The sequence below is a fragment of the Nocardioides sp. Z35_8 genome, from assembly GCF_059621125.1.
On the sequence record NZ_JCAQIE010000004.1, the window covers coordinates 221,872 to 333,046 of the forward strand.

At 72.9% G+C, this 111,175-nt stretch carries 109 protein-coding genes, 1 tRNA gene and 1 pseudogene (1 of these 111 cut by a window edge); 36 read left to right on the forward strand and 75 right to left on the reverse strand.

Annotated elements, in window-relative coordinates; all coding sequences use genetic code 11:
• Positions 1 to 2,031: the 3' portion of a SpoIIE family protein phosphatase gene (locus AC54T2_RS17555; RefSeq protein ID WP_186341107.1), read on the forward strand. The gene continues 69 nt to the left of window position 1, outside the view; the window shows 2,031 of its 2,100 coding nt (coding positions 70–2,100); its start codon lies beyond the left edge, outside the window; its stop codon occupies positions 2,029 to 2,031.
• A gap of 18 nt (positions 2,032 to 2,049) precedes the next feature.
• Here the strand turns inward: AC54T2_RS17555 and AC54T2_RS17560 are convergent, their stop codons facing one another.
• The gene (locus AC54T2_RS17560) at positions 2,050 to 2,199 is read right to left on the reverse strand and encodes a hypothetical protein (protein WP_186341106.1); all 150 of its coding nucleotides are present in this window, start codon (positions 2,197 to 2,199) and stop codon (positions 2,050 to 2,052) included.
• Between the two features lie 149 nt (positions 2,200 to 2,348).
• The gene (locus tag AC54T2_RS17565) at positions 2,349 to 2,498 is read right to left on the reverse strand and encodes a hypothetical protein (protein ID WP_186341105.1); all 150 of its coding nucleotides are present in this window, start codon (positions 2,496 to 2,498) and stop codon (positions 2,349 to 2,351) included.
• 111 nt (positions 2,499 to 2,609) lie between these two features.
• On the opposite strand from AC54T2_RS17565, the gene AC54T2_RS17570 reads away from it, so the two are divergent.
• Positions 2,610 to 3,014 carry an NUDIX domain-containing protein gene (locus AC54T2_RS17570; RefSeq protein ID WP_496666821.1) on the forward strand — a complete coding sequence of 135 codons (405 nt, stop codon included), beginning with the start codon at positions 2,610 to 2,612 and terminating at the stop codon, positions 3,012 to 3,014.
• A 114-nt stretch (positions 3,015 to 3,128) separates the two neighbouring features.
• Here AC54T2_RS17570 and AC54T2_RS17575 read toward each other — a convergent pair whose 3' ends face one another.
• From AC54T2_RS17575 to AC54T2_RS17595, 5 genes are all read right to left on the reverse strand, one after another.
• On the reverse strand, positions 3,129 to 4,547 hold the full coding sequence (locus AC54T2_RS17575) for an HNH endonuclease signature motif containing protein (protein WP_496666822.1): 1,419 nt from the start codon (positions 4,545 to 4,547) through the stop codon (positions 3,129 to 3,131).
• Positions 4,548 to 4,876: 329 nt separating this feature from the next.
• On the reverse strand, positions 4,877 to 5,545 hold the full coding sequence (locus AC54T2_RS17580; protein WP_496666823.1) for an Ltp family lipoprotein: 669 nt from the start codon (positions 5,543 to 5,545) through the stop codon (positions 4,877 to 4,879).
• Positions 5,546 to 5,641: 96 nt separating this feature from the next.
• Positions 5,642 to 6,097 (reverse strand): hypothetical protein, encoded by a 456-nt coding sequence (locus AC54T2_RS17585; RefSeq protein WP_496666824.1) that lies wholly within the window; start codon positions 6,095 to 6,097, stop codon positions 5,642 to 5,644.
• A gap of 222 nt (positions 6,098 to 6,319) precedes the next feature.
• Positions 6,320 to 6,391 (reverse strand) — tRNA-Val (locus tag AC54T2_RS17590).
• Between the two features lie 48 nt (positions 6,392 to 6,439).
• A complete protein-coding gene (locus AC54T2_RS17595; RefSeq protein ID WP_496666825.1) occupies positions 6,440 to 6,946 on the reverse strand; it encodes a PGPGW domain-containing protein in 507 nt (168 codons plus the stop codon).
• A gap of 207 nt (positions 6,947 to 7,153) precedes the next feature.
• On the opposite strand from AC54T2_RS17595, the gene AC54T2_RS17600 reads away from it, so the two are divergent.
• Positions 7,154 to 7,588, forward strand: coding sequence for an SsgA family sporulation/cell division regulator (locus AC54T2_RS17600; RefSeq protein WP_489974608.1), 435 nt, complete (start codon positions 7,154 to 7,156; stop codon positions 7,586 to 7,588).
• Between the two features lie 8 nt (positions 7,589 to 7,596).
• Here AC54T2_RS17600 and AC54T2_RS17605 read toward each other — a convergent pair whose 3' ends face one another.
• The 9 genes from AC54T2_RS17605 to AC54T2_RS17645 form a co-directional block, all read right to left on the reverse strand.
• Positions 7,597 to 9,411, reverse strand: a complete 1,815-nt coding sequence (locus AC54T2_RS17605) for an ABC transporter ATP-binding protein (RefSeq protein ID WP_496666826.1) — start codon at positions 9,409 to 9,411, stop codon at positions 7,597 to 7,599.
• Positions 9,408 to 11,327: an ABC transporter ATP-binding protein gene (locus AC54T2_RS17610; protein ID WP_241005117.1), complete on the reverse strand. Its 1,920-nt coding sequence runs from the start codon at positions 11,325 to 11,327 to the stop codon at positions 9,408 to 9,410. Before AC54T2_RS17610 ends, AC54T2_RS17605 begins: the two co-directional genes overlap by 4 nt.
• Positions 11,328 to 11,456: 129 nt before the next feature.
• Positions 11,457 to 12,203, reverse strand: coding sequence for an amino acid ABC transporter ATP-binding protein (locus AC54T2_RS17615; protein ID WP_186341098.1), 747 nt, complete (start codon positions 12,201 to 12,203; stop codon positions 11,457 to 11,459).
• Complete coding sequence (locus AC54T2_RS17620; RefSeq protein WP_186341097.1) at positions 12,200 to 13,075, reverse strand: amino acid ABC transporter permease; 876 nt, start codon at positions 13,073 to 13,075, stop codon at positions 12,200 to 12,202. Before AC54T2_RS17620 ends, AC54T2_RS17615 begins: the two co-directional genes overlap by 4 nt.
• Complete coding sequence (locus AC54T2_RS17625) at positions 13,075 to 13,986, reverse strand: ABC transporter substrate-binding protein (protein WP_186341096.1); 912 nt, start codon at positions 13,984 to 13,986, stop codon at positions 13,075 to 13,077. The genes AC54T2_RS17620 and AC54T2_RS17625 overlap by 1 nt, the downstream gene beginning before the upstream one ends.
• Before the next feature lie 9 nt (positions 13,987 to 13,995).
• The gene (gene hisF, locus AC54T2_RS17630) at positions 13,996 to 14,775 is read right to left on the reverse strand and encodes an imidazole glycerol phosphate synthase subunit HisF (RefSeq protein ID WP_186341095.1); all 780 of its coding nucleotides are present in this window, start codon (positions 14,773 to 14,775) and stop codon (positions 13,996 to 13,998) included.
• Positions 14,772 to 15,218, reverse strand: coding sequence for an NUDIX hydrolase (locus tag AC54T2_RS17635; RefSeq protein WP_206054379.1), 447 nt, complete (start codon positions 15,216 to 15,218; stop codon positions 14,772 to 14,774). Before AC54T2_RS17635 ends, hisF begins: the two co-directional genes overlap by 4 nt.
• A 2-nt stretch (positions 15,219 to 15,220) precedes the next feature.
• Complete coding sequence (gene priA, locus AC54T2_RS17640; protein WP_496666827.1) at positions 15,221 to 15,967, reverse strand: bifunctional 1-(5-phosphoribosyl)-5-((5-phosphoribosylamino)methylideneamino)imidazole-4-carboxamide isomerase/phosphoribosylanthranilate isomerase PriA; 747 nt, start codon at positions 15,965 to 15,967, stop codon at positions 15,221 to 15,223.
• Positions 15,968 to 16,133: 166 nt separating this feature from the next.
• Positions 16,134 to 17,525, reverse strand: coding sequence for an HNH endonuclease signature motif containing protein (locus AC54T2_RS17645; protein ID WP_496666828.1), 1,392 nt, complete (start codon positions 17,523 to 17,525; stop codon positions 16,134 to 16,136).
• A 101-nt stretch (positions 17,526 to 17,626) separates the two neighbouring features.
• Between AC54T2_RS17645 and AC54T2_RS17650 the strand changes: the two genes are divergently transcribed.
• A complete protein-coding gene (locus tag AC54T2_RS17650; RefSeq protein WP_496666829.1) occupies positions 17,627 to 18,148 on the forward strand; it encodes a hypothetical protein in 522 nt (173 codons plus the stop codon).
• On the opposite strand, the gene AC54T2_RS17655 is transcribed toward AC54T2_RS17650, so the two are convergent.
• The 6 genes from AC54T2_RS17655 to hisD are packed head-to-tail and all read right to left on the reverse strand — an operon-like array spanning position 18,115 to position 23,006.
• Positions 18,115 to 18,747, reverse strand: a complete 633-nt coding sequence (locus AC54T2_RS17655) for a hemerythrin domain-containing protein (protein ID WP_496666830.1) — start codon at positions 18,745 to 18,747, stop codon at positions 18,115 to 18,117. The genes AC54T2_RS17650 and AC54T2_RS17655 overlap by 34 nt on opposite strands.
• Before the next feature lie 54 nt (positions 18,748 to 18,801).
• Positions 18,802 to 19,245, reverse strand: a complete 444-nt coding sequence (locus AC54T2_RS17660) for a DedA family protein (protein WP_186341089.1) — start codon at positions 19,243 to 19,245, stop codon at positions 18,802 to 18,804.
• Positions 19,246 to 19,271: 26 nt separating this feature from the next.
• Positions 19,272 to 19,916 carry an imidazole glycerol phosphate synthase subunit HisH gene (hisH, locus tag AC54T2_RS17665; protein WP_186341088.1) on the reverse strand — a complete coding sequence of 215 codons (645 nt, stop codon included), beginning with the start codon at positions 19,914 to 19,916 and terminating at the stop codon, positions 19,272 to 19,274.
• A complete protein-coding gene (gene hisB, locus AC54T2_RS17670; protein WP_186341087.1) occupies positions 19,913 to 20,521 on the reverse strand; it encodes an imidazoleglycerol-phosphate dehydratase HisB in 609 nt (202 codons plus the stop codon). The genes hisH and hisB overlap by 4 nt, the downstream gene beginning before the upstream one ends.
• Positions 20,518 to 21,693 carry a histidinol-phosphate transaminase gene (locus AC54T2_RS17675; protein ID WP_186341086.1) on the reverse strand — a complete coding sequence of 392 codons (1,176 nt, stop codon included), beginning with the start codon at positions 21,691 to 21,693 and terminating at the stop codon, positions 20,518 to 20,520. The genes hisB and AC54T2_RS17675 overlap by 4 nt, the downstream gene beginning before the upstream one ends.
• Positions 21,690 to 23,006 carry a histidinol dehydrogenase gene (gene hisD, locus AC54T2_RS17680; RefSeq protein ID WP_206054380.1) on the reverse strand — a complete coding sequence of 439 codons (1,317 nt, stop codon included), beginning with the start codon at positions 23,004 to 23,006 and terminating at the stop codon, positions 21,690 to 21,692. The genes AC54T2_RS17675 and hisD overlap by 4 nt, the downstream gene beginning before the upstream one ends.
• Positions 23,007 to 23,084: 78 nt before the next feature.
• Here hisD and AC54T2_RS17685 point away from each other — a divergent pair, with 78 nt between their 5' ends.
• Both AC54T2_RS17685 and ybaK read left to right on the forward strand, forming a co-directional pair.
• Positions 23,085 to 23,750: an LON peptidase substrate-binding domain-containing protein gene (locus tag AC54T2_RS17685; protein WP_186341085.1), complete on the forward strand. Its 666-nt coding sequence runs from the start codon at positions 23,085 to 23,087 to the stop codon at positions 23,748 to 23,750.
• Positions 23,751 to 23,765: 15 nt separating this feature from the next.
• Positions 23,766 to 24,257 carry a Cys-tRNA(Pro) deacylase gene (gene ybaK, locus AC54T2_RS17690; RefSeq protein ID WP_496666831.1) on the forward strand — a complete coding sequence of 164 codons (492 nt, stop codon included), beginning with the start codon at positions 23,766 to 23,768 and terminating at the stop codon, positions 24,255 to 24,257.
• Positions 24,258 to 24,266: 9 nt separating this feature from the next.
• On the opposite strand, the gene AC54T2_RS17695 is transcribed toward ybaK, so the two are convergent.
• From AC54T2_RS17695 to AC54T2_RS17710, 4 genes are all read right to left on the reverse strand, one after another.
• A complete protein-coding gene (locus tag AC54T2_RS17695; protein ID WP_496666832.1) occupies positions 24,267 to 25,994 on the reverse strand; it encodes a DUF3352 domain-containing protein in 1,728 nt (575 codons plus the stop codon).
• A 69-nt stretch (positions 25,995 to 26,063) separates the two neighbouring features.
• A complete protein-coding gene (locus AC54T2_RS17700) occupies positions 26,064 to 26,645 on the reverse strand; it encodes a hypothetical protein (protein WP_496666833.1) in 582 nt (193 codons plus the stop codon).
• The gene (gene dnaE / locus AC54T2_RS17705; protein WP_186341081.1) at positions 26,642 to 30,217 is read right to left on the reverse strand and encodes a DNA polymerase III subunit alpha; all 3,576 of its coding nucleotides are present in this window, start codon (positions 30,215 to 30,217) and stop codon (positions 26,642 to 26,644) included. Before dnaE ends, AC54T2_RS17700 begins: the two co-directional genes overlap by 4 nt.
• Before the next feature lie 160 nt (positions 30,218 to 30,377).
• A complete protein-coding gene (locus AC54T2_RS17710) occupies positions 30,378 to 31,340 on the reverse strand; it encodes a DUF2332 domain-containing protein (RefSeq protein WP_496666834.1) in 963 nt (320 codons plus the stop codon).
• A 117-nt stretch (positions 31,341 to 31,457) separates the two neighbouring features.
• Between AC54T2_RS17710 and AC54T2_RS17715 the strand changes: the two genes are divergently transcribed.
• Positions 31,458 to 32,582 carry a ThuA domain-containing protein gene (locus AC54T2_RS17715; RefSeq protein ID WP_496666835.1) on the forward strand — a complete coding sequence of 375 codons (1,125 nt, stop codon included), beginning with the start codon at positions 31,458 to 31,460 and terminating at the stop codon, positions 32,580 to 32,582.
• Between the two features lie 104 nt (positions 32,583 to 32,686).
• On the opposite strand, the gene AC54T2_RS17720 is transcribed toward AC54T2_RS17715, so the two are convergent.
• The 23 genes from AC54T2_RS17720 to mraZ form a co-directional block, all read right to left on the reverse strand.
• Positions 32,687 to 33,385, reverse strand: a complete 699-nt coding sequence (locus tag AC54T2_RS17720) for a GNAT family N-acetyltransferase (RefSeq protein ID WP_496666836.1) — start codon at positions 33,383 to 33,385, stop codon at positions 32,687 to 32,689.
• Positions 33,375 to 34,313, reverse strand: a complete 939-nt coding sequence (locus AC54T2_RS17725; RefSeq protein WP_496666837.1) for an RluA family pseudouridine synthase — start codon at positions 34,311 to 34,313, stop codon at positions 33,375 to 33,377. Before AC54T2_RS17725 ends, AC54T2_RS17720 begins: the two co-directional genes overlap by 11 nt.
• Complete coding sequence (gene lspA, locus AC54T2_RS17730; RefSeq protein WP_496666838.1) at positions 34,310 to 34,900, reverse strand: signal peptidase II; 591 nt, start codon at positions 34,898 to 34,900, stop codon at positions 34,310 to 34,312. The genes AC54T2_RS17725 and lspA overlap by 4 nt, the downstream gene beginning before the upstream one ends.
• A gap of 56 nt (positions 34,901 to 34,956) precedes the next feature.
• Positions 34,957 to 35,892 carry a TraR/DksA family transcriptional regulator gene (locus AC54T2_RS17735; protein WP_496666839.1) on the reverse strand — a complete coding sequence of 312 codons (936 nt, stop codon included), beginning with the start codon at positions 35,890 to 35,892 and terminating at the stop codon, positions 34,957 to 34,959.
• 164 nt (positions 35,893 to 36,056) lie between these two features.
• Positions 36,057 to 36,809, reverse strand: coding sequence for a DivIVA domain-containing protein (locus tag AC54T2_RS17740; protein ID WP_186341074.1), 753 nt, complete (start codon positions 36,807 to 36,809; stop codon positions 36,057 to 36,059).
• A 106-nt stretch (positions 36,810 to 36,915) separates the two neighbouring features.
• Positions 36,916 to 37,209 carry a YggT family protein gene (locus AC54T2_RS17745; RefSeq protein WP_186341073.1) on the reverse strand — a complete coding sequence of 98 codons (294 nt, stop codon included), beginning with the start codon at positions 37,207 to 37,209 and terminating at the stop codon, positions 36,916 to 36,918.
• Between the two features lie 14 nt (positions 37,210 to 37,223).
• The gene (locus AC54T2_RS17750; protein ID WP_186341072.1) at positions 37,224 to 37,709 is read right to left on the reverse strand and encodes a cell division protein SepF; all 486 of its coding nucleotides are present in this window, start codon (positions 37,707 to 37,709) and stop codon (positions 37,224 to 37,226) included.
• Between the two features lie 61 nt (positions 37,710 to 37,770).
• Positions 37,771 to 38,472 (reverse strand): YggS family pyridoxal phosphate-dependent enzyme, encoded by a 702-nt coding sequence (locus AC54T2_RS17755; protein ID WP_186341071.1) that lies wholly within the window; start codon positions 38,470 to 38,472, stop codon positions 37,771 to 37,773.
• Entirely contained in the window at positions 38,469 to 39,167 is a 699-nt protein-coding gene (gene pgeF / locus AC54T2_RS17760) for a peptidoglycan editing factor PgeF (protein ID WP_496666840.1), read from the reverse strand. The genes AC54T2_RS17755 and pgeF overlap by 4 nt, the downstream gene beginning before the upstream one ends.
• A 14-nt stretch (positions 39,168 to 39,181) precedes the next feature.
• Positions 39,182 to 40,426 carry a cell division protein FtsZ gene (gene ftsZ, locus AC54T2_RS17765; RefSeq protein ID WP_186341069.1) on the reverse strand — a complete coding sequence of 415 codons (1,245 nt, stop codon included), beginning with the start codon at positions 40,424 to 40,426 and terminating at the stop codon, positions 39,182 to 39,184.
• 239 nt (positions 40,427 to 40,665) lie between these two features.
• Positions 40,666 to 41,526, reverse strand: a complete 861-nt coding sequence (locus AC54T2_RS17770) for a cell division protein FtsQ/DivIB (RefSeq protein WP_496666841.1) — start codon at positions 41,524 to 41,526, stop codon at positions 40,666 to 40,668.
• Complete coding sequence (gene murC, locus AC54T2_RS17775; protein WP_186341068.1) at positions 41,527 to 42,939, reverse strand: UDP-N-acetylmuramate--L-alanine ligase; 1,413 nt, start codon at positions 42,937 to 42,939, stop codon at positions 41,527 to 41,529.
• A complete protein-coding gene (gene murG, locus AC54T2_RS17780) occupies positions 42,936 to 44,015 on the reverse strand; it encodes an undecaprenyldiphospho-muramoylpentapeptide beta-N-acetylglucosaminyltransferase (RefSeq protein ID WP_496666842.1) in 1,080 nt (359 codons plus the stop codon). The genes murC and murG overlap by 4 nt, the downstream gene beginning before the upstream one ends.
• A 10-nt stretch (positions 44,016 to 44,025) precedes the next feature.
• Positions 44,026 to 45,354, reverse strand: a complete 1,329-nt coding sequence (ftsW, locus tag AC54T2_RS17785) for a putative lipid II flippase FtsW (protein WP_489974630.1) — start codon at positions 45,352 to 45,354, stop codon at positions 44,026 to 44,028.
• Positions 45,355 to 45,386: 32 nt separating this feature from the next.
• On the reverse strand, positions 45,387 to 46,922 hold the full coding sequence (gene murD, locus AC54T2_RS17790) for a UDP-N-acetylmuramoyl-L-alanine--D-glutamate ligase (RefSeq protein WP_496666843.1): 1,536 nt from the start codon (positions 46,920 to 46,922) through the stop codon (positions 45,387 to 45,389).
• Positions 46,894 to 48,006: a phospho-N-acetylmuramoyl-pentapeptide-transferase gene (mraY, locus tag AC54T2_RS17795; protein WP_186341064.1), complete on the reverse strand. Its 1,113-nt coding sequence runs from the start codon at positions 48,004 to 48,006 to the stop codon at positions 46,894 to 46,896. Before mraY ends, murD begins: the two co-directional genes overlap by 29 nt.
• Positions 48,003 to 49,418: a UDP-N-acetylmuramoyl-tripeptide--D-alanyl-D-alanine ligase gene (locus AC54T2_RS17800; RefSeq protein WP_186341063.1), complete on the reverse strand. Its 1,416-nt coding sequence runs from the start codon at positions 49,416 to 49,418 to the stop codon at positions 48,003 to 48,005. The genes mraY and AC54T2_RS17800 overlap by 4 nt, the downstream gene beginning before the upstream one ends.
• Entirely contained in the window at positions 49,415 to 51,001 is a 1,587-nt protein-coding gene (locus tag AC54T2_RS17805) for a UDP-N-acetylmuramoyl-L-alanyl-D-glutamate--2,6-diaminopimelate ligase (protein WP_496666844.1), read from the reverse strand. Before AC54T2_RS17805 ends, AC54T2_RS17800 begins: the two co-directional genes overlap by 4 nt.
• Before the next feature lie 17 nt (positions 51,002 to 51,018).
• Positions 51,019 to 52,791, reverse strand: coding sequence for a peptidoglycan D,D-transpeptidase FtsI family protein (locus AC54T2_RS17810; protein WP_241005120.1), 1,773 nt, complete (start codon positions 52,789 to 52,791; stop codon positions 51,019 to 51,021).
• Between the two features lie 92 nt (positions 52,792 to 52,883).
• Positions 52,884 to 53,444, reverse strand: a complete 561-nt coding sequence (gene ftsL, locus AC54T2_RS17815) for a cell division protein FtsL (RefSeq protein ID WP_489974635.1) — start codon at positions 53,442 to 53,444, stop codon at positions 52,884 to 52,886.
• On the reverse strand, positions 53,441 to 54,418 hold the full coding sequence (gene rsmH / locus AC54T2_RS17820) for a 16S rRNA (cytosine(1402)-N(4))-methyltransferase RsmH (RefSeq protein ID WP_496666845.1): 978 nt from the start codon (positions 54,416 to 54,418) through the stop codon (positions 53,441 to 53,443). The genes ftsL and rsmH overlap by 4 nt, the downstream gene beginning before the upstream one ends.
• A gap of 4 nt (positions 54,419 to 54,422) precedes the next feature.
• The gene (locus tag AC54T2_RS17825; protein WP_491496639.1) at positions 54,423 to 54,581 is read right to left on the reverse strand and encodes a hypothetical protein; all 159 of its coding nucleotides are present in this window, start codon (positions 54,579 to 54,581) and stop codon (positions 54,423 to 54,425) included.
• A gap of 333 nt (positions 54,582 to 54,914) precedes the next feature.
• Positions 54,915 to 55,343 (reverse strand): division/cell wall cluster transcriptional repressor MraZ, encoded by a 429-nt coding sequence (mraZ, locus tag AC54T2_RS17830; RefSeq protein ID WP_056607086.1) that lies wholly within the window; start codon positions 55,341 to 55,343, stop codon positions 54,915 to 54,917.
• A 445-nt stretch (positions 55,344 to 55,788) separates the two neighbouring features.
• Here mraZ and AC54T2_RS17835 point away from each other — a divergent pair, with 445 nt between their 5' ends.
• The 3 genes from AC54T2_RS17835 to AC54T2_RS17845 are packed head-to-tail and all read left to right on the forward strand — an operon-like array spanning position 55,789 to position 60,456.
• Positions 55,789 to 56,832 carry an AAA family ATPase gene (locus AC54T2_RS17835; protein WP_186341059.1) on the forward strand — a complete coding sequence of 348 codons (1,044 nt, stop codon included), beginning with the start codon at positions 55,789 to 55,791 and terminating at the stop codon, positions 56,830 to 56,832.
• Positions 56,825 to 58,093 (forward strand): DUF58 domain-containing protein, encoded by a 1,269-nt coding sequence (locus AC54T2_RS17840; protein ID WP_496666846.1) that lies wholly within the window; start codon positions 56,825 to 56,827, stop codon positions 58,091 to 58,093. Before AC54T2_RS17835 ends, AC54T2_RS17840 begins: the two co-directional genes overlap by 8 nt.
• Complete coding sequence (locus AC54T2_RS17845) at positions 58,090 to 60,456, forward strand: transglutaminase TgpA family protein (RefSeq protein WP_496666847.1); 2,367 nt, start codon at positions 58,090 to 58,092, stop codon at positions 60,454 to 60,456. The genes AC54T2_RS17840 and AC54T2_RS17845 overlap by 4 nt, the downstream gene beginning before the upstream one ends.
• 318 nt (positions 60,457 to 60,774) lie before the next feature.
• Here the strand turns inward: AC54T2_RS17845 and AC54T2_RS17850 are convergent, their stop codons facing one another.
• The 5 genes from AC54T2_RS17850 to AC54T2_RS17870 all read right to left on the reverse strand — a co-directional run bounded on the left by AC54T2_RS17850 (position 60,775) and on the right by AC54T2_RS17870 (position 64,588).
• Positions 60,775 to 61,215 (reverse strand): SCO2097 family morphological protein, encoded by a 441-nt coding sequence (locus AC54T2_RS17850; RefSeq protein WP_496666848.1) that lies wholly within the window; start codon positions 61,213 to 61,215, stop codon positions 60,775 to 60,777.
• Between the two features lie 98 nt (positions 61,216 to 61,313).
• Positions 61,314 to 62,483: a DNA polymerase IV gene (dinB, locus tag AC54T2_RS17855; protein WP_496666849.1), complete on the reverse strand. Its 1,170-nt coding sequence runs from the start codon at positions 62,481 to 62,483 to the stop codon at positions 61,314 to 61,316.
• A 24-nt stretch (positions 62,484 to 62,507) separates the two neighbouring features.
• A complete protein-coding gene (locus tag AC54T2_RS17860; protein WP_496666850.1) occupies positions 62,508 to 63,278 on the reverse strand; it encodes a class I SAM-dependent methyltransferase in 771 nt (256 codons plus the stop codon).
• Between the two features lie 108 nt (positions 63,279 to 63,386).
• On the reverse strand, positions 63,387 to 63,833 hold the full coding sequence (locus tag AC54T2_RS17865) for an SAV_6107 family HEPN domain-containing protein (RefSeq protein ID WP_186341054.1): 447 nt from the start codon (positions 63,831 to 63,833) through the stop codon (positions 63,387 to 63,389).
• A gap of 287 nt (positions 63,834 to 64,120) precedes the next feature.
• Positions 64,121 to 64,588 carry a hypothetical protein gene (locus AC54T2_RS17870; protein WP_186341053.1) on the reverse strand — a complete coding sequence of 156 codons (468 nt, stop codon included), beginning with the start codon at positions 64,586 to 64,588 and terminating at the stop codon, positions 64,121 to 64,123.
• A gap of 44 nt (positions 64,589 to 64,632) precedes the next feature.
• On the opposite strand from AC54T2_RS17870, the gene AC54T2_RS17875 reads away from it, so the two are divergent.
• The 4 genes and pseudogenes from AC54T2_RS17875 to AC54T2_RS17890 all read left to right on the forward strand — a co-directional run bounded on the left by AC54T2_RS17875 (position 64,633) and on the right by AC54T2_RS17890 (position 67,023).
• Positions 64,633 to 65,106 carry a YbaK/EbsC family protein gene (locus tag AC54T2_RS17875; protein WP_496666851.1) on the forward strand — a complete coding sequence of 158 codons (474 nt, stop codon included), beginning with the start codon at positions 64,633 to 64,635 and terminating at the stop codon, positions 65,104 to 65,106.
• Positions 65,107 to 65,118: 12 nt separating this feature from the next.
• Entirely contained in the window at positions 65,119 to 65,709 is a 591-nt protein-coding gene (locus AC54T2_RS17880) for a DUF4126 domain-containing protein (protein ID WP_186341051.1), read from the forward strand.
• Between the two features lie 49 nt (positions 65,710 to 65,758).
• Positions 65,759 to 65,863: pseudogene (locus tag AC54T2_RS17885) on the forward strand (NAD(P)-binding protein); the annotation flags it as partial.
• 98 nt (positions 65,864 to 65,961) lie between these two features.
• Positions 65,962 to 67,023: a phytoene desaturase family protein gene (locus AC54T2_RS17890; protein WP_496666852.1), complete on the forward strand. Its 1,062-nt coding sequence runs from the start codon at positions 65,962 to 65,964 to the stop codon at positions 67,021 to 67,023.
• Here AC54T2_RS17890 and metF read toward each other — a convergent pair.
• A complete protein-coding gene (gene metF, locus AC54T2_RS17895; RefSeq protein ID WP_186341049.1) occupies positions 67,013 to 67,903 on the reverse strand; it encodes a methylenetetrahydrofolate reductase [NAD(P)H] in 891 nt (296 codons plus the stop codon). The genes AC54T2_RS17890 and metF overlap by 11 nt on opposite strands.
• 64 nt (positions 67,904 to 67,967) lie before the next feature.
• Here metF and AC54T2_RS17900 point away from each other — a divergent pair, with 64 nt between their 5' ends.
• Positions 67,968 to 69,032 carry a polyprenyl synthetase family protein gene (locus AC54T2_RS17900; RefSeq protein WP_496666853.1) on the forward strand — a complete coding sequence of 355 codons (1,065 nt, stop codon included), beginning with the start codon at positions 67,968 to 67,970 and terminating at the stop codon, positions 69,030 to 69,032.
• Between the two features lie 46 nt (positions 69,033 to 69,078).
• Here AC54T2_RS17900 and AC54T2_RS17905 read toward each other — a convergent pair whose 3' ends face one another.
• Genes AC54T2_RS17905 through AC54T2_RS17915 form a run of 3 tightly spaced genes read right to left on the reverse strand, consistent with a single transcriptional unit; the run spans position 69,079 to position 70,431 of the window.
• Complete coding sequence (locus AC54T2_RS17905) at positions 69,079 to 69,513, reverse strand: barstar family protein (protein ID WP_186341047.1); 435 nt, start codon at positions 69,511 to 69,513, stop codon at positions 69,079 to 69,081.
• Between the two features lie 31 nt (positions 69,514 to 69,544).
• Positions 69,545 to 70,060: a guanyl-specific ribonuclease gene (locus AC54T2_RS17910; protein WP_186341046.1), complete on the reverse strand. Its 516-nt coding sequence runs from the start codon at positions 70,058 to 70,060 to the stop codon at positions 69,545 to 69,547.
• A complete protein-coding gene (locus tag AC54T2_RS17915) occupies positions 70,060 to 70,431 on the reverse strand; it encodes an Rv2175c family DNA-binding protein (RefSeq protein ID WP_186341045.1) in 372 nt (123 codons plus the stop codon). The genes AC54T2_RS17910 and AC54T2_RS17915 overlap by 1 nt, the downstream gene beginning before the upstream one ends.
• Before the next feature lie 90 nt (positions 70,432 to 70,521).
• On the opposite strand from AC54T2_RS17915, the gene AC54T2_RS17920 reads away from it, so the two are divergent.
• The 4 genes from AC54T2_RS17920 (at position 70,522) to AC54T2_RS17935 (ending at position 75,821) form a co-directional block, all read left to right on the forward strand.
• Entirely contained in the window at positions 70,522 to 71,322 is an 801-nt protein-coding gene (locus AC54T2_RS17920) for a glycoside hydrolase family 16 protein (RefSeq protein ID WP_186341044.1), read from the forward strand.
• 95 nt (positions 71,323 to 71,417) lie between these two features.
• The gene (locus AC54T2_RS17925) at positions 71,418 to 73,658 is read left to right on the forward strand and encodes a Stk1 family PASTA domain-containing Ser/Thr kinase (RefSeq protein WP_496666854.1); all 2,241 of its coding nucleotides are present in this window, start codon (positions 71,418 to 71,420) and stop codon (positions 73,656 to 73,658) included.
• 73 nt (positions 73,659 to 73,731) lie between these two features.
• Entirely contained in the window at positions 73,732 to 74,631 is a 900-nt protein-coding gene (locus AC54T2_RS17930) for a DMT family transporter (protein ID WP_496666855.1), read from the forward strand.
• 59 nt (positions 74,632 to 74,690) lie between these two features.
• Positions 74,691 to 75,821: an NADase-type glycan-binding domain-containing protein gene (locus AC54T2_RS17935; protein ID WP_496666856.1), complete on the forward strand. Its 1,131-nt coding sequence runs from the start codon at positions 74,691 to 74,693 to the stop codon at positions 75,819 to 75,821.
• Here AC54T2_RS17935 and AC54T2_RS17940 read toward each other — a convergent pair.
• The 4 genes from AC54T2_RS17940 to AC54T2_RS17955 all read right to left on the reverse strand — a co-directional run bounded on the left by AC54T2_RS17940 (position 75,799) and on the right by AC54T2_RS17955 (position 81,190).
• Positions 75,799 to 76,800, reverse strand: a complete 1,002-nt coding sequence (locus AC54T2_RS17940) for a threonine aldolase family protein (protein WP_186341042.1) — start codon at positions 76,798 to 76,800, stop codon at positions 75,799 to 75,801. The two genes, AC54T2_RS17935 and AC54T2_RS17940, sit on opposite strands and share 23 nt — an antisense overlap.
• Positions 76,801 to 76,861: 61 nt before the next feature.
• Positions 76,862 to 78,199, reverse strand: coding sequence for a class II 3-deoxy-7-phosphoheptulonate synthase (locus AC54T2_RS17945; RefSeq protein ID WP_186341041.1), 1,338 nt, complete (start codon positions 78,197 to 78,199; stop codon positions 76,862 to 76,864).
• A 91-nt stretch (positions 78,200 to 78,290) separates the two neighbouring features.
• Positions 78,291 to 79,676, reverse strand: a complete 1,386-nt coding sequence (locus tag AC54T2_RS17950; RefSeq protein ID WP_496666857.1) for a metallophosphoesterase family protein — start codon at positions 79,674 to 79,676, stop codon at positions 78,291 to 78,293.
• A 65-nt stretch (positions 79,677 to 79,741) separates the two neighbouring features.
• A complete protein-coding gene (locus AC54T2_RS17955) occupies positions 79,742 to 81,190 on the reverse strand; it encodes an APC family permease (protein WP_186341039.1) in 1,449 nt (482 codons plus the stop codon).
• A gap of 200 nt (positions 81,191 to 81,390) precedes the next feature.
• Between AC54T2_RS17955 and AC54T2_RS17960 the strand changes: the two genes are divergently transcribed.
• Complete coding sequence (locus AC54T2_RS17960; protein WP_489974649.1) at positions 81,391 to 82,587, forward strand: pyrophosphate--fructose-6-phosphate 1-phosphotransferase; 1,197 nt, start codon at positions 81,391 to 81,393, stop codon at positions 82,585 to 82,587.
• Positions 82,588 to 82,602: 15 nt separating this feature from the next.
• On the opposite strand, the gene AC54T2_RS17965 is transcribed toward AC54T2_RS17960, so the two are convergent.
• On the reverse strand, positions 82,603 to 83,850 hold the full coding sequence (locus AC54T2_RS17965; protein WP_496666858.1) for an MFS transporter: 1,248 nt from the start codon (positions 83,848 to 83,850) through the stop codon (positions 82,603 to 82,605).
• 22 nt (positions 83,851 to 83,872) lie between these two features.
• Here AC54T2_RS17965 and AC54T2_RS17970 point away from each other — a divergent pair, with 22 nt between their 5' ends.
• Both AC54T2_RS17970 and glpK read left to right on the forward strand, forming a co-directional pair.
• Positions 83,873 to 84,712, forward strand: coding sequence for a DUF1028 domain-containing protein (locus tag AC54T2_RS17970; protein WP_186341037.1), 840 nt, complete (start codon positions 83,873 to 83,875; stop codon positions 84,710 to 84,712).
• The gene (glpK, locus tag AC54T2_RS17975) at positions 84,709 to 86,184 is read left to right on the forward strand and encodes a glycerol kinase GlpK (protein ID WP_186341036.1); all 1,476 of its coding nucleotides are present in this window, start codon (positions 84,709 to 84,711) and stop codon (positions 86,182 to 86,184) included. The genes AC54T2_RS17970 and glpK overlap by 4 nt, the downstream gene beginning before the upstream one ends.
• Positions 86,185 to 86,199: 15 nt before the next feature.
• Here glpK and AC54T2_RS17980 read toward each other — a convergent pair whose 3' ends face one another.
• From AC54T2_RS17980 to AC54T2_RS17990, 3 genes are read right to left on the reverse strand one after another with little or no spacing between them, the layout of a single operon-like run.
• Positions 86,200 to 87,105, reverse strand: coding sequence for a hypothetical protein (locus tag AC54T2_RS17980; protein WP_186341035.1), 906 nt, complete (start codon positions 87,103 to 87,105; stop codon positions 86,200 to 86,202).
• A 9-nt stretch (positions 87,106 to 87,114) separates the two neighbouring features.
• Positions 87,115 to 87,564, reverse strand: a complete 450-nt coding sequence (locus AC54T2_RS17985; protein ID WP_186341034.1) for a GNAT family N-acetyltransferase — start codon at positions 87,562 to 87,564, stop codon at positions 87,115 to 87,117.
• On the reverse strand, positions 87,561 to 88,454 hold the full coding sequence (locus tag AC54T2_RS17990) for an arylamine N-acetyltransferase family protein (protein WP_496666859.1): 894 nt from the start codon (positions 88,452 to 88,454) through the stop codon (positions 87,561 to 87,563). Before AC54T2_RS17990 ends, AC54T2_RS17985 begins: the two co-directional genes overlap by 4 nt.
• A 169-nt stretch (positions 88,455 to 88,623) precedes the next feature.
• Between AC54T2_RS17990 and AC54T2_RS17995 the strand changes: the two genes are divergently transcribed.
• The 3 genes from AC54T2_RS17995 to AC54T2_RS18005 all read left to right on the forward strand — a co-directional run bounded on the left by AC54T2_RS17995 (position 88,624) and on the right by AC54T2_RS18005 (position 91,111).
• Complete coding sequence (locus AC54T2_RS17995; protein ID WP_496666860.1) at positions 88,624 to 89,550, forward strand: DUF4397 domain-containing protein; 927 nt, start codon at positions 88,624 to 88,626, stop codon at positions 89,548 to 89,550.
• The gene (locus AC54T2_RS18000) at positions 89,547 to 90,185 is read left to right on the forward strand and encodes a class F sortase (RefSeq protein WP_496666861.1); all 639 of its coding nucleotides are present in this window, start codon (positions 89,547 to 89,549) and stop codon (positions 90,183 to 90,185) included. Before AC54T2_RS17995 ends, AC54T2_RS18000 begins: the two co-directional genes overlap by 4 nt.
• A 287-nt stretch (positions 90,186 to 90,472) precedes the next feature.
• Positions 90,473 to 91,111 carry a hypothetical protein gene (locus AC54T2_RS18005; protein ID WP_496666862.1) on the forward strand — a complete coding sequence of 213 codons (639 nt, stop codon included), beginning with the start codon at positions 90,473 to 90,475 and terminating at the stop codon, positions 91,109 to 91,111.
• 9 nt (positions 91,112 to 91,120) lie between these two features.
• Here AC54T2_RS18005 and AC54T2_RS18010 read toward each other — a convergent pair whose 3' ends face one another.
• From AC54T2_RS18010 to AC54T2_RS18030, 5 genes are read right to left on the reverse strand one after another with little or no spacing between them, the layout of a single operon-like run.
• Positions 91,121 to 91,762, reverse strand: a complete 642-nt coding sequence (locus tag AC54T2_RS18010) for a response regulator (protein WP_186341029.1) — start codon at positions 91,760 to 91,762, stop codon at positions 91,121 to 91,123.
• A 39-nt stretch (positions 91,763 to 91,801) separates the two neighbouring features.
• A complete protein-coding gene (locus AC54T2_RS18015; protein WP_489974657.1) occupies positions 91,802 to 92,308 on the reverse strand; it encodes a flavin reductase in 507 nt (168 codons plus the stop codon).
• Positions 92,309 to 92,313: 5 nt separating this feature from the next.
• Entirely contained in the window at positions 92,314 to 93,441 is a 1,128-nt protein-coding gene (gene macS, locus AC54T2_RS18020; RefSeq protein ID WP_496666863.1) for a MacS family sensor histidine kinase, read from the reverse strand.
• Between the two features lie 23 nt (positions 93,442 to 93,464).
• Positions 93,465 to 94,241: a lysophospholipid acyltransferase family protein gene (locus AC54T2_RS18025; RefSeq protein WP_186341027.1), complete on the reverse strand. Its 777-nt coding sequence runs from the start codon at positions 94,239 to 94,241 to the stop codon at positions 93,465 to 93,467.
• Between the two features lie 9 nt (positions 94,242 to 94,250).
• Positions 94,251 to 95,063 (reverse strand): alpha/beta fold hydrolase, encoded by an 813-nt coding sequence (locus AC54T2_RS18030; RefSeq protein ID WP_489974659.1) that lies wholly within the window; start codon positions 95,061 to 95,063, stop codon positions 94,251 to 94,253.
• Between the two features lie 127 nt (positions 95,064 to 95,190).
• On the opposite strand from AC54T2_RS18030, the gene AC54T2_RS18035 reads away from it, so the two are divergent.
• The gene (locus tag AC54T2_RS18035; RefSeq protein WP_489974660.1) at positions 95,191 to 95,709 is read left to right on the forward strand and encodes a hypothetical protein; all 519 of its coding nucleotides are present in this window, start codon (positions 95,191 to 95,193) and stop codon (positions 95,707 to 95,709) included.
• A gap of 37 nt (positions 95,710 to 95,746) precedes the next feature.
• On the forward strand, positions 95,747 to 96,973 hold the full coding sequence (locus tag AC54T2_RS18040; protein WP_186341025.1) for an ornithine cyclodeaminase family domain: 1,227 nt from the start codon (positions 95,747 to 95,749) through the stop codon (positions 96,971 to 96,973).
• Here AC54T2_RS18040 and AC54T2_RS18045 read toward each other — a convergent pair.
• From AC54T2_RS18045 to AC54T2_RS18060, 4 genes are read right to left on the reverse strand one after another with little or no spacing between them, the layout of a single operon-like run.
• A complete protein-coding gene (locus tag AC54T2_RS18045; RefSeq protein WP_489974661.1) occupies positions 96,958 to 97,929 on the reverse strand; it encodes an ROK family protein in 972 nt (323 codons plus the stop codon). The two genes, AC54T2_RS18040 and AC54T2_RS18045, sit on opposite strands and share 16 nt — an antisense overlap.
• On the reverse strand, positions 97,926 to 98,378 hold the full coding sequence (locus AC54T2_RS18050) for a hypothetical protein (RefSeq protein ID WP_496666864.1): 453 nt from the start codon (positions 98,376 to 98,378) through the stop codon (positions 97,926 to 97,928). Before AC54T2_RS18050 ends, AC54T2_RS18045 begins: the two co-directional genes overlap by 4 nt.
• Positions 98,375 to 99,658: an ArsA family ATPase gene (locus AC54T2_RS18055; protein ID WP_496666865.1), complete on the reverse strand. Its 1,284-nt coding sequence runs from the start codon at positions 99,656 to 99,658 to the stop codon at positions 98,375 to 98,377. Before AC54T2_RS18055 ends, AC54T2_RS18050 begins: the two co-directional genes overlap by 4 nt.
• Positions 99,659 to 99,672: 14 nt before the next feature.
• Positions 99,673 to 100,110, reverse strand: a complete 438-nt coding sequence (locus AC54T2_RS18060) for an SRPBCC family protein (protein WP_489974664.1) — start codon at positions 100,108 to 100,110, stop codon at positions 99,673 to 99,675.
• Positions 100,111 to 100,228: 118 nt separating this feature from the next.
• Between AC54T2_RS18060 and AC54T2_RS18065 the strand changes: the two genes are divergently transcribed.
• The 9 genes from AC54T2_RS18065 (at position 100,229) to AC54T2_RS18105 (ending at position 111,168) form a co-directional block, all read left to right on the forward strand.
• Positions 100,229 to 102,028, forward strand: a complete 1,800-nt coding sequence (locus AC54T2_RS18065) for an AMP-dependent synthetase/ligase (RefSeq protein ID WP_496666866.1) — start codon at positions 100,229 to 100,231, stop codon at positions 102,026 to 102,028.
• A 290-nt stretch (positions 102,029 to 102,318) separates the two neighbouring features.
• Positions 102,319 to 103,095, forward strand: coding sequence for a Flp pilus assembly protein CpaB (cpaB, locus tag AC54T2_RS18070; protein WP_489974666.1), 777 nt, complete (start codon positions 102,319 to 102,321; stop codon positions 103,093 to 103,095).
• Positions 103,092 to 104,339 carry a CpaE/TadZ family protein gene (locus AC54T2_RS18075; RefSeq protein WP_496666867.1) on the forward strand — a complete coding sequence of 416 codons (1,248 nt, stop codon included), beginning with the start codon at positions 103,092 to 103,094 and terminating at the stop codon, positions 104,337 to 104,339. The genes cpaB and AC54T2_RS18075 overlap by 4 nt, the downstream gene beginning before the upstream one ends.
• 151 nt (positions 104,340 to 104,490) lie before the next feature.
• Positions 104,491 to 105,768, forward strand: a complete 1,278-nt coding sequence (locus AC54T2_RS18080) for a TadA family conjugal transfer-associated ATPase (RefSeq protein WP_496666868.1) — start codon at positions 104,491 to 104,493, stop codon at positions 105,766 to 105,768.
• Positions 105,765 to 107,675, forward strand: a complete 1,911-nt coding sequence (locus tag AC54T2_RS18085; protein WP_496666869.1) for a type II secretion system F family protein — start codon at positions 105,765 to 105,767, stop codon at positions 107,673 to 107,675. The genes AC54T2_RS18080 and AC54T2_RS18085 overlap by 4 nt, the downstream gene beginning before the upstream one ends.
• A gap of 10 nt (positions 107,676 to 107,685) precedes the next feature.
• Positions 107,686 to 108,603, forward strand: coding sequence for a type II secretion system F family protein (locus AC54T2_RS18090; protein ID WP_496666910.1), 918 nt, complete (start codon positions 107,686 to 107,688; stop codon positions 108,601 to 108,603).
• 1 nt (position 108,604) lies between these two features.
• A complete protein-coding gene (locus AC54T2_RS18095) occupies positions 108,605 to 110,188 on the forward strand; it encodes a sensor histidine kinase (protein ID WP_496666870.1) in 1,584 nt (527 codons plus the stop codon).
• A complete protein-coding gene (locus AC54T2_RS18100) occupies positions 110,163 to 110,810 on the forward strand; it encodes a response regulator (RefSeq protein ID WP_489974671.1) in 648 nt (215 codons plus the stop codon). The genes AC54T2_RS18095 and AC54T2_RS18100 overlap by 26 nt, the downstream gene beginning before the upstream one ends.
• A gap of 184 nt (positions 110,811 to 110,994) precedes the next feature.
• Positions 110,995 to 111,168 (forward strand): Flp family type IVb pilin, encoded by a 174-nt coding sequence (locus AC54T2_RS18105; protein ID WP_489974672.1) that lies wholly within the window; start codon positions 110,995 to 110,997, stop codon positions 111,166 to 111,168.
• Positions 111,169 to 111,175: the final 7 nt, after the last annotated feature.

Sequence of the window (111,175 nt, forward strand, 5' to 3'; positions counted from 1 at the left end):
TGGCGGCTCGCCGTGGACGCCGCGGGTGTCGGTGTCTTCGTGTGGGACCTCGTCACCGGTGAGCTGCGGTGGGACGACCGGATGTTCGAGCTCTTCGGTCTCGCCGAGGACGACTTCGGCGGGACCATCGAGGCGTTCAACCGCCGCCTGCACCCCGACGACCTCGGCCGCGTCTCCGACGCCCTCCAGCGCGCCATCGCCACCTGCGGCGACTACGCCGCGGAGTACCGCGTGGTGCTCCCCGACGGCCGCCTCCGGTGGATCGAGGCGCGCGGTCATGCGTTCGCCGACGAGCCCGACGGGCTGCCGGTGCGGCTCGTCGGCGCGTCGTACGACACGACCGACGCGCGCGAGGGCGACGCCCGGGTCGGACGCGTGCTGGAGGCGATGCCCTCGGCCTTCTTCCAGCTCGACCGCGACTGGCACTTCACCTACGTCAACTCCGAGGCCGAGAGGCTGCTGGGCTCGAGCCGTGTGCACCTGATCGGCACCGCCATCTGGGAGGCCTTCCCCTCGTCGGTCGGCAGCAGCTTCGAGACGCACTACCGCAGCGCGGTCGAGTCGGGTGAGCCGGTGACCTTCGAGGCCTACCACCCCGCGCCGCTGCGCGCCTGGTACGAGGTGCGGGCCTGGCCCTCGCCGGAGGGCCTCGCCGTCTACTTCGTCGACATCACCGCGCGTCGGGAGGCGCGCGCCGAGCTCGACCGCTCCGCGCACCGCCTGGCGCTGCTGGCCTCGGTGTCCGAGGCGCTCACGGCCACGCTCGACCCCACCGAGGGGGTCAGCAGGCTGGCCACCCAGCTGGTGCCCGAGCTGGCCGACTGGTGCCTGGTCACGCTGGTCGAGGACCCCAACGCCACCGACTGGCGACGCGGGCTGCGCGATGTCGGCTGGTCGCACCGCGACCCCGACATGGCGCAGACGCTGCGTGACTACGCCGGGCGGCGGCTGCAGGCCATGACCGACTCGTCCTACCTCGCCGAGGCGATCCGCGAGATGACGCCCGTGCTGATGGGGTCCTCGGCCACCGAGGCCGTCGCCGCCGTCCTCGTGCCCGGGGTGGCGCGCGACCGGCTGCGCGAGCTCGCCCCGTTCTCCGCGGTGATCGTGCCGTTGCGGGCCCGCGGGCGCACGGTCGGCGTGGTGAGCGCGTTCCGCGGCATCCATCGCACGGCGTTCGCAGCGGAGGACGTGTCCCTCCTCGAGGACATCGGCGCCCGGGCCGCGCTGGCACTGGACAACGCCCGCCTCTACGAGTCGCAGCGCGACGTCGCCGAGGCGCTGCAACGCAGCATCCTGACCGCGCCGCCCCGGCGCGAGGGCCTACAGGTGGTCACCCGCTACACGCCCGCCGGCGACGTGGCCCGCATCGGTGGCGACTGGTACGACGCGTTCCTCCAGGGCGACGCGAGCGACGGGGCGCAGGACGTGGTGGTCGTGGTCGGCGACGTGGTCGGCCACGACGTCGAGGCCGCCGCCGCGATGGGGCAGGTCCGCGGGCTGCTCCGCGGCATCGCGGTCCACAGCGGCGACGCTCCCGCCGCGATCCTCTCGGGCCTCGACACCGTCATGGAGTCCCTCCAGCTCGAGACGACGGCCACCGCCGTGGTGGCGCGCTTCGAGCAGGCGCCGGCGACGCGCGGCCGGACGGGACGCGCGCTGCTGCGCTGGTCCCACGCCGGGCACCCGCCGGGCCTGCTGGTCGACCCCGACGGGACCGTCACCCGGCTGGTCGACGACGACGCCAACGACCTGCTGCTCGGCTTCGACCCCGCGGCCGACCGCCACGAGGGGGCCGTGGCCCTGCAGCCCGGGGCGACGCTGGTCCTCTACACCGACGGCCTCGTCGAGCGACGCGACCGCGACATCGACGACGGCATCCAGTCGCTCATGCGGCTGCTGGCCGACGTCTGCCCCACCACGTCCGACCTCGACGAGCTGTCCGACCGGCTGCTGGAGTCCATGGCGAGCGACGAGCAGGAGGACGACATCGCCCTGCTGGTCGTCCGCTGGGCGCCCGAGGGCCCCTGAGGCCGAGCCCGCGTCGGGTCAGGAGTTGTAGCGCACCAGGGTGATCACGACGAAGATCAGCGCGATCAGCGCGATCACCCCGATGACGGCCAGGATCGGCGTCACCTTGGGTCGTGGACCGGGGGCGTTGAGGGGCTGGTTGGTGGTCGGGCGCTCGCGATCGTCCATGGTCCAGCCGTACCCACTCCTCCACCAGCCATGCCGCGACGTTGCGCGCCGCGCGGCCGTCGTCGATCGGCGCACCGTCGAGGATGACCTGACCGTCTCCCGCGAAGCCCCGCAGTGCGTGCACCGGGTCCGTGCGTCAGCCGGACGGGTCAGTCGTCGCGCAGCGCTCGGTGCTGGTCGACGTTCCGCCCCGCGTCCGGGTCCGGCACCGGATCCGTGTCGACGCTGGCGACCGTCTCGTCGAGCCGCACGCCGGGTGAGAGGGTCTCGTCGCCGGGACCATCGTGGCGTCGTTCCATGTGCCGACCCTAGTCGAGCGACGCGTGGTCCGCTCCCCGGCGGACCGATGTCGTCCGGCACGAGAATCGCCGTGCGCGGGAGTGTCGGCCCCCGCCGCTAGCGTCCCGCCCATGGCCGCACCGATCGCGATCTCGCTCGCTGCACTCGTGCGCGACGGCTCGGTGCTCCTGGTGCACCGCCACCCCTCACGTCGGCGGTATCCGAACTGCTGGGACCTCGCCGGCGGGCATGTCGAGCCGGGCGAGCTGCCTCATGAGGCCGTCACGCGGGAGTGTCTCGAAGAGCTCGGGGTCCACGTCCACGAGCCCCGACCCATACCGCTGACCGTCAGCGACCCCGCACTCGACGTGCACGCGTTCCTCGTCACGCGCTGGGAAGGCGCACCCGTCAACGCTGCTCCCCTGGAGCACGACGACCTTCGCTGGTTCCGACCGGACGAGCTCGCCGACCTGACGCTCGCCCACGCCGCCAGCCTCTCGAGCATCCTGCACGCCATCCACATCGCAGCCGAGTAGCTGAGAGTGCGGACGCTTCCCAGGGCTGGGTGAGTCCTCGGGCCGCTGGGCGTGCGGTGCCCCCGTGCGTGCAGGTGGCCCCGCTACCGGGTGGGTGGCGGGGTGTGGGCCCGGTCATGGTCGGCGCGGGTGCGGGATGCCGGGTGGGCCGGGTGGGTCCGGCTCGTCGATGCGGCTGGTGCCGGATTCGTCGCGGCGGTAGCGGTGGCCGCGCGGTGACGTCCACTCGAACGTGGCGGGCGCGGTCATCTCGTAGCGCCAGGCGGTGTAGGTCTTGAGGCGGTGGTGGGACCGGCACAACGCGGCGAGGTTGTCGCTCTGCGTTGGCCCGGTCTGCGGCCTTCCGTCTGCGGCGGCGTCGTGGTCGTAGGGGATGACGTGGTCGATGTCGCAGCCCCTAGCGGGGCGGGTGCACCACGGGAACACGCACGTGCGGTCCCTCAGGACGACCTGCTCGCGCAGCCTGTCGGGGACCTTGTAGGCGTCGGTGCGGAGCTGGGTGTTGAGGTCGATGACCGGCTTGATGGTGACCTTGGTGCGCGAGTCGGCGCACCAGACGCGGATGTGGTCGAGCAGCACGAGCCGCTGGCGCTCCTCGAGCCGCCCGGTGGGACCGAAGACGGTGGCGTCACCGGAGAACGTCGCGTCGAAGTGGGCGTGCAGCACCACCTCCCGAGCGACCGGCAGTCCGTCAGCGGTGCGCGTGGTCGCGGTGCCCTGGTGGTGCAGGTCGAGTGCCGTCTGGGTGCGCGCGAGGTCACCGAGTGCCGCGGACCGTCTGGCATCGAGCGGCTCGACCGAGCCGAGCGCGGCAAGCGTGGCGGCGCCGTGGGCCAGTGCCCGGTCGAGGTCGAGGGCGTCGGCCATGTCGAGCTCGGCCTCGAACCGCATCGTGCCCGCGAAGTGGACCTCCTGGTCGTGGAGGGTGGCGTGGCGGGGGTCGACGTAGAGGTAGCCGTCCTCCGGATCGGAGGCCGGGTCGGGGACGGCGAGGTCGAATCGCTTGATGGTCTCGGCGACGAGCCGGTCGAGCTGCGCCGGCCCGATGCGTCCGGCGACGGCGGCGACCTGGGCGTCCACGAACGCAGCTGCCTCGACCGTCAGCGACGGCGTCGCGTGGATCGTGGCCTCGGCGACCGCCCGGGCCCGCCACGCCGGCACCCGCCCGGCGTGGACCTGGGCCCACAACCGGGGCAGGCGGTGGCGCAGCTCGAGGGCGTGGCCGATGAACCGCTTCGCCGACACCGTGGAGATGCCCAGGACGCTGCCGAGCTCGGCGACGCAGAACTCCGCGACCAGGGGCGTGCCCTCGCCTGCGATGGGCTCCTCGTGCTCACAGCCCGGCACGGTGAAGGAGGCCGCGGAGTGGATCGACTCAGGCGGGTGCAGGTCGGCCCACTGGGCCGCCGTGACGAGCAACGCGGCCGCGGCCCGCTCCTCTGCTGTCTTCTGCTCCCGCGCGAGAGCGAGCAGGCCAGAGGCGGTGAGGTCATCGACCTCACCCGCTTGCTGCCTCGCCAGTGCCCCGATCATGTGTTCGATTGTACCGTCGACCACCGACAACCGAGACGCCGTCACAAATCCGTGGAGGACCGACAGGCGCCGGTCGCCGCGATCACACCAATCACGGCAAGGAGCGTCGCTACACGCTGGGTCGTGGCCGGGTGCGTCGAGGGGCTGGTTGACGGTCGGGCGCTCGCGCTCGTCCATGGTCCAGCCCTACGCACTCCCCCATCAGCCAGGCCGCGCGGCAATGCGTCGCTGGGCTCCTCAGGCCCCGAGCGGACACTGGGCAGTGAGCCGGACGGTTTCCCCGCGCCCTCGGGGCTGCCGAGGGCGGGACGTTCAGCCCGGATCGGGGGTCACTTGAAGGCGTTGCGTGCGGCCTTGACAGCGACCTCGTAAGCGAACTGCTCGCCGTACTCGGACGACAACTGGTCGACCAGCCCTGCCTCCGAGGAGACGAGACCGTTCTCCAGATACGACTTCGCCGAGTCGTTGGCCTCCTGCTGCCAGTTCACCGTCAGCCGCTCCCCGTCGAGGGTGAGGGTGCCGGACTCGATCTGCTTGATGGCGAACTCGGCGTCCTTCGGCTTGATCTGCTCGCCGTACTCGCTGGTCAACTGGTCGTACAGACCGGCACGGGAGAAGTCCATGTTGTCGAGGTAGGAAGCAGCGGCCCGGATCGCGGCCTCCTGCGCCGGGGTGAACTCCGGCTCCGGCTCCTCGGTCGGCTCGGGCTCGGGCTCCTCGGTCGGCTCGGACTTCTCTTCAGACGTCTCCTCGGAGGAAGCCGCCTCCTTCTTGTCCGTGTCACTCGATTGGCTGGAGGAGTCCTCCTTTGCAGTCGTGTCCGTGTCGTCGCCACCGCCGCCGAGTGCTCCGGCAATGATGAAGATGAGGACGAGCCCGGCGGCCCCCCAGCGCTTCTTCTTGTACCAGGGGCGCGTCGCCTTGGCGTACGCCTGTGCTGCCTTTGCGTTCGCCTTGGCGGTCTTGTGCGGGTTCGGGTCCCCCATGCTTGTGCTCATGCACCGAAGGTAAAGACAGCGGACTGGCCCAGTCCTGAGATTGAGCAAACTGAGACCAGCGACTCATCCCAGTCCGGATTCCTCGGTCCCGAGCGATCACCAGTTGTGCCAGTCCTCCTCGCAGGGCACGACGGCAGCCCACACCCGAGCAAGATGGCCGTGCGCTCGCTGCGCGGCGACGTCCAGCCAGTTCATCTCCGTCGGGGTCAGCGGGGTGGCGTTGCCGCGCCCACGTTTCACCGAGCGGACGACGATCGTCGTCGGGTCCTGACCCATCTCCACCAGACCGTGGGCGAGCAGGTGGCGCACGTCGAAGGCGCGCTTGAGGACCGGGAGGAGCGTGGGGAACCAGTCCGTCAGTTCGCGCTCGTCCAGCAGGTCGCCCAGCAGTTGGAGGCGGACGGGGATCGGCAGACGCCAGTACACGTCCGCCTGCAGTTGTGCCGCGACGCGCACCGACCTAGCCGCCGCCACAGCCAGCACCTCGTTAATCCCCTGCTCCAGTACGACGCAGTCCTCTAAGAGTTGAGCCCGTACTTCCTGGAGCGCCATGCGGCGGAGCCTCACTCGCGCACCCTGAGGTACGCCTCGCGCTGGGCATGTTCGGCGTCATCGGACACTCGTGCAGCGTAGGGCCCCGTGCGCAACCCGCACGGCTTCCGTCAATAAGAACGACTGCTGGGCGGGGCTGGAATCTAGATCTTGTTTGGCACGGGTATGGCATGAGAAAACCCGCAGGTCAGGGAACCTTGTCCTGACCTGCGGGTTTGGAAGTGGGCGATACTGGGTTCGAACCAGTGACCTCTTCGGTGTGAACGAAGCGCGCTACCACTGCGCCAATCGCCCGAGCTCGCCAGAACGTTATCCCATCCGGCGCCCGGACCCGGAATCGGGTCAGGAACCGGTGCCGACGCCGCTCCGGTCGTCGCCCGTCTTGCGGCGCGCGCGCACCTCGCGGCGCAGCTCGTCGGCCATCTCGGGGTGCCCGTGGAAGCGGCGGTAGCTGTAGACGATGAGCCCGATCGCGATGAAGGCGGACGCGACCTGCGTCACTCCGGTCCAGATGCCGCCGGGCAGCCACCACCCCTCCGAGACCGGCCACCACTCGGGCGCGGGGGGCTTGACGATCCACAGCACGCCGCACGCAGCGAGCACCAGGGCGCCGAGGCAGGACGCGACGATGCGCGTCCGGGTCTCGACGCTCTCGGCGGCGCCGATCATGGCCCGCAGCCGCACCGGCTCGACGCGGCGCTCCGCCCACGTGTACTGGTGGGACAGCAGGGCCAGCCCCGCGAAGATCCCGAGCAGGCCGGGGCCGGGTAGGAAGAGAGCCGCCACCCCGAGGACGAGCAGGGTCCAGCCGAGCGTCTCCAGTACGACCCGCTTGGCTGCCCGTGTCATAGGAGAAACCTACCTGCTCGGCCCAGTGCCCCTTTCGCAGGCGAAAACGGTGGATACCGTCAAGGTCGTCACGAGCCTCCATCAAGATCCGGTCTGGACCGGTATGGGTCATATTTCTGCGTTTTGCCTCACAAGCGCCCCGCGATGGCGTCTCATGAGCACGCACCCCGGGGAAAACTCTCGCCCCGGAGACCACAAGGAGTCTCGATGAACATCTCCGGAAGCGGGCACACCCTGTCCGACGTCGCGTTGGACATCACCGTCGAGTGCATCGACGACCGCGGCATCCGCCACGAGATCGACACCGTGCTCAGCTATGCCGGCTCGGACCCCTTCGCCGTCGCGATGACCTTCGTCACCTCCGACGGCAACCTCGTGTGGACCTTCGGCCGGGACCTGCTGATCCGCGGCACCGAGTCGCCTGCCGGGGACGGCGACGTCCACGTCTCCCCCGCCAGCAGCCTCAGCGGCCGCGCGATGGTGTCGATCGAGCTCAGCTCCCCCGACGGCCACCTCGTCCTGCTGGCCCGCGCGTCGGACGTCCTGGACTTCCTCGCCCGCACCGTCGCCGTCATCGCGCCCGGCGCCGAGTCCGACTCCTTCGACGCCGACCTGCTCATCAGCCAGCTGCTGGCCTCCTGACGCCCCTGTCACACCGGGGCGTGCTGGGCGACCCAGCTCGCGTGCAGGCCCGCGTAGACGCTGCCCGCCTGCGTGACCAGCTCACGGTGGGGTCCGCGCTGCACCACACGACCCTTGTCGACCACGATCACCTCGTCGGCGCTCTCCGCGGTGGAGAGCCGGTGGGCGATCGTGACGGACGTGCGTGACTGCATCAGCCGCTCCAGGGCGCGTCCGATCTGCATCTCCAGCGCCGGGTCGACCGCGCTCGTCGCCTCGTCGAGCACGAGCAGGTCGGGGTCGGCCAGATGGGCGCGGAGCAGCGCGACGAGCTGCCGCTCGCCGGCCGACAGCGACTCGCCGCGCTGGCCCACCTGGGTGTCCAGGCCGCGCGGCAGGCCGGCAAGCCAGTCGTCGATGCCGAGCTCGACCGCGGACGCACGGATCTCGTCCTCGGTGGCGTCGAGCTTGCCGTAGCGCACGTTGGCGGTGATGGTGTCGTCGAAGAGGAAGCCCTCCTGCGGCACCAGCACCACGCTGCGCCGCAGCGATCGCGCGTCGACGCGGCGTACGTCGATCCCGTCGAGCAGCACGGCCCCGTCGACGGGGTCCATCAGGCGGGTGAGCAGCTTGGCGAAGGTCGACTTGCCAGAGCCCGTCTCCCCCACGATCGCCACCCGCGTGCCCGCGGCGATCGCGAGGTCGATGTCGCGCAGCACCGGCGGGCCGCCGGGGTAGGCGAAGCTCACGTCGGCGAACCGGACGTCGATCGGGCCGCGCGGCAGCACCTCGCCGTCGTCGCCCGGGTCGACCAGGTCGGCCGGGGTCTCCAGGATGCCCAGCACCCGGCGCCAGCTGGCGATGGCGTTCTGGGCGTCGGTGAGGATCTGGGTGCCCATCTGCACCGGACCCACGAACAGGGTCACCAGGAAGGCGAAGGCGAGCACCTTGCCGGGCGTGATGTCGCCGGCGAAGCCGAGGAGCACGCCGATCACGATCACGCCGGCGTTGGCCAGGCCGGCCGACAGGCCGCCCAGGGAGAACGACGTGACGGTGTAGGTCTGCGCGTGGGTGTAGGCGTCCTGCCAGTCCTTGATCGCGGTGTCGATGCGCGCCTGGGTGCGGTCCTCGACGCCGTAGGAGCGGACGACCGCCGCACCGACGACCGGCTCGGAGATGGCGCCGAGCAGCACACCCACCTGGTGCCGCACGACGGTGTAGGCGGCCGACAGCTTCTTCTGGAACCAGCGGATGGAGAGGAACAGGGGCGCGAACGCCAGCCAGACGACCAGCGCGAGCTGCCAGCTGTAGACCACCATCAGCACGGTCGCCACCAGCATCTGGCCGATGCTGACCACGAAGATGAGCCCGCCGAAGACCAGGAACTGGCTCACCTGGTCGACGTCGCTGGTCACCCTCGAGACGAGGGCGCCGCGGCGCTCGGTGTTCTGCGTCAGCAGCGGGAGGTCGTGGACGTGGCGGAACGCCCTCGTGCGCAGGGTCGCGAGACCGCGCTCGGAGGTGGTGAACAGACGGCTCGTCATCTTGTAGGACGCCCAGCTCGTTGCGACGATCGCGATGGCGGCCACCACGCCCATCCACACGACGAAGTCGAGGCGCGGCCCGCCGGGACCGTTGAGGCCACGGTCGAGCGTCTGCTGCACCGCGATCGGCACGACGACCTGACCGCACGAGGCGATGACGGCGTAGACCAGGGTGCGGCCCAGGCCCTCGCGCAGCTCGGGCGAGTACTTCATGCCGAGCCGGATGGTGGCGAGGGCGCCGATGTCGGCACCGCTGTCCATCTGGGTGCCGGCCGTGGCCGGAGCGGTCGTGGTGCTCATCGCGTGCTCCCCTCGGCGTGGTCGGGACCGGCCGCGGCGCCGGGCGCCGCCCCCGGCGAGGTCTCGGCGGTCTCGGGTGCGGTCTCGGGCGCGGCCTCGTAGGCGTTGACGAGGTGGGCGTAGGCGGGGCTGGTGGCGAGCAGCTCGGCGTGGGTGCCGCGCCCCACGATCCGCCCCTCGTCGAGGTGCACGACCTCGTCGGCGAGCGAGATCGTCGCCTTGCGGTAGGCCACCACGACCAGGGAGGCGGCCGCTGCGTCAGCCGATCCGTCAGCCGGTCCGTCGCCCGATCCCTCGTGGTCGCCGGGCGAGCGGTCGTCGCGCAGCGAGGCGAGGATGCGGGCCTCGACCTCGGGGTCGACCGCGGAGGTGGCGTCGTCGAGGATCAGCAGCCGCGGGCGGCGTACGAGCGCCCGGGCGAGGGAGAGTCGTTGCCGCTGGCCTCCGGACAGCGACGTGCCGCGCTCGCCGAGCCGGGTGTCGAGCCCCTCGGGCAGGGCGGCGACGAAGCCGTCGGCCTGCGCGGTGCGCAGCGCCGCCCACACCTCCGCGTCGGGCACGTCCGCGCCGAGGGTGACGTTGCCCCGGACCGTGTCGTCGAACATGAACGCGGTCTGCGGCACGAGCGCGACGTCGCGCGGCAGCTCGCCCTTGCGCAGCCCGCGCAGGTCCTGGCCGTCGAGGCGGATCCGGCCGGCGTCGGGGTCGACCAGGCGGGTCATCAGGCTGGTGAGGGTGCTCTTGCCGGACGCGGTGGCGCCGACGAGGGCCACGATGCGTCCGGGGCGGACGTCGAAGTCGACGCCGCGCAGCAGCGGCGCGTCGGCGTCGTAGGAGTAGTGGAGGTCCTCGACCTCGAGGAGTGCCCCGCCCGTGGCGTCGCGGGGCAGCTCGTCGGAGCCGAACGCCATGCTGCCGGTCGCGTCGAGCACCGCCTTGGCACGGCGGTAGCCCACGACCGATCGCGGGAACTCGCCGAGCAGCCAGCCGATGGCGCGGATCGGGAAGGACACGATGGTCAGCAGGTAGGCGACGGTGACCACGTCGCCGGGGTCGGTGGCACCGCTGGAGACCCTGGAGACGCCGACGGCCAGCACGACGAGCACGCCGAGGCTGGGCAGGCTGGCCAGGGTCGGGTCGAAGACGGCCCGGATGCGCCCGGCGCGGATGTTGGTGTCGCGCAGCTCCTCGGCCTTGGCGCGGAAGCGGTCGGTCTCCTCGACCTCACGCCCGAGCGTCTTGACGACCATCGCGCCGTCGAAGGACTCGTGCGCGATCTCGCTGACCTCGGCCCGCAGGCCCTGCGCGCGGGTCATCAGCGGTGAGGAGTAGTGCTGGTAGAGCAGGTTGGCGACGACCACGGCGGGGAAGACCAGCAGGCCGACCAGCGCCATGACGACGTCGGCGACGAACATCTGCACGACGGCGATGACCATCATCACGATCGTGCCCAGCGCCATCGGCAGGGGCATGATCGGCGCCCACGCCGCCTCGACGTCGGAGTAGGCGTTGGAGAGCAGCTGGCCCGTGGGGTGCCGCTGGTGCCACTCCATCGGCAGCGAGAGGTATTGGCGGGTGACGCCGCGGCGGGTGTGCGACTGCATCCGGTAGTACATGATGCCGCCGCCGAGGCGGCGCGCGACGATGCCGACCGCGCGCAGGATCGCGACCGCCATGAACAGCGCGACCACCCACAGCAGCATGTCGGTGCCGATCTCGCCGGTGTCGAAGGCGGGGATCAGGACGTGCTCGGTGGCCCACCCGAGCACCCAGGCGTCGGCCACCGTGAGGACGCCGAACAGCACCGCGCCCAGCGTCGCGACCGTGAACACCGTGGGCTCGCGCTTGATGCCGACCCACAGGACCCGGAAGCCGTCGAGAGTGGTGGTGCCCCGCAGCTTCGCGTCCTCGCCCACAGGTGTCGCCCGCCTCCTCGTCGTGATCCGCGTCTCGCGGGTCGGTTGCTCACAGCAACCGCCCAACCTGGCAAGGCTATTCCTCGGCACTGACAGCGGACGAATCAGTACGCCGCTGCACGCCCCCGCTCAGGAGGCGCGGATGCGGGACAGGAACGCCCGGGTGCGCTCCTGCTGCGGGTCGCCGAGCACCTGATCGGGGCGCCCCCGTTCGTGGATGTGACCGTCGTGCAGGAAGCACACCTCGTCGGCCACGTCGCGGGCGAACGCCATCTCGTGGGTGTTGAGCAGCATGGTCACGCCCTCGGCCTTGAGCTCGGTGAGCAGGTCGAGGACCTCGCCGACCAGCTCGGGGTCGAGCGCGCTGGTCACCTCGTCGAGCAGCATCAGGCGGGGGTTGGCCACGAGCGCACGCGCGATGGCCACCCGCTGCTGCTGGCCGCCGGACAGGTCGTCGGGGCGGGCCGTCGCCTTCTCGGCCAGGCCGACGCGCTCGAGCATCGCCAGCCCGCGCGACCGGGCCTCCCGGGCATCCACCCCGTGCACCAGCCGCAGCGCCAGCGTCACGTTGCCGACGACGTCGAGGTGCGGGAAGAGGTTGTAGGCCTGGAACACCATCCCCATCCGCGAGCGGACCTTGTCGCCGTCGACGCGCGGGTCGGTGATGTCGCGCCCCTCGAAGGTGATCACGCCGTCGTCGACGACCTCGAGGAGGTTGACGCAGCGCAGGAGGGTGGACTTGCCCGATCCGGACGCGCCGATGAGGACGACGCACTGCCCGGGCTCGATGGTCAGGTCGACGTCGCGCAGCACCACGTGGTCGCCGAACGACTTGCGGACGCCGGCGAGGCGCAGGAGCTCGGTGGGAGCGTTCACAGAGGTCCTCCTGCTCCGTGGTAGCCCTTCTTGCGGGCGTAGCGGTCGGTGAGCCGTGCCATCGGGATGGTCAGGCAGCAGAACAGCACGCCCGCCACGACGTAGGGCGTGTAGTTGAAGTCGAGCGCGGTCTCGATCTGCGCCCGACGGATCGCGTCGGTCACGCCGAGCACCGCGATCAGGCCGGAGTCCTTCTGCAGCGAGACGAGGTCGTTCATCAGCGGCGGGATGACCCGACGCCAGGCCTGGGGCAGCACGACGTGGCGCAGCGTCTGGCCGTAGGTCAGTCCCATCGACCGGCCCGCCAGCCGCTGGCTGGGGTGCACCGACTCGATGCCGGCGCGGAAGACCTCCGCGACGTAGGCGGAGTAGGAGAGCACCAGCGCGGTGCCGCCCCAGAACAGCGGCGAGGTGGGGAGCCCCTGCAGGCTGAGGGCCGGGCCGCCGAAGCCGAGCAGGAAGATCACCAGCAGCAGCGGCAGCCCGCGGAACACGTCGACGTACGCCGTGCCGAGCAGCCGCAGCGGGAACGCGACCGGGCCGCGCAGGGTCCGCACGATCGCGACCGTCAGGCTGACGACCAGGATCAGGATCCAGCACACGACCATGACCCGGATGTTGAGCCAGAGCCCGTCGAGCACCGCGGGGAAGGACGAGACCGCCTTGTCCCAGTCGAAGTAGGTCTCGCGGACGCGCTCCCAGCCGGGTGAGCCGACGACGGCGGCGCCGATCGCGCCGAGTAGCAGCAGGGTGCTGCCCGCCGCGATCACGGCGCTGCGCAGGGTGCGGCGCCTCCGCCAGTCGTCACGCTCGAGCTGGACCGCGGAGGGAAGCCACCCCCCAGGCGCCTCGTCGGCGACCCGGTCCGTCATCAGGACAGCTCGGGAGCGCCCTGCTGGGCCAGCCACTCCTGGCCGATCTGGTCGAGGACGCCGTCCTCGCGCAGGGTGTCGACGGCCGCCGAGACGCACTCGGTGAGCGGGCTGTCCTTGGCCAGCACCGCGCCGAACTGCTCCGGCTCGCCCTCCGCGAGCGGCAGCTGGCCGACGATGGTGCCGTCGTCGAGCTGGACGGCCGTCATGTAGTAGGCGGTGGGCAGGTCGACGACGATGCCGTCGATCTGACCGTTCTTGAGCGCCTGCACGGCCTGGTCGTTGGTGTCGAAGACCGCGGGGTCCTGCGAGGGCTGGATCTGGTCGGTGATCGCGGTGTAGCTCGTGGTGCCGACCTGTGCGCCGAGCTTGGCGTCGGCCAGGTCGGCCAGGCTGGTGGCGCCCTCGATGGCGCTGCCCTCGTTGGTGATCACGGTCTGCACGACGTCGTAGTAGCCGGAGGAGAAGTCGACGGCCTTGCGGCGGGCCTCGGTGATCGAGACCTGGTTGATGTCGAGGTCGAACTCCTTGGGCCCGGGCTGGACCACCTTGTTGAACGGGACCGCGACCCAGGTGACCTGGTCCTCGGTGTAGCCGAGCTGCTCGGCGACGGCGTAGGCCACGGCGGACTCGTAGCCCTCGCCGTTGGCCGGGTCGTTGTCGACGAACCACGGCTCGTAGGCCGGGTCGTCAGTCGCGATCGTCAGGGTGCCTTCGGAGACGGTCTCGAGGGTCTCGGGCGTGCACGCGTCGGCGCTCGCGGAGTCGGCGGACTCGGAGGCGTCCGAGGTCGCGTCGGTGGCGGTGTCGCCCTCGTCGGTCGGGGCGCAGGCGGTGAGCGCGACCGTGGCGGTCGCGAGGGCGGCGATGGCGAGGTGGCGCTTCGCCACGCGCCGGGGCGTCTTCAGCATGGCCGAATCCTACGACTCCGGGTGGGCCGTCCTGACCGTATGACCGGCCGTGGACAGGCCGGCCTTGACCTCGCCGATGCTGAGGGTGCCGAAGTGGAAGACCGTCGCCGCGAGCACGGCGTCGGCTCCCGCCTCGACGGCCGGCGGGAAGTGCTCGACCGCCCCCGCTCCCCCGCTCGCGATGACCGGGATGCTCACCTCGCGGCGTACGGCCCTGATCAGGTCCAGGTCGAAGCCGACGGTCGTGCCGTCGGCGTCCATCGCGTTGAGCAGGATCTCGCCCGCGCCCAGCTCGGCGGCGCGCACGGCCCACTCGATCGCGTCGAGCCCGGCGCTCCTGCGACCGCCGTGGGTGGTCACCTCGAATCCGCTCTGCGTGCCGGTCGCCCGACGGGCGTCGACGCTGAGGACGAGCACCTGGTTGCCGAATCGGTCGGCGATCTCGGCGACCAGCTCCGGGCGGTTGATCGCAGCCGTGTTGACCGCGACCTTGTCGGCGCCGGCACGCAGGAGGCGGTCGACGTCGGTCACGCTGCCCACCCCGCCGCCGACGGTGAGCGGGATGAAGACCTCCTCGGCGCAGCGGCTGACCACCTCCATGGTGGTGGCACGGCCCTCGTGGGAGGCGGAGATGTCGAGAAAGGTCAGCTCGTCGGCGCCCTCGGCGTCGTACAGCCGCGCCAGCTCCACGGGGTCGCCGGCATCGCGCAGCTCGGTGAAGTTGACGCCCTTCACCACCCGCCCGCCGTCGACGTCGAGGCACGGGATGACCCGGATCGCGAGGCTCATCGCTCCGCCAGCCTTCGTGCGCGCGCCGCCAGCGCGATGTCGACGATCTCCGAGCGCGGCTGGCCCTCCAGCTCGGCCAGCGGCACCCATCGCGCGTAGTCGGTCGAGCCGTCGACCTCGGTCGTGCCCAGCTCGCCACCCGTGATCGTGGCCTCGAAGACGAAGCGCTGCGACCTGAACGGGCCGTCGAAGGTCCGGCCCTGCGCCGTGAAGTGGTGCTCGGCCAGCAGGATGCCCGGCTCCACGTGGTAGCCGGTCTCCTCGAACACCTCACGGACGACGCCGTCCATGATCGACTCGTCGTAGTCGATGCCGCCCCCGGGCAGCGACCACTCGGGGTCGCTGTGCCCCTCGCCGTTCCACCACGCGAGCAGCGCGCGGTCCTGGTCGTCGACGATCAGGACGTACGCCGCCAGGCGGGTGTGGTACTCGAAGAACTCCATGCTCAGGCGCCCCTCGTCAGGGCGAGCGCGTCCTCGAGGGTGAAGCGGCCCTCGTAGAGCGCCGTGCCCGCGATGGCCCCCTCGACGCCCTCGTCGACGAGGCCCATCAGGGCGCGGATGTCGTCGAGCGTCGTGACACCGCCGCTGGCGACGACCGGTCGGTCGGTCGCGGCGCACACGTCGCGGAGCAGCTGGAGGTTGGGGCCCTGGAGCATGCCGTCCTTGTTGACGTCGGTGACCACGTAGCGCGCGCAGCCCTCGCCGTCGAGGCGCGCGAGAGTCTCGTAGAGGTCGCCGCCGTCACGCGTCCAGCCGCGGGCGGCGAGCGTCGTGCCGCGTACGTCGAGGCCCACCGCGACCCGGTCGCCGTAGGTCGCGATCGCCCGGGCGCACCACTCGGGCTGCTCGAGCGCCGCCGTGCCGATGTTGACCCGCCGGCAGCCGGCCGCCATCGCCGCCTCGAGCGACTCGTCGTCGCGGATGCCGCCGCTCATCTCGACCTGGATGTCGAGGGTGCCGACGATGCGGGCCTGCAGGTCGCGGTTGTGGCCGTGCCCGAACGCCGCGTCGAGGTCGACGAGGTGGATCCACTCCGCGCCGGCCTCCTGCCAGCGCAACGCCGCCTCGATCGGGTCGCCGAAGCGCTTCTCCGACCCGTCCACGCCCTGCACCAGCTGGACGGCCTGGCCGCCCTTGATGTCGACGGCGGGCAGGAGCTCGAGGTAGGGCTGCTCGGGGGTGCTGGGCATGGGTCGATCCTAGGATCGCCCCGCTCGCCCGCGCGTCGGCGGTGGTGGTGGCGAGACAGCCCGGCACGGCGGTGGGCCGCATTGATCGGTCCGCGCCCTCGGACACCCGGCACTGGCGGCATGCCGGTGACCCCGTCGATCGGCGTCGACGGGGTGCGGGGCGGGGTCATGGTCGCCCGGGCGGCTCGATCCGGGTGGTGCCGGTGGGGTCGCGCCTGAACCGGTGGCCGTGGGGGCTGGTCCACTCGAACGTGCCTGGCGCGGTGGTCTCGTAGCGCCAGGCGGTGTGGGTCTTGAGCCGGTGGTGCGACCGGCACAGGGCGGCGAGATTCTGCGTAGCCGTCGGCCCGGGCTGCGGTCTCCCGTCCGCGGCGGCGTCGTGGTCGAACTCGGTGACGTGGTCGATGTCGCAGCCGCGGGCGGGGCGGGTGCACCACGGGAACACGCAGGTGCGGTCCCGCAGAACGACTTGCTCCCGGATCCGGTCGGGGATCGCGTAGCCGGGCGCGGTGAGGTGGGCATTGAGGTCGATGACCGGCCTGATCGTGACCTTCGTGCGCGAGTCGGCGCACCAGTCCTTGACCTGGTCGAGCAGGACGAGCCGCTGGCCCTCCTCCAGCCGGCCGGTCGGACCGAACACGGTGGTGTCGCAGATCGTGGCGTCGAGGTGAGCGTGGAGCACGACCTCCCGCGCGACCGGCAGGCCGTCATCGGTCCGCGTCGCTGTGGTGGTCCGGGTGCCCTGGTGGTGGAGGTCGAGGGCGGTCTGGGTGCGGGCGAGGTCACCGAGGGCTGCGGCCCGTCGCGCGTCGAGCGGCTCGGGTGAGCCGAGCGCGGCCAGGGTCGCGGCGCCGTGCGCGAGCGCGCGGTCGAGGTCGAGGGCGTCGGCGAGGTCGAGCTCGGCCTCGAACCGCATCGTGCCGGCGAAGTGCACGTGCTGGTCGTGGAGGGTGGCGTGACGGGGGTCGTCGTCGAGGTAGCCGTCCTCCGGGTCAGCGGCCGGGTCCGGGGCGGCGAGGTCGAACCGCTTGATCGTCTCCGCGACCAGCCGGTCGAGCTGGGCCGGCCCCACCCGGCCGGCGACGGCGGCCACCTGCGCATCCACGAACGCCGCGGCCTGAACCGTCAGCGACGGTGTCGCGTGGATCGTGACCTCGGCGACCGCCCGCGCCCGCCACGCCGGCACCCTGCCGGCGTGGACCTGCGCCCACAACCGCGGCAGCCGGTGGCGCAGCTCCAAAGCGTGCCCGATGAGCCGCTTCGCCGACACCGTCGCGACGCCAAGCACCGAGCCGAGCTCGGCGACGCAGAACTCCGCCACCAGTGGCGTGCCCTCGCCCGCGATGGGCTCCTCGTGCTCACAGCCCGGCACGGTGAACGACGCCGCGTGGTGGATCGACTCCGGCGGGTGCAGGTCGGCCCACCGCGCCGCCACCTCGAGCAGATCGGCCGCGGCGCGCTCCTCCGCAGCCTTGCGCTCCCGCGCGAGCGCGAGCAGACCACCGGCGGTGAGGTCCACGACCCCACCCACCTCCGGCCTTGCCAGCGCCTCGATCATGTGTTCGATTGTACCGTCGACCGCTGACACCGGCACTGACGTCTCCACATCCAGCTTCGCGGCACGAGCGGGACGGGTGCCGCGGCGGCTAGCGTGGGCGGGTGATCGGCGACCGGTGGGGCGTCAGGCCCGAGGAGGTACGGCGCAGCTACGGCTGTGACGCCTTCGTGGCGGCGCCGACGATGCAGGCGTGGCGCGGCGTCACGGTGGACGCGGAGCCGGCGACTGTGTGGTCCCGGCTGAGGCAGGTGCGCCTCGCGCCCTACTCCTACGACCTGCTCGACAACCTCGGGCGGAGGTCGCCGCGCGAGCGCCTCGACGTGCCCGAGCCCCGCGTCGGCGACCCGTTCACCCGCGCGCTGGGTGGTGACCAGGGACGGGTGCTGGCGGTCGTGCCCGGCCGCGAGCTGACGGCGACGATCATGGGCGCACACCTGACGTACGCCGTCGCGCCGGGTCCCGACGGCACCCGCCTGCTGCTCAAGGTGGTCGCCGCGACGCCCCACTGGGTGGCCCCGCTGCTGTCGGTGGGCGACCTGGTGATGGCGCGCCGGCAGCTGCTGACGCTCAAGCGGCTCGCCGAGGACGATCAGCGCCAGACGGGGGCGACCTCGCGGCGGTAGCGGCGGGCGACCACCCGGGTCATCACCGTCACCACCGGGCCCGGGATCGCGGCGCGCAGCGACGACAGCTCGCGCTCGCCCGCACCGTCCTGCATCCAGGCGAGGGCGTTGGCGGCGTCGACGGCGCTGGCCGGTCGCAGCTTCTTGGTCAGCGCCCTGAACTCCGGGTCGTCGTGGAGGGCCCCCATCGGGCCCTCGACGTCGCGCTCCTCGTGGTCGAGGTGGCCGTTGATGACCTCGCGGGCGCGGGCCACCTCGTCGGCGGCGGCCGTGGCGTTGACGGCTGTGGGGGCGGCGACAACGGCGTCGAGGCTGGTGGAGACCGCGGCCAGGGCCTGCTTCATCGCGACGTGCTCGGCCTCCATCTCCTCGAGCAGGGTGAGGTCGAAGCCGCGCGACTCGAGGAACGGCCACACGTGCTCGTCCTCGGCCTCGTGGTGGTGGGTCAGCTCACGCTGCAGGTTGCGCCAGGCGGTCCGGATCTGCGCGGCCCGCGCCGCGTCGCCCTCGCTGAGCTCGCGCAGCGCCTGCTCGGTGCGGGAGACGTCGCGGCGCACGGCGGCATGGATGATCTGGTTCATGCTCAGCTGCTCGGTCACCCCGCGAAAGTAGACCCGCCGACGACCCCGCCGCGACCCAGTTTTCGGGGATCCTCAGTGCTGAGGGCGCCGGCGCAGCAGGTGGCGCACCAGCACCGCCGTCGCCGCCACGGCGGCCAGCACGCCCAGCAGCGCCCACGGCCGGCTGCCGCCCCAGAACGTCTCCACCACCGCGATCCCCACCGTGAGGTAGACCCCCGCCCAGATCAGGGCGCCGAGGAACAGGGCGGGCACGTAGCGGCGCAACGGCATCCGCAGCGTGCCGGCCGCGAGGTTGACGGCCGTCTGCACGCCCACGGTGAGGAAGCACAGGGTGACCGCCGGTGCGCCGAAGCGGCGTACGACCTCCTCGCCGCGCGCCAGCCAGGCGTTGTCGAGCGACCAGCGGCGTCCCGCGGCGCCGCGTGCACCGCGCCCGACCAGGTAGGTCCCTCCGGCCCGGCAGAAGGCCACGACCACGAGGAACGCATAGAGGGGGACGACGGGCCAGTCGGGCACGCGGTCATCCTCCCAGCCGCGCCGGCCTAGCCCGTCGGGAGGGACGCGACCCAGTTGCGCAGCAGCGCGGCACCGGCGTCGCCGGACTTCTCGGGGTGGAACTGCGTGGCCGAGAGCGGGCCGTTCTCCACCGCGGCCACGAACCGGTCGCCCCCGTGCTCGGCCCAGGTGACCAGCGGCGCCGTGGTGCGGTCGTTGGTGACCAGCTCCCACTCGCGCACGCCGTAGGAGTGCACGAAGTAGAACCGCTCGTCCTCGATGCCGCCGAAGAGGCGCGACCCCTCGGGCACCTCGACGGTGTTCCAGCCCATGTGCGGCACCACGTCGGCCTGCAGCCGGTCGACGGTGCCCGGCCACTCGTCGCAGCCGGCGGTCTCGACCCCGTGCTCGACCCCCCGCGCGAAGAGGATCTGCATGCCCACGCAGATGCCCAGCACCGGGCGTCCGCCCGCGAGGCGACGGCCGATGATCCGCTCGCCCTTGATCTCGCGCAGGCCGGCCATGCACGCGGCGTACGCCCCCACACCGGGCACCACGAGACCGTCGGCGGCCAGCGCGGTGTCGAAGTCGCTCGTCAGCGTGACCCGTGCCCCGGCGCGCTCGACCGCCCGCACGGCCGAGCGGAGGTTGCCCGAGCCGTAGTCGAGGACGACGACGTCGGGAGCGGTCACAGGCTGCCCTTGGTGGAGGGCACGCCGGTCTCGCGCGGGTCGATCGCGACCGCGTCGCGGAAGGCGCGGGCGAAGGCCTTGAACTGGGCCTCCACGACGTGGTGCGGGTCGCGGCCGCCGAGCACCCGCACGTGGAGCGCGAGGTGGGCGTGGAAGGAGATCGTCTCGAAGACGTGGCGGGTCAGCGAGCCCATGTAGGGCGCGCCGGTGCCGCCGATGGCGACGTACTGCTGGCCCTCCGGCTCGCCGGTGTGCACGCAGTAGGGACGGCCGGAGACGTCGACGACGGCCTGGACCAGCGCCTCGTCGAGCGGCACGGTCGCGTCGCCGAAGCGGCGGATGCCGGTCTTGGCGCCGAGGGCCTGCCGCAGCGCCTGGCCGAGCACGATCGCGGTGTCCTCGACGGAGTGGTGGGCGTCGATGTGGGTGTCGCCGGTGGTCGTCACCACGAGGTCGACCAGCGAGTGGCGGGCGAACGCGTCGAGCATGTGGTCGTAGAAGCCCACGCCCGTCGACACCTCGGAGCGGCCGCTGCCGTCGAGGTCGACCTCGACGAGCACGCTGGACTCCTTGGTGGTGCGCTCGATCTTCGCGGTGCGGCTCATGCCGGCTCCTCCATCTTGTCGTCCACCTTGTGGTCCGTCTCGTGGTCCGTCTGGTGGTCCGTGCCTCGGACCGTGTCGAGCAGGGCGCCCTTGAACGCTGCCATCTCCTCGGCCGTGCCGATCGAGACCCGCAGCCACCCGTCGGGCCCGGTCTCGCGGATCAGCACGCCGCGCTCGACCAGACCCTGCCAGACGGCGTGCCGGTCGGCGAACCTGCCGAACAGCGCGAAGTTGGCGTCGGAGTCGGCGACCTCGAAGCCCTGCTCGCGCAGCCACGCCACCGTCGCGTCGCGCTCGGCGCGCAGGTCGTCGACCCGGCCGAGCAGCTCGGGGGCGTGGCGCAGCGCCGCCAGCGCGGTCGCCTGGGTGACCGCTGAGAGGTGGTAGGGCAGCCGCACCACCCGGAGCGCGTCGCAGATCGCCGGGTCGGCGGCGAGGTAGCCCAGGCGCGCACCGGCCAGCGCGAAGGCCTTGCTCATCGTGCGGGTCACCACGAGGTTGCGGTGCGCGGGCAGCAGCTCCAGGGCGCTGGGGGTGCCGGCGCGGCGGAACTCGCCGTAGGCCTCGTCGACGACGACCAGCCCGCCGGGCTCGTAGGACGCCGCCGCCTCGCAGAGCATCGCGACGGCCTCGGGCGGCAGCGCCGTGCCGGTGGGGTTGTTGGGGCTCGGCAGCAGCACGATCGTGGGCCGGCGCTCCTCCACCAGCCGCCGGGCGGCGTCGAGGTCGATCGAGAAGTCGTCGGCACGGCGGCCGGCGACCCACTCGGTCATCGCGTCGCGGGCGTACTCGGGATACATCGAGTAGGTGGGCGCGAACGACAGCGCGACCCGCCCCGGACCCCCGAAGGCCTGCAGCAGCTGGAGCATCACCTCGTTGGACCCGTTGGCCGCCCACACCATCTCGGGCGTGATGCCCGAGCCGCCGGAGGTGTCGAGGTAGGCCGCGAGTGCCGTGCGCAGCTCGACGAACTCTCGGTCGGGATAGCGGTTGAGCGACACCGCGGCCCGGCCGACCGCCCGGGCGATGTCGGCCGCCGCCTCCGGCGAGGGGCCGTAGGGGTTCTCGTTGACGTTGAGCTGCACGGGCGCCTGCTCCAGCGAGAGCTGCGGCGCGCCGTAGGGCTCGATCCCCCACAGGTCGTCCCGCAGGGGCGGGAAGGGCGCGCTCATCGCTGCGAGCGGTCCGCGAACCGCGAGCTCACGCCGGCGCCGTGGCCGGGCAGGTCCTCCGCCTCGGCCAGGGTCACGACGTGGTCGGCGACCTCCGCGAGCGCCTCGCGCGTGTACTCCACGTGGTGCACGCGACGCATGAACGAGTGCACGCCCAGCCCCGAGGAGTGGCACGCGCAGCCCGCGGTGGGCAGCACGTGGTTGGAGCCGGCGCAGTAGTCGCCCAGCGCCACCGGCGACCAGGGTCCGATGAAGACCGCACCGGCGTTGCGCACGCGGGCGGCGACGCCGCGCGCGTCGCGGGTGTGGATCTCGGTGTGCTCGGAGGCGTAGGCGTTGACGACGTCGAGGCCCTGCTCGAGGTCGTCGACCAGCACGATCGCGGACTGCGGGCCGCCGAGTGCGGCCGCGACGCGCTCGCCGTGCCGGGTGGCGGCGACCTGCTTGCCGAGCTCGGCCTCGACCTCGTCGGCCAGCGAGGTCGAGTCGGTGACCAGCAGCGAGGCGGACGTGCCGCCGTGCTCGCACTCGGTGAGCAGGTCGGCGGCCACGAACGCGGGGTCGGCCGAGTCGTCGGCGAGCACGGCGATCTCGCTGGGACCGGCCTCGGAGTCGATGCCCACCACGCCGCGCAGCAGGCGCTTGGCGGCGATCACGTAGAGGTTGCCGGGACCGGTCACCAGGTCGACCCGGCGGCAGGGGCCCGCGCCGTGCGCCAGCATGGCGATGGCCTGGGCGCCGCCGACGGCGTAGACCTCGTCGATGCCCAGCAGGGCGCAGCCGGCCAGGATCGTCGCGTCGGGCAGCCCCGTCTCACGGGTGGGCGGCGCGGCGACGCACAGCGACGGCACGCCCGCGACCTGGGCGGGCACGACGTTCATCACCAACGTCGACACCAGCGGCGCCAGGCCCCCGGGGACGTAGAGCCCGGCGCGGTCGACGGGGATGGAGCGGTGGGTGACGGTGGCACCGGGTGCCACCTCGACCACGGAGTCGGCCTCCACGTCGGCCTCGCTGGTGAGCCGGAGCCGGCGGATCGACTCCTCCAGCCCGGCCCGGACGGCGGGGTCGAGCGCCTCGAGGGCGTCTCGCAGGGCCGCGGGAGGCACCCGCGGGTCGGGCACGTCGACGCCGTCGAGCTCGAGGGTGAGCGCGCGGACGGCGTCGGCTCCCCCGGTCCGGACCGCCTCGATGATCGGCGCCACGACATGCGTGGCCGCCTCGACGTCGAACTCGGCGCGAGGCACGCTCGCGCGGTAGTCGACGGACGCCGCGTCGGCGCCCCTCAGGTCGATGCGACGGATCAGGGACATGCCCCGATTCTAGGTTCCTGGGCGGCACGACCCTAAGCGGCGCGTCCATCGTGGACAGCGGCCACTAGTGTCGTGGGTGTGAGCGATCCGATGCCGATGTTCCCGCTGAGCACCGTGGTGTTCCCGGGCATGGCCGTGCCGCTCCACGTCTTCGAGGACCGCTACCGGATGCTCGTGCGGCACCTCCTCGAGGTGGACGACCCGGCGGATCGGGTGTTCGGCACGGTCGCCATCCGGGAGGGCTACGAGGTCGGCGACCACGGCGCCCAGTCGGTCTACCGCGTCGGCTGCGTGCTGCAGCTCACCGAGGCCGAGCGCCGCGACGACGGCACCTTCGACATCGTGGCGGTGGCCCGCGAGCGGCTGGTGCTCGAGGAGATGCAGCGCGGCGCCGACTTCCCCCAAGGGCTGGCGGTGGTCCTGCCCGAGCCCGAGGTCGAGGTCCCCGCCGAGGTGCTCGACCGGGCCCGCGCGACCTTCACCGCGTTCCGGGCGGCCATGACGGAGCTGCAGGGCGACCCGTTCAGCGGCACCCTGCCGCGCGACCCCGACTACCTGGCCTGGACCCTCTCGGCGCTGGCCCCGCTCCCGATGGCCGAGCGGCAGGCGCTGCTCGAGGCCCCCGACGCCACCGAGCGGCTCACCCTCGTCACGCGGCTGCTGACCGAGGAGCTCCGCGCCATCAACGTGATCCCGTCCCTGCCGGCCACGCAGGTCGCCCGCACGGCCTGGTCGCCCAACTGAGCCGAGTCGGCGCCGATGGCGAAGAAGACACGGGGTGCGGGCGGCACCCCCGCCACCCTCGCCCTGACGAGGGCAGGCATCCACTACCTGCCGCGGACCTACGAGCACGACCCGCGCGCGACGTCGTACGGCCTCGAGGCGGCCGGGGCGCTCGGCGAGGACCCTGCGCGGGTCTTCAAGACGCTGCTCACCTCCCTCGACGGCGAGCTGGTCGTGGCCGTCGTGCCGGTGGCCGGGCAGCTCGACCTCAAGGCCCTCGCGCGGGCGCTGGGCGGCAGCAAGGCGGTGATGGCCGACGTGGCCGCCGCCGAGCGGGCCACGGGCTACGTCGCCGGGGGCATCTCCCCCATCGGCCAGAGGCGCGCGCACCGCACGGTGCTCGACACCTCGGCCCTCGACCACGCCACCGTGCTGGTGTCCGGCGGGCGACGCGGCTTCGACATCGAGCTCGCTCCGCAGGACCTGGTGGCGGTCACCGGTGCGGTGACCGCCACCATCGGTCGCTGAGCGGGTGCCTCAGTCGGTCGTGAACTTGACCAGGCCGTGGACGACGTCGTCGTCGACCCATCCGCTGACGCCGAACGCCGCGAGCGGCTCGAGGTTCTTGCTGATGTCGGGGTCGTCCTCGGCCAGCCGGACCAGCCAGTCGTCGTCGGCGTCGAAGTTGAGGTAGAACACCGTCTGCGCGTCGCCGTCGATGACGTCGGTGTAGGCGGAGCTGTCGCCGAGGCCGCTCTCGGACTCGAGCGAGGAGCGGTAGTCGTCCTGCAGCGCGAGGACGGCGTGCCCGTCGGCCTCGGTGACCTGGAGGTACTCCTCGGCCTCGGAGCCGACTGCCGCGCTGATCTTGTCGAGCACGGCCTGGATCTCGTCCGCGTCGCCCTTGATCGTGATGCCGGCGGGGACCTCCTGCGGACCGCCGTTGGCGATGGCGTCGGGGTCGATCCCGCCGCCGACGGACACGGTGACGCCCTCGCCGAGGAGCGTCTCGATGTCCTCGGGGAACGCGAGGCCGGTCTCGGACTCGAACTGCGCGATCTGGTCGTCGACGGACGCGGCCTCGTCGGGCGCGACCGACTTGATGTAGTCGAGCAGGCCCTGCGCCCAGCCCTCGCCGAGGGAGAACCCGAAGGCGGCGATGGTGTCCTCGGGGAGGCCGGCCACCATCTCGGCGCCGGTCTTGCTGGCGAGGAACTTGGTCATGTCGGGCTGGTAGTCGCTCGTGGCGTACTCGATCTCGACCGCACCGTCGTCGAAGCGGACGGTGGCGGCCATGCCGTCGAAGTCGTCCAGCATCTGCTGCAGCTCCGGCGGGACCTCCTCAGACGAGGTCTCGGACGCGGGCTCGTTGAGGCAGGCGTCGATCTCCTCGGTCGTGGTGGCCCCGGCCAGGCACTCGGAGGACAGTTCCATCGGGTCGGCAGCGCCGCTGAACAGCGGGCCGCCGAGCATCGCGCCGGTGGCGCCGAAGTCGTCCATGTACTTGGTGACGGCCTTGCCGACGTACATCGACATGAATCCGTCGTCACCGGCCTCGCCGGTCCACTCCTCGAACGCCGCGTCGCCCGCGAGCGGGGAGCCGTCGGCGGCCTCGACGACCTTCTGGGCGATCTCCCGGGTCTCCGCGACGACGATCCAGTCGCCCTCGACCACCCAGCCGCCGACGTCGGTGCTGGCCTCGGCGTCACCGCCGTCCTCGCCGCCGCCGCAGGCGTCGATGAGTGCCGAGAGGCCGTCCTCGGCCTTGCCGGCGTCGGACGTCTGCACGACGCCGACCGGCGTGGGCTCGTCCTCGCCGAGGTCGACCACGGCCATCGCGGCGCGCGAGCCCAGCCACGGCTTGACGTCGGCGTCGTAGTCGAGGCCCTCGCACTCGCCCGAGGACGTGATCTCCTCGAAGAGGCGCTCGCGCAGGTCCTCGTCGCTCTTGATGTCGACCTGGTCGGTGAACCCGGGGAACTTCCGCAGGGTCTTGATGGCCTCGATCTTCTGCCCGCCGCTCGGGTCGAGGTCGACGCTGACGTAGGCGACCGTGGAGGCCGGGAGCGCCTCGGCGGGCTGCGACCCGGTGGCGAAGAAGCTGCTGGCGGCCCAGGCGCCACCGGCGACCACCGCGCCGCCGGCCACGATCGCCCCGAGGGCGATGAGCCGCTTCTTGCTGTCGTCGCCGGGCACCGGCTGCGCCGGACCCGATCCGTCCAGGTACTCGGGCCGCTCGGCCGGTCCCCCAGGTGTCATGCTCATGTCGTCCTGCTCCCCCACTGCACGGGTCCCGGCGGCACCGGGACTGCTTACTTGCGTTCGGGGGGAAGCCTACCCACGCGCGCGCCGCGCCGTGGCCCAGTTGCCCCCGAGATAGGACCCGACCAGCCCGAGCATGGCTCCCCCGGGCAGCGCGAGCAGTGCCGTCGAGTGCCAGGGGACGCTGTCCCGATCGGGGGCGGTCAGGCCGAGCTCGGCCGGCAGCTCGGTGTAGTCGTGGCTGCCCGCGGCCAGCGCCTGCGGGTCGGGCGGACCGAGCGCGTGGCCGACGGCGTACATCGCCGCGGCGCCCAGGCCGGCTGCCACGAGCACCGCCAGGACGGTGACGCGCTCGTGACCACGCCACCTGCCCACGAGCACGGCCAGCAGGAGGCCGAGCGGGAAGGCGATCACCACGTAGAGCGCGACGGCCTGGAACGACAGGTCGGGACCGGCCGGCTCGAGGTACCAGCCGCCCTCGTAGGCCAGGCCGGTGGCGGGCTCCGCGAGGCGCTCCCAGAGCACCCCGGCGGCCGCTCCGCCGCCGACGAACAGCACGAGCACCCAGAGCAGGCGGCGCCGCAGCGATGACGGTCCCGGACCGGCCCCGGGCTCGTCGCCGGACTGCTCGGGCGCGTGCGTGGCGTCGCTCATCCGGCCAGGCAACCCGGGCCGAGCAGCTGCTTGAGGTCGGCGAACAACGCCGGACTCGGGCTGACGCGCAGGTTGTCGTCGAGGCGCAGCACCTTGGTCGAGCTGCGGGTCAGCAGGCGCAGCTGGACCTCGGTCATGCCCGGGTGGGTGCCGAGCACGTCGCGCAGCTGGGCGACCACGGGCGGGGTGCACCGCGTCGACGGCAGGCTGATCACGACCGGGCCGGCGGGTCCCTGGGTGAGGTCGGGCGCGGTGACCTCCTGGGCGCGCAGCTCCGGCTGGTCCTTGTCGCGGGAGAGCTGGCCCTTGATCCGGACGATCTGGTCCTCGACGAGCAGGGTCGAGGCGAGGGTGTAGGCGCTCGGGAAGAGCAGCACGTCGATGGCTCCGTCGAGGTCCTCGAGCGTGATGGTGGCCCACGGGTCGCCGCGCTTGGTGATCTTGCGCTGGACCGAGGTGATCAGGCCGCTCACGGTGAGGGTGGAGTTGTGGGCGCGGTCCTCGTCGAGCATCAGCTGCCCGATCGTGCAGTCGGTGCCCTGGGAGAGCACGTGCTCGAGACCGAGCAGCGGGTGGTCGGAGACGTAGAGGCCGAGCATCTCGCGCTCGTGGCCGAGCAGGGTGAGCTTGTCCCAGTCGTCGATGTCGGGGATCGTCACGCTCACCCCGAAGCCGGCGTCGTCGTCGCCGTCGCCGAGCCCGGCGAAGAGCGAGTCCTGGCCGATCGCCTCGTTCTTCTTGAGGTCCACGAACTGGTCGACCGCGGTCTCGTGGACCGCGGCGAGCGCGCGGCGCTTGTGCTTCATGTCGTCGAAGGCGCCCGCCTTGATCAGCGACTCCACCACGCGCTTGTTGCACACCAGCGCGGGGACCTTCTCCATGAAGTCGTTGAAGTCGAGGTAGCGGCCCTTCGCCTCGCGCGCGGACACGATGCCGTCGACGACGTTGCTGCCGACGTTGCGCACGGCGGTCAGGCCGAAGCGGATGTCGTTGCCGACCGGCGTGAAGTTGGCGTGCGACTCGTTGACGTCGGGCGGCAGCACCTGGATCTTCATCCGACGGCACTCGTTGAGGTAGATGGCCATCTTGTCCTTGTCGTCCTTGACGGACGTGAGGAGCGCGGCCATGTACTCGGTGGGGTAGTTGGCCTTGAGGTAGGCCGTCCAGTAGGTGATGACGCCGTAGGCGGCCGAGTGCGACTTGTTGAAGGCGTAGTCGGAGAACGGGAGCAGGATCTCCCAGAGCTTGTCGATGGCGCTCTGGGGGAAGCTGCGCTCGAGCATGCCGGCCTGGAAGCCGGCGTACTGCTTGTCGAGCTCCTCCTTCTTCTTCTTGCCCATCGCCCGGCGGAGGTTGTCGGCGGCGCCGAGGGTGAAGCCGGCGAGCACCTGGGCGATCGCCATCACCTGCTCCTGGTAGACGATCAGGCCGTAGGTCTCCCCCAGGACCGGCTCGAGCGCCTCGGCGAGCGCCGGGTGGATCGGCTCGATCGGCTCGCGGCCGTTCTTGCGGCGGGCGTACTTGTTGTGGGAGTCGGCGCCCATCGGGCCGGGGCGGTAGAGGGCGCTGACAGCGGTGATGTCGGCGAACTGGTCGGGCTGCATCGAGCGCAGCAGCGCGCGCATGCCGGAGCCGTCGAGCTGGAACACGCCGAGCGTGTCGCCGCGGCCCATCAGCTCGTAGGTGGGGCGGTCGTCGAAGGGCAGCTCCTCCAGGACGACGTCGAGGTCGCGGTTGACCTTGATGTTGGACAGCGCGTCCTCGAGGATCCGCAGGTTGGACAGGCCGAGGAAGTCCATCTTGACCAGGCCGAGCGACTCGCACATCGGGTAGTCGAACTGCGTGATCACCGCCCCGTCCTGGGGGCGGGCCATGATGGGCACGATGTCGATGAGCGGCTCGCTCGACATGATCACGCCGGCCGCGTGCACGCCCCAGTTGCGGATCTGGCCCTCGAGGCCGAGCGCCGTCTCGTAGATGGTGCGGACGTCGGCGTCCTGCTCGTGCAGCGCGCGGAACTCGCCGCCGTCGTGGTAGCGCTTGTGCTGGGGGTTGAAGATCTCCTTGAGCGGGACGCCCTTGCCCATCACGTCGGCGGGCAGCGCCTTGGTGATCCGGTCGGAGATCGCGAAGCCGTGGTCGAGCACGCGTGCGGCGTCCTTGATCGCCGCCTTCGCCTTGAGCCGGCCGAACGTCGCGATCTGCGCGACGCGCTCGGCGCCGTACTTCTGGCTGACGTAGTGGATGACCTCGCCGCGACGCGCGTCGTCGAAGTCGATGTCGAAGTCGGGCATCGAGGGGCGCTCGGGGTTGAGGAAGCGCTCGAAGAACAGCCCGTGCTCGAGCGGGCAGAGGTCGGTGATGCGCAGGGCGTAGGCGGCGATCGAGCCCGCACCCGAGCCGCGGCCGGGGCCGACCCGGATGCCGTTGTCCTTGGCCCAGTTGATGAAGTCGGCGACCACGAGGTAGTAGCCGCAGTAGCCCTTCTGGGAGATGATCGCGAGCTCCATCTCGACCCGGTCGCGGACCTCCTGGTCGAGGCGGTCGCCGGGGTAGCGCGCCTCGATGCCGCGCCAGACCTCCTTGCGGAACCACGAGTCCTCGGTCTCGCCCTCGGGCACGTCGGCGCGGGCCATGTAGCCGCCGGTCGACTCGGTGAACTCGACGTCGCAGCGCTCGGCGATCGCCAGCGTGTTGTCGCAGGCCTCCGGCATCCCGAAGCGGTCGGCCCACAGGGCGCGCATCTCGGCCGGCGACTTGATGTAGTAGCCGCCGCCGTCGAACTTGAGCCGGTTGGTGTCGGAGAGCCGCTTGCCCGACGCGACGCAGATCAGGGCGTCGTGGGCGGCGGCGTCCTCGGGGTTGTTGTAGTGGGAGTCGTTGGTGGCGATGGGTGCGATGCCCATCTCCCGGCCCAGGCGCAGCAGGTCGTCGCGGACCCGCTTCTCGATGTCGATGCCGTGGTCCATCAGCTCGAGGAAGACGTTGTCGCGCCCGAAGATGTCCTGCAGCTCGCCCGCCTCGCGGACGGCCTCGTCGTACTGGCCCAGGCGCAGCCGGGTCTGGATCGCGCCGCTGGGGCAGCCGGTGCTGACGATCAGCCCCTTGCTGTGCTCGGCGAGGATCTCCTTGTCCATGCGGGGCTTGTAGAAGTAGCCCTCGAGGCTCGAGCGCGACGACAGCCGGAAGAGGTTGTGCATGCCCTCGGTGCTCTCGGCCCACATCGTCATGTGGGTGTAGGCGCCGCCGCCGGCGACGTCGTTGCCGCCCTCCTCGGCCAGGTCGCCCTGCCCCCACCGCACGCGCCGGCGCTCACCGCGCTGGGTGCCGGGCGTGATGTAGGCCTCGATGCCGATGATGGGCTTCACGCCGTGCCGGCGCGCCTTGGAGTAGAAGTCGTAGGCGCCGTGCAGGTTGCCGTGGTCGGTCATCGCGATGGCCGGCATGCCCAGGTCGCTGGTGCGGGCGAACAGGCCGTCGAGCAGGGACGCGCCGTCGAGCATGGAGTACTCGGTGTGCACGTGCAGGTGCACGAAGTTGCCCGTGGAGCTGTCTGTGGAGCCGGACGACATGGGGGAGACTTCCGCACCTTTCTTCGGTCGCTGACGGTGTCACTGGCGGGGTCGGTGGCGACCGCCAGACGGAGAGGGGGAAGGCAGTCAGCCTACGTCAGTCTGACCGGCCCCACCGACAGGACACTCGCCCCGTCGAGGAGGGTGGCGGGCGCCACGCTCACAGCCAGTGGATCGCGTGCCCGTGGCCGTGGCTGTGGGCCACCGGGGTGCCGTCCAGGGCGGTCACGAAGCGGCCCGGGGGGACGTCGGCGTCGCCCGTGACCGACGGCAGCACGTGGCGCCCCTCGTTGCTGATCCAACGGCAGCGCCCGCCCGCGACGAGTCCGGTCATCAGCTCGTGGAAGCGACGCCGGTCGGGCTCCTCGAGGTAGGCGATGACGGCCGAGTGGAACACCACCGGGGTGCCGTGGGTCGCGGCCCGGTCGAGCAGCGCCGGAAGGTGGTCGAACAGGTCGCCGCGGCGCAGGTCCGGCGGGTCGAGGCGGGCGACCTCCACGGCGGCGCGAAGACGCTCGCGGCGCTCGTCCTGCTCGGGCCAGACGAGGTTCTCCAGCCACCGCATCGCGTCGGCGTCGGCGACGTCGAGCGGGTTGAGGTCGACGCCCCCGCGCCAGGCGACCTCGGGGTGGCGGGCGGGCACCGGCAGCGGACCCGTGGCCGCGGCCGTCAGGACCGGGCCGCCGCTCCCCCGCAGCCCACCCACGGGCGGCCAGGCGTAGTCGTAGCGGTCGGGGTGCAGGCACAGCCCGGCGCTCGCCCCGACCTCGATCAGCGCCAGCGGACCGTCGAGGAGGCCGAGGACCGGGGTGAGGCTCGCGAGCCGGCCGACCTCGTTGGTCTGGGTCGCCCGGGACATGACGCTCGCCCGCACCTCGGGCTCCTGCTCGAGCAGCACCCGGCGCAGGGCGGCGTACGGCGCCGGGGCGGGAGCACCGTGCCACCGGGCGGCCGCGAACACGAGGTTGGGCTGCCGCTTGAGCGGCGGCAGGGTGCCGAGCCAGGCCAGCACCTCCTCGTCCGTGGACGCCCCGAGCGCCCACTCCTCGAAGCACGGTGAGTCGCCCGCGGCGTAGGTCGCGAAGTCGCGGTACTCGCTCACCACGTCGTCATAGAGCAGCACGCGGCCATGATGCCGGACCCCCGAGGGGAGCGTTGACCGACGTGACAGACGTCACTACGGTGCCCCTGTCCCCATTTGTTGGGAACCCAAACAAATCCCCCCGCGCGAAGGACCACCATGAGAAAACCGCTCAGCCTGCTCGCCACCGGCCTGTGCGCCGGCGCCCTGCTCCTGACAGGGACGACGCTCGCCCCGGCCGGAGCCGAGCCGAAGGCCGCCCCCGCCGCCGAGCCCTACAAGGTGCTCGTGGTCGGCAAGACCCTCGGCTTCCGCCACTCCCACATCGACGAGACCACCAACGCGGTCATCGAGCTGGGCAAGGACAACGGCTTCACCGTCGACGTCTGGGACCCGCCGATCGGGCGCTCCCCCGGCCAGCCCGACCTGACGATGGCCACGACGCCGTTCACCAGCACCCAGGCGCTCTCCCAGTACGCCACGATCATGTTCGCCTCGCCCGTGGACGGCACCAACAACCAGAACCCGGCCAGCCCCCGCACCCTCGACGACGCGGAGCTCGCGGCGTTCCAGGGCTACATCCGCCAGGGCGGCGGCTTCGTCGGCCTCCACGCGGCGACCGACGAGATGCACGCCGTCCGGTGGTTCAGCCGCCTGACCGGCGGGTCGGCGCGGTTCCTCGCCCACCCCGCGCAGCAGCAGGCGACGATGGTCGTGGAGAGCCCCACCCACCCCTCCACCACGATGCTGCCCAAGCGGTGGTCGCGCTTCGACGAGTGGTACAACTTCACCGCCAACCCGCGTGAGGACGTGCACGTCCTGATCACCCTCGACGAGTCGACCTACAGCCCGGGTCGCGGGGCCATGGGCGCCGACCACCCGATCGCCTGGTGCCACAACTTCGAGGGTGGCCGCTCCTGGTACGAGGGTGCCGGTCACGTCGAGGCGTCCTACACCGACCCGCTGTTCCTGGCCCACCTGCTCGGTGGCATCGAGTGGACCGCCGGCGTCGTCGAGGGCGGCGGCAACTGCGTGACGTTCCCGGAGGTCGTGGCGATCACCGCCGACCTCGCCGACGACGGTGGCAACCGCAACGCGAAGCTCGGCCGCGACGTGGCCGAGTACCTCGCCGCCGCCGAGGCGGCTGCGGAGGAGGGCGACCATGCTCAGGCGGCGCACATCTTGAAGAAGGCGAAGGGAAAGGCCCACGGCCTGCAGGACGCGACCCTCGTCGCCAAGATCGGCGACCTCGTCGAGTGGCAGTCGGGACTCGTCGGCTACTGACCCGACCGCACCACCCGTTCGCACCACCCGCCCGCACGCCGGGCAGCGACGCACGGCCGGCCACTCCCGACCCGGGGGTGGCCGGTCGTCCTGCGTGCGGCGGCTCAGCGGGACGCGTCGAGCGCCTCGGCGATGATCGTGTCGACGATGCGCCCCACCCGCTCGGGCCCGAGCGCCGGGACCACGGCTGCCACGCGGCGCACGATCTCCGCCTCTCGGTCGGGGTCGCGCTCCGTCGACGGCTTCACCACCTGCACGGCCCGGGTCAGCGCCGTGCGACGGGCGAGCACGTCGCCCAGGAGCAGGTCGGTCTCGTCGATCAGCCCGCGCAGGAAGACCAGCGGCTCCGACCCCGGCCAGGCGACCCGGATGTCGGGCGCACGCTCCTCGTTGGCCGAGCCGTCGGTGCGCTCGAGCTCCAGGCAGCCGTGGCGGGCGTAGAACGCCCGGGCCGGCGCGTTGGTCTCGAAGACCCACAGGCAGAACCCCTGGGGGCGCGTCGAGGCGACGAGCTCGAAGAGCGCACTCCCCACGCCGTGGCCCTGGTGGGCGGGGTGCACGTAGAGGTCGTCGAGCCAGGTCGCCGTCCAGCGCGCGTAGCCGGACGGCTCGCCGTCGCGCTCGGCCAGCCACACCTCGTACGACGACAGGTCCCAGCCCGCGACCCACTGCCGGACCTCGTGGTCGGGGTGCGCGGGCGGCGGAAAGGCGTCCGCCGCGGCGCGACGGGAGACGAGGTGCAGGTCGGCGACGACGGCGAGGTCGTCGGGGGTGACCGGACGCAGGGTGAGGTCAGCGCTCATCACGGATGACCTCGAGCGCGTGGGCGAGGTCGTCGGGATAGGTGGACTCGTAGGTGACGTAGTCGCCGGTCTCGGGGTGCTCGAAGCCGAGCCGCATCGCGTGCAGCCACTGCCGCTCGAGACCCAGTCGCTTGGCGAGGGTCGGGTCGGCGCCGTAGGTCAGGTCGCCCACGCACGGGTGCTTGAGCGCGCTCATGTGCACCCGGATCTGGTGGGTGCGCCCGGTCTCCAGGTGCACCTCGAGCAGGCTGGCGAAGCGATGGGCCTCGAGCGTCTCGTAGTGGGTGACGCTGGCGCGGCCGTCGGCCATCACGGCGAACTTGTAGTCGTGGTGCGGGTGGCGCCCGATCGGGGCGTCGACCGTGCCGGAGAGCGGGTCGGGGTGTCCCTGCACGAGGGCGTGGTAGGTCTTGTCGACCGTGCGGTGACGGAACGCGTTCTTGAGCACGGAGTAGGCGCGCTCGGACTTGCAGATCACCATCACGCCGCTCGTGCCGACATCGAGGCGCTGCACGATGCCCTGGCGCTCGCTGGCGCCACTGGTGGAGATGCGGAACCCGGCGCCGGCGAGGTGGCCGACGACGGTGGGGCCCGACCAGCCGGGCGAGGGGTGCACGGCCACGCCGACCGGCTTGTCGATCACGACGATGGCGTCGTCGTCGTGGATGATCCGGATGCCCTCGACGACCTCCGGGACGACCTCGAGGGGGTCGGACTCCGCGGGGATGGTCACGTCGAGCATCGCACCGGCGTCGACCCGGTCGCTCTTGCCCACGACGGAGCCGTCGACGTGCACGAGGCCCTGCGAGATCAGGTCGGCGGCCCGGGTGCGGGAGAACCCGAACATCCTGGCCATGGCGGCGTCGACGCGCTCGCCCGCCAGGCCGTCGGGGACGAAGACCGTGCGGTGGTCGGCGTGGGTCGTCACGTCGCCCCGTGCCCCGGCTCGCGACCGGGCTCCCGGCGGGCCTCGACCTCGTCGGACCTGGCGTCGGACCCCGCGTCGGACCTGGCGTCGGACCTGGCGTCGGACCTGGCGTCGGACCTGGCGTCGGACTCGCGGGTGCCGTCGAGGGCGATGCCGCGGAAGGTCTGCAGGATGATCAGGCCCGCCGCGACGTTGATGCAGACGTCGGCGACGTTGAACACCGGCCACTTGGGCAGCATCAGGAAGTCGACGACGTGGCCGTGGAACGGCTCGGGGTCGCGAAGGATGCGGTCGGTCAGGTTGCCCGCGACGCCGCCCAGGAGGAACCCCAGTGCCAGCGCCCACCCGGTGGTCGCGATCCGGCGGCTGAGCCACAGCACCACGACGACGGCGGCGATCGCCAGGCAGGTGAACACGATGGTGAAGTCGGTGCCGGTGCTGAACGCCGCACCGGGGTTGAACGTCAGGTGGAGCGTGAGCCAGTCGCCCAGGACCGGGATGTCACCGTCGGCCAGTGCGCTGAGGGCCCACTCCTTGGTGCCGAGGTCGACGGCGTAGGCCGTGATCGCCACCGCCGCGAACAGCACGCGGGCATCGACGCGTCGACGACGGGCCGTGGCCTGATCGACCGGGTCGCTGGAGTTCAGCGACGCTCCTCGCGCTGCTTGCATGACATGCACAGTGTGGCATGGGGCACCGCCATCAGCCGATTCTTGCCGACCGGGTTGCCGCAGGAGTCACACACGCCGTAGCTGCCGTCGTCGATGTGCGCCAGGGCGCGCTCGATCTGCGCGAGCGTCTCGCGCTCCCGGGTGAGGACGGTGAGCTCGTGGTCGCGCTCGAAGCTGGTCGCCCCGACGTCGGCCTGGTCGTGCCCGGCCCCGTCGCCGGCATCGCGCATCAGCCCGGCCAGCTCCGCCTCCGATTCGCCCACGATGGCGGTCAGGCGGTCACGGTGCTCCTTGAGCTCCTTGACCACCTCGTTGAGCTCGGCCCTGGTCCAGGGGCTCTCGCCCTCGAGGACCACCAGGGTCGAGGGGGTCGCCTTGCGGACCTTCTTGGCCGGGGCGGCCTTCTGGGCGGGCGTCGGAGCGGCCTTCGTCACGGGTGCAGCCTTCGTCGTCGTCGTCGTCGTGGTCGTGGGTGCGGGGGCGGCAGGTGCCGACCGCGTCGCGGCCGCCTTCTTGGCCGGGGCCTTCCTGGCCGGGGCCTTCTTCGCCGGGCTCTTCGACGCTGCGGCCTTCTTGGCCGGGGCCTTCTTCGCTGGGGCCTTCTTCGCTGCGGCCTTCTTCGCCGGGGCCTTCTTCGCCGGGGCCTTCTTCGCCGGCCCCGCGGCGGGCGCCTTCTTCGCCGTGGACTTCGTGGCGGGCGGCTTCGTGACCGGCGCCGTGCCCGCCGGGGCCTTCGTGGCGGCGGGCTTCTCGCCCGGCGCCTTCTTGGCGACCGGCCCCGTGGCGGCGGCCTTCTTCGCTGCGGCTGCCGCCGGCTCCTGCGCGGCGGTCGTGCGCGTGCGGGAGATCACCCGCTTCGCTGCTGCGGCGGCCGTGCCGGCCAGGGACTTGCGCGTGCTGCCAGCCATCCGAGGGCCTCCAGGCGTGCGTCAGGTGTGGCGGGAGCCACACGGTGCAGGGAGGCTATCCGGTGGGATCAAACCGACCAACTCCGTTTCGCCGAAATGCGAGAACGACCACCCCTGGGGGCGGTCGTTCTCGCATGTGCTCGGGTCGTGCTGGTGCTCGGCGATCAGCTCTCGTCGTCGCCGAGGACCGAACGCAGGCGCTTGGGCGCGTTGCTGCTGTCGGCCGGAGCCTGCGTCTCGCTGCCGTGGGCGAGCGCCTCCAGCTGCTGCGAGAAGTAGGTCTTCAGGCGGGAGCGGTACTCGCGCTCGAACTGGCGGAGGGTCTCGACGTCGCTGTTGAGCTTGTCGCGCTCCTTCTCCAGGTCGCCGAACATCTGCTGGCGGCGCTCGGCGGTCTCGGAGTCCAGCATCTGCGAACGCTGGCGCGCGTCGGCCTCCATGCGGTCGGCCTTGGTCTTGGCCTCGGCCTCGAGGCGCTCGGCCTTGGTGCGGGCAGCGCCGACGATGCGGTCGGCCTCGTTCTTGGCGTCCTCGACGAGCTCGTCGGCGTTGCGCGTGGCGATCTCGAGGAGGCGGGCCGCGGCGTTGGAGGCGTCGGCGATCGTCTCGACGCGCATCGTCTGCTGCGGTGCGGCAGCGGCCACGGGAGCGGGACGCTGCGGCTCGGGCTCCGGCTCGGGCTCGGGCTCCGGCTCGGGAGCCGCGGGCGCGAACGACGGCATCGACGAGGGAGCCGACGAACCACCGGCCTGCGCGGCGGACAGCTTGGCGCGCAGGTCGTCGTTCTCCTTGGTCAGCCGGGCGAGCTCCGCCTCGACCTCGTCCAGGAACTGGTCCACCTCGCCCATGTCGTAGCCCTCACGGAGGCGGACAGGCGTAAAGCGCTTGTTGCTCACGTCCTCAGGCGTCAGCGGCATGACGTCACCCAAACTTTCACGATCGGTAATCACGGTGGCTCTGCTGTCAGGAGACAATAGCGCCCGGACCGCCACCGGGCACAGTGACCCGTGTGACGGATGGTTTCTAGACGCCGAAGATCGTGCGCACCACGCTGAGCAGCAGCCATGCGGCCACCATCACCAGCAGGAAGCTCAGGTCGAGGGCGACCTGGCCGATCCGCAGCGGCGGGATCACGCGGCGCAGCGCCATGATCGGCGGGTCGGTCGCGGAGTAGACGCCCTCGAGGGCCACGAGCAGCGGGCCATGGGGCTCCCAGCGCCGGGCGAAGACCTGCACCCAGTCGACGATGAAGCGGATCCAGAGCAGGCCGATGAAGACGTAGAGGATGGCGACGAGGATGGAACCGACGGTGTACACAGGTGAAGTATGGATCAGCTCTGGTTGAAGAACCCGTCCTCGGCGATCCGCTGCTTGTCCTCGGCCGAGACCGCGACGTTGGGCGGCGAGAGCAGGAACACCTTGTTGGTCACGCGCTCGATCGAGCCGCGGGTCGCGAAGATCAGGCCGGCCGCGAAGTCGACGAGGCGCTTGGCGTCGTTGTCGTCCATCTCGCTGAGGTTCATGATCACGGGCGTGCCGTCGCGGTAGTTCTCACCGACCAGGCGGGCCTCGTTGTAGTTGCGGGGGTGGAGGGTGGTGATGCGGCTCAACTCGGCCACGACTCCTGTCTGGACCGGGGCCGGACGGCGGCGCTCGGCGAGGTCGGACACGGGGGCAGGGCGACGCTCGCGCGTGACCGGGCGCTGCTCGACAGCGTCGTGGGTCGTGGTCTCGGTGTCGCCGTCGTAGTCGTCGTAGTGGCCGGTGTCCTCGAGCAGGCCGAGGTACTCGCCGATCTTGCGCATCGCGCCGCTCATGAGACTGTTCCTCCGCTAGACCTGGCACCCGGGACCGGGTGCCGCTTGACTGTTGTGGACATTACTGGACCGTGGGCCTCGGACCGAGGACCGCGGAGCCGACACGCACGTGTGTCGCGCCGTGCCGGATCGCCGCCTCGAGGTCGCCGCTCATCCCCGCGGACAGCACGCGCGCCGCGGGGTGCTCGCGCAGGAACGCCTCGCGGACCTCGGCGAGGCGTGTGAAGGCCGCGTCGGGGTCCTCGCCGAGGGGCGCCACCGCCATCAGTCCGCGCAGCCGCAGCCCGTCGGCGTCCGCCACGCGCTGCGCCAGGTCGACGAGGGCGGCGGGCTCGACGCCGGAGCGGTGGTCGGCTCCCGGCGGGTCGAGGCTGACCTGCAGGAGCACGTCGACCTCGCTCCCCCGGGCCGTCGCGCCGCGCGCCAGGGGCGCGACGAGCTTGGGGCGGTCGACCGACTCGACGACGTCGGCGTAGGCGGCGACGGCTGCCGCCTTGTTGGACTGCAGCCCACCGATGAAGTGCCACCGCAGGCCGAGGTCGGCGCACTCGGCGGCCTTGGCCTCCGCCTCCTGGTGGCGGTTCTCGCCGACGTCGGTGACGCCGAGGTCGGCGAGCAGCCGGACGTCGGAGGCGGGGAAGAACTTGGTGACGACGACGAGCGAGACGTCGCCCTCGGGGCGCCCCGCCTCGGCGCACGCGGTCGCGATGCGACGTCGTACGACGTCGAGGTGGGCGGCGAGCTCGTCGCGACGCTCCGTCATCGGGCCACCCAGATCGCGCCGGCGAAGCGGGTCGCCGCCGCTCCGTCGCGACGGTAGGACGGCCACGTGGCGTCCTCGCGAGTGCAGGCGTCGACGACCCGGACGTCGGGGATGCCGGCGGCCGCGAGCTGGGCACGCACGCCGGCACCGAGGTCGAGGGCCGGCGTGCCCCACGACGTGGTGGACCGGGCCTCGGGCACGACGGCAGCGACCTCGTCCTGCAGGTCGGCAGGCACCTCGTAGCACGAGCCGCACACGTGCGGGCCGATCCAGGCGACGGCTGGCCGGGCCCCCTCCTCGCGGAACCGGGCGACGGTGGCGGGCACGACACCCGCGGCGAGGCCGGGACGGCCGCAGTGGGCGGCCGCCACCCACCCGGTGGCCGGGTCGGCCAGCAGCACGGGCACGCAGTCCGCGGCACGGGCCAGCAACGCCAGCCCGGGACGCGACGTGAGCAGGGCGTCGGCCGTGGGCCGCCGGTCGTAGGGCTTCCACTCGTCCACCGTCGAGACCTCGGCACCGTGCACCTGGTCCATGAGCACGGGACGGGCGCCCGACGCGGCGGCGAAGCGGGCGAGCGCGTCGTCGCGGACGGCAGCCTCCTCGGCGTCGCCGAGGCCGAGGGAGGAGTCGGTGAAGGCGACCTCGACGACGAGGTCGCCCTCGATCCGCTCACGATGGCGCAGCAGCGGCACGGTCCTGGGTCAGCTCACTTCAAGAAGTCGGGAACATCGAGGTCGTCGTCGTCGAACTGCACCTGACGAGCCGGCCGGGACGGGGCGGACTGCTGACCGGGCTGGCCCTGCTGCTGGGCCGGGGCCTGCCGGGCGGGAGCCGACGGCGCCTGCCCGTCGGAGCTCGACGGCGCGAACGTCGCAGGAGCCGGGGCGCCGGACGAGTCGCTGCGGGCCGGTGTCGCGACCTGCTGGGCAGCCGCCCGGGTCTGCTCCTGCGTCTGGGCGGGCTGGTGCTGGCGCAGCACGTTGCCGTCGGAGCGACGCTTGGGCATCCCGCCGTCGAACCCGGCGGCGATGACGGTGACCCGCACCTCGTCGCCGAGGGCGTCGTCGATGGTCGCGCCGAAGATGATGTTGGCCTCGGCGTGGGCGGCCTGGGAGACGAGCGCCGCGGCCTCGTTGATCTCGAACAGGCCGAGGTCGGAGCCGCCGGCGATGGACAGCAGGACGCCGTGGGCGCCCTCGATGCTCGCCTCGAGCAGCGGGCTGGAGACAGCCATCTCGGCGGCTGCGACCGCGCGGTCCTCGCCGCGGGCCGAGCCGATGCCCATCAGCGCCGAGCCGGCGTTGGCCATCACCGACTTCACGTCGGCGAAGTCGAGGTTGATCAGGCCGGGGGTGGTGATCAGGTCGGTGATGCCGGAGACGCCCTGCAGCAGCACCTGGTCGGCCTGCTTGAAGGCGTCGAGGATCGAGACGCTGCGGTCGGTGATCGAGAGCAGCCGGTCGTTGGGGATCACGATGAGGGTGTCGACCTCCTCGCGGAGCTGGCTGATGCCCTCCTCCGCGGAGTTGGCGCGACGCCGGCCCTCGAACGCGAACGGCCGGGTGACGACACCGATCGTCAGGGCACCGAGCGAGCGGGCGATGCGGGCCACCACGGGCGCGCCACCGGTGCCGGTGCCACCCCCCTCGCCGGCGGTCACGAAGACCATGTCGGCGCCCTTGATGACCTCCTCGATCTCGTCGGCGTGGTCCTCGGCGGCCTTGGCGCCCACCTCGGGGTCGGCGCCGGCGCCGAGCCCACGGGTGAGCTCGCGGCCGATGTCGAGCTTGACGTCGGCGTCGCTCATGAGGAGTGCCTGGGCGTCGGTGTTGATCGCGATGAACTCGACGCCCTTGAGGCCGACCTCGATCATCCGGTTGACGGCGTTGACGCCGCCGCCACCGATGCCGACGACCTTGATGATCGCCAGGTAGTTCTGCGCTGCTGCCACGGCTGCGGGGCCTTCCTTGAGTGTCTGTGTCAGGGGGATGGACGAGTCCGCCACCCTCGGCCCGCCGGAACCCTAACCGTGAGCCTGAGGGTTATAGTTATGTCAACCTCGCCTTTAGCACGACCATAGGCAGACCGCTCTGCCCCAGTCCGGCAACACGCCCGGCGCGGCGCCGATTTCTGCACCCGGTGTGCCGGCCACGACCGCACCGCGGGGCCGCAGCCGGCAGGGAGCAGCCGTCAGGGAGTGGTGCGGTAGGTGGGGTTGCCGGGGACGCTGACGTCGTAGTAGGGCGCCTTCTGCGCGGCCAGCAGCTTGTCCACGACGAGCGCCTTGAGCTCGGAGTCCTCGGCGCTCCCCCACAGCACCTCGCGCCCGTCGCGCATCACGAGGGTGATCTGGTCGATGGTGGCGACCTCGACGTGGTCGACGCGGGTGACGAGGTCGGCCGGGAGCGCCGAGACGACCGTCGCGGCCTCGCGGAGCGCGTCGCCGCCGGCGGTGCTGCCGGGGCGCACCCGCGGGATCCCCTTCGGCACCGCGCGGTAGTCGCGGAAGACCACCCCGTCGGCGTCGAGGCCGCGGATCCGGCCGGCGAGCTCGACGACGGCCACGGCGGTGCGCTCGACCACCGCGATCCGCACGGAGTCGGGCCAGGTGCGCGTCACGTCGACGGACTCGACCTCGGCGAGCGCGCCGACGCGCGCCCGGGCGCGGGCGAGGTCGACGAGCGCGAGCTGCTCCCCGAGCGGCACGTCGGCGACCTCCCGGACCCGGCCGTCGCTGAGGAGGGTGTTGCCCACCACCTCGACGCGCTGCACCTGGAGCCTGGTGGAGAAGAACACCAGGTGCACGCCGGTGGCGAGCAGCGTGAGGACCAGCAGCAGGGCGAGGACGTAGCGCAGGGACAGCCACCGGCGCGCCCACTGCCGCCGGGCGAAGCGGCGGCGGGTGCGCCGGGCCGACCTCGCCTCCCGCTCGGCCTGCTTGCGCTGCCGGGCCACGGCCCGGGCGTCGGGTCCGCCGTTCTCCGCGTCGCTGCCCGAGACCGCGCCCGGGCCAGTGGGCCGGGAGTCGCGGGGCGGCGCGTCGCGGTCCACTCAGGCACCTCCGAGCAGGTCGAGCACCTGGGGTCCGACGGTCGTGACGTCGCCGGCGCCCAGGGTGATCACGAGGTCGCCCGGGCGCGACCGCTCGGCGAGTGCCTGGGCCGCGGCGCCCAGCCCGTCGACGTAGGTCACGTGCTGGGCCGGCAGCGGGACGGCGTCGGCGACGAGCAGGCCCGTCACCGCCGGGTCGGGGTCCTCGCGCGCGACGTAGACGTCGAGCACGACGACCTCGTCGGCGGCACCGAGCTCGGCGCCCATCGCCTCGCCGAAGATGCGAGTGCGGGAGACGAGGTGGGGCTGGAAGGCGGCGATGACGCGTCCGTCGCCGGCGAGGGCCCGGGCGGCCTCGAGGTCGCCCCGGATCTCGACGGGGTGGTGGGCGTAGGAGTCGTAGACGCGCACGCCTGCCGCCTCGCCCTTCAGCTCCATGCGGCGTCCGGTGCCGGTGAAGCCGCCCAGCCCTTCGGCGAGGGACGCGAACGGAAGACCGAGCCGCAGGCCCATGGCCAGCGCGGCGACCGCGTCGAGGACGTAGTGGCGCCCGGGGATCCGCAGCCGCAGCTCGCCGAGGTCGCTGCCGTGCTGGGTGACGCGGCACACCGAGGTGGAGCCGTCGAGCAGCAGGTCGTGGACACGGACGTCGGCGTCGGGCGACTCCCCCACCGTCACCACCTCGAGGCCGGCGTCGCGGGCGTGGCGCGCGAGCCGCGCCGCACCGGGGTCGTCGACCACGCACACCAGGAAGCCGCTGCGGTCGAGGGTGGCGGCGAAGTCGTCGAACGCGCGGTGGTAGGCCTCCTCCGTCCCCCAGTTGTCGAGGTGGTCGGCCTCGACGTTGGTGACGATCGCCGCGTGGGGGCGGTAGTGCAGGAAGGCGCCGTCACTCTCGTCGGCCTCGGCGACGAACAGGTCGTCGGTGCCGGCGTCGGCGTTGCGGCCGGTGGCGCTGAGCACCCCGCCCACCGCGTACGACGGGTCGACGCCGGCGGCCAGCAGCGCGGACGTGAGCAGGCCCGTGGTCGTCGTCTTGCCGTGGGTGCCGGCGACGGCCAGGACCCGCGAGCCGAGCATCACCGAGGCGAGACCGGCTGAGCGGGGCAGGATGCGCAGGCCGCGGCGGCGCGCCTCGACCACCTCGGGGTTGTCCTCGCGGGCAGCCGTGGTGACGACCACGGTGTCGGCGTCGCCGAGGTGCGCGGCGTCGTAGCCGAGGTGGCAGGTCACCCCCAGCTCGCGCAGCGCGGGAAGGAACGGGGTGTCGTGGTCGTCGCTGCCCGTCACCGGGACGCCGCGCTGGGCCATGATGCGCGCGATCGCGGAGATGCCGGCGCCGCCGATGCCGATGCAGTGGACGCGGCCGAGCGCCGCCGCGGGCAGCACCTCGTCGGGGACCGGGATCCTCACGACCGTCCGCCTGCGGCGTCGAGGACGATGCGCGCCAGCTTCTCGTCGGCGTCGAGCGGGATCACGCCGGTCGCGGCGGCGCCCATGGCGGCGAGCCGCGCCGGGTCGGTGAGGAGGCCCGGCAGGGTGGCCGCGACCCACTCCGGGGTCAGGGCGGCGTCGGAGACCAGGAGGCCGCCGCCGGCGTCGACGACCGGGCGCGCGTTGAGCGCCTGCTCGCCGTTGCCGATGGGCAGCGGGACGTAGACGGCCGGCAGGCCGACCCCGGAGACCTCGGTGACGGTGTTGCTGCCGGAGCGGCACAGCACCGCGTCGGCCGCGGCGTAGGCGAGGTCCATCCGGTCGACGTAGTTGAGCACGACGTAGGGCACCTCGCCCGGCTCGACGGCGAGCTCGTGCGCGGGTCCCACGATGTGCAGCACCTGCACCCCGGCGGCCGCGAGGTCGGGGGCGGCGCCGGAGACCGCGGCGTTGATGCGCGCGGCGCCCTGCGAGCCACCGGTGACCAGCAGGGTCGGCAGGTCGTCGCGCAGGCCGAAGGTGGTGAGCGCCTCACCGCGCAGCGCACCCCGGTCCAGGGTCGAGATGAGCCGCCGGATCGGCAGGCCGGTGCACACGGCGTGCGGCAGCTCCGTGCCCGGGAAGCTGGTGGCCACGTGGGACGTCATCCGCGCCCCGAGCCGGTTGGCGATCCCGGGCATGGCGTTGCCCTCGTGGACGACGATCGGCACTCCGCGCTTGCGGGCGGCCAGGTAGGCGGGCACGGAGACATAGCCACCGAAGCCCACGACCACGTCGGGGCGCACCCGGTCGACCACCTCGAGGGCCGCCGCGCGGGCGGCGCGCAACCGCGTCGGCGTCCGGAGCAGCTCGGGGCTGGGACGCCGCGGCAGCGGCACGCGGGGCACGTACTCGAGCGGCAGGCCGGCCTCGGGCACGAGCCGGGCCTCGAGTCCCTCTCGGGTGCCGAGGCAGGTCACCCGGACCTCCGGGTCGAGCCGCCGCAGGGCGTCGGCCGTGGCGAGCAGGGGCGAGGTGTGGCCGGCGGATCCACCGCCGGCGAGGAGTACGCGCATCGGGCCAAACCTAGCGAGCGGGGCCCGCGGACAGGCCGGCGGAGCGGTTGCGACGGCGTGCCGCCAGCGCCGCCGCGGCCTCCGGCTCCCGGCGGGCGAACCCGATCACCAGCCCGAGGGCCACCAGCGACGGCAGGAGGGCCGACCCGCCGTAGGACACGATGGGCAGCGGGATGCCGATGACGGGCAGGACGGCGAGCACCATGCCGACGTTGATCATCATCTGGCCGAGCAGCCACACCACGATCCCGAACGTGGCGTAGCGCACGAACGGGTCCTGGGTGCTGAGCGCGACGCGGATCGCGGCGTAGGCGATGGTGAAGAAGAGACCGACGACCAGCAGGGTGCCCACGAGGCCGAGCTCCTCGCCGAGGACGGCGAAGATGAAGTCGGTGTGGGCCTCGGGGAGGTCGCCCCACTTCTGGGTCGACGCACCGATCCCCTGCCCGAACCACCCGCCGCTGGACAGGGCGTAGAGGCCGTGGGCGGGCTGCCAGCCGGCGTCGGTGTAGTCCTTGAACGGGTCGGTGAAGTGCGTGATGCGCTCCAGCCGCTCGGGGTCGGTGGCGGCCAGCGCGAGCGCCGCCACCCCCATCACCGAGAGACTGAGCCCGAACAGCCGCAACGGGGCCCCGACCACCCACAGCATGCCGAGGAGGATGGCCGCCAGCACCATCGCCGTGCCGAGGTCGCGGCCGACGAGCACGAGGCCGATCACCGCGAACAGGCCCGGCACGACCGGCACGAGCAGGTGGTGCAGCTCGCGGAGGCGGCGCTCCTTGTGGGCGTAGATGTTGGCCGCCCACAGCACGATGGCCAGCTTGGCGATCTCGGCCGGCTGGATGTTGACCGGGCCAACGGCCAGCCAGTTCTTGTTGCCGTTGACGAGCACGCCGAAGCGAGCGACGAGGGCCAGCAGCACCAGCGCCACCAGGAAGCTCGGATAGGCCAGCCGGCGCACGTGCCGCACCGGGATCCGCGACGCCACCCAGGCGGCGGGCAGCCCGATCGCGACCCACAGCAGCTGGCGCTTCACCACGGCGTAGGAGTCGTCGTAGGTGAGGTAGGCCCGCACGCTGGAGGCGCTGAGCACCATGATCACGCCGATGGTGAGCAGCAGCGCCGAGGCGCCGAGCAGCAGGTAGTAGGAGGCGAGGGGCTTGTCGAGCGCCTCGCGCACCGAGCGCCAGCCCGCGGCGAGGCCCGAGCCGAGCGGCGGGCGTGGGGACGACGCACGCGTGGGGGCGTCGACCTGCCCGTCCACCGTCCCGTCCGCGGCACCGTCCACCGGTGGCGACGCGACGCCCAGCCCGACGTCCCCGGGGTTGACGGTGGTCATCGTCGCGGCTCCCCTCGGGTCGGTGCGCGCCCTCAGTCGGTGTCGGGCGGGTCGGTCTGGTCGGTGCGGTCGATGTGAGCGTGCACCGCGATGGCGAACGCGTCGCCGCGAGCGCCGTAGTCGGTGAACATGTCCATGGAGGCGCATCCCGGCGCGAGCAACACCGTGTCACCGGCCCTGGCGAGCCCGGCGGCCGCGTCGACCACGCGCTCCATCGGATCCCCAGTCTCGTCGGCGCCCACATCGATGACCGGCACATCGGGCGCGTGTCGCGAAAGAGCGTCGGCGACGACCCGGCGGTCGCGGCCCAGCAGGACGACGCCGCGCAGCCGGCCGCGCACGGACCGCACGAGGTCGTCGAAGCGGGCCCCCTTGGCCAGCCCGCCGGCGACCCACACGACGGGCTCGTAGGCGGACAGGGAGGACTGCGCGGCGTGCGGGTTGGTGGCCTTGGAGTCGTCGATCCAGGTGACGCCGCGGGCCTCGGCGACGTGGGCGATGCGGTGGCCGTCGGGCCGGAAGGCCCGCAGCCCGTCGCGCACGGCCTGCTGGCTCACGCCGTGCGCGCGCGCCAGGGCGGCGGCGGCGAGGGCGTTGGCGACGAAGTGCGGGGCCGGGGAGGCGAGGTCGCCGAGCGTGCAGAGCTCGGCGGCACTGGTGGCCCGCTCCTCGATGAAGGCCCGGTCGACCAGCAGGTCGTCGACGACGCCGAGGTTCCCCGGGCCGGGCGTGCCGAGGGTGAAGCCGACCGCCCGAGCGCCCTCGACGACGTCGGCCTCGCGAACCATGTCCTCGGTGGCCGGGTCGGCCAGGTTGTAGACGCAGGCGCGCTCGACGCCGGCATAGACCCGCGCCTTGTCGGCGGCGTAGACCTCCATGCCGGTGCGGCCGCCCGGCTCGTCGGCGTACCAGTCGAGGTGGTCCTCGGCGAGGTTGAGAACGACGGCGGACTCGGCGGCCATCGACCGGGTGTAGTGGAGCTGGAAGCTGGAGAGCTCGACGGCGAGGACGTCGTAGGGCTCGGGGTCCATCACGGCCTCGACGATCGGGCGACCGACGTTGCCCACGGCGACCGCACGCAGGCCGGCCGCGGTGAGGATGGACCGCAGCATCTGCACGGTCGTGGTCTTGCCGTTGGTGCCGGTGACGGCCAGCCACGGAGCGGCGTGGTCGGGGTCGCGGAGCCGCCAGGCCAGCTCGACCTCGCCCCACACGGGCACGCCCCGCTCGGCGGCCTGGGCGAGGAGCGGCGCGGTGGGACGCCAGCCCGGCGAGGTGACCACCAGGTCGACGTCGTCGGGCAGGACGTCGGTGGCGCCGGGCTCGAGGCGGATGGTGGCGCCCAGGGTCTCCAGCAGCCGGGCCCTCTCGGCCTTCTCGTCGCTGGTCGACTCGTCGAGCGCCGTCACCTGCGCGCCGAGGAAGAGCAGGTTGTCGGCGGCGGCGAACCCCGAGACGCCGAACCCGGCGACGACGACGCGCACGCCGGACCAGTCGCTGGTGCGCCCCAGCCCGTCGACGTCGAGACCGCCCGGGGTGCTAGCCAATGCCCGCGACCCACTCCGCATAGAAGATGCCCAGGCCCGTGGCGACCGCGAGGCCGGTGATGATCCAGAAGCGGATCACGATCGTGACCTGCTCCCAGCCGAGCATCTCGAAGTGGTGGTGCAGCGGGGTCATCCGGAACACCCGGTGGCCGGGCTGCACCTTGAAGATGCTGCGGAAGAGCCCGCTCGCGCGGCTCGCCTTGAACACCGAGACCTGGATCATCACCGACAGGGTGACGGCGACGAAGAGGCCGCCGATGATCACCAGCAGCAGCTCGGTGCGGGTCATGATCGCGAAGCCGGCCATCGCGCCGCCCAGGGCGAGCGAGCCGGTGTCGCCCATGATGATCTGCGCGGGCGAGGCGTTCCACCACAGGAAGCCGAAGCAGGCTCCCGTGATGGCCGCGGCGACCACGGCCAGGTCGAGCGGGTCGCGCACCTCGTAGCACTTCGGTCCGGCCTGGAGGGCGCACGACTGGCTGTTCTGCCAGATGTTGACCAGCGTGTAGGCGGCGAAGACGAGGATCGAGGATCCCGCTGCCAGCCCGTCGAGGCCGTCGGTGAGGTTGACCGCGTTGCTGAACCCGGTCACGAAGAACCAGATCAGCAGCATCGCGAGGGCCGTCGGCAGCGCGAAGCGCTCGTAGTCGCGGATGAAGGAGATGTGGTCGGACGCCGGTCGCCAGCCACGCTCGTCCTCCAGCGCCGGCGAGAGCGCGAGGAAGCCGAAGATGACCGCGACGAGCGTCTGGCCGATCATCTTGGCGCGACTGCGCAGCCCGAGGTTGTGCTGCCGGCTGACCTTGAGGAAGTCGTCGAGGAAGCCGACGGTGCCCAGGCCGACGAAGAGGAACAGCAGCAGCAGCGCCGAGGCCGTCGGTGCCGTGCCGGTGATCACCTTGGCGGCGGCGTAGCCCACGACGGTGGCGAGCACGATGACCGCCCCGCCCATCGTGGGGGTGCCGCGCTTGACGTGGTGCGTGGTCGGCCCGTCGTCACGGATCGGCTGCCCGAATCCCTGGCGGGTGAAGAACCTGATCGCGTAGCGCGTGCCCAGCAGCGAGATCAGCAGGGAGAGTCCTCCTCCGAACAGGATGGCTCTCATGTGGTGCTTCCTTCCTTGCCGCTCCCGGTCAGGAGGTCGTCGGCGATCAGTTCCAGCGCCGCCCCCCGCGATGCCTTCACCAGGACGACATCAGCAGCCGAGACATTGTGCCGCAGCCAGTCGGCGGCTTCGTCACGCCCCGCCGTGGCGATGCTCACTCCCCCACGTCCGACCGCGGTGAAGCCCTCGGCGATGGCGGCGGCCTCGTCGCCGACGGCGACCAGGACGTCGATCCCGGCCTCCGCGGCGTAGGCGCCCACGCCGCGGTGGGCCTCGGCGGCCCCGTCGCCGAGCTCGAGCATCTGGCCGAGCACCGCGACCGTACGCCGCCCGCTGCGTGCGCCGATGCCGGCCAAGGTCTCCAGCGCGGCCGTCATCGACTCGGGGTTGGCGTTGTAGGCGTCGTTGAGGACGGCCAGGCCGTCGGGACGCTCGCCGAGCTCCATGCGCCAGCGGCTCGCCGGCACGGCGTCGCCCAGCGAGTCGGCGACCGTGTCGAGGTCGAGCCCTGCCGCCAGTGCCATGGCGGCGGCTGCCGCGGCGTTGCGCCACTGGTAGGCGCCGATCGTCGCGAGGTGCACGGTGGCCCCCGAGCCGCGGTGGGCCAGCTCGAACGACTGCCGACCGAGCTCGTCGGTGGTCACCTCGCTGACGGCGACGTCGGGGACCGGGTGTTGCGCGGACCTCTCGGACGCACTGCCGAAGGTCATCACCTGCGCGTGGGTGCGGGGGGCCATCGCGGCCACCAGGTCGTCGTCGGCGTTGAGCACCGCCGTGCCGTCGGCCGGCAGCGCCTCGATGATCTCGCCCTTCGCCAGCGCGATCGCCTCCCGGCTGCCGAACTCGCCGATGTGGGCCGAGCCGACGTTGAGGACCGCGGCCACGCGCGGTGGCGCGATCGCGCACAGCTCGGCGATGTGGCCGATCCCACGGGCCCCCATCTCGACGACGAGGTAGCGGGTCTCGGAGGTGGCGCGCAGCACGGTCAGCGGGACGCCGAGCTCGTTGTTGAAGTTGCCGCGGGTGGCGACGGTCGGCGCGTCCTCGGACAGCACGTGGGCGAGGTAGTCCTTCGTGCCCGTCTTGCCCTGCGAGCCCGTCATCGCGAGGACGACCACGTCGGGGAGCCGGTCGACGACGTGCCGGGCCAGCAGCCCCAGGGCCGTCGTCACGTCGGCCACGACGACGGTGGGCAGCTCGGTGGGCCGGGTGCCGAGCACGGCGACGGCGCCGGCGTCGCCGGCGGCGCGGGCCAGGTCGTGACCGTCGACCCGCTGGCCGGTGACCGCCACGAAGAGTCCGCCGTCCTCGGGCGTGCGCGTGTCGATGAACGCGCCGCCGCGCACGAGCGCCTCGCCGTGGGCGGTGCCGCCGACCACGTGGGCGATCTCGTCGAGCGACATCTCGATCATGCGCGGGCCCCCGACCCGTCGGAGCGGGCCGGCGCCTCCGACCCCGTGGTGCCGTCGTGTCGCTCGGCCAGGGCCGACTCGACCTCCTCGGCGGCGACGACCCGGTCGTCGAAGGGGTGCACCACGTCGTCGACCTCCTGGCCGGTCTCGTGGCCCTTGCCGGCGATGAGCACCACGTCACCGGTGCGGGCGCGCCGCACGGCCTCCCGGATCGCGAGCCGGCGCTCCCCCACCTCGAGGACCTCCGCAGCGCCGCCGCGCGCACCCGCCAGCAGCGCGGCGCGGATGGTCGCGGGGTCCTCGGTGCGGGGGTTGTCGTCGGTGACGACGACGACGTCGGCGAGCCGCGCGGCGATCTCGCCCATGACCGGGCGCTTGGCGGTGTCGCGGTCGCCCCCGGCCCCCACCACGACGACCACCTGTCCGTCCGTCAGCGGCCGGAGGGTGGCCAGCACCGCCTCGAGGGCGTCGGGCTTGTGGGCGTAGTCGACGACCACGGTGAAGTCCTGGCCGGCCGTCACCGGCTCGAGCCGGCCCGGCACCCCGCCCACGCGGGCGATCCCGTCGGCCACCCGGCGCGGGTCGAGCCCGGCGAGGGCTGCCGAGGCGATGGCGGCCAGGGCGTTGGAGACGTTGAACTCGCCCGGGAGGAGCACCTGCGCCGGGACCTCGACCCCCGGGCCGAGGACGGTGAAGCGCGCGCCGTCGGCGGAGAGCTCGACGTCGGTGGCCCGCCAGTCGGCGTCGGCGCCGCGCGAGGAGTAGGTCGACATCGGGATGCGCGCCACGTCGAGCAGGCGCCTGCCGAACTCGTCGTCGACGTTGGTCAGACCGACCCGGGCCCGCTCGGGCGTGAAGAGGCCGGCCTTGGCGGCGAAGTAGTCGTCGAGGTCGGCGTGGAAGTCGAGGTGGTCGCGCCCGAGGTTGAGGAACGTGGCGACGTCGAACCGCACCCCGTCGACGCGGCCGAGCACGAGGGCGTGGCTGGAGACCTCCATCGCGCAGGTGTCGACGCCCCGCTCGCGCATCACCGCGAAGAGGCCGTGCAGGTCGGGCGCCTCCGGGGTGGTGAGCTGGGTCCGGACGTCCTCCCCGGCGACCCGGGTGCCGACGGTGCCGATGACCGCCGAGGTCACCCCCGCGGCGGTGAGGCCCTGCTCGAGGAGCCGGGTGGTCGTGGTCTTGCCCTGGGTGCCGGTGACGCCGACGACGCGGAGCGCGTCGGCGGGGTCGCCGTAGACCCGGGCGGCCAGCCGGCCGAGCACCCGTCGGGGGTCGGCCACGACGAGGGCGGGCGTGCCCGGCGGGAGCCGGTCGAGGCCGTCGGGGTCGGTGAGCACGGCGACCGCCCCGGCCGCCAGGGCCTGCTCGGCGTAGTCGGCGCCGTGGGCGCGCGCGCCGGGGAGCGCGGCGTAGAGGTCGCCGGGGCGCACCCGCGCGGTGCTCAGCGAGATGCCGGTGACCACGACGTCGAGATCGCCGTGGACGGCCACCTCCGTCGTCGCCGCGAGCCACCCGGCGAGCTCGACCGCAGGGGTCGACGGGGACTGCCGTGGTCGCGTCGCACTCACAGACTCGTGCACCGACCGAGCGTATCGACTCACCACTCGACGGGCAGGCGCGACGGGGTGCCGTCGGTGGGCGCGACGCCGTAGCGGCCCAGGACGTAGCCCATGATCCGGGAGAACACCGGCCCCGCGATCGAGCCGCCGCCGCCGTCGACCCGGGGGGCGTGCACCACGACGTAGACGGTGAAGCGGGCGTCGTCGGCGGGAGCGAACCCTCCGAAGGAGACCGACGTGCTGCCGTCGTAGCCGGTGCCGTCGCTGGCGACCCGCTGGGCGGTGCCGGTCTTGCCGGCGACGAGGTAGCCGGGCACCTGTGCCGCGGGCGCGACGCCGTCCTCGGGGTCGACGACCTTCTCCATCATCCGTGCGGTCGCGCGCGCGGCCTTCTTGCTGACGACGCGCGTACGCGTGGCGACGTCGGTGCCGACGGTGACGCCGTCGTCGGTGACCGCGGACCCCGAGACGAGACTGGGCGAGACCCGCACTCCCCCGTTGGCGATGGTGTTGATGGCCGCGGCCATCTGGGCGACGTTGACCGAGAGCGACTGCCCGAAGGCGACGCGGTCCTTGGTCTGCGACGTCATCGCCTCGCCGGGGGTCAGGATGCCGGGGGTCTCGCCGCGGACGCCGATGTCGGTGCGCGTGCCGAGCCCGAACCGCTTCAGGTAGGCCACCAGCTCCGGCGGCGAGAACGCGTCGGCGGCGAGCACCGTGCCGATGTTGGACGACTTGGCGATGATGCCGGCCAGGGTGAGCCGGATGTCGCCGTGGTCGAACCAGTCGCCGATCACCCGGTCCTGGCGCGCGAGGCTGGACGGCACCTTGAAGCGCTGACGCGGGAACGCCTTGCCTGCGTCGATCAGCGAGGCGGCGGTGAGCACCTTCTGCACCGACCCGGGCTCGTAGGTGTCGCTCATGGCGCGCGAGCCGAGGTCGTCCTGGTCGGACTCGGTCGGCACGTTGGCGTCGAAGGTCGGGTAGTCGGCGAGCGCGAGGATCTCGCCGGTGCGGGTGTCCATGACGACCGCGGCGCCGCTCTCGGCGCGGTACTGGCGCACCGACTGCGCGAGCACCTTCTGGGTGAACCACTGCAGGTCGCGGTCGATGGTGGTGCGCAGCGCCTCGCCGTTGCGGGCGGCCTTGAGGGTGCTCTCGCGCAGCGGGATCCGCACCCCCTTGCCCGAGTTGGACTGCCAGGTGGCCTCGCCGTCGACGCCGGCCAGCTGCGTGTCGAAGGTGCGCTCGAAGCCGCCGAGCGGCTCGTCGGTGCCCATGTAGCCGATCAGGTTGGCGCCCACGTCACCGGAGGGGTAGGACCGGATCGGGTCGTCCTGCAGGCTGATGCCCTTGAAGCCGGCCTCGTCGAGGGCCGCGAGGGTGTCGCCCGCCAGCGTGCTCGGCACCCGCCGGGCGACGTACTCGAAGCGGCTGCCGTCCTTGCGGCCGCGCAGCGCGGTGAGGGTCCTGAAGTAGTCGACGGAGAGCCGGTCGGTCAGCAGCCGGGCGAGCTCGGGCGCCCGGTCTGCGGTGAGCGCGGGGTCGGCGATGACCATCTTGCCCTTGACGGAGTCGGCGAGCGGCTGGCCGTTGCGGTCGAGGATGTCGCCGCGCTCGGCCTCCAGCGGCACCCGCACCGCGCCCTCGGCGGCCGCGCGGACCGCGTAGGAGCGGGGATCGACGCCCTGGAGCTGCACCAGCCGGGCACCGAAGAAGGAGAGGACCATCGCGATGAGGACGAACCCGATGCGCAGGCGCAGCATGGGCGCGCCACGTGAGGCGCCGCGCCTGGGGCGGGTGCTCGGCACTGATCTCCCTCGTTTCCCGGACGGCTCCGGGGTGGAGCCGGCCTGGTCGACAATCTAGGGGCGCGGCGCGACGGATCCGCGCGAGCGCGCCGTCAGCGGTTGCGCTTCTTGCGCGGCTTGGCGTCGGTGCCTCCCGCGGCGGTCGCGCCCTGCTCCTCGACGCTCGGAGCGGCCGGCACCTCGACGTAGGTCGGGCGCGGGGCCAGGACGGCCGGCTTGACCGGGGCGGGCGGCTGCAGCAGCAGCGCGTTCTCCGGGGTGGCGGGCGTGCGGACGCCGCTCGTCTCGCCGGTCTCGAGGTCGAGGAACACCGGTGCGGCGGGGATGACCATCCCCATCGCCTGGGCCTGCGAGGCGACCCGCTGCGGGTTGCGCAGCTCGTCGAGCTCCATGCGCAGGGTCTGCTCGCGGGCGGCGAGGGTGTCGGCCTCGGACTCGAGGGCGGACGCGGCGAAGGACGCCTGCTGCAACGAGGTGTTGAAGAGCAGCAGGCCGACGATCCCGGCGAGCAGGACGAGGCTCACCAACGTCATGAACGGCATCCGCGGGGCGCGGGTGCGCACCCGCGGCACGACGCTCAGGCGGGCCTTGTCGACGGCCTCCTGGGCGATCCGCGTGACCCGGGTCCGGGGTTGGAGGGCGGGACTGCTCATCGGACGACTCCTGGGGAAGTGGGAGTGGACGGGAGGACGCGCTCGACGGCGCGCAGGCGGACGGAGGCGGCGCGGGGGTTCGCGGCGATCTCCTGCTCGTCGGCCCGCTCGGCGCCGCGGGTGACCAGCCGCAGGGCCGGCTCGGCGCCCTCGGGCACGAACGGCAGGTCCGGCGGCACGTCGAGGCGGGTGGCGTCGGCGAACGCCCGCTTGACGAGCCGGTCCTCGAGCGAGTGGTAGGACTCGACCACCACCCGCCCGCCGACGCCGATGACCTCCATCGAGGCCGGGATCGCCCGCCGCAGCACGGCGAGCTCGTCGTTGACCGCCATCCGCAGCGCCTGGAAGGTGCGCTTGGCCGGGTGGCCGCCCGTGCGCCGGGCGGGTGCGGGGATCGTGGCGTAGAGCAGCTCGACGAGGTCGGCGCTGGTGCTGAACGGCGTCGCCTCGCGGCGCCGGACGACCTCGCGGGCGATCCTGCTGGCGAACTTCTCCTCGCCGTACTCCCGCAGGATCCGGGTCAGCTCCTGGGCGGTCGCGGTGTTGAGCAGCTCGGCGGCGGTCGGGCCGGTCGTCGGGTCCATCCGCATGTCGAGCGGCGCGTCCTCGGCGTAGGCGAACCCGCGCTCGCGCACGTCGAGCTGCATGGAGGACACCCCGAGGTCGAAGAACACGGCGTCGACGTGGTCGAGGCCGAGCGAGGCGACGACCTCCGGCAGCTCGTCGTAGACGGCGTGCACGGCGGTGAACCGGTCGCCGTGGGACGCGAGCCGCTCCGAGGACATCCGCAGCGCCTCGGGGTCGCGGTCGATCCCGATCACGCGGGCGTGGGGCAGGCGCTCGAGGACCGCCTCGCTGTGCCCGCCGAGGCCGAGGGTGCAGTCGACGTAGACCGAGCCGGGGGCCTCGAGCGCAGGGGCCAGCAGGGCGACGACCCGGTCGAGGAGCACCGGGGCGTGGCGAGGAGTCGTCATCTGCTCAACCCTGGGAGCCCAGGCGCATCAGCAGGAGCAGGGCGAGCGCCAGCCCGCAGGCGGTGGCGGCGGAGAACGCGACGAGCGCGGCCGCCTCACGCGCCTGGTCGCGGACCCGCGACGGCGGTGCTGCCGTGCGTCCCACGCGCTGGGTGGTGCTCATCGTCTCGACCCCACTGGTTGCTGCGGATGTACGTGCTGGGCGCCGGCCCGGCCGGGCCGGATGTTGAGGTGGCGGGGCCGGAGCTGGCGGTGCGGCTGACACTCCCCGCCGTGTGGCACGGGGCGAGCCGCCGCACCAGGTCCCTGCCCGCTCCTTGCCCCCTGCCGGAGCAGGGGGTGCCCTCTGGTGCCGGGGAAGTGCCCCAGATGGCCGCGCGAGGAGCGGGCTCGAGACCTGGTGATACGGGTCGCGATGTCAGCTGTGCTGTTGTCTGGCGTTGCTGTTGTCTGGCGTTGTCGGGTGGTGCGTGCTGGTTCTGGTGCGGGGCGCTGCTCAGATGCCGGGGAAGACCTCGTCGCTGAGCTCGGAGAACTTCTGCTCCTGCTCCTCGGAGTAGGTCGCCCACGCGGTCGGGTCCCAGATCTCGATCCGGTTCATCGACCCGATGACGACGCACTCCTTGCGGAGCGAGGCGTACTCCCGCAGCGGCGCCGGGATGTTGATCCGTCCCTGCTTGTCCGGCACCTCCTGGCTGGCGGCGGCGAACAGCATGCGGACGTAGTCACGGGTGTTCTTCTGCGTGACCGGCGCCTCTCGGAGCCGGTCGGTGAGCCGGCCGAAGTCCTCCAGCGACCAGACAGTGAGGCAGCGCTCCTGTCCCCTGGTCACCACGAGTCCCTCCGTCAGTTCGTCCCTGAACTTCGCCGGGAGGAAGAGACGGCCCTTCTCGTCGAGCTTGGGCGTGTAGGTGCCGAAGAACACCCGGCACCTCCCGTTGCTCGGCGGGATAGATCGACCCTGTCCCCCACTTCGCACCACAGTACCCCACTTCACTCCACCGTCAACCAGATCGAGCGTGTTTCGCGCCCAAATCGGCCGCGTCCGGGCCCTCCTGGCGAGCACGCACGCGCCGCGACGTGACCCGCCCGGGAGCGTGCAACGGGGTGGATCCACACTCAGGACGGCCCTGGTGGAGCGTCGGTGGGGGAAGCCGGCAGCCCGTGGTGGAGCGAAGTGGGGAACGGCGTGGCGAAGGGTGGTGCCGAGGGGAGCGCAGGACGAGGGCGTTCGTCTCCGCATCGGCGCCGCGGCAGCGACCGAGCGGTATGTTGCGCGCACCACATACCGTGGTGGCGAGGTCGACGACCGGATCGGCGAACGGATCGGCGGACGGGTCGACCGCACGGGCACGAGGGGAACGAACGACGTGACGACTGGGTCCACCGGGCAGGCGCCCGATCTCGACACCGTGCGCCGGGTGACCGGGGCCGTGCGCGGCAACATCGAGCGCGTCATCGCCGGCAAGCCCGACGTCGTCAACGCCGCGCTCGTCGTGCTGCTGGCCGAGGGCCACCTCCTCATCGAGGACGTGCCCGGCGTCGGCAAGACGCAGCTGAGCAAGGCGCTGGCCCGGAGCATCGACTGCTCGGTACGGCGCATCCAGTTCACGCCGGACCTGCTGCCCTCCGACGTCACCGGGGTCTCGGTGTTCAACCAGGACACCCGCGAGTTCGAGTTCCGCCCCGGCGGCGTCTTCGCCAACATCGTGGTCGGCGACGAGATCAACCGTGCGTCGCCCAAGACGCAGTCCGCGCTGCTGGAGTGCATGGAGGAGCGCCAGGTCACCGTCGACAACGCGACCTACCAGCTCGAGAGGCCCTTCATGGTGATCGCGACGCAGAACCCGATCGAGATGGAGGGCACCTACGCCCTCCCCGAGGCACAGCGCGACCGCTTCATGGCGCGGGTGTCGGTCGGCTACCCGGTCGAGTCGGCGGAGATCGCGATGCTCGAGGGGCACACCGCCCGCAACCCCCTCGACGACCTCGAGCCGGTCACCGACGCCGGCGAGATCCGCAAGGTCATCGAGATCGTCGGGCGCGTGCACGTCGCGCCCGCCGTCCAGCGCTACGCCGTGGCACTGACCACCGCCACGCGCGCGAGCAACGACCTCCACCTCGGCGCCTCGCCGCGGGCGACGCTCCACCTCGTCCGCGCCGCCAAGGCCGTCGCCGCCACGCAGGGACGCGACTACGTCCTGCCCGACGACGTGTACGGCATCACCTCGTCCGTCCTCGCGCACCGGCTGCTGCCCAACGTCGAGGCGACGATGAGCGGACGCACCACCTCGGCGATCCTGTCCGGCATCGTGGAGTCGGTGCCGGTGCCCACCGCGTCCGACTCCACGTCACACGCCACGTCCCACTCCACGACCGGCTCCCCGTCGATCCCACGCGGCAGCCGTGCGTGAGGCACTCGCTGCGCTGACCGTCCGCGGACGGGCGTTCCTGGCCGCCGGCATCACCACGGTGGTCGCGGCCATCGTCGTGGGACACCCCTCGGTCGTCCGCATCGGCGTGCTGGTCGCGGCGCTGCCGCTCCTCACCGCCTGGTGGGTCGGGCGCTCGCGCTACCGCCTCGCACTGGTGCGCACCGTGTCGCCGCAGCTGGTGGTCGCCGGTCAGCCGGCGACGGTGGAGCTCACCGTCTCCAACGAGTCGCGCACCCCCACTGGCGTGCTGCTCCTGGAGGAGCGGCTGCCCTACGTGCTCGGCACACGGCCCCGCTTCGTGCTCGAGGGCCTCGGCCACGGCTGGCGCCGGCACGCGACCTACCAGGTGCGCTCGGAGCTGCGGGGCCAGTTCGAGATCGGCCCGATGGCGGTGCGGGTGACGGACCCGTTCGGCCTCGTCGAGCTGGGCCGCACGTTCCACGCCACGTCGCGGCTGACGGTCACCCCGCGCACCGTCGCGCTGCCCAGCATCCCGCTGGGCGGGGCGTGGACCGGGTCGGGGGACAACCGCCCGCGCGCCTTCGCCACCGGCAGCGCGGAGGACGTCACGGTGCGCGAGTACCGGCGCGGCGACGACCTGCGGCGCGTCCACTGGCGCAGCTCGGCCCGCGTCGGCGAGCTGATGGTGCGCCGCGAGGAGCAGCCCTGGCAGTCGCGGGCGACGGTGTTCCTCGACAACCGGGGCACGGCCCACCGCGGGCAGGGCGCGGCCAGTTCGCTGGAGGCGGCCGTGTCGGCCGCGGCCTCCATCGCCGTCCACCTCACGCACCACGGCTACACCGTCCGACTGGTCACGGCGTCCGGCGACAGCCGGGAGACCGAGTGGCACTCCCACACCGCCGCGGCCAGCACGATCCCGCTGCTCGAGGCGCTCGCCGTCGTGCAGCTCGACCACTCCCCCGCTCCCGACACCCAGTGGCTGGCCGAGCCCGGCCACGGCGGCCTCACCATCGGCGTCTTCGGCGCGCTCGGCGACACCGACCTGCCCTTCCTGCGCCGGCTCCAGCACCACGCGTCGTCCAGCCTCGCGATCGCCCTCGACGTCGACGCGTGGGCGCCCCACCTCCCGGTCCACCCCGGGCCCGCGTCGGCCGCCCACCTCACCGCGACCGGCTGGCGCTCGATCACCCTCGGCCCACGCGACCGCCTCGACACCGCCTGGCAGGAGCTCGGGCTGATGCGGAGCCGTGCCACGGCGTCGGCCGGGGCGAGTCGATGAGCACCCAGTGGAGCACGCTCCCCCACCAGCTGCGGATCGCCGGCATCGCCCTGCTCGCGGCGTGGGCGACGGTGCTGTCGTGGCGCGTGCTGACCGAGGGCTTCCCCCGGGTCGCGATCCCGCTGCTGATGATCGGCGTCGTCGTCGCCGCGATGGGCGCCCTCGGTCGGTGGAGCCGGCTGCCCGCGCTCGCCGTCGTGGCCGGCCAGGTCGTGGTGGCCGCGCTGCTGGTGCTGGGCACCACCACCGGCTCACCCGTCCCGACCCCGGGCAACGTCGAGGCGTTCCTGGCCGCGCTGGACGACGCCCTCCAGACCTCGCGCGACTATGCCGCCCCCATCCAGCTCGGCGTGCCCTCCGTCCATCCGCTGCTCCTGGTCGGAGGGACGCTGATCGTGCTGCTCGTCGACCTCGTCGCCTGCACGCTGCGCCGCGCGCCCGTGGCCGGCCTGGTGCTGCTCGCGGCCTACACGCTGCCCGTCGCGGTCACGGGCGAGGCCGTGTCGTGGTGGCTGTTCGTCGTGGTCGCCGGCCTCTTCCTCTCCCTGGTCTTTCTCCAGCACAGCGACCACGTGACCAGCTGGGGACGGGCGCCCGACGGCGAGAAGGGCTCGTTCTCCGTCCGCACCGGGGCGATCGGCAACACTGCGCTGGCCCTCGGCGCCACCGCGATCGCGCTGGCCGTCGTGGTGCCGGCGGCCGTGCCGACCATGAGCATGAGCGTCTTCGAGGGCAAGGGTCCGGGCACCCGCGAGGTCGAGGTCAAGGACCCGATGGTCGACCTGCGCCGCGACCTGACCCGCGGCGCGGACGTGCCCCTGCTGTGGGTCACCACCTCCGGGCCCAAGCCCACCTACCTGCGCGTCTCGGTGCTCGCTCGCTTCAGCGGTTCGGAGTGGACGCCGGGCGACCGCGAGATCCCCGAGTCGCAGTCGGCCACCGGTGACCTCCCGCCCCTCGACGGGGTCAGCGGCGACGTGCCGCGCCGGGAGTTCAAGTACGACGTGCGGGTGGGCCCCGACTTCACCTCGGCGTGGCTGCCCACCGCCGCGCAGACGACCCGCATCGCGGCCGGCACCGACTGGCGCTTCGACCTCGACACCCGCGACGTCATCGCGGCCCGCGAGGACGTCACGACCGCCGACAGCACCTACGACTACACCGGCGTCCAGCTGACCTACGACGCCCAGCGGATGGACTCGGCCGTGTCGGGCGCCGGGTCGGTGGCCGGCATCTTCACCGAGGTGCCCCCCACCCTCAGCAACGAGATCCGGCGAATCGCGGCCAGCGTCACCGCCGACGCGCCCACCCGTTTCCAGAAGGCGCAGCTGCTGCAGCAGTGGTTCCGCGAGGACGGCGGGTTCCGCTACGACCTCGCCGAGGTGCCGTCGGCGGGCGACGGCAGTGCCGACCTTCTCGCGTTCCTCAACGACCGGGTGGGCTACTGCGAGCAGTTCGCGGCGACGATGGCCATCATGGCGCGGGTCATCGGCATCCCGAGCCGCGTGGCCGTGGGCTTCCTGGAGCCCGAGCGGGCCACCAACGGGTCGTGGGAGTTCTCCTCTCACGACCTCCACGCGTGGCCCGAGCTCTACTTCCCCGGCTCGGGCTGGGTGCGGTTCGAGCCCACCCCGCAGGACCGCGCCACGCAGACGCCCGACTACACCGAGGCCGAGTTCGAGGCGGTCACCGAGGCGCCGTCCCCCAGCGCCAGCCGGTCGACCGAGCTGCTGCCCGAGCGGGGCGAGGAGGCCGACGCCGAGGCGGCGGCCGACGACAGCAGCGCGTCCTCGATCCCCTGGGTGCCCGTGCTGTCGGGCCTGCTCGGTCTGGCCCTGGTGGCGCTCGTGCTGGCGACGCCGCACCTGGTCCGGCGGGCACGTCGGCGCCGCCGACTCGAGGGCGGCATCGAGGACCTCTGGGCCGAGCTGCGCGACGTGGCCGTCGACCTCGGCCACGCATGGCCGGACGGCCGCTCGCCGCGTCGGGCCGGCGACTGGATCGGCCGGCTCCTCGCGGCACCCGTCGACGACGCGTCGCGGCCCGACCGGCCGCGGCGCGGACGCGATCAGGCTCCCGGGGCCGCCCAGGCGCTCGACCGGCTCGTCGTCACGCTGGAGCGCAGCCGCTACGCCCGCAATCCCGAGACCTGCACCGCCGACCGGTTCAGCGCCGACCTCCTCGTCGTCGAGGAGTCCTTGGCCGCAGGCGTGACGCCGCGCGAGGAGCGCAGGGCGCGGTGGTGGCCCGCATCGGTGGTGGGACGGCGTACGTCGTGGCGTCGCCGCTCCCGGTCGGCCCGGGCCACGACCGCGACCCCCGACCGGGAGTCCACCCAGACGGTCGACGAGCTCGTCGGCTGACGGCCCGGCCCGGCAGGAACGGGGCAGGGCTCAGGCCGGGCTCAGGTCGGGCCCAGGTCACACGGCGGAGCAGCCGCCGACGCCGACTCTCGTCGATCATCGCCGCGACCAAGCCGGACGAAGAAGCTGACGACGGCCACGGGAGCAGCGGCGGCGCACACCATGACAGCGACCATCGCCAAGGACGGCGTGGGCGTCACGATCGCGACGCCCACGAGGCCGAGCGTCAGCAGGAACAGGCTCAGCTCCCAGCCGAGGGACGCAGTCGGACGAGCGGGCGCCTGGCGTCGATGGGACGTGATGCGCGTGCTGCGGAGGTCAGAGGCCGCGCTCGCGGCGGCGACGCCACCGCTCCTCCATGCGCTCCATGAAGGGGCCGCCCGAGCGCTGCCGGGCGGGCCGGCCGGGACGACCGCCGTCGACGACCCCGAAGCCGGTGCGGCCCGAGGCACGCACCGTGGGAGCCGCCGGGTGACCGGGACTGCGCGCGGAGGTCAGGGCCAGGATCGCGCCGCCGAGCATCACCACGAAGCCCAGCACACCGACCACCGTCTGGAGGACGGCGTTGAGGTCGAGGAGCACCGCGACGATCAGCAGACCGATGCCGACGAGGAGCACGGCACCGCCCAGGATCATCCGGCGACGAGCAGCCCGCTGGAAGGACGTGCCGCGCAGGGTGGAGGCGAGCTTGGGGTCTTCCTCGACGAGGGCGCGCTCCATCTGCTCGAGCATTCGCAGTTCTTCCTCGGAGAGCTCCACGGTTCCTCCTCACCTTCTGCTGCAAGTCTAGGCACGCTGCTGCGCCTAGGGTAGGCGTCCCCCAGAAAATTCCGTCCGAGGGGCGAGGAACGCCTCCCTCACACGAGACTCGCCGGGCGCACGGCGGCCGCCCCGAAGCGGCGCGTGGCCCGGTCCACCGCACGGTCGGCCTCGGCCCATCCGTGCTCGGGCTCGCCGAGCACCAGCTGCCGCTGCACCGTCGCCCGAGGGACCAGACCCTCGACGCGGACGCCGACCAGACGCAGGCGCTCGCGCCGCAGCCGGAGCGCGTCGTAGAGCCTGGTCACCGCACGGTGCACCTCCACCGTCACGTCGGTCACCTCGGGCATCGTGCGCGAGCGCGTGATGGTCGTGAAGTCGGCGAAGCGGACCCTGAGCGTGATGGTGCGCCCGACCACGCCGGCCGCACGCATCCGGCCGGTGACCCGCGCGGAGAGGCGCAGGAGCTCGCGGACGACGACCTCGCGGTCGGCGGTGTCGCGGGCGAAGGTCTCGTCCGCACCCATCGACCTCTCGGGCTCGTGGGGGCCGGGTGTCGCGGAGAGCTCGCTGCGGTCGGTGCCCCACGCGAGCTGGTGGAGGTGGCGACCGAGGTGGCGGCCCAGGGTCTGCTGGAGGGTGGGGAGCGGCGTGTGCGCGACGTCGCCCACGGTGAGGAGGCCGGCGCGGCGCAGCACCGTCCGGGTCTTCTCGCCGACGCCGAAGAGCTCCCCGACGTCGAGCGGGTGCAGGAACGACGCGACCTCGGCGGGCGGCACCACCACCACGCCGTCGGGCTTGGCGCGCCGGCTCGCGACCTTGGCCACCGACACCGATGCCGCGACCCCCACCGAGCAGGTGATGCCCTGCTCGTCGTGGATGGTGGCCCTGAGCCGCTCCGCGATCTCACGGGGCTCGCCCAGGCGTCGGGTCGCACCGCGCACGTCGAGGAAGGCCTCGTCGAGCGACATCGCCTCCACCACGGGAGTGACGTCGCGGAAGGTCTCCATCACCGAGGCGGAGACGCCGGCGAAGGTGGCGTAGTCGGGCGCGAGCACCACGACGTGCGGGCACAGCCGACGCACCCGCGCCATCGGCAGCGCCGAGCGGATGCCGTAGCCGCGCGCGACGTAGTTGGCGGCCAGCACGACGCCGCGCCCGCTGCCGCCCACCACCACCGGCTGGTCGACCAGGTCGGGGCGCTCCCGCAGCGCCACGGAGGCGAAGAACGCGTCCATGTCGACGTGGAGGAGCGGCGTCTCGGTCACCGCCGGCCCCCGCGGGGGCGACGGTCAGCGCCGGGCGATGACGTGGAGCTGGGCAGCGAGGGGGAGGTATTCGGGGCGGGTGGCCACGGCCTGCTCGAGCTCGAGCAGCGCCGCGGTCGCGCCCGGCTCGAGATCGAGGAGGCTGCCCGGGACGAGGTCGGCGAAGACGCGGACGGCGTGCACGCTCTCGGGACGCAGGCCCGCGGTGGCGAGCAGCTCGACGACCTCGTCGTGGGTGAAGCGGTGCCCACCGCGTCCGGGCTGTCCCGCCGACGACCCGCCGTCGTCGAGCAGCTCACGGGCGGCCTGGAAGTGCCCGGCCATGGCGCGCGCCACCACGGCGGCGTGACGCTGCGCCACCAGGAGGCTGAGGTGCCCGCCGGGGCGCAGCACCCCGGCGATCGAGGCCACCGACGCGGCGGCGTCGTCGACCATCTCCAGCACGCCGTGGCACAGGACGAGGTCGGCGAGGTCGGCCTCGTCGACGAGGTGCGGCAGGTCGGACAGGTCGCCCTGCTGCCCGGTGACGCGGTCGGCCACCCCACGCTCGCGGGCGCGTCGGTCGAGCGCGGCCAGCGCGTCGGGGCTGGGGTCGATGACCCGGACGGCGTGGCCGAGCTCGGCCAGGGGCACGGCGAAGCCGCCGGTGCCGCCGCCGACGTCGACGATGCGGGCGGGCCGACCCTCCGCGTCACCACGGTGCTCCAGGAGCCGGCGTACGCCGTCCCAGGCCACGCCGCTGCGGACGGACTGGCGGCGCTCACTGGCGGACGGGCTGGCGGACGGCTGGGCCATGGGCGCCACCCTAGTGGCTCGTCGACCGAGCCCCGCGGGCGCACGCGGGCGCGCCCGGATCGTCCGGACGGGAGGACGCGCGAGTCGGAGGTCACCTCTCTCCCCGCCTCAGGCGACGCTCGCGTGCGGGACCAGGCCGAGCGTCTGCTCGACCACGGCCAGGAAGCGGTCGGCGTCGCGCACCAGGTCGTCGGCCTCCCGCTCGCTCACGGCACGGGTCGAGCCCGCCTCGGCGGCGGCCCGCTTGGCCGCACCCGCGGCGAAGAAGGTCGCCCACTCGGAGAGCTCGGGGGCGACCTCGGCCAGCAGCACCCAGGCGTTCTTCTGCCGGCGCCCCCGCGGCGCGGGCCGGGCGCGGGCGGCAAGCAGTGCGGCCGCCGCGCAGAGGGCCGCGACGTGGGCGCAGGCGTAGCGCGTGGGCACGTCGCGAGCCGTGATCGCGTCGCGCAGCGACGTGGCGGAGCGCTGGAGGTAGGAGTGGGCGGTGGCCGGCAGCAGGTGCGGGCCCGGCTGCGCCAGTGGGTGGCGGCGGGCGCTCGCAGCGGCGGCACTCATGCCCGCTCCTCGGTCCGGGCGACCGGCGAGCCGCGGGAGTCGTCCGTCACCCCGCTCCGCACCTCGACAGGGTCGTGGTCCTGACTCATCGTGCCTCCTCCGCACCTCGGTCGACCCCGGGCCGACCCGGGTGGAGGTGGGGGTCGAGGTCACGCCCACCCGGGTCGCATCGAACAGATGTTCGAACACCGCCACGGTACTACCTGCCACCGACAGCCCGTCAAGGCCGGGCGAGGGATGGGCCGGGCGAGGAATGGGCCGGGGCGGGCCGGGGCGGGCCGCCCCGCTCAGTCGCCGCGCAGGAAGGCGGTCGTCTCGCGGCGCCACAGGAAGAACGACAGCACCAGGCCCTCGACGATCACCAGCGCCGAGAGCACGACGAACACCGCCGGGAGGCGGGCGTCGAGACAGACCACCCCGACCAGGACGCCGATGCCCGCGGTGCCCGTGAGCACGGGCCGGGTCCAGCCGTGGCCGCCGACGAAGAGGGACCCGAGCACGAGGACGAGGGCGGCGAAGCCGACGAACGCGACGATCGACAGGGCGACGAAGCCCGGCACGATCGGGCTCTCGCGGAGCAGCTCGATGCCACCCTGGGCCAGGAGCCCCTGCGCCGACGGGTTGCCCTCGGCCCATCCGAGGATCACGTCGTCGCGCATCAGCCGGATCAGGAGCGTGATCAGGCCCGCCGTGGCGACGATCAGCACGAGCACGCGCAGGCTGTTGACCACGGATCGCGGCAGGTCGCGCGCCATCGGATCTCCCCTGGGGCTCGTCGTCGGGTCGCTAGGCTCGCGCCATGTCGACGGAGCACGCATCGATCACCTCGTTCCGAGATGACCTCCACCGGCGCGGCGGCACCGGTGACGTGGTCATCCTGCCCGACAGCGCCCACACCGCGGCTCTCGCCGCGGCGGCACTCGGCTGCGAGGTCGGCGCGATCGCCAACAGCCTGCTCTTCGACGCCGACGGCGAGCCGGTCCTCGTCCTCACCTCGGGCGCACACCGGGTCGACACCGCCGCGGTGGCCGAGCGCATCGGTGTCGCGCGCCTCCGGCGGGCCGACCCCGACTTCGTCCGGCTCCACACCGACCAGGTGATCGGCGGCGTCTCCCCGCTCGGCCACCCGGCCCCGATCCGCACGTGGATCGACCCGTGGCTGCGACGCCACGACGTCGTGTGGGCGGCGGCCGGCCACCCGGCCGCGGTGTTCTCCACGTCCTTCGACGAGCTGGTGGCGATGACGGGCGCCGTCGAGGTCGAGGTCGACTGAGGTGCCGGCCTGATGGACGCCTTGGCACTGACGTTCTCGAGCGGGTGGGCGAGCGGCATCAACGCCTACCTCGTGGTCCTGGTGCTGGGCGTCGCCGACCGGCTCGGCTCCTTCGCCGACATCCCCGACGCGCTGGGCCGGTGGGACGTGCTGGCCGCGGCGGGCTTCATGTACGCGATGGAGTTCGTCGCCGACAAGATCCCCTACATCGACTCGACGTGGGACGCGATCTCCACGGCCGTGCGCCCCACCGCGGGGGCGGTCATCGGCGTGCTGCTCGCCGGGGACGCCTCCTCCCTCGACCAGGCCGTGCTCGGCGTGGTCGGCGGGGGCACGGCCCTGCTCAGCCACCTCGCCAAGGCGGGCGGGCGGCTGGCGCTCAACTCCTCCCCCGAGCCCGCCACCAACGTGCTGGCCAGCATCACCGAGGACGCCGCGGTGCTGGGCGTGGTCTGGTTCTCCCTCGAGCACCCGCAGGCGGCCGCCGCGATCGCCGGCGTCCTGCTGCTCCTCGGCCTGGTGATGCTGCTGCTCGTCGGGCGACTGGTCCGCCGTGGCTGGCGCCGGTGGCGCGCGAGGGAGCCCGTCCACCGGGTCGCCTAGGGTTCCCCCCGTGGCACGCGTGGTGGTGGTCGGCGGCGGGTTCGGCGGCATGGCCGCCGCGGCCCGGCTGGCCAAGCTCGGCCACGAGGTCACTCTGCTCGAGAGGTCCGAGCGGCTCGGCGGCGCGCTCACGACGGTGGAGCACGACGACTTCGCCTGGGACGCGGGACCGACCAGCACCCTGCTGCCCGCCGTCGTGCGCGACCTGTTCCGCAAGTCCGGTCGGCCGCTCGACTCCAGCCGCTCGACGTGGTGCGCGAGCACCGTTTCGCGGACGGCTCGTCGCTGGTCCTGCCGGGCGGGTCGCGCGCGGCCCAGCTCGCAGCGTTCGACGAGCTCGGCGCCGGCCTGGGACAGCAGTGGGTCGATCACGTCGCGTCCTACGGCGAGCCGTGGGAGCTGCTGCGCAAGGAGTGGTACGAACGCCCCTTCGACGCCGACGTCGCCCCGAGCGAGCTGCTCAGGCTGCTGGAGCGGCGGGAGTCGCTGCACCGGCGGCTGCGCCGCACGCTCGGCGACGAGCGGCTGCGGCTGGTCGCCGGGCACCGGGTCGTCATGGACGGGCACGACCCGCGCGACGCGCCGGTGATCGCCGGCGTCGACGTCTACCTCGAGCAGCGCTTCGGCGCCTGGACCGTGCCGGGCGGGCTCGCCGCCCTGGGCACGGCGATGGCCGACCGGCTCGCCCTGCGGCGGGTCACGGTGCTCACCGGCACCCCCGCCGCAGACCTGGTGGTGCGCGCCGACCACGTGGTCGCGGTGCGGACCGCTGACGGCGACGAGCTCGACGCCGACGTCGTCGTCGTCGCCGTCGACCCGCGTCGCCTGCCCGCGCTCGCGAGCCACGTCCGCCGCACGAGAGCGGCCTGCCCGCCGGCGGTGTGCCACGTGGCCCTCGAGGGCGACCTGCCCGACCTGACGCACGAGGTGGTGCTGCACGGCGACCCGCTGCTCGTGGTGCGCACGGGCGGCCGGGCGCCCGACGGTGCCGCTGCGTGGACGGTGCTGGCGCGCGGGCGCCTCGGCGAGGACCTGCTCACGGCGCTGGCCCGCCGCGGCCTCGACGTGCGCCGCCAGGTCGTCGCCCGGATCGACCGCACGCCCCGCGACCTCGTCGAGGCGTGGGGCGGGTCCCCGCACGGCGTGCTCTGGAAGGGACCACGCTCCGCTCGCACGCGACTCGGTCCCCGCACGCCGATCGAGGGCGTGCTCACCGCGGGCGCGCACGCCACGACGGGGTCGGGCCTGCCGTTCGCGGGCCTCAGCGCCGCCCTGGTCGCCGAGATGGTGGGTCGGGCCGAGCTCAGACGGTGATCTGCAGGTTGGCGAAGATCTCGCGCGTCGCCCTGGACCGGTTGAGGGTGTAGAAGTGCAGTCCCGGCGCGCCCGCGTCGAGCAGCGTCTCGCAGAGCTCGGTCGCGATCGCGATGCCCTCCGCGCGCAGCCGCGCCGGGTCGTCGGCGTGGGGCGTGAGCCGCGCGGTGACCTCGGCGGGGAGCTGACGGCGAGACAGCTCGACCATCCGCTCCATCGACCGGAGGCCGAGGATCGGCATGATGCCGGGGATGATCGGGAGGTCGGCCCCGACTGCCCACGCGCGCTCGACGAGCGCGACGTAGTCGGAGGCGCGCAGCACCATCTCGGTCACCGCGAACTCGGCCCCTGCGTCCTGCTTGGCCTTCAGCACGCGCGCGTCGTGGTCGAGGTCGGACGCGTCGACGTGCCCCTCGGGGAACGCCGCGACGCCGATGCGCATGTCGGCGCGCTCGCGGATGAGGGCGACCAGCTCGTTGGCGTAGGTGAGTCCGCCGTCGGTCGGGGTCCACGGGGCGCCGGGGCCGCCCGGGGGGTCGCCGCGCAGGGCCATGACGTGGTGCACGCCCGCGGCACCGAGGTCGTCGAGGATCGCGTGGAGCTCGTCGGTCGTGTGGCCCACGCAGGTGAGGTGCGCGACCGGGAGCAGGCCGGTCTCGCGGGCGATGCGCGCGGTGATCGCGACCGTGCGGTCCCGCGTGGTGCCGCCCGCGCCGTAGGTCACCGAGACGAACGTCGGGCGGTAGGGCTCCAGGTCGGTGATCGCCTGCCAGAGCTGCTCCTCGCCCGCCTCGTCCTTGGGTGGGAAGAACTCGAAGGAGAACGACCGCTCACCGCGCGCGAGGAGCTCGCGCATGCTCAGGCCGGGTGCGGAGGTCATGGCAACCAGCCTACGGAGCACAGCCGTGACCCCTCGTATCGTCCCACTGATTAGGCTGCACCGCGTGACCACCTGGGACCCCGCCGACTTCCGCGACCAGGTCCAGGAGGTGCTCGACGAGTTCCTCGCCGCCCGCGAGGCCGAGCTGGTCCCGCTCGGGCCCGATGCCGGCCGGCTGGTCGCCGAGGCACGGACGGCGGTGCGTGGCGGCAAGCGGTTCCGCGCGGCGTTCTGCCACTGGGGGCACCGCGCGATCCGCCCGGAGGTGGCCGACGAGGCCGCCCTCGCCCGCGCCTGCGCCTCCCTCGAGGTGCTGCACGCGAGCGCCCTCGTGCACGACGACCTCATGGACGCCTCCGACACGCGGCGCGGCCGCCCGGCGACCCACCGCGCGTTCGAGGCCGAGCACCGCGCCGCCGCGTGGCGCGGCGACCCGGAGCAGTACGGCGCGGCCGCAGCGATCCTGCTCGGCGACCTGCTGCTCGGCTGGGCCGGCGACATGCTGCGCGGCAGCGGGTTCGCGCCCGAGGAGGTGGCCCCCGGGCTGGCGCTCTTCGAGCGGTGCCGCAACGAGGTCATCGCCGGGCAGTTCCTCGACGTGTCGGTGCAGGCGCGCGGGCGCGCAGACGTCGACACCGCCATGACCGTGCTGCGCTACAAGTCGGCCAAGTACTCCATCGAGCGCCCCATCCACATCGGCGCCGCGCTCGCCGGCGCCACCCCCCGACAGCTCGACCAGCTCGGCCGCTTCGGGCTCCCGGTCGGCGAGGCGTTCCAGCTGCGCGACGACCTGCTCGGCGTCTTCGGTGACCCCGACGAGACGGGCAAGCCGGCCGGCGACGACCTGGTCGAGGGCAAGCGCACGGTCCTGGTCGCGCTCGCCCTCGACGCCGCCCCGCGTGCCGCCGCCGAGCGGCTCGACGCCGCGCTCGGGACTCCGCTCAGCGACGCCGACGTCGACGAGCTCCGCGGGATCATCGAGGAGTCCGGAGCCCGCGCCCAGGTGGAGGCCGTGATCGGTCAGCTCGCCGACCACGCGGTCGAGGCGCTGCGATCCGCCGACATCGATCCGCACGCGTGCGACGTCCTCGTCGAGCTGGCGGCCTCCGCCACCCAGCGCACGGTCTGACCCACGCTCCCCGCCCGGCTCGGGCCGACGGCGGGGCCCGGCGGCCTCAGTCCAGGCTGGTCACGCCCGGCAGCACCGGTCCCTCGCCGCGCAGCAGCACCACGAACGGCACGCCCCGATCGGCCTCGACACGCGAGCCCAGGACGCTGAGCGCGACGCTGAACGCCCTCTCGTCCGTCCGGGCCAGGGTCGCCCAGCCGTCCCACAGCAGCACGACGCCGTCGCGGTGCTCGCCGATGTCGTGCAGGCAGTCGGCGAGGGCGTCGAAGTTCTGGCCGTAGTGGTCGGGGAAGTCGAGGGCCTCCCCCACGGCGGCCAGGAAGGCGGGCTTGGTGTCGGCGCCGGTCCAGCCGTCGACGTAGCCGAAGCCCCACCCGGCGTGCTCCACTGCGTGGCGCACCTCCTCGACCTCGAACGCCGCGTGCCACCGGTGGATGCCGGGTGGCTCGCGTCCGGCCAGCACGGCCGCGAGCCCGCTCATCGACGTGCTCGCGTCGCTGCGTCGCTCACGTCTACCTCCGGATGCGCGAGAAGGAGCTGTAGTGGTCGCCGGTCCAGTAGAGCTCGCCGTCCTCGCCCGCCACGATGCGGCGGGCGCCACGGTGGTCGACGCCCGGCGTGGGCACCGTGTACTCACGGTAGTGGCCCGTCGGCCGGTCGGGCAGCAGCTCCTCGCGGTTGCCGAAGGTGGTGCCGTCGTGCTCGGGCTCGGGGAACGGTCCGCCCGCGTCGATCAGCTCCACCGTGCGTGCGGCCTCGGGCGGCAGGTCGGCGAGCCGGACGACCGGCAGGGCGCCGGACGTACCCCCGCTCGGCTCACTGGTCGGCTCACTCGTCGGTGTGGTCGTCGCGGTGAAGTCGTGGGTCGGGGACGACGAGGCCGACGGCGAGGGCGCGGACGGCTCGCCGGGCTGCCCGGTCCCGCCCTTCCAGCCGCCGCCGGCCAGCCACGCGACCAGCAGCGCGGCCGCGAGGAGCAGGAGCAGCCAGCGGTAGCGCTGCCTGCCGGTCGGGCCGGCAGGCGCCATCAGTACTCCAGCACCTGCGCCCGGCGCTTGACCTCGCTGCCGCGGTTCTCGCGCAGCGCGTCGATCGGGCGGCCCGGGAGGTCGTCGTCGGTGAAGAGCCACGCGATGCACTCGCGGTCGTCGAAGCGGTGGTCGTGCAGCAGCGTGAGCAGGCCGGGAAGACCCTTGACCACGACCCCGTCCTGGATGAAGGCCGCCGGCACCCGGGGGCCGGTGCCCGGCTCGGACACCGCGGCGGCCAGCTCGTGGTCACGGATCATCGTGCGCACCTTGCCCGGTGTGACACCGAGCAGCTTCGCGGCCTGGTCCCAGTCGAGCCACTCCGGGACGAGGGCGGCGAGGTCACGGTCGGCGAGGGGGACGTCACTCATGCGGGCAGCCTAGGTGAGAGGGGTCGCGGCCCGGCAGTCGCGGGCCCGGTGGAGTTGTCGCCGCGGCCACCGGTCCGTAGCGTGTCGCGGATGCGCCCACTCCGATCAGTCCTCGCGGCGAGCCTCGTGGGCCTGCTGGCCCTGACGCTCTCCCCGGCGGTCTCCCCCGCGTCCGCCGACCACTACGACGGTGCCCCGGGCCCGGTCCACGCCGGCAACACCTTCGGCTGGTACCAGCACGGTGTCTTCCGGCAGGAGTTCATCGGCCCGAAGCCGGGGTTCTGGAAGAAGAAGGGGCGCGGCGTCGTCCGCACCCAGAACGGCATGCTCACGCTCATGAGCACCACCCGCGGCAGCGTGTCCGCGACGCTGGACCTCAAGGGGAACACCTACGGGCGGTGGGAGATCCGCATGCGGGCGCGCACCATGTCGAAGGTCAAGGGCGGCAAGCCCTTCAAGGTCGTCACCGAGCTGGTGCCCGCCGGCACCCGCGACCAGCGCTGCGGCGGTCGCGACATCGCGCTGGAGAACTTCACCCTCGGCACCAACACCGTGAAGTCCTACGTGCACACGCTGCCCGACAACTCCTTCCGCGGCTTCCTCGGTCGCCACCTGCGCAACGACCGGTGGCACACCTACGCCGTGGAGGTCGCCGAGGACCACGTCTCGTGGTTCGTCGACGCCCACGTGATCCACACCGAGCGCCGCGCCGAGGCGCTCGACCCGGTGCCGCGGCAGCTGAAGTTCGAGCTCCGCGCGCAGGACGGCAAGACGATGGATCCGGCGCGGATGCAGATGGACTGGATGCGCTACTGGACGATGCGTGCGCCCAACGAGAAGTCGATCAAGGCCCCGCAGCTCGAGCTCAGCACGTTCCACGGAGCCTGCTGACGCCACGCCGGGGCCGCGCCTGAGCGTGGGCCGAGCCCCGGCTTCCGTACGATGGGCGCGCCGGTCCCTTCCCCGACCGGTGATGGAGGTCGACCGTGGAGCCACCCGAGCACGCCCGCGCGACAGCGCCCGGCGCTGCTGGCGACCCCCTGGTCGGACGCCTGCTGGACGGCCGCTACCGCATCATCGCCCGGGTGGCGCGCGGCGGCATGGCCAGTGTCTACGAGGCCACCGACCTGCGGCTCGACCGCACGGTCGCCGTCAAGGTGATGCACCCCGGGCTCGGCGACGACCAGGAGTTCGCGCAGCGGTTCGTCCGCGAGGCGCGCGCCGCGGCCCGGCTCAACCACCCGCACGTCGTGGGCGTCTACGACCAGGGCGACGACACCTCGGACGGCACCGACACGATCTTCCTGGTGATGGAGTACGTGCCCGGCCACACGCTGCGCGACGTGATCCGCAAGGAGGCCCCGATGCCTCCCGCTCGGGCCGTGGCGCTGATCGAGCCGGTCGTCTCGGCGCTCGCCGCCGCCCACCGCGCCGGCCTGATCCACCGCGACGTGAAGCCGGAGAACGTGCTCATCGCCGACGAGGCGCACGGCGGCGGGGTGAAGGTCGCCGACTTCGGCCTGGCCAAGGCGGTCAGTGCCGACACCCAGCACACCGCCACCGGGGGCGTGCTGATCGGCACCGTGTCCTACCTCGCGCCGGAGCTCGTCGTCGACGGCCGGGCCGACGCCCGAGCCGACGTCTACGCGGTGGGGGTCGTGCTCTACGAGCTGCTCACCGGGACGAAGCCCCACGAGGGTGAGTCGCCCATCCAGGTCGCCTACCGGCACGTGCACCACGACGTCCCGATGCCGTCGCTGGTGCAGCCCGGCATCCCCGACTACGTCGACGCCCTGGTGGCCCGCGCCACGTCTCGCGACCGGGACCACCGTCCCGCCGACGCCACGGTCCTGCTGCACCACCTGCACCGCGTGGAGCAGGCACTGCGCGAGGGCCTCGACTCCGACACCGAGCTCGCCGCCGACCTGCTCCCCCGCCGTCCCAGCGCAGCGCCCGACGAGCCCGCCGTCAGCACCGACACGACACCGGAGCCCTTCGACGCCCGCGCGCTCGCGCTGCTCACCGAGGTCGACCCGCGCGACTCCGGGCTCGTCGACGACGGCACCCCGGATCGCACCACGGCACTGGAGCGGCACCCGGCGGCACCCGGCGGTCCGTCCCGACCGGCCCACCCGGCCGGGGCGGCCGTCCCGGCCGGCGCGCCCGGCCCGACGGCCGCCCCCGCCACCGTGGCCATGAGCACGATGAGCCCTGCGAGCTCCAGGAGCGCGGCGCCGGCGACAGGCGCCGCCGCGCACCCCGCGCCGCGCGACGGCGCACGCCCGGTCCCCGGGCGCGGGCCGAGCCGGCCGGTGCCGGTCACCACCACCGCCCGCCGACGGTCCGTGAAGGGACCCGTCGTCCTGCTGCTGGCCGTCCTGCTCGTCGCGGGCGTCGCGGGCGGGGCGTGGTGGTTCGGCTGGGAGCGCTACACCACGACGCCCGGAGTCCTGGGCCTCGACGAGCCCGCCGCGACCGCCGAGCTCGAGGACGCCGGCCTCGCGGCCGAGGCCGGCGAGCCGGCGTACTCCGAGAACGTCGCCCCCGGACTGGTGATCGCCACCGACCCCGGCCCGGGCGGCAAGGTCCTCGACGGCGGCACCGTGACCCTCGTCCTGTCCCTCGGCCCCGAGCGCTACGACGTCCCCGACCTCACCGGGCAGACCGAGGACCAGGCCCAGGACTCCCTCGCCGCGACCAACCTCGCGTTCGGGTCGAGCAAGGGGCGCTGGAGCGAGACCGTGCCCGAGGGCCAGGTCATCCGCACCGCCCCGAAGGCCGGCACCACCCTCAAGCCCGGCGCCCCGGTCGACCTCGTCCTCAGCCGCGGTCGCAAGCCGATCGAGGTCAAGGACTGGACCGGCCGCTCCTTCGCCGACGCCCGCTCGGCGCTGGAGAAGCGCCGGCTCGCCGTCGACGTGAGCGCGGAGGAGTACAGCGACACCGTCCCCGAGGGCGACGTCATCTCCCAGGACCCGACGACCGGCACCCTCCACCGCGGCGACACCGTCTCGTTCGTCGTCTCGCTCGGCCCCGAGCTGGTCGAGGTGCCCCAGGTGCGGCGGATGGGCGTCGAGGCCGCCACCGAGCTGCTCGAGGGACTCGGGTTCGAGGTCGAGACCGAGCAGGCCGACATCCACCTCGGGCTCGGCTACGTCTCCGACTCCGACCCCGGTGCGGGCGAGAAGGTCCCGAAGGGCTCGACGATCACCCTGTTCCTCGTCTGAGGCCACCTCTCGTCGGTCGTCCACGCCTGAGGGCGGCGCCGGCGGCTCGGTGCGGCTGGCCTAGCATTTTCGGGTGAGCGCCGAGCAGACCCGTCGTACGTCCCTGCTGGCGGCGGCCGCGCTCCTCGCGCTCGCGGCGTGCTGGGGCTCGACGTTCTTCATGATCAAGGACCTGCTCGAGCGGGTGCCCACCCTCGACTTCCTCGCGGTGCGCTTCGGCATCGCCGCGCTCGTGCTGCTGGCGGTCGCACCCAAGGCGCTCGGGCGGCTGTCCCCGGTCGTACGCCGCCACGCCGTGGTGCTCGGGCTGCTCTACGGCGTCGCCCAGATCCTTCAGACGGCCGGGCTGGCGCACACGCCCGCCAGCATCAGCGGCTTCGTCACCGGGCTCTACGTCGTGTGCACCCCACTGCTCGCCGCCGCCATCCTGCGCACCCGGATCCCGCCGGTGACGTGGGCGGCCGTGGCGCTCGCCACCGTGGGTCTGGGGGTGCTGGCGCTCAACGGCCTCAGCATCGGCTACGGCGAGCTGATCACGCTGGCGTCGGCCGTGCTCTACGCACTGCACATCGTGGGCCTCGGCGCCTGGTCGACCGCGCAGGACGCGGTCGGCATGACGATCCTGCAGATCGTGGTCATCGCGGTGGTGTGCACGCTCGCGACGGCCCACGACGGGATCGTGCTCCCCGACCGGGCCGGGGACTGGTGGGCGGTGGTCTACATGGCCGTGGTGGTCGGCGCGCTCGGCCTCCTGGGCCAGACCTGGGCGCAGGCGCACCTGCCTCCCACGCGCAGCGCGATCATCATGAGCATGGAGCCGGTGTTCGCCTCGCTCTTCGCCGTCTGGCTCGGCGGCGAGGACGTCACGACCCGCCTGCTGCTCGGCGGCGGGATGGTCCTGGTGGCGATGCTGACCGTCGAGCTCGCCCCGCGCCGCGCCGTCGAGGGTGAGGTGCCGCACATCGCCGTGTGAGCCGGGTCCGGTCGTCCGGACTCGGCCCCGAGGTGGGCGCGGCCGCCTATCGTTGGACCGTGGACACGTGCGTGGCGTGCGGCGCCGAGCTGGGGGTGGGGCGGTTCTGCCTCAACTGCGGGCACCGCATCGGCGCGCCCGCGCCGACTCGCCCCGCGCCGACTCCCCCCGCGCCGACAGGCGTCCCCCGGCCCGCCGCTTCCGCCCCCGACGTCGCGGTGGCCCCTGCCGCGCCGGCGCGCGGCACCTCGACGGGCTCCCCCGACACTGCCGACCCCTACACCGCCGACCCCGACACCGCCGACCGGGTCGCCGATCGTCCCGACGCCGCGCCCGTCCAGCCACCCGTCCAGCCACCCGTCCAGGCTGCGGACCCGACCCCGGTGCCCCCGACGACCCCTCCCGTCGACCCGGCCGAGCGCTCATTCGGCCCCGAGCCGGAGCGGCCGGCGTGGGACCCCGGCGAGGACCTGCTGCCCTACGAGGAGGTCGACGACCTCGACAGCGACCTGCCGGTGCGGGGCAAGGCGTGGATCGGGTGGGTCGTCGGCGCCCTGCTGCTGGTGGGTCTGGCCTTCCTGCTCCTCCAGGTCCTCGGCACCGACGGCGACGACGCCGCGGGCGACCGGGCGACGAGCAGCGCCTCGGCCGACCCCTCCGCGCCCGGCGCGGGCGGAGGCGACAGCGACGACGAGGGCGAGGAGCCCGCCAAGGCGCGCAACCTCGCCCGGGGTGCCACCTTCGAGGTCCCCGGCACCGCGCCCCCGACGACCGACCTCGACGGCAACCTCGTCGCCTACGAGGCCGACCAGATGGGCGACGGCAAGCCGGGCACGGCGTGGCGCACGGCCGGCGACGCGACAGGTCAGTCCATCACGATCACCCTGCCCGAGCCGGCCGTCGTCACCCGCGTGGGGCTCATCAACGGCTACGCCAAGACCGTGGCGGGCGTCGACTGGTATCCCAACAACCGGCGCACGGTCGCGGTCCGGTGGGGCTTCGACGACGGCTCTTCGGTCGAGCAGGTGCTGGCCGAGCGACCGGGGATGCAGTGGCGCGACGTGCCCCCGGTGGAGACCTCGACGCTCACCCTCACGCTCGTCGACGTGACGTCGCCCGGCCCGGGCAGCCTCGGGCGCGACTACACCGCGATCAGCGAGGTCGGCATCAGGGGGCGGCCAGCCGGCTGAGCACCGCGGCCGCACGCTCGGCGTCCTCGCGCGAGATGTCGAGGTGGGTCACCAGCCGCACCGCGCGCGGTCCCACGGCCGCGATGCGCACGCCCTCCGCGGCCGCTCGCTCGACGAACGACACGGCGTCGGGCCGCTCGACGACCACGATGTTGGTGTCCACGGCCGCGGGGTCGAGCCCGAGCGCCTCGCCCAGCAGGCGGGCGTGCGCGTGGTCCTCGGCCAGGCGCTCGACGTGGTGGTCGAGGGCGTACGCACCTGCCGCGGCCAGCACGCCGACCTGGCGCATCCCGCCGCCCATGCGCTTGCGGCGCACCCGCGCCGTCGCGATCGCGTCGGCCGAGCCCACCATGAGCGAGCCGATGGGCGCCCCGAGGCCCTTGGACAGGCACACCGCGAGCACGTCGGCGATGCGCCCGTAGTCGGCGAGCGGCGTCCCGGTCGCCACGTGCGCGTTCCACACCCGCGCGCCGTCGAGGTGGACCTTCGTCCCGGTCTCGTCCGCCCACGCACGCAGCGCGCGCAGGTCGTCGATCGGCAGCACCGTGCCGCCGGCGAAGTTGTGGGTGTTCTCCACCGACACGGCCGCGGTGCGCACGAAGAACGGGCCCATGTCGGGGGCGTACATCGTCTCGATCGCGGCGAGGTCGACCTGTCCGCGCGGGTGGGTCCAGGTGCGCATCGTGAGGCCGGTGATCGCCCCGTGCGCGCCGAGCTCGGCCCGCGCGATGTGGGCCGACGACTCGCACAGCACCTCCTCGCCCGGGGCCACGACGCTCGCCACGGCCAGCACGTTGGCCATCGAGCCGGTGGGCGTGAACATCGCCGCCTCGTGCCCGAACGTGGACGCGACCCGCTCCTCGAGCGCCGCGACCGTCGGGTCCTCGCCGTAGACGTCGTCGCCCACCTCGGCGCGGGCCATCGCCGCGCGCATCGCGTCGGACGGGCGGGTCAGGGTGTCGGAGCGCAGGTCGATCACGCGCCGAACCTACCCCCCTCCGCCCCACTGCCCGGAGACGAGTGCCCCGCCCGTGGAGCCGTCAGGCCTTGCGGAGCATCTCCGCGACGAGGAACGCGAGCTCGAGGGACTGGACCCGGTTGAGCCGCGGGTCGCAGACCGACTCGTAGCGGTGGGACAGGCCCACCTCGTCGATCTCCTCGCCGCCGCCGACGCACTCGGTGACGTCGTCGCCGGTGAGCTCGACGTGGACGCCGCCGGGCCAGGTGCCGAGGCTGCGGTGGACGTCGAAGAAGCCCTGCACCTCCTCGATGACGTCGTCGAAGCGACGGGTCTTGTAGCCGGAGGAGGCCTCGAAGGTGTTGCCGTGCATGGGGTCGCAGACCCACGCGACGTTGAGGCCCTCGGCGCTGACCTTCTCCACCAGGGCGGGCAGGCCCTCGCGGATCCTGCCGGCGCCGAAGCGGGTGATGAACGTCAGCCGGCCGGGCGTGTTGTCCGGGTTGAGCCGCGCGGCGTAGGCCAGGGCGTCGTCGGGCGTCGTGGTCGGACCGAGCTTGATGCCGATGGGGTTCTTGATCCTCGAGAGCAGCTCGACGTGCGGCCCGTCGAGCTGGCGGGTGCGCTCACCGATCCACACGAAGTGCGCCGAGACGTTGTAGGGCAGGTCGGTGCGCGAGTCGATGCGGGTGAGGGCCTGCTCGTACTCCAGCAGCAGCGCCTCGTGGCTGGAGTGGAAGTCGACGCGGTGGAACTCGTCGGGGTCGGCGCCGATCGCCTGCATGAAGGTCAGCGCCCGCTCGATCTCGTCGGCCACCGCCTCGTAGCGCCGGCCGAACGGCGAGCTCTGCACGAAGTCGGTGTTCCAGGTGTGCACCTGGCGCAGGTCGGCGTAGCCACCGGTCACGAACGCGCGGACCAGGTTGAGCGTCGCTGCCGAGGAGTTGTAGACCTCGACCAGGCGCTGCGGGTCGGGGATGCGGGCCTCGGGGGTGAAGTCGTAGCCGTTGACGGCGTCGCCACGGTAGGCCGGCAGCGTCACGTCGCCGCGGGTCTCCTCGTCGGAGCTGCGGGGCTTGGCGTACTGCCCGGCGAGCCGGCCGAGCTTCACGACCGGCACCGAGGCGGCGTAGGTCAGCACGACCGCCATCTGCAGCAGCACCCGCAGCTTGTTGCGGACGTTGTCGGCGGTGACGCCGGCGAAGGTCTCCGCGCAGTCGCCGCCCTGGAGCAGGAACGCCTCGCCGCGGGAGACCGCGGCGATCTTGTCGGTGAGGTCGTCGCACTCACCCGCGAAGACCAGCGGCGGCGCGGTCCTCAGTCGGGCCACGGCCGCGTCGACCGCCCCGGCGTCGGGGTAGGTCGGCTGCTGGCGGGGCCCGAGCGCGTGCAGCTGCTCGAGGGTGGGGATGGCGCTCACGCGACAAGGGTACGGCGACGCCGCCTCCCTGCCCGAACCGTGACCGAACCCTGAACGGGTGACCCACGGCACGGACGTCACCGGGCGGGGCTCAGCCCCGCGGGACCAGCACGCCCTCGGCGTCGTCGACGCGCACGCCCCCCGCGCGGGTGCGGCTCGCCACCAGGGTGCCGGTGACGATCGAGCGAGGGGGGTAGGAGATCTGCGCCGGCGCTCCCTGGCGCGAGGTGGTCCAGAGCCGGGAGTCGAAGCCGACCGTGCCGCGGAACTGGCGGTTCTCGAGGACGAGCCGCTCGGCCGTGGCCTGCCCCACCACGTAGGACGCCTCGCCGCGGTAGAACAGGGAGCCGTGCGACACCTCGAGGACGCCGTCGCGCTGGCGGACAGTCTGGTCGTGCACCTCACCACTGAGGTAGACGTCGACTCCCCCGTCGACCATCGTGCGCCACAGGTCGGACGAGCGGCCCTTCTCGTAGACCAGGTGGGTGGAGTTGCGCACCCGCACCGCACCGGGCATCGGCGTGTGGGCCTGCACCATCACCCACGGCACGTCGTCGCGCTCGGCGCGCCGGAGCACCCCGGCCAGCCAGCGGAGCTGGGCGGGGTCGACCGACACGTGCACGTCGCCGCCGCGGCGCTCGAAGACGTCGAGGCTCACCAGGAGCACGTCGCGGTCGAGCCGCACGGCGTAGGCGGTGTGCCGCGCCGGTCCGCGCGGGGGACGGTCGGCGAACCGGGGCAGTCCGTCGCTCCCGCTCAGCGCGTGCTGGGCGAAGATCCGCTTGAACTCGGGGAGGTGGCGGCGCTTGAAGTCGACCCACGGGTCGCCCCGCCGGGCCCGCCAGGGGTCGTCGCCGATCTCGTGGTCGCCGACCGCCGGGTAGGTGGTCAGACCGCGGTCGGCGAAGCGCTCGAACCACGCCGGGTAGTAGACGTCGGCCGCCCGGCGCCACGCGCGCAGCCGCTGGGCGTCGGTGTGGACCGGGCCGAACACGCCGGTCCGGGAGTCGTCGCGCCCCCAGCGGCCCTCGACGAGGTCGCCGGCGACCAGGACGTCGTCGGCACCCTGGTCGGCCATCTCGTCGATGACCCGGCCGAGGGCGGTCTCGTAGGCCTCGTTGGTCGAGTTGGCCACCTCGCCCGTGGCGGCGACGACGTGCTCGCGACGACCGCCGGCGGTGAGGTCGGCGACGTCCTGGTTGAGGAAGTCGGGTGCCGAGACGAACCGGTAGGCCCCGGCCAGGTCGGGGGCCGAGGGCACCGGCGGGCGGTCCCGCGGCCCACGGGCACGGAGGGCGGGGTCGGACGCAGCGTCGGCGTCACCGGCGCGACCGGCGGACGCCGGCGGCACGCTCGGCCCGGGGTAGTCGGAGCCCGGCGCCGCGCTGGCCGACGAGCCGGACGGGGTGGCCGTGGAGCAGCCGAGTGCACCGGCGACGAGCACCGCCAGCAGGGGCCCGAGAGGTCGTCGCATCACCCGGACAACCGTAGAGGTCGCGACCGACGTCCGCGCGAGGACCCGCGGACGTCGTCGGTGCCGACTCACTCGTCGAGGTGGTCGATGTCGCGGAACCCGGTCTTCTTGGCCCGCACGCCGCGGTTGGTCATCCAGGTCAGGGCCCACAGCACCACGCCGATGGCGAGGAGCCCGGCGGCGATCTTGTACTGCACCATGTCGGCCTCCAGCCGCGCCCACGGCCCGAGGAGGTAGCCGCAGCAGAGGGCGCCGACGACGGGCAGGAACGACGGCGCGCGGAACGCGTCGTCCGGCGTGGGGTCGCGTCGGAGCACCAGGCAGGCGATGTTGACGATGGTGAACACCGCCAGCAGCAGGAGCGCCGTGGTGCCCGAGAGCGCCCCGACGACCGAGGACTCCGAGTCGAGGGTGACGACGGTGATCAGGCCGAGCGCCAGGAGCGTGGTGAAGAGGATCGCCGTCCACGGGGAGCGGCGACCGGCCAGCACCTTGCCGAGCGAGCGCGGGAGCACGTCCTGGCGCGCCATGCCGTAGATGAGCCGGCTCGCCATCAGCATGTTGATGAGGGCGGTGTTGGCGACCGCGAAGACGGTGAGGAACGGGAAGACGGTGTCGATCGGCAGGTCGGGGGCGCCGATCTTCACGACGTCGAGCAGGATGCCCGCCTCGGCGTTGGTCGGCTCGAGGATCTGCCCCGACGGGATGACCGCCACCACCGAGATGGCGACGAGCATGTAGATCACGACGGCGATGCCCAGGCCGGTGAGCATGGTGCGCGGGAAGATCCGGAGCGGGTCGCGGGTCTCCTCCACCATGTTGACGGAGTCCTCGAAGCCCACCATCGAGAAGAAGGCGATCGCCGTGGCGATGGTGACGGCCATGAACAGGCCCTTGTCGTCGGGGCTCTCGAAGACCGTGATCCGTCCGAGGTCGCCTTCGCCGCGGCCGATCACCCAGACCCCGAGGCCGATGACGATGGCGAGGGCCGTCATCTCCACGATCGTGAGGATCACGTTGAACTTCACGCTCTCCCCGACGCCGCGGAGGTTGATCGCGGCCAGCACCACCATGAAGACGAGCGCCGTCACGAGGGTGGTGCCGGTGCTCGGGTCGTCGTTGCCGAAGCCGATGAGCAGGTTGGCGGCCAGGAGGTTGGAGGACGTCGACGCGCTCGTGACGCCCGAGCACACCACCGTGAAGGCCACCAGGAAGGTGATGAAGTGGATGCCGAAGGCCTTGTGCGTGTAGAGCGCGGCGCCCGCGGCCTGCGGATACTTGGTGACCAGCTCGAGATAGCTGAACGCCGTCACGGTCGCGACCGCGAAGGCGACCAGGAACGGCAGCCACGCGACGCCGCCGACCTGACCGGCCAGCTTGCCCGTCACGGCGTACACCCCGGCGCCGAGGATGTCGCCGACGATGAACAGGAGCAGCAGCTTCGGGCCGAGCACCCGCTTGAGCTCGGTGGTCTCCGATCCGTTGACGTCCTGCTCCGCGGCTTCTGTCGCGCTCATCCGAGGCTCCCATCGTCGGCCCGTGCCCCCGCACGGCATTCCCCTCACAATGGCCCTGCCGCGGGGACGTGGCAACCACCGCAGCATCCCGGACGGCGTCGTGTCGCACGCTGAGCCGCACCGGCACCACCGAAGGGGTGGGCCCGACGCCACATGGACTCCCTACCGGGCATGTGAACGTTCCAACTACGCTGCCCCCCATGCCGAAGCGTGTTGCGATCCTGACGGCCGGCGGATACGCCCCGTGCCTGTCCTCCGCGGTGGGGGCACTGATCGAGACCTACGACGCCACCGACCCCGACATCGAGCTCATCGCCTACCGGCACGGCTACCACGGGCTGCTGACCGGCAACAGCGTCACGGTCGGTCCCGAGGAGCGCGCCGGCGCCGCGCTGCTCCACCGGTTCGGCGGCAGCCCGATCGGTAACAGCCGCGTCAAGCTGACCAACGACGACGACTGCCGCCGTCGCGGGCTCATCGGCGAGGGCGAGACCGCCCTCGAGGTGGCCGCCGCGCGGCTGCAGGCCGACGGCGTCGACGTGCTGCACACCATCGGCGGCGACGACACCAACACCGCGGCGGCCGACCTGGCGGCGCACCTCGAGGCCCGGGGCTCGCACCTGACGGTCGTCGGCCTGCCCAAGACCATCGACAACGACATCGTCCCGATCCGGCAGAGCCTCGGCGCGCTGACCGCCGCCGAGGAGACCGGGCGCTTCGCCCGCAACGTGCTCGCCGAGCACGGCTCCAACCCGCGGATGCTGATCGTGCACGAGGTGATGGGCCGCGCCAGCGGCTGGCTCACCGCGTCGGCCGCGCGCGCCTACATGGCCTGGCACGCCGAGCAGGACTGGCTGCCCGGCATCGGCCTCGACCCCCGCACCTGGGCGATCCACGCGGTCTACGTGCCCGAGATCCACATCGACCTGGCCGCCGAGGCCGAGCGGCTGCGCGCCGTGATGGACGAGACCGGATGCGTCAACATCTTCCTCGCCGAGGGGGCCGGCATCGACGACATCGTCGCCGATCTCGAGGCGACCGGGGAGACGGTGGGCCGCGACCCGTTCGGCCACGTCAAGATCGACACCATCAACCCGGGACAGTACTTCGCCGACCGCTTCTCCGAGGCCATCGGCGCGGAGAAGACCATGGTGCAGAAGTCCGGCTACTTCTCCCGCTCCGCGCCGGCCAACGAGACCGACCTGGCGCTGGTTCGCGAGATGGCCGAGCTGGCCGTCGCCTGCGCCCTCGAGGGCCGGGCGGGCGTCATCGGGCACGACGAGGACCGCGGCGACGAGCTGCGCGCCATCGAGTTCGAGCGGATCGCCGGCCACAAGCCCTTCGACGCCTCGCAGCAGTGGTTCACCGACCTGCTCGCCGGGATCGGCCAGGCCTGAGCTCGGTGCACGTGGCTAGGCCGTGTCCGGCTCCGCCTGCTCGGAGCGGTCGGTCACCCGCCGCCCGGCGGCCGGCAGCACGCGCGGCAGCCGCTGGAGGTAGGCCGCGCTGACCACGGCGACCAGCGCCAGCACCCACCACAGCGTGGTCTGCCCCTGCGCGAGCAGCCAGGTGAACGCGATCGGGGTCACCGCTCCCCCGATGCCCCAGCTGAGCTGGAACAGCCCGAGGTAGCGGCCCCGGAGGTGGTCGGGGGCGGCCTCGGCGGCCGTCGCGCTGAACACCGGCCCGCCCACGAGCTCGCCGCTGGTGTAGACGGCGGCGCCGACCAGCATGGCCACGACGGCGAGCCACACCGGCAGCCAGCCGGCGAGGACGAACAGTGCGTAGCCGACCACGAAGACGACCTGGGCCAGGCCCATCATCCGGGCCCGGACCTGTCCGTTCATGCGGCGTACGACGAGTCCCTGGCAGAGCCCGACCATCGCGGTGTTGAGGGTGAAGATCGCCCCGACCACCCAGCCCGGCAGGGCGATCGTCTCGGCGACGTAGACCGGCAGCGCGAAGTTGAGCACCATCATGCCCGCCACGAATCCGAGCTGGCCCGCCACCAGGCGCAGGTAGGCCCCGTCGCGCAGGACCACGCCCCAGCCCTCGACCGGTGCGTCGTCGGCGTGTGCGGCGCGGTGGTCGGGCACGTCGAGCAGCAGGACGAACGCCAGGACGAAGGTCACCGCGTTGACCACCACGACCGACTGGTAGGCGAGATCGGTGCCGATCTGCAGTGCCAGCCCGGCCAGCACGCCGCCGACGGAGTAGCCGAGGTTGCGCACCGCCTGGAGGAACCCGAACCACACCTCCCGCTCCCCCGGCGCCGAGATCGCGGTGACGACGTTGCCGAAGGACCCCCAGAACGACTGGCGCCCGAGGTTGAGCAGGGTGGTCCACAGCGCCACGGCGAGCAGCGAGTCGGCCCACAGGTAGGCCACCATGCCGGCGGCCTGGACCAGGTTGCCCGCGAGCATCATCCGGCGCGGGCCGAACCGGTCGACGAGGGCGCCGATGACGAAGGCCCCGGGCATCGTCAGCAGCGCCGAGATCGACAGCGCCGACCCGACCTGCACGAGGGACAGGTCGGTCATCGCGATGAAGTAGAGCAGCGTGATCGGCATGAACAGCCCACTGCCCACGGTGTCGGCGACGATCGCGGCCACGAACCTGCGGTGCTCCCCGACGTGGGGGAAGCCGAGACGGGTCAGCACGTGCTCACACTAGGGTCGGGCCATGACATTCTCGATCGTGGCTCGGTCCGACGACGGTGAGTCGTGGGGCGTCGCGGTGGCCTCCAAGTTCCTGGCCGTGGGTTCGGCCGTGCCTGCGGCCGCCGCGGGCATCGGCGCGGTCGCCACGCAGGCCGACGCCAACACCTCCTACAAGTACCTCGGCCTCGCCCACCTCGACGACGGCGCGACCGCCCAGGTCGCCCTCGACCGGCTGGTGGAGGACGACGAGGACCGCGAGCACCGGCAGGTCGGCATCGTCGACTCCGACGGCAACGCCGCGACCTTCACCGGAGCCGAGTGCTTCGCCTGGGCGGGCGGGACGACCGGACGCAGCGGTGAGCGGGGCGGCTACGCCATCCAGGGCAACATCCTCACCGGACCCGAGGTGGTGGAGGCGATGGAGCGGGCGTGGATCGGCGCCGAGGGCCGCTCGCTCGAGCGCCGCCTGCTCGCCGCGCTGGCGGCGGGCGACGAGGCGGGCGGCGACAGCCGCGGGCGCCAGTCCGCGGCGCTGCTCGTCGTGCGCGACGGCGCCGGCTACGGCGGCCACGACGACGTCGCGGTGGACCTCCGGGTGGACGACCACGCCGACCCCGTCGCCGAGCTGACGCGTCTGGTCGAGCTCAACGAGCTCTACCTGACCGCCTCGACGCCCGAGGAGCAGGTGCCGGTCGACGACGCACTGATGATCGAGCTCGAGTCGCTCGCCAAGGCGGAGGGCAAGGACAGCTTCCGGGAGTGGGTCGGGTCGGAGAACTACGAGATGCGCGTCGCGCCGGGCCTGCGGCCGGCCTGGATCGACCGTCGGGTGCTCGCGATCCTCCGGGGCGACGCGCAGTGAGCATCCTGGCCATCGACGCCGGCACCACCGGGGTCACCGCCGTCGTCGTCACGCCCGACGGCCGGATCGCGGCCACGGGCTACCAGGAGTTCCGGCAGCACTTCCCGCGGCCCGGCTGGGTCGAGCACTCGGCCGAGGAGATCTGGCAGGCCACCATCGAGGCGACCCGCGAGGTGCTCACCAAGGTCGACCAGTCGGAGCTGACGGCGATCGGCATCACCAACCAGCGCGAGACGATCGTGCTGTGGGACCGCGAGACGCTCGGCTCGCCGCGGCGGGCGATCGTGTGGCAGGACCGGCGCACGGCAGACATCTGCGACCGGCTCCGCGCCGAGGGCCACGAGGACCGGGTCGCCGAGCTCACCGGCCTGCGCCTCGACCCGTACTTCTCCGGCACCAAGCTGACGTGGCTGGCCGAGAACGAGCCGCACACGTGGGCGCTCGTCCAGTCCGGCAGGTACGCCGTCGGCACGGTCGACTCCTACCTCATCGCCCGGATGACGCGCGGCACCTGGCACGTCACCGACGTCTCCAACGCCTGTCGCACCCTCCTGCTCGACCTCGAGTCGGGCGAGTGGTCCGACGAGCTGTGCGAGCTCTTCGGCGTCCCCCGCGACGCTCTGCCCGACCTGGTGCCCAACTGGGGCGAGATCGCACCGACCGACCCGGCCACCTTCCTCGGCCTGTCCCTGCCGATCGCGGGGGTCGCGGGCGACCAGCAGTCCGCGCTCTTCGGGCAGACCTGCTTCGACGAGGGCGAGTCCAAGTGCACCTACGGCACCGGCTCCTTCGTGCTCACCAACACCGGCAGCACGGCCGTGCGCAGCGACGCCGGCCTGCTGTCGACCGCGGCCTGGCGCTCCCCCGACGGTGGGCTGACCTACGCCCTGGAGGGCGCGATCTTCGTCACCGGAGCGGCGGTGCAGTGGCTGCGCGACGGGTTGCAGATCGTCGGCAGCGCCGCCGAGACCGCGGCCGTCGCCGCCACCGTGGACGACTCCGACGGCGTGGTCTTCGTGCCCGCGCTCACGGGGCTCGGGGCACCGCACTGGGACCCGCACGCCCGGGGCGCCATCCTCGGCATCACCCGCGGCACCACGCGCGCCCACCTCGTGCGCGCCACGCTCGAGGGGATCGCCTTCGAGGTGCGCGACGTGCTGGAGACCCTGCCCGAGCTCACCACGCTGCGCGTCGACGGCGGCGCGGCGGCCAACGACTTCCTCTGCCAGCTCCAGGCCGACCAGGTGGGCCGAGCCGTGGAGCGTCCGGAGATCGTGGAGACGACGGCGCTGGGCGCCGCCTTCCTCGCCGGGCTCGGCACCGGGGTGTGGGACTCGACCGACGAGCTCCGCGCGACGTGGTCGCTGGACCGCCGCTTCGAGCCCGGCGGCGACCGCGGCGCACTCGACGCGGCCTACGCCAGGTGGAGCGAGGCCGTGGAGCGGTCGAAGGGCTGGGCGAGCCTCGGCTGAGCGCCCGTCAGCCCGTCAGCCCTTCAGCCGCTCGCGGGCCTCGCGCGCCGCCTCGACCTCGGACCTGGCCTCGTCGACGGCCTCCTCGACCTCGGCCTGCGCCGCCTCGGCCTCGGCGAGTTGCTCGTCGACCTCCTCGAGGGTGTCCTCGAGCGTGGCGATCCGCCCGCGCAGCTCGTCGATCTCGGACTGGACCTGGAGCGTGCGCGCCTGCAGCTTCTCGACCGACCGGCGGGCCGCCCGGTGCTCCTTCTCGTGGTCCTTGAGCGCGCTGCGCGCCTCGGCAAGCCGCTCGTCGGCCGCCGACCGCGCCTTGACGTCGGCGTCGGGGTCGGGGACGACGTGGAGCTGCGGACGCTGCGTCGGGTCGGGACCCGGCGCCGGGCGGGCCTTCGCACTGAAGCCGAGCGCCTCGGGCACGGCCACGGCGCCGCCGAGGTCGAGGTCGCCCAGCCCGGTCGCCGACAGCGCGCTCACCAGCAGGCCGCTCCGTACGGCGCGCGCGGCATCGGGCTCCAGCATGGCGGCGGTGAGGGTGGCCTCGACCTGCTCGGCCACCGACTCCGTCGTCCGCACCCCCTCCTCGCGCGCCATCCGCCGCGCCGCGGTGGTGACCGACGCGGTCAGCTGGCGGCGCTGCTTGGTGAACTCGCGCAGCTGGGTGGCGTCGAGGTTGTCCTGCGCGTCGCGCAGGGCCTCGCCGACGGCGAGCACCTGGTCGACCTGGTCGGGGTCGCGGCGCACGAGCAGGTTGACCACCCACGCCGCGACGGACGCCTTGCGCAGCCCCTTGATCGAGGCGGCGAGGTCCTTGTCGGCCCTGTGCTCCTTGACGAGCGCGTCGCGCGCGGGCGTGAAGTCGGCGAGGGGCAGCGCGTAGAGGTCGTCGGCGATCTCCAGCAGCGGGTCGGCGTCCGGCATGCACCGATCCTAGGGAGCGGCGTACTCCACCTCGGTCGGATGGGGCGGCCAGGGGCACTCCTGGGTGACGCCGCTGGGTGCCCAGCCGAGGGACTCGTAGAGCCGGCGCGCCCTGGCGTTGGCCTCGAGGACCCACAGCCGCCGGGCTCCCGCGGCCTCGGCGCGGAGGAAGCCCTCCCTGCCCAGCCCGGCGCTCCAGTGGTCGGGCCGCACCGCCAGGTGCCGCAGCGTGGAGCCGTCGTGGGCGGCGAGGGCGACCAGCCCCTGCCCGTCCTCGACGACCTCGACGCTCACCTCCGGGTCGTCGAGGAGCAGCACCCAGCGCGCGAGCACGTCGTCGTCGGGGTAGGGCAGCTCGCCGAACACGTGGGCGAGCCCGACCTGGCTCGCGACGCGCTCGAGGTCGCGCAGCGCCACCGCGTCGTCCGCGGTCGCCCGCCGCCACTGCGCCGCGCTCACGGGCGACCCGCCTCGTCCCAGGCCCGGTGGGCGGCCCGGGTGCGCTCCCACAGCGACGCCCACTCGTCGTCGGAGACGTCGTCGACCGCGAGCAGCAGGTCGTCGACCAGCGCGCCGCGCCACTCGGCGTACGACGTCAGGTCGCGCTGGTCCTTCCCACCCGGGGTCATGACCTGGTGCACCAGTCCCCGCACGGTGCGCTGGTGCGCCCCGTCGATGCGCTGGGCGACGACGACGCGGCGGAAGGGCGAGTCCGGGCCCCGGCTCAGGGTGTCGTGCGCCGCCTCGACGGCCTCGGCCGAGTGGTCGCGGGACGTGACGACCAGGCCCCGCAGCACGCCGCCGGGCAGGTGCCGGTAGGTCCAGGCGGCCGGCCCCGTCGGGCGCCCGGCCGCCTGCGCGCCGTAGCCCGCTCCGATGCCGAAGGACCACCCGTCGACCACGTGGTCGCCGCGCACCAGGGGCAGCGGCTCGGCGAAGCCCTCCCCCAGCCCGGCGTCCGCCCACCAGTGGCCACCGGGGTTGTCGTCGGCGGGCAGCCCGGACACGACGAGGACCAGATGGTTGAGGGCGGTGCCGAGCTGGTCCTCGGGCCGGAACCAGACGTGGCCGTGGCGACGACTGACGGCGAACCCGAGCCGCTCCAGGAGCCAGCCGAGCGCGCCGTTCTGCTGGAAGCAGTAGCCGACCCGCCGACCGCCGGCGGCACGCGCGGCGGCCGCGACCGGGTCGACCGGGTCGGGACGGCCGAGCATCGTGGAGAGGTTGTCGTAGGGGATCCGGGCGACGTGGGCCCGGTGGAGCTCGCGCAGCCCGGCCAGCGTCGCGGGCGGCGCGGCATCCAGCCCGAGGCGCGCGAGGTAGGCCCCGACCACGGTGTCGTCGTCCACGCTGCTCCTCGCTCTCGCCCACCCGGCCACCGGGCGCGCGACGACCGTAGCCCGTGGCCCCGCGCGGCGCGGCGCATACCCCATATCGGGGTTGAGCCGCCCGGCCGGCCGGTGTTCAGGTGAGGACGGTCTCCCGCTCGGGACGCCGGGCTGTGGGGATGTGGTGGGGATGCGTCGACGACTCCGTGCGCTGGTGGCGGCAGCCTGGCTGCCGGTGGTGCTCGGCCCGCCCGCGAGCGCCGACGCGCCCGCGCCCGTCCCCGCCCGGGTCACCGTCATCCAGGCCGTGCCCGGTGCCTCGGTCGACGTCTCCGTCGACGGGCGCGAGGTCGCAGCGGGGGTCGCCGTCGGCGACGTGCTCGGCCCGTTCGACCTGCCGTCCGGCGACCACGAGATCAGCTTCCGCGGCGACGGCGTGCGCGTCGACTCGACCCTGGACGTCGGCGCCGGCGAGGCCAGCGACGTCGTCCTGCACCTGCCGGCCGAGGTGGGCGGCGACCCCGTCGTCCACTCCTACGCGGCGCCCGCCGGCCCCATCGGCCCCGGCAAGGCCCGCGTCCTCCTCGCCCACACGGCGACCGTCGCCCCAGCCGACGTCGAGGTGGACGGGCAGACCGTCTTCACCAACATCGCCAACGGCGAGTTCGCCGACGCCGACGTGCCGGCCGGGTCCATCGAGGTCGCGCTGCTGCCCTCCGGGACGGACGCCGACCCCATCCTCGGACCGCTCGAGGTGACGGTGGAGCCCCGGACGCTCTCGATGATCTACGCCTACGGCAACCCGCGCGACGGCTCGATGAACGTCATCGCGCACACCGCCCGGCTGGCACCCGACGGGAGCGTGCGCCCCTCGCGCATCGAGACCGGCTCGGCGGGGCTGGCGCACGACCCGGTCGCACCGTTCGGGGCCTCCGCCGCCGACCCGGCCGCCTCCGGTCCGTGGCCCGCTCCGCCACCCGGTCCGTCACCCGGGGCGTGGTCCGCCCTCGCCGTGGCAGCGCTGGTGGCGGCAGGGCTCCTCGTGCGCGCCCGGCGCCCCCGCGCCTGCCTGCGTCACCCGCGAGCCCGCACCTCCGCGCGACCACCCGTGGGATGACCCGCAGCGCACCGGGGATCCTGGTCTCCGCCGGTCTCCTCCTCGCCGCCGCCGGGTGCGCCGGGACCGGCCCCGCCGCGACCCCACCGGCGGCCGACGAGCCGACCACTCAGGCCGCGGACCCCCGTCCCCAGCCGGTCCTCCCCGCTCGCCGGGCGCGATCGGAGGTGTCTCCGCGCCGACCGGCCAGCGCCACGCTCCCCAGCGGACGCGTCGTCCCCGTGACCGCCGCGGGCACCACCGGCGCCGGCGTCCTCGACGTCCCCGGCGACGTCGACGTCGCCGGATGGTGGCGCGGCGGCTCCCGGATCGGCGACCCGTTCGGCTCGATCCTCCTCGCCGCGCACGTCGACTCGTGGACCGAGGGACTCGGACCGTTCGCCGAGATGCTCACGACCTCGGAGGGCGCGCGGGTGCGGCTCGAGGCCGACGGCCTCCGGCAGGACTTCGAGGTGACGTCGCGGCGGCTGGTGCCGCAGGGCGGCCTCGCGGACGACGCCTGGATCTACGCCGCGGCCGGCGATCTCCGGCTGACGCTGGTCACCTGCGCGCCGCCCTACGACGCCGGCCGCGGCGGCTACCAGAACCTCGCCGTGGTGAGTGCCCGGCCGATCGGTCCCCCGGAGACGACATGAGCCCGAAGAAGCCCTACCAGAAGCGCCTGCCCACCGTGCTGCCGCCCGCGCCGCGCCGTCCACCCGAGCAGCAGGCCTCCGCGCGGCGCGCGCCCCGCCCGGCAGGACCCCGTGCCGCCGCACCCGCCTCACCGGCGCCCGCACCCGCCCCCGCCGCTGTCCCCGCCCCTCCTCCCGCTCTTGTCCCCGCTCTTGTCCCCGCCCCTGTCCCCGCCGCTCCCCCCGCTCCTGTCCCGGTCGCCGGCCCGGACCGGCCGAGCCGGCCGGACCGCCGGACGCCCCTGCTCGTGGCGCTCGCGCTCGCGGGGGCCCTCGGAGGCGCCGTCGGGGTGTGGCAGGTCGTCGGGGTGGACGGGTCGTCGCGCCCACCGGCGGCCGCCCTGCCGATCGACGGCTGGCCCGCGGCGGGCGAGTCGCGGGCCGTGACCGAGGTGCGCGCCGACGGCGACCTCGAGGTCACGCACTGGATCCACTCCGACCTCCCGCTCGACGAGGTCGGGCTCACGCTGCCGGACCTCGACGGGGCCGTCCAGATCGCGGCGGCCGACGTGGAGGTCGTCGCCGACGGTCGCACCGCAGCCGGGCCGCGCGTCGTGCCCGCGGGCGGGTCGTCGTACTCCTTCGCCGAGGCGACGCGCATCCAGGTGCGCTACCGGCTCACGGGTGCGGTCGAGCGGAGCTCGTCGGCCGACGGCCGCGGGCTCGCGACCACGACGTCGCTCGACGTCACCGCGACCCAGGCGCGCGACGTGCGGGTGGTGCGGTCGCAGGAGGTGCTGTCGCTGGCGTGTGCCGCGCCCGACCGCCGGCCCACGCCGTGCGGCACCTCGGGCGGGGTGTCGGGCGGCACGGACCAGTGGCGCGTCGAGCTCACCGGGGACGACCCCGTCGACCGGGTGCTCGCCGTGGTGACGATCCCGTCCTGAGCGGCGCGATCAGGACTCGTCGAGCCCGTTCTCGATGGCCCACCGGGTCAGCTGCACCCGGTTGTTCATCTGCAGCTTGCGCAGGGTGTTGTGCACATGGTTCTGCACGGTGCGGTGCGAGATCACCAGGCGCCCGGCGATCTGCTTGTAGCTCATGCCGGTGGCGACCATCTTGAGGATCTCGGTCTCCCGCTCGGTCAGCTGGTCACGCGGGTCGTCGGCGGGGCCGTCGGCGATGCGGCGGAACTCCCCCAGCACCAGCCCGGCCAGTCCGGGGGTGAACACCGTGTCGCCCTCGGCGACCCGGGCCACCGCGTCGATGAGCTCGGCGCTGGAGGCCGACTTGACCAGGTAGCCGGTGGCACCGGCCTTGACGGCGTCGAGGACGTCGGCCTGCTCACCGCTGGCGGAGAGGATCAGCACGCGGGCCGCGGGGTCGTGCTCGAGCATCATGCCGGTGACCTGCACCCCGCTGTGGTCGGGCAGCTGGAGGTCGAGGACCACCACCTGCGGCGCCGCCGCGGGAAACCGGGCCATCGCCTCACGCCCGTTGGCGGCCACCGCCACGACCTCGTGCCCGGCCGCCTGCAGGTCCCGCTCGACCGCGTCGCGCCACATGGGGTGGTCGTCGACCACCATCACCCTGACCATGCGTCCCCCCTCCGAGAGCTGGGCAGGAGACTAGACCAGTCAGGCGCCGGGCGGGACGTAGCGACCGCGGCGGTGCGCCAGGGGCTCGTCGTCATCGCCGACCACCACCTCGTCGAGGGTGCAGGTCACCAGCCGCGACCACCCGGCCTCCGCCCGGGTCTCGACGCTGACCAGGGCCCAGGTGCCGGCCCGCGCCAGGCGCGGCCCGTGGGAGGTGTCGACCCAGTCGGCCATCCGCCACGGCCCGCCGGGCGCGGGGGCGGTGCCGGCGAAGGCGTCGGCGAGGCCGCGGTCGTCCCACGACAGCAACTGCACGACGCCCCGTCCCGACTCGAGCAGCAGCTCGGTGAGGTCGGCGTCCGGGTCGAGCAGCGCCACCACCCGGCCGGGCTCGCCGCCCGCCACGAGCCACGACGTCACCGTCAGGCCGGCCCGCTCCGCGTCGTCCCCGGCCGTCCACAGCGAGACGGACCCACCGAGGCGCCCGCGCAGGCGGCGTACGGGGTCGTCCGGGGTGGGGAACGGGTGGCCGGCGTGGATCGTCACCCGCCTCACGCTAGCGGCACCGCCAGCTCCCACGCGGTGCCCCACTCTCCGCTCTGCACGGTCGCGGTGCCGCCGAGCGCCTCGACGCGCCCGCGGATCGACGACGCCACGCCCAGGCGCCCCTCGGCCTCCGCCTGGTGGAGCCGACCGGGAGCGATCCCGGGACCGTCGTCGCGCACCGAGATCGTGATCGCTCCCGGCCCGGCCTCGGCCAGGACCCACGCGGTGGCGTCGGGGCCGACGTGGGCGAGCACGTTGTCGAGGCACGCCTTGACCGCCGCCACGGTCGCGGCCACCACGTGGGCGTCGACCGGCACGGCGCCACCGGGGGTGGCGACCTCGACCCGCACCGGGTGCGCGGTGGCCATGGCCTCCAGCGCGCCGGCGAGGTCGACCAGGTCCCCGGCCCCCGCCGGCACGGTGTCCTGCTGCCGGATGAGCGAGCGCAGGCCGCGCTCCTGCTCGCCCGCGAGCCGGCCGAGCTCGGCCCACTGTCCGCCGCTGGCCGCCCCCTGCCGCTGCACCATCGCCAGCACCTGCAGGACGCCGTCGTGGACGGCGCGAGCCAGGCGCGTGCGTTCCTCCGCGGCTGCCGCCGCCCGCTCGGCCTCGTCGCGCTCGCGCGCCATGCGCTGGAGCGACTCGCACAGGTAGCCCACGATCGGGCCGCCGATGACGACCAGGAAGACGTTGCCGTAGTTGCCCTGGTCGACCACCTGACGGGGCAGCAGGTCCGCCACCGACAGCACGACGGCGGCCACGAGGCCGCCCTTCCAGTGCCAGTGGATCGCCCACGCCAGCAGGGCGCCCATCACCCAGAAGCCCGGCAGGGTCGCGAGGAAGCCCTCCGACTTCAGCCACGGCGTGACCGCGATGGCCGCGACGGCGATCAGCAGGTCGGCCACCAGCAGGGCCGGCGTACGGGTGGCGGGACGGCCGTAGAGCCAGATCGCGACACCCGTCCACACGACGAGGCCCAGCACGACGGCGAGGGCGACGTCGGGGTGGGCGAAGCTGTCGCGGCGGTAGGCGTTGAGGCCGACCATGTTGACGGTGACGACCACCCGCACGAGCGCGAGCGCCGAGTAGAGGCGGTCCTCGACGGCGAGGGCGGAGTCGGCCCGCGGGTGCACCGGCAGCGGGCGCCGCAGGAGGCTCAGGACGCCTTCCGATCGGGCTGCCCGGGCCCGTCGTCCGACTGCTCGCGCGCCGCCTTCTCCCGCTCGGCCTTCTCGCGGTCGGCCTGCTTGGCCCTCTCCTTGTCGAGCTCCTTGGCCTTGCTCGCGTAGAGGTCGACGTACTCCTGGCCGGAGAGCCGCATGATCTCGTACATGATCTCGTCGGTGATCGAGCGCAGGATGTAGCGGTCGTTCTCCATGCCCGCGTAGCGGGAGAAGTCGAGGGGCGCGCCGAAGCGCACGACCGGGCGCGTCCAGGTGCCATAGACCTTGCCCGTGGGCGCAACGACGTCGGTGCCGACCACCGCGCACGGGATGACCGGGGCGCCGCTCTCCAGGGCGAGCCGGGCCACCCCGGTCTTGCCGCGGTAGAGCCTGCCGTCGTGGGACCGGGTGCCCTCGGGGTAGATGCCGAAGAGGTCGCCCGCGGCGAGGATCCGCATCGCCGACTTCATCGCGCCCTCGGCGGCGTTGGCGCCGGATCGGTCGATCGGGACCTGTCCGGCGCCGGTGAAGAACTTCTTCTGGAACCAGCCCTTGATGCCAGGGCTGGTGAAGTACTCCGCCTTGGCCACGAAGGTCACGCGACGGTTGAGCGTGAGCGGCATGAACAGCCAGTCGGCGTAGGAGAGGTGGTTGCTCGCGATGATCGCCGGACCCACCTCGGGCACGTTGTCCACCCCGTAGACCTTGGGCCGGAAGACGAGTCGCAGGACCGGCCCGAGGGCGATCCACTTCAGGAACCAATAGAGCACTGTCCGAGACTATCCCTGCTGCTGGGCGGTGACCCGCTCGATGAACTCGGCGGACTCGGCGAAGATCCGCGGGGCGTCGTGGTCGAGGGTGGCGACGTGGTAGCTGTCCTCCAGCACCCGCTCCTCGAAGTCGGTGGACGACAGGCCCGCGTGCAGGGCGCGCGAGCTCGCGATGTCGACCACGTGGTCCTCGGCCGAGCGGAAGAACAGCACCGGGACGGCGATCCTGGGCAGGTCGCGGCGCAGGTCGGCGTAGCCGGCGAACATCGACGCGGCCGCCCTCAGCGGCGTGGTCGGGTAGCCGTGCTCGTCGGCGCCCGGCTTCTTGATGTCGTTGGCGATGCCCGGCATCCCCGGGAGGACGTGCTTGAGCAGGGGCAGCAGCTTGACGTCCTTGCGCAGCGTGTCGACCGCGGGGTTGACGACGACGATCCCGGCGAGGTCCTCACCGTGGTCGGCGGCGAGTCGCAGGCACAGCGCACCGCCCATGGAGAGCCCGACGGCCACCACGGCGTCGTTCTCCGACGACAGCTTGTCGAGGGCGCCCTCGACGGTCGCGACCCAGTCGGCCCAGGTGACCTTGTTGAGGTCCTGCCAGCGGGTGCCGTGACCGGGGAGCAGCGGCATCTCGACGGCGTAGCCGCGTGCCGCGAGGTCCTCGGCCCACGGTCGCATCGAGACGGGGTTGCCGGTGAAGCCGTGCTGCACGAGCACGCCGATGCGCCGTCCGCCCGTCAGCTCGGGCCGCGCAGGCGTCGACATCGGCGCGACCCGCTCGGGGTCGAGGAGCGGGGCCCGGGTGCCCGGGAGGGGGAGCTTCACGCGCACAGTGTGCACCAGCCCGGCACGGCCGCACCCCGGACGCGTCGGAGCGCCGCACCGGTCGTCCGGCGGAGGGTCCCCGAGCGACCCCGCGACGTGGAACCAGTCCCCCGCTACCGTGGACCGTGTGAGTCGCCCGGAGGACGAGAGCCGCACCGAGCTCGCGTGGCGCGAGATCGTCGCCCACTACGGCGAGCGCGCCGTCCTCGACGACCAGGCGCGCTCCTCGCCCAGCGCCGACGCGCCTCCCACCGACCGGGTCGAGGAGCCGAGCGACGACGCGGCGGGTGCCTCGGCTGACGACCCCACGGTGCCCCCGTCGGACGAGCTGTCGGACGAGCTGCCCGAGCACCTGCGCGACGTCGACGAGGTCGAGCGTCGCGAGCAGGCGATCGCCCGGGCCGAGCAGTTCAAGCCCCCTCCCGCGCCGCCCTTCCCCGTCCCGCGCACCTGGCAGCGGGGACTCGCCTGGGCCGGGGTGTTCGTCTCACCGGTCGTCGCCCTCGTCATCGGCCTGTTCTCCTTCTACGTCGCTCCCCTGGTCGGCTGGGCGCTCGTCGGCTGGTTCGTCGGCGGGTTCGTCTACCTCGTCCTCGACATGCCGAAGGCTCCGCGCGATCCCTGGGACGACGGCTCGCGCGTTTGAGCGCCGGTCACGATCCGCGGGGCGTAGGGTCTCGCGCGTGGGGGCGCGCGAGACGGTCGAGATCACGGGTCACCTGATGGACAGCGGCATCCTGTCGCGCGTCCTCGACGACATCCGGGAGTACGGCGGCGACTACGTCATCGAGGAGTTCGACGTCGGTCACGACGCGCACGACCCGAGCTGCGCCCGCCTCACCGTCGAGGCCCCCGACGACGACTCCCTGCAGCGCCTCCTCATGCGGCTGCAGACCCGCGGGGTCAACCAGGTGCTCCACGGCGACGCGACGCTGGTGGCCGCAGCCCACGACGGGGTCCTGCCCGACGGGTTCTACGCCACGACCAGCCTCCCCACCCGTGTCCGGCTGGACGGGCGCTGGCATGACGTCGAGGCCCCCGAGATGGACTGTGGCCTGGTCGTCGAGACGACGCCGTACGGCGACCACCGCGTCCGCACGATCCCGATGCCCGACGTCGTGCGTGGCATGCGCGTCGTGACGGGCGCCACCGGCATCCAGGTGAGCGTGCCGGGTCGCCGCGTGGCACCGTCCGCGAGCGGCTCCGCCGAGGGCGACGTGCCCGACCGGCCGCAGGCGATCTTCGTGCGGCAGGTCGCCGACGGGATGCGCGAGGCGCGCTCGGACGGCAAGCCCCTGATCTGGGTGGCCGGCCCGGGGGTCGTGCACGCCGGAGCCGTGCCCGCACTCGTGGCGCTGGTCCGAGACGGTTGGGTCGACGTGCTCTTCGCGGGCAACGCCGTCGCGGCCCACGACGTCGAGGCGGCGCTCCACGGGCCGGGCATCCGTGGCGTGCGCGGCTACGAGCACGGCCACGAGCACCGGGTGCGGGCCGTCAACACGATCCGCAAGGCAGGCTCGATCGCGCAGGCCGTCCGTGACGGGGTGCTGACGAGCGGGCTGATGCACGCGCTCGTCACGCACGACAAGCGGTTCGTGCTCGTCGCCTCGGTCCGCGACGACGGGCCCATGCCCGAGGCCTACACCGACGTGGTCGAGGGACAGCGGGCGATGCGCGCGGAGGTCCGCGGCGCAGGCCACTGCATGATGCTGGCGACGCGGCTCCTCGCCTCCGCCACGGGCAGCCTCCTGCCCGCCACCGTGCCCCTGGTGTGTGTCGACAGCGACCCCGCCACGGTCAGCCGGCTCACCGACCGGGGGGCCAACCCGGGGCGCGGCATCGTGACCGACGTCGCCCTGTTCCTCGAGCAGCTCGCACTGGAGCTGGTGCCCGACTACCGCTGGGCGTGAGCCGCCGACACCAGCAGGGCCGCCCCGATCATGCCCGCCTGCGGGCCCAGCCGGGCAGCGAGGACGTCCGGGGTCCGGCGGTGGGCGCCGCCGACGAGCGAGCGTCGCAGCGCCGCGCGCGCCGGCTCCAGCAGCAGGTCGCCGGCGGCGGACAGTCCACCGCCGACCATCACGACCTCGGGGTCCAGCGCCGCGACGAGGTTGGCCGTGCCGACCCCGAGCCAGTCGCCCACGGAGGCGAACGCCTGCGCCGCCACCGGGTCGCCGCTGCCGGCCGCCGCCGTCACCATCGGTCCGCTCACCCGGTCGAGGTCGCCGTCGGCGGTCTCGTGCAGCACCGACGGCTGCCCCGCCGCCAGCGCGGCGCGGGCGTGACGGACGAGCGCGTTGCCGGACGAGTACTGCTCCCAGCAACCCCGCCGCCCGCACTCGCACGTCAGGCCGTCCGGGACGACCTGCATGTGCCCGAACTCGCCCGCCATGCCGTTGGCGCCCCGCACGACGCGACCGTCGAGGAGCACGGCGCCACCGATCCCGGTGCCCATCGTGATCATCAACGCCGACCCTGCCCCCCGCGCGGCGCCGTGGGTCGCCTCCGCCCGCGCGGCGCAGTTGGCGTCGTTGTCGAGCAGGACGGCACACCCGAGGCGGTCGGCGAGCAGCTCGCGCAGCGGCTCGCCCTGCCACGGCAGGTGCGGCGCGAACATCACCCGCTCCCCCGCCCGGTCCACGAGTCCCGCGGCGGCCACGCCCACGCCGGCGAGTGGCGCCCCGGCCGCGGCCTCGACGACGGCCTCGACCAGCGCGTCCTCGACGCGGCTGGTCACCACCCGGCGGCCCGGGGTCGTGCGCCGCGCCGTGCGGGTGACCCGGCCCTCGGCGTCGACCACACCGGCCAGGACCTTGGTGCCGCCGATGTCGACCCCGACCACCACGCCCGGCCCCCGGCCGCTCACGGGTCCTCGGGCCACTCGTCGTCGAGGTCGATGTGCTCGACGTCGGGGTCGTCCTCCCGGCGGGGCGTCCGGGGACCCCGCGTCGCCATGACAGCGGAGAACGCCTGCGCGAGCGACGCCGCCGCGGCGCCGAGGTGGGCACTCACCTCGGGACTGGTCTGGCGCACCACGGCCACCATCCGGCACACGGGACACACCGTGCACTCGGCCGAACCGGTCGCGAGGTGGTCGTCGAGGTCGTGGGCGGACGCCGCGAGGTGCGACGCCAGGCCGGTCAGCCCGTCGCCGGCCTCGTCCGCGTGCTCGCGGGCCCAGCCGGAGAGGGCGCCGAGCAGCCTGGTCGCCTCCTCCCCCAGCGATCCCACGGCGTGCAGATCGGCGTGCGGATCGGGGTGCGGGTCGGCGTGCGGATCCGTGTGCCGGTCGGCGTGCGGGTCTGCGTCGGTCACGAGGCCTCCTCGGGCACGTCGTCAGGGTCGGCGTCGGAGTGGGCGTCGGGGTGGGCGTCGGGGTGGGCGTCGGGGTGGGCGTCGGGGTGGGCGTCGGCCGCGCGGGCCGCACCGTCGACCGGGGCGGTGAACCGGACCTGCAGCTCGCCGTCGCGCACCCGGGCCCCGGAGACGCGATGGCGCGCGAGCCCGGTCGGCAGCGTCAGGAGCCGGCGGTAGGAGGCCACCGAGACGATCAGCTCGTCGCCCTTGCGGACCAGCCCCACGTCGTCCTGGGCGGCGAGCGGCAGCGGGAGCGACACGACGACGGCACCGGGCGTGGTGCGCACCGACATCGCCGGCGCGGAGGTGCCGTGTCCCAGCGGGTCGGAGCCGTCGTACACCGACGCCGCGACCTCGAGGAGCTCGTCGCGGCCCACGGGCTCCGTGGCCCGGTAGACCGATCGGCGCACGTCGAGGCCGGCGAAGGAGTCGGCCGCGTCCTCGAGCCGACGACGCTGCGCCTCGACCCAGGTACGGCGCCACTCGTCGGCCCCCTCCTCGGGGAACACCCGGTTGACGATCGCCGTGTCGACGCTGTAGCCGAAGAGCGTGAGGAACGTGTAGGCCCGACGCGCCTCGGCCAGCACGACCGACTCGGGCGTCAGGACCAGCCGCACGGATGTCTCGGGCCCGGTGAGCACGGTGCGTACGTCGTCGAGGTCGGCGTGGAGCCGTTCGATGGCGTCGAAGACCGAGTCCTCCGGCATCGGCACGCCGGCCGCCCTGGTCAGGACCGGCTTGAGCGCCTTCACCACGCGGCGCTGGGCGGGCAGGACGCGTCCCATGTACCACCCGAGCGCCTCGGGGAGGGCGAGCAGGCGCAGGGTCTCGGCCGTCGGCGCGCAGTCCACCACGAGGACGTCCCACTGCCCCGACCTCGCCTGCGCGCGCACCTCGAGCAGGGCCAGCACCTCCTCGGCGCCGGGGATGACGGTGAGCTCCTCGGCGGCGACATGGTCCACCCCGGCCACGTCGAGCACGCTGAGGAGGTAGCCCTGGATGTCGGACCAGGACCGGTCGAACCGTTCCTGGGCGTCGACGTGCTGGACCCACAGGTTGTCCGCGGCCTCAGTCGGCTCGGACGAGGCCGCGACGTCCAGCGCGTCGGCCAGCGAGTGGGCGGCATCGGTCGACAGCACCAGGGTCCGGTGGCCGGCGGCCGCCGCTGCGCACGCCGTGGCGGCGGCCAGCGTCGACTTGCCGACGCCGCCCTTGCCGGTGAACAGCAGGATCCGCATGCCCGGACCGCGTGTCAGAGCGACTCGACGCGCTTCTTGAGGCCCTTCAGCGCGGCGTCGATGAGGATCTTCTCGCCCTTGCGCTTGAGCATGCCGATGAGCGGGATGCTCACGTCGAGGGCGAGCCGGTAGGTGACCTCGGTGCTGCCGTCGCCACGGTCGACGAGCGTGTAGGCGCCGTCGAGCGCCTTCAGCATGTTGCCCTCGACGAGGGTCCAGGTGACCTCCCGGTCACCGTCCCAGTCATAGGCGAGGGTGTACTCGTCCTTGATCGGGGAGACGTCGAGCGCGAAGTAGACCTGCTCGGCGCGGTCGCCCGTCCCGGGGACCGTGACCTCGGCCTTCTGCACCCCCTTGGCCCACTCGGGGTAGGCCTCGAAGTCGGCGATGACGGCCATCACCTCGGCCGGAGGAGCGTCGACGACGATCGACGAGGAGGTCTGTTCGGCCATGGCCGGAGCCTAGCCCACCGCCGCGCCCGTTCCGGCCCGGTGCCACCGGGCCTGCGGCCGGCGGAAGTCCGCGGGATAGCCTGCGGATCGCAGTCCACCATCTCCAGGAGGTTCCACCGTGCGTGAGTACTCCACGCCGCTCTCCATCGCGATCCCCACCACGGGGAACCTCACCGACGACGTCGTGACCAACGCGCGCGACTTCGCCGAGACGGCCGTGTTCAGCCGCCCGACCGAGGACGGCGCCTGGGTCGACGTCACCGCGGCCGAGTTCCACGACGACGTCCGCGCGGTGGCCAAGGGGCTCGTCGCCGCAGGCGTGGAGGTCGGCGACCGGGTCGCCCTGCTGTCCAAGACCCGCTACGAGTGGACCCTCCTCGACTACGCCATCTGGTTCGCCGGCGCCGTGACGGTGCCCATCTACGAGACGTCCTCGGCCGAGCAGATCGGGTGGATCCTCCAGGACTCCGGCACCCGGGCCGTCGTCGCGGAGGGCTCCGACCACCTCGCCCGGGTGCGCGAGGCACGCGGGTCCAACGACCTGGCCGAGCTGCAGCACGTGTGGTCGCTGCAGGACAACGCCGTCGACGTGCTGCGCCGGCTCGGCTCCGACATCTCCGACGAGGTGCTGGAGCAACGGCGCACGTCGGCGACGCCGCTCGACCTGGCCACCCTCATCTACACCAGTGGCACGACCGGCAAGCCCAAGGGCTGCATGCTCACCCACGGCAACTTCATGTTCGAGCTCGGTGTGGCCGTCGACGAGCTCGCGGAGCTCTTCGACACCGAGGGCGCCTCGACCCTGCTGTTCCTGCCGCTGGCCCACGTCTTCGCGCGCATCATCCAGGTGGGCTGCGTGAAGAGCCGGGCCAAGATGGGCCACAGCTGCGACATCAAGAACCTGGTGGCCGACCTCGGCGAGTTCAGGCCCACCTTCATCCTGGCCGTGCCCAGGGTGTTCGAGAAGGTCTTCAACAGCGCCTCGCAGCGGGCGACCGCCGACGGCCGGGGGAAGATCTTCGACCGCGCGGCGGACGTCGCGATCGCGTGGTCGCGCGCCTCCGACGGCAAGCGGGTGCCCGCCCGCCTGCGCATCCAGCACGCGCTCTTCGACCGGCTCGTCTACGCCAAGCTGCGGCAGGCGCTGGGGGGCAGCTGCCGCCACGCCATCTCCGGAGGCGCACCGCTGGGTGACCGGCTCGGCCACTTCTACCGCGGCATCGGCGTCCCGGTGCTCGAGGGCTACGGCCTGACCGAGACGACGGCCGCCCTGTCGGTCAACCTGCCCGAGGCCACGAAGATCGGCACCGTGGGACGTCCGTTCCCCGGCACCAGCGTGCGCGTGGCCGACGACGGCGAGCTGCTCTTCCGCGGCGGGCAGGTCTTCGCCGGCTACTGGGGCGACGAGGAGGCCACGGCCGAGGCGATCGACCGCGACGGCTGGTTCCACACCGGCGACGTCGGCGAGGTCGACGACGAGGGCTTCGTGCGCATCACCGGCCGCAAGAAGGAGATCATCGTCACGGCCGGCGGCAAGAACGTCGCCCCCGCCGTGCTCGAGGACCGGCTGCGGTCGCACGCGCTCATCGACCAGTGCCTGGTCGTGGGCGACGGCCAGCCCTTCATCGGTGCGCTCGTCACCATCGACCGCGAGACCTTCCCGGCCTGGGCGGAGCAGCACGGCAAGGTGCCCGACCTCAGCGCCCTCGTGGACGACCCGGACCTGGTCGCGGCGGTGCAGGAGGCCGTCGACGAGGCCAACAAGTCGGTGTCGAAGGCGGAGTCGATCCGCAAGTTCACCATCCTCACCGATGAGTGGACCGAGGAGGGCGGCCAGCTCACCCCCAGCCTCAAGCTCAAGCGGCGCGTGGTGATGCGCGAGACCCGCGACGAGATCGAGGCGCTCTACCTCGGCTGAGGCCGTCCGCGGGATCAGCCGTGACTAGGTCGGACTAGTCACTTCGGGCCATGCCGAGGCAATGATCGGGTGGTTTGCCAGGTTTAGCCCGCGCCCACCGATCGCAGACCCCTAGATTCCTGTCGCTGGGGATCATCCGGGACCCCCGACGACCTGCGAGAGGGGTGCACGCGCGTGTCCGCACACAGCCTCAGGTCTCGCGCAGGTCGGCAGCATCCTGCCCGTACGCCGTCGTCCCCGACCCCGGTCGCCTGACCTCGTACGGACACCCCCACCCGAAGGAAGACTCCATGGCTCGCCGCTCTGTCCTACTCGCAGTCGCGCTCGTCATCGCGCTGGTCGGCACCGCGCTGATCGTGCTCTACGTCCAGGGCATCGACAAGCGCGCCGTCGCGGGCCAGGAGCTGGTCGAGGTGCTCGCCGCCACCGACACCATCGAGCCCGGTGAGTCCGTGGCCGCCGCGATGGACGCAGGGAAGTTCGCCAAGCGGCAGGTGCGCCGTGACGACGTGGTCGACGGCGCGCTGTCCTCGACCGGGTCCATCGCAGACCTCGTGTCACTCGGCACCATCTACGCAGGCGAGCAGGTGATCGCCCCCAAGTTCGGCACCCTCAGCAACACGGAGGGACTCATCATCCCGGACGACAAGGTCGCCATCTCGGTGGAGCTGAGCGACCCCGCCCGTGTCGCCGGCTTCGTCAACCCGGGGTCGGACGTCGCGATCTTCCTCTCAGCCGACCCCATCCGCCGGCTTCCCGACGGCTCGGAGCAGAGCCTCCCCCCCTACACCCGTCTGCTGCTTCCCAAGGTGCAGGTCATCGGCGTCGGCACGTCGAGCATCTCCGCCAAGACCACCACCACCGACGAGGGCGAGCAGATCGTCGAGGAGGTGCCGAGGGCCATCCTCACCCTCGCGGTGGACCAGAAGCAGGCAGAGAAGGTCATCTTCGCCGCCCGCAACGCCGAGATCTCCTTCGCCCTCCTCTCAGAGGACTCGAAGGTCGACGACGGACCGGGCGTGAGTGCCGCCGACCTGATGCCCGAGATCTTCCGGACGGCGTCGTGACCGCGATCGTCGAGTCCGACCGAGGGCACCTCGCCCTGCTCCAGGCGATGCTGCACGGGTCCCAGGCCTTCGGCACGATGGAAGAGCTCGGCGATCACATTCGGACCTCCCCGACGGAGTTCGCCGTCGTCATCGGTCCCTCCATCACCCCCGAGGACGCCTCGACGCTCGCCCAGTGGGCGCGGGTCCACCGTCCGGACCTCGGCGTGATCTTCCTGCGTCACGAGGTGGACAGCACCGCCCTGTCGCTGGCACTCCGCTCGGGCATGCGAGAGGTGGTGGCCGCCAAGGACCTCGCCGGCATCACCACGGCCGTGCAGCGTGCCCGCAACGTGGCCTCGGCGATCGCCCAGACGCTGGAGGGTGAGGTGCAGGCGGCGACACAGAACGCCGTGCAGTCCGCCCAGGCAGCGGCCGCCGCGGCGACCGAGGCCGAGAACGCCCCTCGCGGCAAGGTGGTCACCGTCTTCTCGACGAAGGGCGGCGTCGGCAAGAGCCTCGTCGCCACCAACACCGGGGCCGCGCTCGCCGACCTCGGCCACGACGTCTGCATCGTCGACCTCGACGTCAACAACGGGGACGTCGCGATCATGCTCCAGGCCACCCCGGTCCGCACCGTGGGCGACCTGATCGCCTTCAGCGGCGACATCGACGCGTCGGCCGTCGAGTCCTTGGTGACCCCCCACTCCCCCGGACTGTCGATCATCGCCGCACCCGTGCACCTCGACGCCGCCGACAAGGCGACCAGCGAGGACGTCGGCAAGCTGCTGGAGGCATTGCAGGCGATGTTCGACTTCGTCGTCGTCGACACGTCCGGCTCCTTCGACGACCTCGCGCTCGCCGCCCTCGACCGCTCGGCGACGATCGTGCTCGTCGCCACGCTGGACATCCCCTCGCTCAAGGGGCTCAAGCTGGCCACCGGCACGCTCGACCTGCTCAACTTCGAGCGCAGCTCGTGGACGCTCGTCCTCAACCGCGCCGACGCGAAGGTCGGGCTGAGCGTCGACGAGTTCGAGTCGACGGTGAAGCTCAAGGCCGACCACTCCCTTGAGTCGAGCCGCGAGGTGCTGGCGTGCGTCAATCGCGGCGAGGCGATCGTTCGTGCGCACCCCAACCACCCCAACAGCAAGGCCTTCAAGGCGCTCGCCGCCTCCCTCTCGGCCACCCTGGCCCCGAAGGTCCCCGCCCAGACCACCGCCGCCGGCCGAAGGCCCGCCGGCCGTCTCCGACTGAGGAAGGCCTGACGTGAGCCTCACCGACCGGCTGGCTGCCGCCCGCTCCCGCTCCGACGCCCCCCACGCGCCCACCGTCACGCCCCCCGCCGGGATCGCACCGGCCGAACCGGCGAAGGTGCCCGGGGTTCCCGTCTCGGCAGCGCGCCCGAAGGCAACCGGGGTGGACCCGTTCCTCGATGTCAAGCGAGTCGTGCACGCCCAGCTGGTCGAAGCCCTGGGACCCAAGCTCTACGACGTCCACATGACGCACAGCGAGCTCGAGCAGCAGGTGCGGATCGCGCTGCAGAAGGCCATCGGCGAGACCGAGCGCCCGATGTCCTCGACCGACCGGACCCGGGTGTCGCAGGAGATCGCCGACGACATCCTCGGCTACGGGCCCATCGAGCCCCTCCTGCGGGACTCCACCCTGTCCGAGGTCATGGTCAACGCCTACGACTCGATCTACGTCGAGCGTGGCGGCAAGCTCGTCAAGGTGGACACGTCGTTCTCCGACGAGGCCCACCTGCGCCGCACGATCGACAAGATCGTCAGCAAGATCGGCCGCCGGGTCGACGAGACCAGCCCCATGGTGGACGCGCGACTGCCCGACGGCAGCCGTGTCAACGCCATCATCCCCCCGCTCGCGCTGGACGGTTCGAAGCTCACCATCCGCAAGTTCTCCGAGGACCCCTTCACGGTCGAGGACCTGATCCGCTTCGGCAGCCTGAGCCGCGCCGCTGCGAGCCTGTTGGAGGCCTGCGTCCGGGGACGGCTCAACATGCTGGTGTCCGGAGGCACGGGCGCGGGCAAGACGACCACCCTCAACGTGCTGTCGTCCTTCATCCCCGAGGACGAGCGGATCGTCACCATCGAGGACGCCGCCGAGCTCCGACTCGGGCAGGACCACGTGCTCCGCCTCGAGTCGCGGCCTCCCAACATCGAGGGCAAGGGCGCGGTCCTGATCCGCGACCTGGTCAAGAACTCCCTGCGCATGCGGCCCGACCGCATCGTCGTGGGTGAGATCCGTGACGCCGCCGCGCTCGACATGCTCCAGGCCATGAACACCGGCCACGACGGGTCGATCTCGACCCTTCACGCCAACACGCCGCGCGACGCCCTGGCCCGCCTCGAGACGATGGTGCTGATGGCCGGCATGGACCTCCCGGTCCGCGCGATCCGCGAGCAGGTGTCGAGCGCGGTCGACCTCATCATCCAGCAGACCAGGCTCAAGGACGGCACCCGCCGGATCACGGCGATCACGGAGATCGTGGGCATGGAGGGTGACATCATCACCACCCAGGACGTGTTCCTCTTCGACTACAACGCAGGCGTCGACGAGGACGGGAAGTTCCGCGGGCAGCTGGTCTCCACCGGCCTCCGACCACGCTTCCTCGAGCGCCTCCAGGACCACGGCGTCCGGGTGGACCCGTCGGTCTTCATGACGGGCGCGCGGACATGAGGCGATCGCTCGCGCGGGGCGTCTCCGCGCTGCTCGCCGGGTCGTTCGTCGCGCTGGGCAGCGCCCTGCCGGCCCACGCGACCAACGAGATCAACATCGACCACGTGGAGTCCGGGCCCGGGCTGGTCTCCATGCTGATGTCGGCGGACGGCCTTCCCGAGGGCAGCGTCGTCGACGGTGACACCCTCTCGGTGGTCGTGGACGGCAACCCGGTGCAGGCGAGCGTCAAGACGGCCGCCACGGGCGGCATCCAGCGCTCCACGGTCCTCGTGGTGGACACGAGCGCGAGCATGCAGAAGGGCGACAAGTACGACGCGGCTGTCGCAGCGGTCAACGCATACCTGGAGGCGACCCCGCCCGAGATCGCGGTCGGTCTGGTGACCTTCGCGGGCAAGGTCAAGGACCGGATCGCGCCCTCCGACGACAGGGCGGTGGTGCTGGCCGCTGTCGAGGGCGCCAAGCTCACGAAGGGGACCAGCGTCTACGACGCCATCGACGCCGCGCGGGAGCTGCTCGGCGACGACGGCGCGCGGTCGCTGCTCGTGCTCTCCGACGGGGCCGACACCAACAGCGTGACGACGCTCGACGTCGCGTCGGGCGGCGCAGTGGACGCCGGCGTGGTCGTCGACGTGGTCGCGCTCCAGAGCGCCACCCAGGCCAAGCAGGTCAGCACCCTCGCCGACAACACGGGCGGTCGCGTCATCCCGGCCGATCCCGACGCGCTCAGCGCGGTGCTCGCCGACCAGGGCGACGCCCTGGCGCACCAGCTCGTGGTCACCTTCGAACCCCCCGAGGGGGTCGGCGCTGAGGCCTCGATCGACGTCACCGTCACCAACGGCGACCAGACGTTCGCCGACTCGGCCCTCGTCTCCCTCGGCACCTCGGCGATCGACGTGCCCGATGTCGTGGAGACGGGCAAGGCACTGGTCAGCACCCCGGCCATGCTGATGGGCGCGCTCGCGATCTTCCTCGGTCTCGGCGGCGTCCTGGTCGTCGCCCTGACGGGTCCGCGCGGCCCCACGACCGCCGAGTCCCGGCTCGACGCGTACTTCGCCGCGGCCGATGCCCAGCCGGGGTCGAAGCGACGCAGGAAGAAGGCGCTCACCGAGACGGCCTCCCTGCGCCAGTCCGCGATCGCGGTCGCCGACAAGGTCGTCAACGCCGACCTCGAGACCCGGATCAGCCGTCGGCTGACGGGTGCGGGCTCCGCACTGACGGCGTCGGAGTGGATCCTCCTCCACGCAGGGATCGCCGTCGCCAGCGCCATGGGCGGCTTCCTCGTGGGCAGTGCCGGCCTGGCGGTCCTCGGCCTCGTCGCCGGCGCGGTCGGGCCGTGGTTCTACCTGAAGTGGCGACACGGTCGTCGCCTGACGGCCTTCAGCGGTCAGCTCCCGGAGACGCTCGGGCTGATGGCGGGTGGGCTGCAGGCAGGACTGTCCCTGCCGCAGGCCGTCGACACGGTGGTACGTGACGGGAGCCAGCCGATGTCCGGCGAGCTGCGTCGCGCGCTGGTGGAGCAGCGGCTCGGCGTGGACATCACCGACGCCCTCGAGGCGGTCGGTGAGCGGATGGACAGTGACGACTTCTCGTGGGTCGTCATGGCGATCCGGATCCAACGCGAGGTCGGGGGCAACCTCGCCGAGATCCTGAACACCGTCGCCGACACCCTGCGTGAGCGCGAGTACCTCAGGCGACAGGTCCGCGCGCTGAGCGCCGAGGGTCGCCTGAGCGGCTACATCCTCGCGGGACTGCCGGTCGCCCTCTTCATCTTCATGATGTTCGCCAACCGGGAGTACATCTCGGTGCTCTACACGACCCTCCCCGGGTACGCGCTGTTGGCGGCGGCGGGCGCTCTTCTCGCCATGGGGTCGTGGGCCATGGCCAAGCTCGCTCGAGTGGAGGTATGACGTGATCTTGATGCTGGGCGCCGCGCTCGTGTGCGTGGCCATGACGCTCTCGCTGTCCGTGATCGGCGCCTTCACCGCCGACCGCCGCGGCGTGGCCAGGTCGGTGGCGACGATCAAGGCGATGGAACTGTCACCCGAGATCTTGAAGCAGGAGATCGAGCGGCCGTTCGCGGAGCGGATCCTGGGTCCGCTCGGCGATCGGGCCGTCAACCTCGGCCGACGGCTCGTGCGGGCAGACACGGCGGTGAAGCTCCAGCACCGCCTCGACATCGCCGGCAATCCCCCGGGATGGGACGTCAACCGGCTCATCGGCCTCAAGGTTCTCGGCCTCGGGGGCTTCGGCGGTCTCGGCTTCCTCTACATCCTCGGCATGGGAATGCCGTTCTACCGCACGCTCGTCGCCACGGCGCTGCTCGCGGGATTCGGGTACGTGCTCCCCAACATCCTGCTGTACAACGCCGGCGAGAAGCGAGTCAAGCTCATGCGCAACTCGCTGCCCGACGCACTCGACCTGCTCACGATCTCGGTCGAGGCGGGTCTCGGGTTCGACGCAGCCGTCGAGCGCGTGGCCCGCAACACCCAGGGCCCGCTCGCCCAGGAGTTCGCTCGGTTGCTGCAGGAGATGCAGATCGGTGTGGGACGTGCCGCAGCCATGAAGGCCATGAGCGAGCGTACGTCGCTTCCCGACCTCAGGTCGTTCTGCATGGCCATGGTGCAGGCCGACAGCCTGGGCATCCCGATCGGCCGCGTGCTCCGGATCCAGAGCAAGGAGATGCGCACCAAGCGTCGCCAGCGCGCAGAGGAGAAGGCCCAGCAGGTTCCCGTCCGCATCATGATCCCGTTGGTGCTGTTCATCCTGCCGTGCCTGTTCATCGTGATCATCGGGCCGGCCGGCATCCAGATCGCCGGCACCTTCATGAAGATCTGACATGGGACTGGCCCGTCGCTCGCCCGTGCCCGGTCGATCATCGGCCCCGGCGGTCCGGGCCTGGCGGGCAGCGACGGCCTTCCGGACGTTCGCCCTCGCGCTGGCGACGGGGATGATCCTGGCGGACGGACGGTTCACCGAGTCCGCGCCCATCCTCACAGCCGTCTGCCTCATCGCCGGCGTCACGTCCGCGCTGGAATGGGGGTCGCTGGCCAGGTCGGCACCGTGGATCCCGGTGGCCGAGTCGGCCCTCGTGGCCATCGTCGTGACGACTGCCACCGGTCACCCCGGCCTGCTGCCGTACCTCTCTGTCCCCTGTGTGGTGGCAGGCGTCCGACACGGGTGGATCACCACGGTCAACTCGTCGCTGGTCGGCGTCGCGGCTGTCATCGCAGCAGTCGCTGCAGACGGGAGCGGCGCCTCGGTCGACCGGGTGGCCCAGTCATTCCCCTGGATCATGATCGGGCTCGGCGTGGGGCTGCTCGCGAGCTGGCAGTCGCGCTCCACGCGGAGCCTGGTCGCGCGCCAGGCGCCCCACGCCGCAGCCCACCAGCTGATGGCGCGCATCCACGAGCTCGCGAAGTCGGGCACGCTCGGGCTCGACACCGCGTCCCTGACCATCGAGCTCGACGCCGCGATGCGGGCAGCGACGGGCTGCGCCCGGTCCGTCGTCTTCGTCGTGGGTGCCGATGACTCCATCCGGCCCCTCAACGGCGGCGACGACTCGGAGCGGCTGGCGGACGAGATCCGCCGCGACGATGCCGAGCGTACGCCGGGAACGGCCGTCGTCCCGCTCCACGGCGCGGAACAGATCCTGGGCTACTGCGTGCTCGTCGGGGTGCCCAGGTGGACCCACGACCTCGACGAGCGCGCGCTGGAGGTGGCCGACGAGTTCGCCCTCCGTCTCGACACCGCGGTGCTGTTCGACGACGTCCGCGGGCTGGCCACCTCGCAGGAGCGCAACCGGATCGCCCGCGAGATGCACGACGGCGTGGCCCAGGAGATCGTCGGGCTGGGGTTCCTGGTGGACGAGATCGAGTCCGTCAGCAACCACGCGGAGACACGCATGCTGGCCTCGACGCTGCGATCGGAGATCACCCGCCTCGTCTCCGAGATCCGGTTCTCGATCTTCGACCTCCGCCACGAGATCACGGACGGTCGACTGGCCGCCTCGCTGGCCGACTACGCCCGCGAGGTGGGCGACGCGACGGGGTTGAGGGTGCACCTGTCCCTCGCCGAGTCGGGGCCTCCACTGTCCCCGCGTCACGCCACCGAGGTGCTGCGGGTGGCCCAGGAGGCGATCGGCAACGCGCGCAAGCACGCGGGGGCCGACAACCTCTGGGTGAGCCTCGACTCCGACGGCAACGACCTCCGCCTCGAGGTCGCCGACGACGGGGTCGGCAACGCCGGCCCTCGCGAACGCCACTGGGGACTCCAGGGCATGAGCGAGCGTGCCGCGGCGGTCGGCGCAGCACTCGACGTGGCGCCACGACCGGGCGGCGGAACGCTCGTCACCCTGCGGTCACCCGCAACTGCACCTCACGAAGGAGAGCGCGCCCATGAGCACCACCGTCTTGCTCGTTGACGACCACGAGCTGATCCGTCAGGGCCTCGCCCGGGCGTTCGAGCGGGACGACGACATGAGCGTCGTCGGTCAGGCCGCGAGCGTCGCCGACGGCGTCGCGGCCTGGGTGGACCTCCAGCCCGACGTCGTCGTGACGGACCTCCAGATGCCCGACGGCCACGGTCTCGACGTGGTGCGGGCCGTCCGGAGGACGAGCGACTCCACCGGCCTCGTCGTGCTGACGATGCACGCCGGTGACGACCAGATCTTCGCTGCCATGGAGGCCGGCGCCTCGGCGTTCGTCGGCAAGGACAGCAAGGCCTCCGAGGTGGTCAGCGCGGCCAAGCACGCTGCCGTGGCGCCACGGACCTTCTTGTGCACCGGATTGAGCGCGGCGATGATGAGACGCGCGGCGGGTCCGTCCACGCCCCGGTTGTCCGGGCGCGAGGAGGAGGTGCTCGCCCTGCTCGCCGAGGGTCTGGGCACGGGTGAGATCGCCGGCCGACTCTACCTCAGCGAGTCGACGGCCAAGACACACATCACCCACATCTACCAGAAGCTCGGCGCTGCCAACCGGGCCCAGGCACTGGTCACCGCCATGCGGATCGGCCTGCTCGACCAGCAGTCACGGCCTCGGTTCTGAACGTCGCGCCGACAGGCGCCGGCGGGTGGTCCGACGAGGCATCCGCGACTAGTCACAAGGGACTATCCACCTGCGGCCGATCACCTGATTCGGCGGGTGCGGGAAACGACGAGGATTCTTCATGACGGGTCCACCGGGGCTCGGACATCCGGACTCATCATCCACACTTCAAGGGGTTACCACCATGATCCAGTTCCTCACCATCATGCTCAACGCTCGTCGTAACGACGAGAAGGGCGCCACCGCCGTCGAGTACGGTCTGCTCGTCGCGCTGATCGCCGCCGTGATCATCGCCACCGTCGTCATCCTGGGCGGCCAGATCAACACCGCGTTCAAGACCATCTCCGACAAGCTCTGACCGAGAC

What these genes read in the sequence shown, in the direction of transcription:
- AC54T2_RS17560 (WP_186341106.1), bottom strand. Translation starts at nt 2,199, where the DNA reads ATGGACGATCGCGAGCGCCCGACCACCAACCAGCCCCTCAACGCCCCC.
- AC54T2_RS17565 (WP_186341105.1), bottom strand. Translation starts at nt 2,498, where the DNA reads ATGGAACGACGCCACGATGGTCCCGGCGACGAGACCCTCTCACCCGGC.
- AC54T2_RS17570 (WP_496666821.1), top strand. Translation starts at nt 2,610, where the DNA reads ATGGCCGCACCGATCGCGATCTCGCTCGCTGCACTCGTGCGCGACGGC.
- AC54T2_RS17575 (WP_496666822.1), bottom strand. Translation starts at nt 4,547, where the DNA reads ATGATCGGGGCACTGGCGAGGCAGCAAGCGGGTGAGGTCGATGACCTC.
- AC54T2_RS17580 (WP_496666823.1), bottom strand. Translation starts at nt 5,545, where the DNA reads ATGAGCACAAGCATGGGGGACCCGAACCCGCACAAGACCGCCAAGGCG.
- AC54T2_RS17585 (WP_496666824.1), bottom strand. Translation starts at nt 6,097, where the DNA reads ATGGCGCTCCAGGAAGTACGGGCTCAACTCTTAGAGGACTGCGTCGTA.
- AC54T2_RS17595 (WP_496666825.1), bottom strand. Translation starts at nt 6,946, where the DNA reads ATGACACGGGCAGCCAAGCGGGTCGTACTGGAGACGCTCGGCTGGACC.
- AC54T2_RS17600 (WP_489974608.1), top strand. Translation starts at nt 7,154, where the DNA reads ATGAACATCTCCGGAAGCGGGCACACCCTGTCCGACGTCGCGTTGGAC.
- AC54T2_RS17605 (WP_496666826.1), bottom strand. Translation starts at nt 9,411, where the DNA reads ATGAGCACCACGACCGCTCCGGCCACGGCCGGCACCCAGATGGACAGC.
- AC54T2_RS17620 (WP_186341097.1), bottom strand. Translation starts at nt 13,075, where the DNA reads ATGACGGACCGGGTCGCCGACGAGGCGCCTGGGGGGTGGCTTCCCTCC.
- AC54T2_RS17625 (WP_186341096.1), bottom strand. Translation starts at nt 13,986, where the DNA reads ATGCTGAAGACGCCCCGGCGCGTGGCGAAGCGCCACCTCGCCATCGCC.
- hisF (WP_186341095.1), bottom strand. Translation starts at nt 14,775, where the DNA reads ATGAGCCTCGCGATCCGGGTCATCCCGTGCCTCGACGTCGACGGCGGG.
- AC54T2_RS17635 (WP_206054379.1), bottom strand. Translation starts at nt 15,218, where the DNA reads ATGGAGTTCTTCGAGTACCACACCCGCCTGGCGGCGTACGTCCTGATC.
- priA (WP_496666827.1), bottom strand. Translation starts at nt 15,967, where the DNA reads ATGCCCAGCACCCCCGAGCAGCCCTACCTCGAGCTCCTGCCCGCCGTC.
- AC54T2_RS17645 (WP_496666828.1), bottom strand. Translation starts at nt 17,525, where the DNA reads ATGATCGAGGCGCTGGCAAGGCCGGAGGTGGGTGGGGTCGTGGACCTC.
- hisB (WP_186341087.1), bottom strand. Translation starts at nt 20,521, where the DNA reads ATGAGCCGCACCGCGAAGATCGAGCGCACCACCAAGGAGTCCAGCGTG.
- AC54T2_RS17675 (WP_186341086.1), bottom strand. Translation starts at nt 21,693, where the DNA reads ATGAGCGCGCCCTTCCCGCCCCTGCGGGACGACCTGTGGGGGATCGAG.
- hisD (WP_206054380.1), bottom strand. Translation starts at nt 23,006, where the DNA reads ATGTCCCTGATCCGTCGCATCGACCTGAGGGGCGCCGACGCGGCGTCC.
- ybaK (WP_496666831.1), top strand. Translation starts at nt 23,766, where the DNA reads ATGGCGAAGAAGACACGGGGTGCGGGCGGCACCCCCGCCACCCTCGCC.
- AC54T2_RS17695 (WP_496666832.1), bottom strand. Translation starts at nt 25,994, where the DNA reads ATGAGCATGACACCTGGGGGACCGGCCGAGCGGCCCGAGTACCTGGAC.
- AC54T2_RS17700 (WP_496666833.1), bottom strand. Translation starts at nt 26,645, where the DNA reads ATGAGCGACGCCACGCACGCGCCCGAGCAGTCCGGCGACGAGCCCGGG.
- dnaE (WP_186341081.1), bottom strand. Translation starts at nt 30,217, where the DNA reads ATGTCGTCCGGCTCCACAGACAGCTCCACGGGCAACTTCGTGCACCTG.
- AC54T2_RS17715 (WP_496666835.1), top strand. Translation starts at nt 31,458, where the DNA reads ATGAGAAAACCGCTCAGCCTGCTCGCCACCGGCCTGTGCGCCGGCGCC.
- AC54T2_RS17720 (WP_496666836.1), bottom strand. Translation starts at nt 33,385, where the DNA reads ATGAGCGCTGACCTCACCCTGCGTCCGGTCACCCCCGACGACCTCGCC.
- AC54T2_RS17735 (WP_496666839.1), bottom strand. Translation starts at nt 35,892, where the DNA reads ATGGCTGGCAGCACGCGCAAGTCCCTGGCCGGCACGGCCGCCGCAGCA.
- AC54T2_RS17740 (WP_186341074.1), bottom strand. Translation starts at nt 36,809, where the DNA reads ATGCCGCTGACGCCTGAGGACGTGAGCAACAAGCGCTTTACGCCTGTC.
- AC54T2_RS17750 (WP_186341072.1), bottom strand. Translation starts at nt 37,709, where the DNA reads ATGAGCGGCGCGATGCGCAAGATCGGCGAGTACCTCGGCCTGCTCGAG.
- AC54T2_RS17755 (WP_186341071.1), bottom strand. Translation starts at nt 38,472, where the DNA reads ATGACGGAGCGTCGCGACGAGCTCGCCGCCCACCTCGACGTCGTACGA.
- murG (WP_496666842.1), bottom strand. Translation starts at nt 44,015, where the DNA reads ATGCGCGTACTCCTCGCCGGCGGTGGATCCGCCGGCCACACCTCGCCC.
- ftsW (WP_489974630.1), bottom strand. Translation starts at nt 45,354, where the DNA reads ATGACCACCGTCAACCCCGGGGACGTCGGGCTGGGCGTCGCGTCGCCA.
- murD (WP_496666843.1), bottom strand. Translation starts at nt 46,922, where the DNA reads ATGCGGAGTGGGTCGCGGGCATTGGCTAGCACCCCGGGCGGTCTCGAC.
- mraY (WP_186341064.1), bottom strand. Translation starts at nt 48,006, where the DNA reads ATGAGAGCCATCCTGTTCGGAGGAGGACTCTCCCTGCTGATCTCGCTG.
- AC54T2_RS17800 (WP_186341063.1), bottom strand. Translation starts at nt 49,418, where the DNA reads ATGATCGAGATGTCGCTCGACGAGATCGCCCACGTGGTCGGCGGCACC.
- ftsL (WP_489974635.1), bottom strand. Translation starts at nt 53,444, where the DNA reads ATGAGCAGTCCCGCCCTCCAACCCCGGACCCGGGTCACGCGGATCGCC.
- rsmH (WP_496666845.1), bottom strand. Translation starts at nt 54,418, where the DNA reads ATGACGACTCCTCGCCACGCCCCGGTGCTCCTCGACCGGGTCGTCGCC.
- AC54T2_RS17825 (WP_491496639.1), bottom strand. Translation starts at nt 54,581, where the DNA reads ATGAGCACCACCCAGCGCGTGGGACGCACGGCAGCACCGCCGTCGCGG.
- AC54T2_RS17845 (WP_496666847.1), top strand. Translation starts at nt 58,090, where the DNA reads ATGAGCACCCAGTGGAGCACGCTCCCCCACCAGCTGCGGATCGCCGGC.
- AC54T2_RS17860 (WP_496666850.1), bottom strand. Translation starts at nt 63,278, where the DNA reads ATGGCCCAGCCGTCCGCCAGCCCGTCCGCCAGTGAGCGCCGCCAGTCC.
- AC54T2_RS17865 (WP_186341054.1), bottom strand. Translation starts at nt 63,833, where the DNA reads ATGAGTGCCGCCGCTGCGAGCGCCCGCCGCCACCCACTGGCGCAGCCG.
- AC54T2_RS17870 (WP_186341053.1), bottom strand. Translation starts at nt 64,588, where the DNA reads ATGGCGCGCGACCTGCCGCGATCCGTGGTCAACAGCCTGCGCGTGCTC.
- AC54T2_RS17875 (WP_496666851.1), top strand. Translation starts at nt 64,633, where the DNA reads ATGTCGACGGAGCACGCATCGATCACCTCGTTCCGAGATGACCTCCAC.
- AC54T2_RS17880 (WP_186341051.1), top strand. Translation starts at nt 65,119, where the DNA reads ATGGACGCCTTGGCACTGACGTTCTCGAGCGGGTGGGCGAGCGGCATC.
- metF (WP_186341049.1), bottom strand. Translation starts at nt 67,903, where the DNA reads ATGACCTCCGCACCCGGCCTGAGCATGCGCGAGCTCCTCGCGCGCGGT.
- AC54T2_RS17905 (WP_186341047.1), bottom strand. Translation starts at nt 69,513, where the DNA reads ATGAGCGGGCTCGCGGCCGTGCTGGCCGGACGCGAGCCACCCGGCATC.
- AC54T2_RS17910 (WP_186341046.1), bottom strand. Translation starts at nt 70,060, where the DNA reads ATGGCGCCTGCCGGCCCGACCGGCAGGCAGCGCTACCGCTGGCTGCTC.
- AC54T2_RS17915 (WP_186341045.1), bottom strand. Translation starts at nt 70,431, where the DNA reads ATGAGTGACGTCCCCCTCGCCGACCGTGACCTCGCCGCCCTCGTCCCG.
- AC54T2_RS17920 (WP_186341044.1), top strand. Translation starts at nt 70,522, where the DNA reads ATGCGCCCACTCCGATCAGTCCTCGCGGCGAGCCTCGTGGGCCTGCTG.
- AC54T2_RS17955 (WP_186341039.1), bottom strand. Translation starts at nt 81,190, where the DNA reads ATGAGCGCGACAGAAGCCGCGGAGCAGGACGTCAACGGATCGGAGACC.
- AC54T2_RS17960 (WP_489974649.1), top strand. Translation starts at nt 81,391, where the DNA reads ATGCCGAAGCGTGTTGCGATCCTGACGGCCGGCGGATACGCCCCGTGC.
- AC54T2_RS17970 (WP_186341037.1), top strand. Translation starts at nt 83,873, where the DNA reads ATGACATTCTCGATCGTGGCTCGGTCCGACGACGGTGAGTCGTGGGGC.
- AC54T2_RS17980 (WP_186341035.1), bottom strand. Translation starts at nt 87,105, where the DNA reads ATGCCGGACGCCGACCCGCTGCTGGAGATCGCCGACGACCTCTACGCG.
- AC54T2_RS17995 (WP_496666860.1), top strand. Translation starts at nt 88,624, where the DNA reads ATGCGTCGACGACTCCGTGCGCTGGTGGCGGCAGCCTGGCTGCCGGTG.
- AC54T2_RS18000 (WP_496666861.1), top strand. Translation starts at nt 89,547, where the DNA reads ATGACCCGCAGCGCACCGGGGATCCTGGTCTCCGCCGGTCTCCTCCTC.
- AC54T2_RS18010 (WP_186341029.1), bottom strand. Translation starts at nt 91,762, where the DNA reads ATGGTCAGGGTGATGGTGGTCGACGACCACCCCATGTGGCGCGACGCG.
- AC54T2_RS18055 (WP_496666865.1), bottom strand. Translation starts at nt 99,658, where the DNA reads ATGCGGATCCTGCTGTTCACCGGCAAGGGCGGCGTCGGCAAGTCGACG.
- AC54T2_RS18060 (WP_489974664.1), bottom strand. Translation starts at nt 100,110, where the DNA reads ATGGCCGAACAGACCTCCTCGTCGATCGTCGTCGACGCTCCTCCGGCC.
- cpaB (WP_489974666.1), top strand. Translation starts at nt 102,319, where the DNA reads ATGGCTCGCCGCTCTGTCCTACTCGCAGTCGCGCTCGTCATCGCGCTG.
- AC54T2_RS18085 (WP_496666869.1), top strand. Translation starts at nt 105,765, where the DNA reads ATGAGGCGATCGCTCGCGCGGGGCGTCTCCGCGCTGCTCGCCGGGTCG.
- AC54T2_RS18090 (WP_496666910.1), top strand. Translation starts at nt 107,686, where the DNA reads ATGCTGGGCGCCGCGCTCGTGTGCGTGGCCATGACGCTCTCGCTGTCC.
- AC54T2_RS18095 (WP_496666870.1), top strand. Translation starts at nt 108,605, where the DNA reads ATGGGACTGGCCCGTCGCTCGCCCGTGCCCGGTCGATCATCGGCCCCG.
- AC54T2_RS18100 (WP_489974671.1), top strand. Translation starts at nt 110,163, where the DNA reads ATGAGCACCACCGTCTTGCTCGTTGACGACCACGAGCTGATCCGTCAG.
- AC54T2_RS18105 (WP_489974672.1), top strand. Translation starts at nt 110,995, where the DNA reads ATGATCCAGTTCCTCACCATCATGCTCAACGCTCGTCGTAACGACGAG.